The organism is Spirillospora sp. NPDC047279, from assembly GCF_040643285.1.
Lineage (GTDB): Bacteria > Actinomycetota > Actinomycetes > Streptosporangiales > Streptosporangiaceae > Spirillospora.
In genome coordinates this window covers 1-114,681 of record NZ_JBEYUA010000011.1, presented here as the reverse complement: position 1 = coordinate 114,681, position 114,681 = coordinate 1, and the positions used below count along the sequence as shown (strand labels likewise).

Annotated in this window: 100 protein-coding genes, 4 tRNA genes, 1 pseudogene and 2 riboswitches; of the genes and pseudogenes, 53 read left to right on the top strand and 52 right to left on the bottom strand. The window is 72.2% G+C overall.

The features are described 5' to 3' along the window. Positions 1-12 precede the first annotated feature (12 nt). Entirely contained in the window at positions 13-201 is a 189-nt protein-coding gene (locus ABZ810_RS27605) for a hypothetical protein (RefSeq protein ID WP_358408073.1), read from the top strand. A gap of 28 nt (positions 202-229) precedes the next feature. Here ABZ810_RS27605 and ABZ810_RS27600 read toward each other — a convergent pair whose 3' ends face one another. Continuing rightward, positions 230-850: a TetR/AcrR family transcriptional regulator gene (locus ABZ810_RS27600; protein WP_358408071.1), complete on the bottom strand. Its 621-nt coding sequence runs from the start codon at positions 848-850 to the stop codon at positions 230-232. 97 nt (positions 851-947) lie between these two features. Between ABZ810_RS27600 and ABZ810_RS27595 the strand changes: the two genes are divergently transcribed. From ABZ810_RS27595 to ABZ810_RS27580, 4 genes are all read left to right on the top strand, one after another. Next, positions 948-2,381, top strand: a complete 1,434-nt coding sequence (locus ABZ810_RS27595; RefSeq protein WP_358408068.1) for a DHA2 family efflux MFS transporter permease subunit — start codon at positions 948-950, stop codon at positions 2,379-2,381. Positions 2,382-2,407: 26 nt separating this feature from the next. After that, positions 2,408-3,190, top strand: coding sequence for an SDR family oxidoreductase (locus ABZ810_RS27590; RefSeq protein ID WP_358408066.1), 783 nt, complete (start codon positions 2,408-2,410; stop codon positions 3,188-3,190). 76 nt (positions 3,191-3,266) lie between these two features. After that, positions 3,267-3,833 carry a TIGR03086 family metal-binding protein gene (locus ABZ810_RS27585; protein ID WP_358408063.1) on the top strand — a complete coding sequence of 189 codons (567 nt, stop codon included), beginning with the start codon at positions 3,267-3,269 and terminating at the stop codon, positions 3,831-3,833. Further along, entirely contained in the window at positions 3,830-4,309 is a 480-nt protein-coding gene (locus ABZ810_RS27580) for a hypothetical protein (RefSeq protein WP_358408062.1), read from the top strand. The genes ABZ810_RS27585 and ABZ810_RS27580 overlap by 4 nt, the downstream gene beginning before the upstream one ends. Here ABZ810_RS27580 and ABZ810_RS27575 read toward each other — a convergent pair. Then, positions 4,293-5,084: a methyltransferase domain-containing protein gene (locus tag ABZ810_RS27575; protein ID WP_358408060.1), complete on the bottom strand. Its 792-nt coding sequence runs from the start codon at positions 5,082-5,084 to the stop codon at positions 4,293-4,295. The genes ABZ810_RS27580 and ABZ810_RS27575 overlap by 17 nt on opposite strands. Before the next feature lie 153 nt (positions 5,085-5,237). Here ABZ810_RS27575 and ABZ810_RS27570 point away from each other — a divergent pair, with 153 nt between their 5' ends. Further along, on the top strand, positions 5,238-6,158 hold the full coding sequence (locus ABZ810_RS27570) for a serine hydrolase (RefSeq protein WP_358408058.1): 921 nt from the start codon (positions 5,238-5,240) through the stop codon (positions 6,156-6,158). A gap of 138 nt (positions 6,159-6,296) precedes the next feature. Here ABZ810_RS27570 and ABZ810_RS27565 read toward each other — a convergent pair whose 3' ends face one another. The 4 genes from ABZ810_RS27565 to ABZ810_RS27550 form a co-directional block, all read right to left on the bottom strand. Beyond that, positions 6,297-6,620: a hypothetical protein gene (locus tag ABZ810_RS27565; protein WP_358408056.1), complete on the bottom strand. Its 324-nt coding sequence runs from the start codon at positions 6,618-6,620 to the stop codon at positions 6,297-6,299. A gap of 227 nt (positions 6,621-6,847) precedes the next feature. Next, on the bottom strand, positions 6,848-8,827 hold the full coding sequence (locus ABZ810_RS27560; protein WP_358408054.1) for an FtsX-like permease family protein: 1,980 nt from the start codon (positions 8,825-8,827) through the stop codon (positions 6,848-6,850). Continuing rightward, positions 8,827-9,510 carry an ABC transporter ATP-binding protein gene (locus ABZ810_RS27555; protein WP_358408052.1) on the bottom strand — a complete coding sequence of 228 codons (684 nt, stop codon included), beginning with the start codon at positions 9,508-9,510 and terminating at the stop codon, positions 8,827-8,829. Before ABZ810_RS27555 ends, ABZ810_RS27560 begins: the two co-directional genes overlap by 1 nt. Further along, a complete protein-coding gene (locus ABZ810_RS27550; RefSeq protein ID WP_358408050.1) occupies positions 9,507-9,752 on the bottom strand; it encodes a hypothetical protein in 246 nt (81 codons plus the stop codon). Before ABZ810_RS27550 ends, ABZ810_RS27555 begins: the two co-directional genes overlap by 4 nt. A 119-nt stretch (positions 9,753-9,871) precedes the next feature. Here ABZ810_RS27550 and ABZ810_RS27545 point away from each other — a divergent pair, with 119 nt between their 5' ends. The 4 genes from ABZ810_RS27545 to ABZ810_RS27530 all read left to right on the top strand — a co-directional run bounded on the left by ABZ810_RS27545 (position 9,872) and on the right by ABZ810_RS27530 (position 12,909). Beyond that, the gene (locus ABZ810_RS27545) at positions 9,872-11,086 is read left to right on the top strand and encodes a histidine kinase (RefSeq protein ID WP_358408047.1); all 1,215 of its coding nucleotides are present in this window, start codon (positions 9,872-9,874) and stop codon (positions 11,084-11,086) included. Next, positions 11,083-11,733, top strand: coding sequence for a response regulator transcription factor (locus ABZ810_RS27540; RefSeq protein WP_358408045.1), 651 nt, complete (start codon positions 11,083-11,085; stop codon positions 11,731-11,733). The genes ABZ810_RS27545 and ABZ810_RS27540 overlap by 4 nt, the downstream gene beginning before the upstream one ends. A 66-nt stretch (positions 11,734-11,799) precedes the next feature. Then, entirely contained in the window at positions 11,800-12,111 is a 312-nt protein-coding gene (locus tag ABZ810_RS27535) for a hypothetical protein (RefSeq protein WP_358408044.1), read from the top strand. A 111-nt stretch (positions 12,112-12,222) separates the two neighbouring features. Next, the gene (locus tag ABZ810_RS27530; protein ID WP_358408042.1) at positions 12,223-12,909 is read left to right on the top strand and encodes a DUF4328 domain-containing protein; all 687 of its coding nucleotides are present in this window, start codon (positions 12,223-12,225) and stop codon (positions 12,907-12,909) included. Between the two features lie 22 nt (positions 12,910-12,931). Here ABZ810_RS27530 and ABZ810_RS27525 read toward each other — a convergent pair whose 3' ends face one another. The 3 genes from ABZ810_RS27525 to ABZ810_RS27515 all read right to left on the bottom strand — a co-directional run bounded on the left by ABZ810_RS27525 (position 12,932) and on the right by ABZ810_RS27515 (position 17,170). Further along, complete coding sequence (locus ABZ810_RS27525; RefSeq protein ID WP_358408039.1) at positions 12,932-16,402, bottom strand: DNA polymerase III subunit alpha; 3,471 nt, start codon at positions 16,400-16,402, stop codon at positions 12,932-12,934. A 9-nt stretch (positions 16,403-16,411) separates the two neighbouring features. Beyond that, positions 16,412-16,687, bottom strand: coding sequence for a DUF6504 family protein (locus tag ABZ810_RS27520; RefSeq protein ID WP_358408037.1), 276 nt, complete (start codon positions 16,685-16,687; stop codon positions 16,412-16,414). 210 nt (positions 16,688-16,897) lie between these two features. After that, positions 16,898-17,170 carry a hypothetical protein gene (locus ABZ810_RS27515; protein ID WP_358408034.1) on the bottom strand — a complete coding sequence of 91 codons (273 nt, stop codon included), beginning with the start codon at positions 17,168-17,170 and terminating at the stop codon, positions 16,898-16,900. A gap of 337 nt (positions 17,171-17,507) precedes the next feature. Between ABZ810_RS27515 and ABZ810_RS27510 the strand changes: the two genes are divergently transcribed. The 3 genes from ABZ810_RS27510 to ABZ810_RS27500 all read left to right on the top strand — a co-directional run bounded on the left by ABZ810_RS27510 (position 17,508) and on the right by ABZ810_RS27500 (position 21,044). Next, positions 17,508-18,164: a TetR family transcriptional regulator gene (locus tag ABZ810_RS27510; RefSeq protein WP_358408033.1), complete on the top strand. Its 657-nt coding sequence runs from the start codon at positions 17,508-17,510 to the stop codon at positions 18,162-18,164. Between the two features lie 114 nt (positions 18,165-18,278). Continuing rightward, the gene (locus ABZ810_RS27505; protein ID WP_358408030.1) at positions 18,279-19,241 is read left to right on the top strand and encodes a quinone oxidoreductase; all 963 of its coding nucleotides are present in this window, start codon (positions 18,279-18,281) and stop codon (positions 19,239-19,241) included. A 66-nt stretch (positions 19,242-19,307) separates the two neighbouring features. Beyond that, a complete protein-coding gene (locus ABZ810_RS27500) occupies positions 19,308-21,044 on the top strand; it encodes a serine/threonine-protein kinase (protein ID WP_358408027.1) in 1,737 nt (578 codons plus the stop codon). Between the two features lie 3 nt (positions 21,045-21,047). Here ABZ810_RS27500 and ABZ810_RS27495 read toward each other — a convergent pair whose 3' ends face one another. After that, positions 21,048-22,028, bottom strand: coding sequence for an alpha/beta hydrolase (locus tag ABZ810_RS27495; protein ID WP_358408024.1), 981 nt, complete (start codon positions 22,026-22,028; stop codon positions 21,048-21,050). 82 nt (positions 22,029-22,110) lie between these two features. Here ABZ810_RS27495 and ABZ810_RS27490 point away from each other — a divergent pair, with 82 nt between their 5' ends. The 3 genes from ABZ810_RS27490 (at position 22,111) to ABZ810_RS27480 (ending at position 27,134) form a co-directional block, all read left to right on the top strand. Then, positions 22,111-23,796 (top strand): serine/threonine-protein kinase, encoded by a 1,686-nt coding sequence (locus tag ABZ810_RS27490; RefSeq protein ID WP_358408022.1) that lies wholly within the window; start codon positions 22,111-22,113, stop codon positions 23,794-23,796. 101 nt (positions 23,797-23,897) lie between these two features. Further along, positions 23,898-25,307 (top strand): amino acid permease, encoded by a 1,410-nt coding sequence (locus tag ABZ810_RS27485; RefSeq protein WP_358408021.1) that lies wholly within the window; start codon positions 23,898-23,900, stop codon positions 25,305-25,307. A gap of 42 nt (positions 25,308-25,349) precedes the next feature. Further along, a complete protein-coding gene (locus tag ABZ810_RS27480; protein WP_358408020.1) occupies positions 25,350-27,134 on the top strand; it encodes a serine/threonine-protein kinase in 1,785 nt (594 codons plus the stop codon). Position 27,135: 1 nt separating this feature from the next. Here the strand turns inward: ABZ810_RS27480 and cobN are convergent, their stop codons facing one another. Together cobN and ABZ810_RS27470 are read right to left on the bottom strand one after the other, a co-directional pair. Continuing rightward, positions 27,136-30,798 (bottom strand): cobaltochelatase subunit CobN, encoded by a 3,663-nt coding sequence (cobN, locus tag ABZ810_RS27475; protein ID WP_358408019.1) that lies wholly within the window; start codon positions 30,796-30,798, stop codon positions 27,136-27,138. A 61-nt stretch (positions 30,799-30,859) separates the two neighbouring features. Then, a riboswitch (cobalamin riboswitch) is annotated at positions 30,860-31,008 on the bottom strand. A gap of 69 nt (positions 31,009-31,077) precedes the next feature. Then, a complete protein-coding gene (locus ABZ810_RS27470) occupies positions 31,078-31,299 on the bottom strand; it encodes a hypothetical protein (protein WP_358408016.1) in 222 nt (73 codons plus the stop codon). Here ABZ810_RS27470 and ABZ810_RS27465 point away from each other — a divergent pair, their 5' ends adjacent. Both ABZ810_RS27465 and ABZ810_RS27460 read left to right on the top strand, forming a co-directional pair. Next, positions 31,300-31,569 carry a hypothetical protein gene (locus ABZ810_RS27465; protein ID WP_358408015.1) on the top strand — a complete coding sequence of 90 codons (270 nt, stop codon included), beginning with the start codon at positions 31,300-31,302 and terminating at the stop codon, positions 31,567-31,569. It abuts the gene before it with no gap. 209 nt (positions 31,570-31,778) lie between these two features. Next, the gene (locus tag ABZ810_RS27460) at positions 31,779-32,696 is read left to right on the top strand and encodes a MauE/DoxX family redox-associated membrane protein (RefSeq protein ID WP_358408013.1); all 918 of its coding nucleotides are present in this window, start codon (positions 31,779-31,781) and stop codon (positions 32,694-32,696) included. On the opposite strand, the gene ABZ810_RS27455 is transcribed toward ABZ810_RS27460, so the two are convergent. From ABZ810_RS27455 to ABZ810_RS27445, 3 genes are all read right to left on the bottom strand, one after another. After that, positions 32,632-33,159 (bottom strand): hypothetical protein, encoded by a 528-nt coding sequence (locus ABZ810_RS27455; RefSeq protein WP_358408010.1) that lies wholly within the window; start codon positions 33,157-33,159, stop codon positions 32,632-32,634. The two genes, ABZ810_RS27460 and ABZ810_RS27455, sit on opposite strands and share 65 nt — an antisense overlap. Positions 33,160-33,176: 17 nt before the next feature. Beyond that, on the bottom strand, positions 33,177-33,752 hold the full coding sequence (locus ABZ810_RS27450) for a hypothetical protein (RefSeq protein WP_358408008.1): 576 nt from the start codon (positions 33,750-33,752) through the stop codon (positions 33,177-33,179). 122 nt (positions 33,753-33,874) lie between these two features. Continuing rightward, positions 33,875-34,528, bottom strand: coding sequence for a LysE family translocator (locus ABZ810_RS27445; protein WP_358408007.1), 654 nt, complete (start codon positions 34,526-34,528; stop codon positions 33,875-33,877). An 85-nt stretch (positions 34,529-34,613) separates the two neighbouring features. Here ABZ810_RS27445 and ABZ810_RS27440 point away from each other — a divergent pair, with 85 nt between their 5' ends. Next, the gene (locus ABZ810_RS27440; protein ID WP_358408006.1) at positions 34,614-35,399 is read left to right on the top strand and encodes a hypothetical protein; all 786 of its coding nucleotides are present in this window, start codon (positions 34,614-34,616) and stop codon (positions 35,397-35,399) included. Positions 35,400-35,508: 109 nt separating this feature from the next. Here ABZ810_RS27440 and ABZ810_RS27435 read toward each other — a convergent pair whose 3' ends face one another. The 3 genes from ABZ810_RS27435 to ABZ810_RS27425 form a co-directional block, all read right to left on the bottom strand. Beyond that, positions 35,509-36,768 carry a hypothetical protein gene (locus ABZ810_RS27435; protein WP_358408005.1) on the bottom strand — a complete coding sequence of 420 codons (1,260 nt, stop codon included), beginning with the start codon at positions 36,766-36,768 and terminating at the stop codon, positions 35,509-35,511. Positions 36,769-36,934: 166 nt separating this feature from the next. Beyond that, a complete protein-coding gene (locus ABZ810_RS27430; RefSeq protein ID WP_358408003.1) occupies positions 36,935-38,392 on the bottom strand; it encodes an AMP-binding protein in 1,458 nt (485 codons plus the stop codon). A gap of 153 nt (positions 38,393-38,545) precedes the next feature. Beyond that, positions 38,546-39,196: a DUF1444 domain-containing protein gene (locus tag ABZ810_RS27425; protein WP_358408000.1), complete on the bottom strand. Its 651-nt coding sequence runs from the start codon at positions 39,194-39,196 to the stop codon at positions 38,546-38,548. Positions 39,197-39,373: 177 nt separating this feature from the next. Between ABZ810_RS27425 and ABZ810_RS27420 the strand changes: the two genes are divergently transcribed. From ABZ810_RS27420 to ABZ810_RS27405, 4 genes are read left to right on the top strand one after another with little or no spacing between them, the layout of a single operon-like run. Continuing rightward, a complete protein-coding gene (locus ABZ810_RS27420) occupies positions 39,374-40,021 on the top strand; it encodes an ABC transporter permease (protein WP_358408496.1) in 648 nt (215 codons plus the stop codon). Then, complete coding sequence (locus ABZ810_RS27415; protein WP_358407997.1) at positions 40,014-41,288, top strand: betaine/proline/choline family ABC transporter ATP-binding protein; 1,275 nt, start codon at positions 40,014-40,016, stop codon at positions 41,286-41,288. The genes ABZ810_RS27420 and ABZ810_RS27415 overlap by 8 nt, the downstream gene beginning before the upstream one ends. Further along, on the top strand, positions 41,285-42,112 hold the full coding sequence (locus tag ABZ810_RS27410; protein WP_358407994.1) for an ABC transporter permease: 828 nt from the start codon (positions 41,285-41,287) through the stop codon (positions 42,110-42,112). Before ABZ810_RS27415 ends, ABZ810_RS27410 begins: the two co-directional genes overlap by 4 nt. Then, on the top strand, positions 42,112-43,113 hold the full coding sequence (locus ABZ810_RS27405) for a glycine betaine ABC transporter substrate-binding protein (RefSeq protein ID WP_358407991.1): 1,002 nt from the start codon (positions 42,112-42,114) through the stop codon (positions 43,111-43,113). Before ABZ810_RS27410 ends, ABZ810_RS27405 begins: the two co-directional genes overlap by 1 nt. Positions 43,114-43,153: 40 nt before the next feature. Here ABZ810_RS27405 and ABZ810_RS27400 read toward each other — a convergent pair whose 3' ends face one another. The 6 genes from ABZ810_RS27400 to ABZ810_RS27375 all read right to left on the bottom strand — a co-directional run bounded on the left by ABZ810_RS27400 (position 43,154) and on the right by ABZ810_RS27375 (position 50,516). Next, positions 43,154-45,166: a hypothetical protein gene (locus ABZ810_RS27400; RefSeq protein WP_358407989.1), complete on the bottom strand. Its 2,013-nt coding sequence runs from the start codon at positions 45,164-45,166 to the stop codon at positions 43,154-43,156. Between the two features lie 53 nt (positions 45,167-45,219). Further along, entirely contained in the window at positions 45,220-46,746 is a 1,527-nt protein-coding gene (locus tag ABZ810_RS27395; protein ID WP_358407987.1) for a cobyric acid synthase, read from the bottom strand. Beyond that, positions 46,743-47,666, bottom strand: a complete 924-nt coding sequence (locus ABZ810_RS27390) for a cobalamin biosynthesis protein (RefSeq protein WP_358407985.1) — start codon at positions 47,664-47,666, stop codon at positions 46,743-46,745. Before ABZ810_RS27390 ends, ABZ810_RS27395 begins: the two co-directional genes overlap by 4 nt. A 64-nt stretch (positions 47,667-47,730) precedes the next feature. Continuing rightward, positions 47,731-48,522 carry an aminoglycoside phosphotransferase family protein gene (locus ABZ810_RS27385; RefSeq protein WP_358407982.1) on the bottom strand — a complete coding sequence of 264 codons (792 nt, stop codon included), beginning with the start codon at positions 48,520-48,522 and terminating at the stop codon, positions 47,731-47,733. Between the two features lie 22 nt (positions 48,523-48,544). Then, on the bottom strand, positions 48,545-48,685 hold the full coding sequence (locus ABZ810_RS27380; protein ID WP_358407979.1) for a hypothetical protein: 141 nt from the start codon (positions 48,683-48,685) through the stop codon (positions 48,545-48,547). After that, the gene (locus ABZ810_RS27375) at positions 48,669-50,516 is read right to left on the bottom strand and encodes a glycoside hydrolase family 15 protein (protein WP_358407976.1); all 1,848 of its coding nucleotides are present in this window, start codon (positions 50,514-50,516) and stop codon (positions 48,669-48,671) included. The genes ABZ810_RS27380 and ABZ810_RS27375 overlap by 17 nt, the downstream gene beginning before the upstream one ends. A gap of 141 nt (positions 50,517-50,657) precedes the next feature. Between ABZ810_RS27375 and ABZ810_RS27370 the strand changes: the two genes are divergently transcribed. The 4 genes from ABZ810_RS27370 (at position 50,658) to ABZ810_RS27355 (ending at position 55,821) form a co-directional block, all read left to right on the top strand. Next, positions 50,658-50,731: transfer RNA gene (locus tag ABZ810_RS27370), tRNA-Arg, on the top strand. A 223-nt stretch (positions 50,732-50,954) separates the two neighbouring features. Then, complete coding sequence (locus tag ABZ810_RS27365; protein WP_358407974.1) at positions 50,955-51,155, top strand: hypothetical protein; 201 nt, start codon at positions 50,955-50,957, stop codon at positions 51,153-51,155. Between the two features lie 186 nt (positions 51,156-51,341). After that, positions 51,342-52,766: an FKBP-type peptidyl-prolyl cis-trans isomerase gene (locus tag ABZ810_RS27360; protein ID WP_358407971.1), complete on the top strand. Its 1,425-nt coding sequence runs from the start codon at positions 51,342-51,344 to the stop codon at positions 52,764-52,766. A gap of 211 nt (positions 52,767-52,977) precedes the next feature. Further along, positions 52,978-55,821 (top strand): transglycosylase domain-containing protein, encoded by a 2,844-nt coding sequence (locus ABZ810_RS27355; RefSeq protein ID WP_358407969.1) that lies wholly within the window; start codon positions 52,978-52,980, stop codon positions 55,819-55,821. 104 nt (positions 55,822-55,925) lie between these two features. Here ABZ810_RS27355 and ABZ810_RS27350 read toward each other — a convergent pair whose 3' ends face one another. Further along, positions 55,926-56,309 (bottom strand): hypothetical protein, encoded by a 384-nt coding sequence (locus ABZ810_RS27350; RefSeq protein ID WP_358407967.1) that lies wholly within the window; start codon positions 56,307-56,309, stop codon positions 55,926-55,928. A 50-nt stretch (positions 56,310-56,359) separates the two neighbouring features. After that, positions 56,360-56,475: riboswitch (SAM riboswitch) on the top strand. Positions 56,476-56,520: 45 nt separating this feature from the next. On the opposite strand from ABZ810_RS27350, the gene ABZ810_RS27345 reads away from it, so the two are divergent. Both ABZ810_RS27345 and ABZ810_RS27340 read left to right on the top strand, forming a co-directional pair. Then, complete coding sequence (locus ABZ810_RS27345) at positions 56,521-57,912, top strand: aminotransferase class V-fold PLP-dependent enzyme (protein ID WP_358407964.1); 1,392 nt, start codon at positions 56,521-56,523, stop codon at positions 57,910-57,912. A gap of 191 nt (positions 57,913-58,103) precedes the next feature. Further along, positions 58,104-59,948: pseudogene (locus tag ABZ810_RS27340) on the top strand (SseB family protein); the annotation flags it as partial. Between the two features lie 225 nt (positions 59,949-60,173). Here the strand turns inward: ABZ810_RS27340 and ABZ810_RS27335 are convergent. Beyond that, complete coding sequence (locus tag ABZ810_RS27335; RefSeq protein WP_358408495.1) at positions 60,174-60,386, bottom strand: hypothetical protein; 213 nt, start codon at positions 60,384-60,386, stop codon at positions 60,174-60,176. 744 nt (positions 60,387-61,130) lie between these two features. Between ABZ810_RS27335 and ABZ810_RS27330 the strand changes: the two genes are divergently transcribed. From ABZ810_RS27330 to ABZ810_RS27320, 3 genes are all read left to right on the top strand, one after another. Then, positions 61,131-62,312: an SseB family protein gene (locus tag ABZ810_RS27330; RefSeq protein ID WP_358408492.1), complete on the top strand. Its 1,182-nt coding sequence runs from the start codon at positions 61,131-61,133 to the stop codon at positions 62,310-62,312. After that, entirely contained in the window at positions 62,309-62,677 is a 369-nt protein-coding gene (locus ABZ810_RS27325) for a hypothetical protein (protein ID WP_358407962.1), read from the top strand. Before ABZ810_RS27330 ends, ABZ810_RS27325 begins: the two co-directional genes overlap by 4 nt. Positions 62,678-62,801: 124 nt before the next feature. Continuing rightward, positions 62,802-63,809 carry a hypothetical protein gene (locus tag ABZ810_RS27320; RefSeq protein ID WP_358407959.1) on the top strand — a complete coding sequence of 336 codons (1,008 nt, stop codon included), beginning with the start codon at positions 62,802-62,804 and terminating at the stop codon, positions 63,807-63,809. 61 nt (positions 63,810-63,870) lie between these two features. On the opposite strand, the gene ABZ810_RS27315 is transcribed toward ABZ810_RS27320, so the two are convergent. Beyond that, positions 63,871-64,689: an RNA methyltransferase gene (locus ABZ810_RS27315; RefSeq protein WP_358407957.1), complete on the bottom strand. Its 819-nt coding sequence runs from the start codon at positions 64,687-64,689 to the stop codon at positions 63,871-63,873. A gap of 53 nt (positions 64,690-64,742) precedes the next feature. Continuing rightward, positions 64,743-65,780, bottom strand: a complete 1,038-nt coding sequence (locus ABZ810_RS27310) for an endonuclease/exonuclease/phosphatase family protein (protein ID WP_358407955.1) — start codon at positions 65,778-65,780, stop codon at positions 64,743-64,745. 256 nt (positions 65,781-66,036) lie between these two features. On the opposite strand from ABZ810_RS27310, the gene ABZ810_RS27305 reads away from it, so the two are divergent. From ABZ810_RS27305 to ABZ810_RS27295, 3 genes are all read left to right on the top strand, one after another. Further along, a complete protein-coding gene (locus tag ABZ810_RS27305) occupies positions 66,037-68,532 on the top strand; it encodes a substrate-binding domain-containing protein (RefSeq protein ID WP_358407953.1) in 2,496 nt (831 codons plus the stop codon). Positions 68,533-68,989: 457 nt separating this feature from the next. Continuing rightward, positions 68,990-70,489 (top strand): sigma-70 family RNA polymerase sigma factor, encoded by a 1,500-nt coding sequence (locus ABZ810_RS27300; protein ID WP_358407950.1) that lies wholly within the window; start codon positions 68,990-68,992, stop codon positions 70,487-70,489. 228 nt (positions 70,490-70,717) lie between these two features. Further along, positions 70,718-72,202: a sigma-70 family RNA polymerase sigma factor gene (locus tag ABZ810_RS27295; RefSeq protein WP_358407948.1), complete on the top strand. Its 1,485-nt coding sequence runs from the start codon at positions 70,718-70,720 to the stop codon at positions 72,200-72,202. Between the two features lie 60 nt (positions 72,203-72,262). Here the strand turns inward: ABZ810_RS27295 and ABZ810_RS27290 are convergent, their stop codons facing one another. Then, positions 72,263-73,348: a phosphotransferase family protein gene (locus ABZ810_RS27290; RefSeq protein WP_358407945.1), complete on the bottom strand. Its 1,086-nt coding sequence runs from the start codon at positions 73,346-73,348 to the stop codon at positions 72,263-72,265. 428 nt (positions 73,349-73,776) lie between these two features. Between ABZ810_RS27290 and ABZ810_RS27285 the strand changes: the two genes are divergently transcribed. Continuing rightward, the gene (locus tag ABZ810_RS27285) at positions 73,777-74,448 is read left to right on the top strand and encodes a hypothetical protein (RefSeq protein WP_358407942.1); all 672 of its coding nucleotides are present in this window, start codon (positions 73,777-73,779) and stop codon (positions 74,446-74,448) included. 18 nt (positions 74,449-74,466) lie between these two features. Here the strand turns inward: ABZ810_RS27285 and ABZ810_RS27280 are convergent, their stop codons facing one another. Further along, positions 74,467-75,999: a PLP-dependent aminotransferase family protein gene (locus ABZ810_RS27280; protein WP_358408489.1), complete on the bottom strand. Its 1,533-nt coding sequence runs from the start codon at positions 75,997-75,999 to the stop codon at positions 74,467-74,469. A gap of 118 nt (positions 76,000-76,117) precedes the next feature. On the opposite strand from ABZ810_RS27280, the gene ABZ810_RS27275 reads away from it, so the two are divergent. From ABZ810_RS27275 to ABZ810_RS27260, 4 genes are all read left to right on the top strand, one after another. After that, positions 76,118-76,783, top strand: coding sequence for a pyridoxamine 5'-phosphate oxidase family protein (locus ABZ810_RS27275; protein WP_358407940.1), 666 nt, complete (start codon positions 76,118-76,120; stop codon positions 76,781-76,783). Between the two features lie 351 nt (positions 76,784-77,134). Continuing rightward, complete coding sequence (gene orn, locus ABZ810_RS27270; protein ID WP_358408487.1) at positions 77,135-77,737, top strand: oligoribonuclease; 603 nt, start codon at positions 77,135-77,137, stop codon at positions 77,735-77,737. 75 nt (positions 77,738-77,812) lie between these two features. Continuing rightward, positions 77,813-77,888, top strand: a tRNA-His gene (locus ABZ810_RS27265). Positions 77,889-78,004: 116 nt separating this feature from the next. Beyond that, positions 78,005-78,751: a class I SAM-dependent methyltransferase gene (locus ABZ810_RS27260; protein ID WP_358407939.1), complete on the top strand. Its 747-nt coding sequence runs from the start codon at positions 78,005-78,007 to the stop codon at positions 78,749-78,751. 108 nt (positions 78,752-78,859) lie between these two features. Here the strand turns inward: ABZ810_RS27260 and ABZ810_RS27255 are convergent, their stop codons facing one another. Then, positions 78,860-79,435 carry a WHG domain-containing protein gene (locus tag ABZ810_RS27255; RefSeq protein WP_358407937.1) on the bottom strand — a complete coding sequence of 192 codons (576 nt, stop codon included), beginning with the start codon at positions 79,433-79,435 and terminating at the stop codon, positions 78,860-78,862. Positions 79,436-79,500: 65 nt separating this feature from the next. Between ABZ810_RS27255 and ABZ810_RS27250 the strand changes: the two genes are divergently transcribed. Both ABZ810_RS27250 and ABZ810_RS27245 read left to right on the top strand, forming a co-directional pair. Continuing rightward, positions 79,501-79,998: an FBP domain-containing protein gene (locus tag ABZ810_RS27250; RefSeq protein WP_358407934.1), complete on the top strand. Its 498-nt coding sequence runs from the start codon at positions 79,501-79,503 to the stop codon at positions 79,996-79,998. 246 nt (positions 79,999-80,244) lie between these two features. Continuing rightward, positions 80,245-80,823 carry a response regulator transcription factor gene (locus ABZ810_RS27245; protein ID WP_358407931.1) on the top strand — a complete coding sequence of 193 codons (579 nt, stop codon included), beginning with the start codon at positions 80,245-80,247 and terminating at the stop codon, positions 80,821-80,823. Between the two features lie 136 nt (positions 80,824-80,959). On the opposite strand, the gene ABZ810_RS27240 is transcribed toward ABZ810_RS27245, so the two are convergent. From ABZ810_RS27240 to ABZ810_RS27220, 5 genes are all read right to left on the bottom strand, one after another. Then, positions 80,960-81,763 (bottom strand): anti-sigma factor, encoded by an 804-nt coding sequence (locus ABZ810_RS27240; RefSeq protein WP_358407929.1) that lies wholly within the window; start codon positions 81,761-81,763, stop codon positions 80,960-80,962. 3 nt (positions 81,764-81,766) lie between these two features. Then, positions 81,767-82,339, bottom strand: a complete 573-nt coding sequence (locus tag ABZ810_RS27235; RefSeq protein WP_358407927.1) for a sigma-70 family RNA polymerase sigma factor — start codon at positions 82,337-82,339, stop codon at positions 81,767-81,769. A 67-nt stretch (positions 82,340-82,406) separates the two neighbouring features. Beyond that, a complete protein-coding gene (locus ABZ810_RS27230) occupies positions 82,407-84,317 on the bottom strand; it encodes a hypothetical protein (RefSeq protein ID WP_358407925.1) in 1,911 nt (636 codons plus the stop codon). After that, on the bottom strand, positions 84,314-85,621 hold the full coding sequence (locus tag ABZ810_RS27225; RefSeq protein ID WP_358407922.1) for a hypothetical protein: 1,308 nt from the start codon (positions 85,619-85,621) through the stop codon (positions 84,314-84,316). The genes ABZ810_RS27230 and ABZ810_RS27225 overlap by 4 nt, the downstream gene beginning before the upstream one ends. A 179-nt stretch (positions 85,622-85,800) precedes the next feature. Further along, positions 85,801-87,234: a DUF4331 domain-containing protein gene (locus tag ABZ810_RS27220; RefSeq protein ID WP_358407920.1), complete on the bottom strand. Its 1,434-nt coding sequence runs from the start codon at positions 87,232-87,234 to the stop codon at positions 85,801-85,803. A 353-nt stretch (positions 87,235-87,587) separates the two neighbouring features. On the opposite strand from ABZ810_RS27220, the gene ABZ810_RS27215 reads away from it, so the two are divergent. Continuing rightward, positions 87,588-87,660: transfer RNA gene (locus tag ABZ810_RS27215), tRNA-Lys, on the top strand. Here the strand turns inward: ABZ810_RS27215 and ABZ810_RS27210 are convergent. Then, positions 87,622-88,617 carry a LysR family transcriptional regulator gene (locus ABZ810_RS27210; RefSeq protein ID WP_358408484.1) on the bottom strand — a complete coding sequence of 332 codons (996 nt, stop codon included), beginning with the start codon at positions 88,615-88,617 and terminating at the stop codon, positions 87,622-87,624. The two genes, ABZ810_RS27215 and ABZ810_RS27210, sit on opposite strands and share 39 nt — an antisense overlap. 142 nt (positions 88,618-88,759) lie before the next feature. Here ABZ810_RS27210 and ABZ810_RS27205 point away from each other — a divergent pair, with 142 nt between their 5' ends. Together ABZ810_RS27205 and ABZ810_RS27200 are read left to right on the top strand one after the other, a co-directional pair. Continuing rightward, the gene (locus tag ABZ810_RS27205; protein ID WP_358407918.1) at positions 88,760-89,947 is read left to right on the top strand and encodes an MFS transporter; all 1,188 of its coding nucleotides are present in this window, start codon (positions 88,760-88,762) and stop codon (positions 89,945-89,947) included. Positions 89,948-90,091: 144 nt separating this feature from the next. Continuing rightward, positions 90,092-91,849: an MFS transporter gene (locus ABZ810_RS27200; protein WP_358407915.1), complete on the top strand. Its 1,758-nt coding sequence runs from the start codon at positions 90,092-90,094 to the stop codon at positions 91,847-91,849. 226 nt (positions 91,850-92,075) lie between these two features. On the opposite strand, the gene ABZ810_RS27195 is transcribed toward ABZ810_RS27200, so the two are convergent. The 3 genes from ABZ810_RS27195 to ABZ810_RS27185 form a co-directional block, all read right to left on the bottom strand. Beyond that, the gene (locus ABZ810_RS27195) at positions 92,076-92,678 is read right to left on the bottom strand and encodes a dihydrofolate reductase (RefSeq protein ID WP_358407914.1); all 603 of its coding nucleotides are present in this window, start codon (positions 92,676-92,678) and stop codon (positions 92,076-92,078) included. Positions 92,679-92,751: 73 nt separating this feature from the next. Then, entirely contained in the window at positions 92,752-93,162 is a 411-nt protein-coding gene (locus tag ABZ810_RS27190; RefSeq protein WP_358407911.1) for a DoxX family protein, read from the bottom strand. 42 nt (positions 93,163-93,204) lie between these two features. Beyond that, positions 93,205-93,705, bottom strand: coding sequence for a pyridoxamine 5'-phosphate oxidase family protein (locus ABZ810_RS27185; RefSeq protein WP_358407909.1), 501 nt, complete (start codon positions 93,703-93,705; stop codon positions 93,205-93,207). Between the two features lie 116 nt (positions 93,706-93,821). On the opposite strand from ABZ810_RS27185, the gene ABZ810_RS27180 reads away from it, so the two are divergent. Next, on the top strand, positions 93,822-96,485 hold the full coding sequence (locus ABZ810_RS27180; RefSeq protein WP_358407907.1) for a LuxR C-terminal-related transcriptional regulator: 2,664 nt from the start codon (positions 93,822-93,824) through the stop codon (positions 96,483-96,485). A gap of 106 nt (positions 96,486-96,591) precedes the next feature. Here the strand turns inward: ABZ810_RS27180 and ABZ810_RS27175 are convergent, their stop codons facing one another. Continuing rightward, complete coding sequence (locus ABZ810_RS27175) at positions 96,592-96,807, bottom strand: hypothetical protein (RefSeq protein ID WP_358407905.1); 216 nt, start codon at positions 96,805-96,807, stop codon at positions 96,592-96,594. Between the two features lie 302 nt (positions 96,808-97,109). Here ABZ810_RS27175 and ABZ810_RS27170 point away from each other — a divergent pair, with 302 nt between their 5' ends. After that, the gene (locus ABZ810_RS27170) at positions 97,110-98,924 is read left to right on the top strand and encodes a DUF6745 domain-containing protein (RefSeq protein ID WP_358407903.1); all 1,815 of its coding nucleotides are present in this window, start codon (positions 97,110-97,112) and stop codon (positions 98,922-98,924) included. An 11-nt stretch (positions 98,925-98,935) separates the two neighbouring features. Here ABZ810_RS27170 and ABZ810_RS27165 read toward each other — a convergent pair whose 3' ends face one another. Then, positions 98,936-100,066, bottom strand: a complete 1,131-nt coding sequence (locus ABZ810_RS27165) for a hypothetical protein (protein ID WP_358407900.1) — start codon at positions 100,064-100,066, stop codon at positions 98,936-98,938. Between the two features lie 183 nt (positions 100,067-100,249). On the opposite strand from ABZ810_RS27165, the gene ABZ810_RS27160 reads away from it, so the two are divergent. Beyond that, positions 100,250-101,575 (top strand): protein kinase, encoded by a 1,326-nt coding sequence (locus tag ABZ810_RS27160; RefSeq protein WP_358407898.1) that lies wholly within the window; start codon positions 100,250-100,252, stop codon positions 101,573-101,575. Positions 101,576-101,722: 147 nt separating this feature from the next. Here the strand turns inward: ABZ810_RS27160 and ABZ810_RS27155 are convergent, their stop codons facing one another. After that, entirely contained in the window at positions 101,723-102,325 is a 603-nt protein-coding gene (locus tag ABZ810_RS27155) for a GNAT family N-acetyltransferase (RefSeq protein ID WP_358407895.1), read from the bottom strand. A 99-nt stretch (positions 102,326-102,424) separates the two neighbouring features. Here ABZ810_RS27155 and ABZ810_RS27150 point away from each other — a divergent pair. From ABZ810_RS27150 to ABZ810_RS27140, 3 genes are all read left to right on the top strand, one after another. Beyond that, positions 102,425-102,497: transfer RNA gene (locus ABZ810_RS27150), tRNA-Lys, on the top strand. A gap of 437 nt (positions 102,498-102,934) precedes the next feature. Beyond that, complete coding sequence (locus ABZ810_RS27145; RefSeq protein ID WP_358407893.1) at positions 102,935-103,423, top strand: hypothetical protein; 489 nt, start codon at positions 102,935-102,937, stop codon at positions 103,421-103,423. Between the two features lie 289 nt (positions 103,424-103,712). Then, complete coding sequence (locus ABZ810_RS27140) at positions 103,713-104,876, top strand: IS110 family transposase (RefSeq protein WP_358407890.1); 1,164 nt, start codon at positions 103,713-103,715, stop codon at positions 104,874-104,876. A gap of 62 nt (positions 104,877-104,938) precedes the next feature. Here the strand turns inward: ABZ810_RS27140 and ABZ810_RS27135 are convergent, their stop codons facing one another. From ABZ810_RS27135 to ABZ810_RS27120, 4 genes are all read right to left on the bottom strand, one after another. Continuing rightward, complete coding sequence (locus ABZ810_RS27135; protein ID WP_358407888.1) at positions 104,939-105,523, bottom strand: helix-turn-helix domain-containing protein; 585 nt, start codon at positions 105,521-105,523, stop codon at positions 104,939-104,941. A gap of 208 nt (positions 105,524-105,731) precedes the next feature. After that, positions 105,732-106,232 (bottom strand): carboxymuconolactone decarboxylase family protein, encoded by a 501-nt coding sequence (locus tag ABZ810_RS27130; protein ID WP_358407886.1) that lies wholly within the window; start codon positions 106,230-106,232, stop codon positions 105,732-105,734. Between the two features lie 100 nt (positions 106,233-106,332). After that, positions 106,333-107,805, bottom strand: a complete 1,473-nt coding sequence (locus tag ABZ810_RS27125; protein ID WP_358407885.1) for an MFS transporter — start codon at positions 107,803-107,805, stop codon at positions 106,333-106,335. 10 nt (positions 107,806-107,815) lie between these two features. Further along, positions 107,816-108,961, bottom strand: coding sequence for a serine hydrolase domain-containing protein (locus ABZ810_RS27120; RefSeq protein ID WP_358407882.1), 1,146 nt, complete (start codon positions 108,959-108,961; stop codon positions 107,816-107,818). Between the two features lie 143 nt (positions 108,962-109,104). Here ABZ810_RS27120 and sigJ point away from each other — a divergent pair, with 143 nt between their 5' ends. Further along, positions 109,105-109,992, top strand: coding sequence for an RNA polymerase sigma factor SigJ (gene sigJ, locus ABZ810_RS27115; protein ID WP_358407881.1), 888 nt, complete (start codon positions 109,105-109,107; stop codon positions 109,990-109,992). Between the two features lie 349 nt (positions 109,993-110,341). Here sigJ and ABZ810_RS27110 read toward each other — a convergent pair whose 3' ends face one another. The 5 genes from ABZ810_RS27110 to ABZ810_RS27090 form a co-directional block, all read right to left on the bottom strand. Beyond that, entirely contained in the window at positions 110,342-110,638 is a 297-nt protein-coding gene (locus tag ABZ810_RS27110; RefSeq protein WP_358407880.1) for a hypothetical protein, read from the bottom strand. Further along, entirely contained in the window at positions 110,571-111,155 is a 585-nt protein-coding gene (locus ABZ810_RS27105; RefSeq protein WP_358407877.1) for a DUF3375 family protein, read from the bottom strand. The genes ABZ810_RS27110 and ABZ810_RS27105 overlap by 68 nt, the downstream gene beginning before the upstream one ends. Further along, a complete protein-coding gene (locus tag ABZ810_RS27100; RefSeq protein WP_358407874.1) occupies positions 111,152-111,472 on the bottom strand; it encodes a hypothetical protein in 321 nt (106 codons plus the stop codon). The genes ABZ810_RS27105 and ABZ810_RS27100 overlap by 4 nt, the downstream gene beginning before the upstream one ends. A 58-nt stretch (positions 111,473-111,530) precedes the next feature. After that, on the bottom strand, positions 111,531-111,749 hold the full coding sequence (locus ABZ810_RS27095) for a hypothetical protein (protein ID WP_358407873.1): 219 nt from the start codon (positions 111,747-111,749) through the stop codon (positions 111,531-111,533). A gap of 331 nt (positions 111,750-112,080) precedes the next feature. After that, positions 112,081-112,737: a hypothetical protein gene (locus ABZ810_RS27090; RefSeq protein WP_358407870.1), complete on the bottom strand. Its 657-nt coding sequence runs from the start codon at positions 112,735-112,737 to the stop codon at positions 112,081-112,083. A gap of 963 nt (positions 112,738-113,700) precedes the next feature. On the opposite strand from ABZ810_RS27090, the gene ABZ810_RS27085 reads away from it, so the two are divergent. Then, positions 113,701-114,291 carry a hypothetical protein gene (locus tag ABZ810_RS27085; RefSeq protein ID WP_358407868.1) on the top strand — a complete coding sequence of 197 codons (591 nt, stop codon included), beginning with the start codon at positions 113,701-113,703 and terminating at the stop codon, positions 114,289-114,291. Positions 114,292-114,681 lie beyond the last annotated feature (390 nt).

Below are 114,681 nucleotides of genomic sequence, written 5' to 3'. Positions count from 1 at the left end.
CACTCTTGTGGAGTGACCCGTGACGACGCCCCCGGCTCGGTGGTCGGCCGCGCCCTGCGCTGGCTGACCACGACGCCGGACCAGGACCACGACGACTGGCTGGACCCCGAGGACACCGACGACCCGGACTCGCCGGCCGCGTTGCGTTCCAGGATCAAGGCCCTGGAAGCCGAGCTCGCCGAGGTCCGCGAGGCGCCCTGACCCGCGCCCGCCCGCCGCTCCACGGCCCCTACTCCGCGCCGAACGCCTGGAGGAAGGTGTCGACGGCGGCGCGGGCCACGTCGTACAGCTCGTCCTCGGGGATGTCGCGCGTGCCGTACCGGCCGCGCCGGTCGAGCGAGCCGGTGAGCAGGCCGGAGAGGTGCTCGGCGGCCAGCAGCGGGTCGGTGGCGCGCAGGCGTCCGGCCAGCGCGAGCCGGGCGAGCCGGTCGGCCAGCGACTCCATGACGCGGTCGGCCACCCGGCCCTGGACGATGTCGAGCAGGTCGGGGAACTGGCCGACCTCAGCCGCGAGCATGCGCCGGAGCGCCCAGGACTTCGCGTCGCAGTAACAGCGGATCAGGTCGTACCCGACCTCTTCCAGGATCGTGCGCAGGTCTCCCGGGCCGGCCAGGCGCTCCACCGCGGCCATGTTGCGGGCCAGCGCGTCGGCGGCGACCGCCTCGAACGCCGCGCGCAGCAACGTCTCCTTGTCGCCGAAGTGGTTGTAGACGGTGGCCTTGGCGACGCCCGCCTCCGCCGCGATCACGTCCACCCCGGCCTGCGCGTACCCCTCGCGGGCGAAGACGGTGTACGCGGCGTCCAGGATCGCCGCCCGCTTGTCGATCCGCCCTCGCGCCGTGGTGCCCATGAGCCGCAGCTTACGGCCTCAACCACGTGATTGGACTCACTGGTTCAGTTTTCTGGGATGACTTGTTCAATACTTGTGAGTCTCTTACGTTGGACTCATGAGTCTAGTTTCGCGTGCCGACGCCCGGCTGCCACTCCTGATCGCCGTCGTCCTGATGGGCGGGATGATGGGCATCCTGGACGGCACGATGGTCGCCGTCGCGGTGGACACCCTCACGACCGAGCTCGGCAGTCCGCTGAGCACGATCGGCTGGGTCGCCACCGCCTACCTGCTGACACTGATCGTCACGATCCCGGTCACCGGCTGGGCGGTGGGCCGGTTCGGGGCCAGGCGGCCGTGGCTGCTCGGCCTGGTCCTCTTCCTGGCCGGCTCGCTGGCCTCCGGGCTCGCCTGGAACGCCGGCACCCTGATCACGTTCCGCGTGGTGCAGGGCCTGGGCGCCGGGATCCTCGACCCGCTCGTGCTCGTCCTGCTGGCCCGCGCCGCCGGGCCCTCCCAGGCGGGCCAGGTGATGGGCCTGATGACAGGCGTGCTGTCTCTCGGGCCGGTCCTGGGCCCCGTCATCGGCGGGGTCGTCCTGGACGGGCTCGGCTGGCGGTGGATGTTCCTGGTCAACCTGCCGATCGGCGTGCTCGCGCTGGCGCTGGCCGTCCGCGTGCTCCCCGACGACCGCCCGGTGACCGCGGACCGCACCCGGCTCGACGTCATCGGGCTCGCGTTGCTCGCCCCCGGTCTCGCGGCGCTCTGCCTGGCGTTGTCGCAGACCGCGGAGACCGCCCGGATCACCGCCTGGCAGGCACTGACCCCGCTGGCCGCCGGGCTCGTCCTGCCGGCGGTCTACGGGGCGCACGCGCTGCGGTCCCGCCGTTCCGCTCCCCCGCTGATCGACCTCAGGCTCTTCGCCGGACGCGGGTTCTCCGCGGGCGTCGCCGCCATGACGCTCACCGGCGTCGCGCTGTTCGCGACGCTCTTCGTCCTGCCGCTGTACTTCCAGCAGGTGCACGGCCGGAGCGCGCTCGCGGCCGGGCTCCTGGTCGCGCCGGCGGGCCTGGGCGCCGCCCTCGCCTCGCCGTTCGCGGGCCGCCACAGCGACCGGTTCGGCGGCCGGACCATGGTCCGTGCCGGGGCCCTCCTGTCGGGGCTCGGCATGCTCGCGCTCACCCGGCTCGGCACCGGCACGCCGCTGATCTGGGCGGCGGCCGCCGGGCTGGTGATCGGCCTCGGCCTCGGCTGCGTCGGGGCCCCGGCGATGGGGTCGCTCTACCGGACGCTGCCCGCCCGCCTCGTCCCCCAGGGCAGCTCGGTGCTCTACATGCTCAACCAGCTCGGCGCCTCGTTCGGGATCGCCGCCGTCGCCCTCGTCATGGAGACCGCCGGCGACCTGCTCGGCGGCTTCCACACGGTGGCCTACCTCGGCACCGCCGCGATCGCCCTGATGTTCCTGGCCGCCGGGTTCCTCCCCGGCCGCGCCGGCCCCGCCCCCGACGGCACCCCCTCCGACGCCCCGCTCCCCGAAGAGGCCACCACCTGACGGGAGCGCTCACTAGCGTGGGCCTGATGGGGAGATTCGAGGGACGCGTCGCGGTCGTGACCGGGGTGAGCCGGCGGGCGGGGATCGGGTTCGCGATCGCGCAGGAACTGCTCGCCGACGGCGCGCGGGTGCTCGTCCAGTCGTGGACGCCGCACGACGCCGAGATGGACTGGGGCGAGGACCCGGCCGGGATCGACGGGGTGATCGAGGCGCTCGGCGGGATCGGGCCGCGGCTGCGGCACGTGGCCGCCGACTTCTCCCGCCCGGAGGCGCCCGGCGAGGTGGTCGCCGCCGCGGTCGAGGCGTACGGCGCGGTGGACGTCCTGATCGCCAACCACGCGCGCAGCTCGCTTCAGGACCTCGCCTCGGTCACCGCCGAGGAGCTCGACCTGACCTGGGCCGTGAACGCCCGGGCGAGCGTCCTGCTCGCCCAGGCGTACGCGGCGGCGCACACCGGGCGGCCCGACGGCCGGATCGTCCTGTTCACGTCCGGCCAGCATCTGGCGCCGATGAGCCGGGAGCTGCCGTACGCGATCAGCAAGGGCGCGATCCACCAGATGACGCTCAGCCTCGCGGACGCCCTGGCCGACCGGGGCATCACGGTGAACGCGGTCAACCCCGGCCCGGTCGACACCGGCTGGGCCGACGAGGAGCTCACGGCGCGGGTCGGCCGGGCGCTGCCGCTCGGCCGCTGGGGCAGCCCGGAGGACGTGGCGCGGCTGGTGGGCTGGCTGGCCTCCGCGGAGAGCGGCTGGATCACCGGCCAGGTCATCAACTCCGAGGGCGGTTTCCGGAGATGGGTGATGTGAGCGATGAGTTCCGGCGGCCCGCCGGGTCTCCATTCGCGGAGGATCCTGGCAACACCGACCGAACGAGGAGCCGTCCATGAACCCGGACCTGGGGCCCGCGACCCGGTACGTCGCCGAGCTGATCGCCCGCGTGCACGATGACCGGCTCACCGGGCCGACGCCGTGTCCCGCGTACACGCTCGGCGATCTGCTCGATCACGTCAACGGCCTGTCGTACGCGTTCACCCTGGCCGCCGCCAAGTCCCCGGTGCCGGGCGGCTCGCAGGGCCCGTCCGGCGACGCGTCCCGGCTGCCGGACGGCTGGCGGGAGAGCATCCCCGAGCGCCTCGCCGGGCTGGCCGACGCGTGGCGCAAGGACGACGCGTGGGACGGCATGACCGAGGCGGGCGGCATCCAGCTGCCCGGCCAGGTCGCCGGCCTGGTCGCGCTGAACGAGGTCGTCGTGCACGGCTGGGACGTCGCGCGTTCCTCCGGGCAGCCCTACGAGCCGCCGGCCGAGGCGGTCGAGGCGTGCATCGGGTTCCTCGGCCGGTCGCCGGGCGAGGGCCCGTTCGGCACGCCCGTTCCCGTTCCGGACGACGCGCCGCCGCTCGACCGTCTCGTCGGCCTGGCCGGCCGGGATCCCGGCTGGCGCACACCTTGATCTACGAGTACGTGGGCCCCGCGGACGTGGCGGCCCGGACTGGGCCCGCCGGTCGCCGGATCGCCTCGCCCGGCGACTTCGCGGCATGGGCGGCGGAGTCGGACCTCTCCGAGCCGTTCACCTACGTCGTGGCGCTGGACGGCACCCTGCGGCTGGCGCCGCGGCGCAGCGAGCACGTCGCCTGCGCCGCGGGCGCCCCCGTGCTGGCCGCCGGCGAGATCACCTTCGCCGGCGGCGCGGTGACCGAGGTCAGCAACCAGTCGACCGGATACTGCCCCGACCTCACCTCCTGGCCGGACGTCGCGGCGGCCCTCGACCGGGCGGGCCTGGCCCGCCCCGGCGGGTTCACGTACCCGATCGTCTTCCGCCGCTGCCCGTCGTGCGGCGAGATCACCATCGTCAAGGACGGGCACTACGCCTGCCCGTTCTGCGACGCCGGGCTGCCGGCCGAGTGGAACGTCACGCGCGGCAGATGATCTCGCCGTGCGGGACGGCGAACCAGCCGTCGTCCGCGGCGGCCCACGCCTTCCACCCGGCGTACATCCGCTGAAGGTCCTCCCGGGTGGCGTGCCCGCCCGCGACCGCGTGGTCGGCGACCGCCGAGCCGAGCAGGCGCCCGCCCCACGACTCGCTCCACCACTCGCGCTCCTCCGGCGTGGAGTAGCACCAGACCGACGCGGACGCGGTGACGTCGGTGAAGCCCGCCTCCCGCGCCCACGACATCAGCCTGCGGCCCGCGTCGGGCTCGCCGCCGTTGCCCCGCGCGGTCTTGTAGTAGACCGGCATCCACTCGTCCATCCCGGGCGGGCTCGGATGCCAGACGAAGCCGCCGAAGTCGGCGTCGCGCGCCGCCACGACGCCGCCGGGCCGGCACACCCGCCGCATCTCGCGCAGCGCGCCCACCGGGTCGGCCACGTGCTGCAGCACCTGGTGCGCGTGGACGACGTCGAACGAGCCGTCGGCGAAGCTCAGCGCGTGCACGTCCTCCACGCCGAACGTCACGTTGCCCAGGCCGCGCCGGGCCGCCTCGGCGGCGGCCTGCTCCAGCACCTCGGCGGACGCGTCGACGGCCGTCACCCGGCCGACCCGCTCGGCCATGTCGGCGGTGATGGTGCCCGGCCCGCAGCCGATGTCCAGCACCGACGCCCCGTTCCGGAGGTGCTCGATCAGGTAGGCGGCCGAGTTGGCGACCGTGCGCCACGTGTGGGAGCTCAGCACCGTCTTGTGGAAGCCGTGCGTGTAGGCGGACATCGAAGACACCTCATTCCTCGTCGTGCCGATGTCCTGCCACTCTAGACATGCTTCTCATAGTTTGAGAACTGCATCTCATTATATGAGAAAGGAAACAGGACTCTCAGGTTGCCCTCAAGGCCCGTCCAGGTTGACCGATCACGCTCGGACGGCATGAGATTCCGGCATGCCGCCCTCCGTACCGGCGTCGCCGCCACGGCCGCCGCGGCCCTGGCGGTGGCCTTGACCGTGAACAACGGGCCCGACCCGGCCCCGATGGCCGCCGCCCCGCCCGCGCCCGTCGCCGCGACACCGCCCGCCACGCCCTCGCCGGCACCGTCGTCCGCGCCGGCCCTGTCCGCGCGGGAACGCTCGGCCCTGACCCGCGCGCTCACGAACTACCTGGACGACCGGGACGGCCGGTTGTCGGTGGCGATCAAGGACCTGGCCACCGGCGTCTCCTACTCCTACGCGAAGGGGGTCCGGACAGCGACGGCCAGCGTCGTGAAGGTCGACATCCTGGTGGCGCTGCTCCTCCAGGCCCAGCGCGACGACCGCGCGCTGACCGCGTCCGAACGTTCGCTGGCGGCCCGGATGATCCGGCAGAGCGACAACGCCGCCGCCACGGCCCTGTGGAACACGATCGGCGGCGGCCCCGCCCTGGACAGGGCCAACCGCAGGCTCGGCCTCAGGCAGACCACCGCCGGACCGGGCGCGGCCTGGGGCTCGACGACGACCGGCGCCGCCGACCAGGTCCGCCTCCTGACCGCGCTGACCTCGAAGAAGAGCCCGCTCACCGCCGCCCATCGCGCGTACGTGCTGCGCCTGATGGGAGGCGTCGTGGACGAGCAGGCCTGGGGCGTGAGCGCCGCGGCCGGCGACGGCGACACCGTCGCCCTCAAGAACGGCTGGCTGCCGCGCCGGGTCGACGGCGGCGCCTGGACGGTCACCAGCATGGGCCGGATCACCGGTGACGCGCACGACTACCTGATCGCCGTCGTCTCCGCCGGGCACCCGTCCCTCTCCGCCGGGGTGACGACGGTCGAGCACGCCGCCGCGCTCACCGCCAAGGCCGTGACCCGCGCCCTGGCCTGATCCGCACAGCCTGATCCGCACAGCCTGATCCGCACAGCCTGATCCGCACCGGTCTGATCACGGGGGATCAGGACCCGAAGACGGCACCGCCCCCGCCGGCAGGTGGTGCCGGCGGGGGCGGTGGACGGACGGATCGGGTCAGGCGGCCAGGCCCACGGGCTGAACGGCGGGCTGGGCCACCGGCTGTGCGACCGGCTGTGCGACCGGCTGTGCGACCGGCTGAACGACGGCCGCGGCGACCGGCTGGACGGCCGGCTGCAGGACCGGCTCGGCGACCGGCCGCGGACGGTGGACCGGCAGGGACTCGATGGTCGCCAGCGGGGGCGGCGACGGATGGACCTCGGCGTAGGTGTTGAGCGCGAGAGCAGACGGAGTGTGGGTCAGCCACGGCTCGATCACCGTCCGCTCAGCGGGACCGTCGAGCCTCGGGCGGGAAAGGTGAGGGAACGTCGTCTCGTTCACGGTGTCTGCCCCTTCCTGCTACGCCGGCGTCGCGCCGGTCGTGATACCCGGAGGTACGCATCGAACAAGCTCCCCGGTTCGATGTGTATTCCCCGGTGTCTCCCCTGTCACACGATCACGTTACGCCTGGCCTCTGACATTTTTCGAATGGGTTTTCGCGGATGGATCACGGTCCGTGATCGACTTTCGCTCGGCCCGGGGCACCGGCCGGTGCCCCGGCCAGGACGTCAGTCGGGACGCGGCGCCGGGTCGGCGGTGACCGAGCGGAGGAGCGGGCGGCTGAGGGCGCTCGCCCCGATGATCCCGGCGAACCCGAGGGTCGTGAACGCCAGCAGCGTCAGGGCGCCCGCGAAGCCGAAGCCCACCGCGAACGGGGACGCGAAGAACAACCCCGTCAGCAACGACCCGCCGCCCATGATCGCGAGCGGGATGAGGGTCTCCTGGCGCCGCGCCCGGTCGAGCACCTCCAGCGGGGTGCCCGCCAGCCGGAGCATCGCGTACGTCCGCCGCCGGTCGAGCACGGCGGAGGCGCCGGTGATGCCCGCGCTGGTGATGGCGATGAGGAACGACACGATGAGGACGGTCAGCGCGCCGGTGCGCAGGTCGGCCAGCAGGTAGAGCTCCGCGCCCGCGCCGGCGGGCGGGGCCGCGGTGGTGCCGGGCACCAGGTCGTGCAGGGCGGTGCGCGCCCGGTCGACCGCCGCCTCGCCGCCAGGGACGGTGATCGTCACGGTGGTGGACGTTCCGTCGAACGTGTCCTCGCCCACCCGCACCGTGGCGGGCGTGCCGTTCAGCCGCCGCCCGGCCTGTTCGGCCACCGCCGCAGCCCGCGTCTCGGGGACGACCAGCTCCATCCGGTCCCTGGCGTCGGCGCCGGGCATCGCGCCGGGGTTCATGAGGCAGAGGAATCCCGCGACGAAACCGGTGAGCGCCACCCCGGCGACCGTCCGCCAGGCGGCGCGCGGGTCGTCGATCAGGCGGCGGCCCGCCAGCATCCGGGCCGGGCCGCGGGCGGTGGCCGCCGTGACGCGCCCGATGATCGCGACCACCCACGGGCCGACCAGGTTGATGGACAGGAACGCCAGCGACAGCAGGATCACCAGGATGACGGCGCCGGTCCGGCCCATGGCGGTGAGGCCGCCGCCGGCCATCGCGAACGCGATGAGGATGGCGCCGAACACGACCAGCCGGATCGCCTTCATGCCCGGCGGGGTCTGCCTCTTGGCGACGCCGAGGGGGCTCACCACGACGCGGCGCAGGCCGACGACCGCGCTGACGCCGACGAGCAGCGGCACCGCGAGGAGCACCGCCCCCACCAGGGCGAACCCGGGCCACAGGTCGCCGGCGAACCACGTCCCGCCGCCGATGGTGATCCGCGTGAGCGCGGGGAGGGCGGCGGCGTACAGCAGGAGCCCCACGACGGCGCCCGCGGCGGCGGTCAGCACCGCCTCGGCCGCGGTGATCGCCACCACCTGCCCGGGCGTGGCCCCGACCAGGCGCAGCGCGGCGAGGCGCTGGTCCCGGCGGGCCACCGTCAGGCGGGCCGCGGCGCCGCCGAACACCAGCAGCGGAACGGCCATCAGCACCGAGGCGATGACGGCGAGCACCTGGTAGATCTGCGGGACCGTCGACACCGCGCCGGTGGCGTAGTGGTCGATCGGGGTGGGCGACGCGGCCGTCTCGGCGCCCCTGGCGTCGCCGCGCTCGCCCTTCATGACGGGGTCGGCGGCGGTGCGCCCGGCGACCGCGACCAGCTCTCCGGGGTGGACGAGGGCGTCGTCGCCGAGCACGCCGGCCGGCGGGCCGGCCGGGAACCGCCCGGCCAGCTGGTCGGCGGGCAGCCGCTTGATCAGGTCCGCGAGCGCGGGCGAGACCCAGAGCTCGCCGGGCCGGGGGAAGGCCTTCATTCCGGGCGGCACGGGTGCCCGGCCGCCACCGGTGGCGGCCAGGTCGACGATCGTGAGGGGCTCGCCCCGGACGTAGTCGGTGCTCAGCGCCTGGACGGCGGTCGCCGTACCGGCGGCGGTGGCGGGGTGCCGCCAGGCGTCGGCGTCGGCCCGCTGGGCGAAGGCGTGGTTGGCGGCCACCGCGAAGAGCAGGAGCCCGGTGGAGACCGCGACGGCGGCGAGGGTGAGCAGCGAGCCGAGCAGGCCCCGGCGGCCGCCGCCGCGCAGCAGCCGCCAGGAGAGGTCGAGGGCCGTCCGCATCACAGGGCCCCGCCGGCGGGGACGAGCAGCCGGCCGTCGCGGACCTCGACCGTGCGGTCGCACCAGCGCGCGACGTTCGGGTCGTGGGTGACGACGACCAGGGAGGCGTCGTTGTGCCGGGTGGCGTCCACCAGCAGCCGCATCGTCTCGTGGCCGGTGTTCTGGTCGAGGGAGCCGGTGGGCTCGTCGGCGAACACCACGGCGGGCCGGGTGACCAGGGCGCGGGCGATCGCGACGCGCTGGGCCTGGCCACCGGACAGCTCGCCCGGCCGCCGGCCCTCCATCCCGGCCAGCCCGAGCGGCCCGAACCAGCCGCGGGCCGCCCGTACGGCCTCGCCGCGCGCCACGCCGCCGAGCATGAGCGGCAGCGCCACGTTCTCGTCGGCGGGCAGTTCCGGCAGCAGCTGGCCGAACTGGAACACGAAGCCGAAGCGGGTGCGCCGCAGCTCGCTGCGACGGCGCTCGCCGAGCGCGTCGACGCGCTGCCCGAGCAGGCGCACCTCGCCCCCGTCCGGCTTCATGATCCCGGCCAGGCAGTGCAGCAGGGTGGACTTGCCGGAGCCGGACGGGCCCATGATCGCCACGGCCTCGGCGCGGGCGACCGCGAGGTCCACCCCCGCGAGGGCGACGGTCGGGCCGAACCTCTTGACCAGGCCGTGCCCGGACAGGACGATCTCGTTCACGCGGCGGCCTTCCGGTGGTCGGAGGACGTACGGAGCTGGAGGACGTCGGCGCCGGACCCCCCGGATCCGTCTGAGCCGTCTGAGCCGTCTGAGCCGCTGGGCGGCCCGTCGGGGCCTCGTGGCTCCTTCCGCTCCCGCAGGGACTCGCCGACCTCCTTGACCGGCATGATCAGGCCCGCGTAGACCACGAAGACGGCGAAGAGGACGGCGACCGGCACGTAGATCAGGTACATGGCGTTCATGTCTCCAGCGTCCGCGCCCGGACCGGCCGGCCACATCGGACGGACGGCTCGTGCTGACACGCCGGGATCGGCCGAATGGTCGATACGAGGGTCACGCCGGAGTCGTAGCCTGCGTATCCATGAGTGACACGGGGGAACGGCTCGACCGCATCACGTCGCTGGGCGGCTGCCTGGTGCGCGGGACGGCGGGGGCGTTCGCGGGCCTCTACCTGCTGCTGTGCCTGGTCACCGTGGCCGGTGGCACCGCCGGCGGCAGGAGCCACCTGCCGTTCTTCCTCACGATGATCTTCGCGGCCGGGGTCTGCGCGTGGGCGGCGCTGACGACCAGGCGGTTCGTGGTCTGGGCCCTGATCGCCACGGGCCTGTCCCTGGCCCTCACGGTCTACGCGGCGCTGGTCCGGCCGCCCATCGGCAACCCGAGCATGCTGCTGGAGCTGTCCGGGCTGCTCGTGGTGGTCACCCGGGTGATCTGGCAGCTGCCCAGGGAACGCCTGGTGCCGATGACCGTGCTGGTCGGCGGCGCGATCGTGATCATCCCGTTCCGCGGTTCGGCGATCAGCCTGCTGCTCTTCTCCGCGCCGCTCGCCGTCCTCGTCGCGATCGCGATCGGCGCCGGCCTGTGGTTGCGGGCGATCGACGCGCGCCGGGCCCGGGCGCTGACGGCGGCCCGCCGGGACGAACGCCTCGAGCTGGCCCGTGACCTGCACGACTTCGTCGCCCACCACATCACGGGGATCGTGGTCCAGGCGCAGGCCGCCCGGTTCACCGCGGGCTCGGCGGCGCCGCGGAGCCCCGAGCAGCTCGACGCGATGTTCGCGGGCATCGAGAAGGCGGGCACCGAGGCGCTGACCTCGATGCGCCGGATGGTCGGGCTGCTGCGCGAGGCGCAGGACAACCGCGACGCCGGCGCCGCCGGTTCCGCGACCCGGCCGGTCGGCGATCTGGCCCGGGTGGAGGAGCTGGTCGCCGGGTTCGGCTCCCCGCCCGCGTCCCTCGACATCGCCGGCGACCTCGGCGAGCTGCCGCCCGAGGTGGCGACGTCGGTGCACCGGATCGTCCAGGAGGCGCTGACCAACGCGCGCAAGCACGCCGCGGACGCGACCGCCGTCCGGGTCCGGGTCGGCCGGACGGCCGAGGGCGTGGAGGTGACCGTGCGCGACGACGGGCAGGGACGCGGGCGGCGGCTGCCGTCCGGCGCGTTCGGCCTGGTCGGGCTGGGCGAGCGGGTCGAGGCGCTGGGCGGGCGCATCCACGCCGGTCCCCGCCCCGAGGGGGGATGGGAGGTCGTGGCGGTCCTCCCCGGTGGCCGATCCCTGCCACAATCGGGACCGTGACCATCCGTGTACTGATCGCCGACGACCAGGAGATGGTCCGGACCGGATTCCGGATGATCGTCGACTCGCAACCCGACATGGAGGTGGTCGGCGAGGCCGCCGACGGCGCCGAGGCGGTCGCGCTGGCCCGGCGCCTGCGTCCCGACGTCTGCCTGTTCGACATCCGGATGCCCAAGATGGACGGCCTGGAGGCGACCCGGCTGCTGGCCGGGCCGGACGTGGCCGAGCCGCTGCGGGTGGTCATCGTCACCACGTTCGACATGGACGAGTACGTCTACGGGGCGCTGCGCGGCGGGGCGGCGGGCTTCCTGCTCAAGGACGGCGGCCCGGCCCTGCTGGTCGAGGCGGTGCGCGCGGCGGCCAACGGGGAGGCGCTGGTGTCCCCCTCGGTCACCGTCCGCCTGCTGGAGCACCTCGCCAGGCCCGTGGCGGCGCCCGCTCCCCCGCCCGGCGAGCCGCTCACCGAACGCGAGCTCGACGTCGTCCGCCTCGTCGCGCGCGGCCGGACGAACGAGGAGATCGCCGGTGAGCTCTTCGTGTCGCTCTCCACGGTCAAGACGCACCTGGGCAGCGTTCATCGCAAGCTCGGCACCCGCAACCGCGTGGAGGTCGCCGCCTGGGCCTGGGAATCGGGCCTTGGCCGCTGACCTCCGCCGGCCCGGCCGGGCGGGAGGTCCGGCACGCTGAACGGGATCCCGACCACCGTGCTCGCGGTGTGGATCGCCGCGGCCGCCGGCTGGGGCGTGATCGCCGGCGGGCTGCGGCGCGGGCTGTCCGGCCACCCGCGCCGCATCGCCCTGGTCGCCCACGGCCTGACCCCGGCGGGGCTGGTGCTGGTGCCGTCGATGCTGGGGTTCGGCCACCTGTACGCGTCGATCGGGGCCGCCGCCGAATGGTGGGCGCTGGCGGCGGTGACCGGGTTCCGTCCCGAACGCCTCGTGGTGTCGGGCGGCCCGCGCAGGCTGGCCGCCTGGTCGGTGCTCGCCGCCGCGATCGCGCTGGTCACGGCCCGGTTCGTGCTGTGATCCCCAGGTCCGACGATCACCACCGGCCGGGTCCGCGGTTGGGCAACCGAAGGTAAAGCCACGTAGCATCCGAGGCAACGGAGCGCAAAGTCGTCTCGGAGGTACGGGCAAATGCCGTGTGCGTTGTGCGGCGACATCATCCCCACCGAGGTCGCACGCTGCCCGGCGTGCGGTGCCTGGGCGCGGCGGCGCGACTTCCGCGCGGTCGGCATCGCGGTCTTCATGCTGCTCGGCTTCAACGCGTTCATCGCGCTCGGCTCCGGCATCAGCCTGCTGCGGCTGATCGATCCCCTGCGCAACGCCACCCACGACGACTACGACGCGGCGGCCACCGGTGCGGCCATCACCCCGTACGCCGACGTCTTCCTCGTCTGCGGGATCATGGCCGTGATCACCGGGCTGCTCTATCTCGGCTGGTTGTGGCGGGCCTACCGGCAGTCCGCCGGGCCGCACCGGCACCACCGCGCCTGGGTGATCTTCGGCTGGGTGCTGCCGGTGGTCAACCTGTGGATGCCGCCGCGGATGGTCTACGACATCTGGGTCAGCAGCGGCCGTTACCGCACGGCCGAACGCCATGCCGTCGGCCTGGTGGTCGGCGGCTGGTGGGTCAGCGTCCTGCTCGGCGTCGGCCTGGCCAAGATGTTCGCGGCCAGCAGCGTCACCACGCTCGCCGACGCCCGCTTCTCGGTGCATCTGGGCGTCGCGGCGGCGGCCTTCCAGGCCCTGGCCGCCGCCCTCTGCATGGTGAACGTGTTCCAGATCACCCGGCTCCAGGTGCGCTCCCCCGTCCTCCTCTAGCTCTGGCCGGAGACGATCCGCGCTAACCGGACGAGCCGCCGCTGGCGTGCCACAGACGGCCGGGCGGACGTTTGACGGCGCCGCCCGCGTGGCCCATGGGAAGGCCGAGCGCGGCTTGCCCCTTGGGAGGGCGGCTGGGCGGGGGCTGTGGGATGGCATAGGGGGACATGGCGAAGCCGTTGGCGTAGACGATCCGGCTCGCGGCGCGCGGGCCCGCGGCGGTGCCGTCCGCCGCGGCCATCAGCCGCCGGACGGCGGGCGTCCCGCCCCGCCGCCACTCCTCGTACAGGCTCACCAGGTCCCAGCAGGCGGTGGCGTTGAGACTGACCGCGCGCAGCCCGGGCCGCCGCACCCGGCCGCGGATCACCAGCAGCCACGAGCCGAAGACGGTCGCCGCGCACCGGTCCTGCACCGACTCGAAGAACGTCGCGTCCACCGGCCCGGTCGCGTCGTCCACGGTGGCGAAGATCACGCGCTGTCCGGACCTGACCGCCGGGGTCTGCGTGGCGACCTTGACCCCCGCGACGAGGACCTCGCTCCCCGCCTCCCGTTCCGGCAGGTCACGGGCCCGGACGACGCCGAGCGCCGCCAGCAGGTCGTCGTAGAAGCTCAGCACGTGCCGGCTGACGTCCATGCCGAGGATCTCCAGCTCCGCCTCGACCACCTCGGCCGGCGTCATCGCGGGCAGCTCGCCCGGCGGGATCTCCTCGACGAACTCGTCCTCGCCCAGCGGCAGCTGGCCGTCGATCAGGCCCCGGGTGTCCGGGGTCGCCCGGTCGAGCGCGCCGACCCGGCAGAGCAGGTCGCGGCGGGAGACCCCGGGCCCGTGCAGCGCGTCGAACGCGCCGGCCATGACCAGCCGTTCGGCGATCGGGCGCGAGACCCCGGCCCGCCGCCAGAAGTCGCGCAACGAGGAGTACGGGCGGCCCGCCCGCTCGCCGACGACACGTTCGACCTCGGCCTCGCTGATGCCGCGCACCTCGTTCAGCGCCACCCTGATCCCGAACCCGCCGCCGTCCGGAGAAGGCCGGGAAGGCGCCTCCGGGGGCGGGGCGGCGGCGGTGGAGCCGCCCGCGGAGACGGGCTCGACATGCCAGCCCGCGGCCGAACGGTTGACGTCCAGCGGCAGGATCGGCACGCCGAAGTGGCGGGCGTCGTCGAGGATCGCCCGCTTGGGGTACATGCCGGGGTCGTGGGTCAGCACCCCCGCGTAGAACGCCGCGGTGTGGTGCCGCTTCAGCCACGCCGACTGGTAGGTGGGCAGCGCGAACGACGCCGCGTGCGCCTTGCAGAACCCGAACGCGCCGAACGCCGTCAGCATGCGCCACACCCGCTCGACCGTGGGCTCGTCGTGGCCCCGGCGCAGCGCCCGCTCCCGGAACCAGGCCGCGACCCGTTCCTGCCCCGCCTCGGTGGCCAGGCTGCGCCGCGCCGCCTCGGCGGCCGAGAGCCCGCAGCCGGTCATGACGTCGAGCACGCGCAGCACCTGCTCGTGGAAGACCACCACGCCGAGGCTCTCCTGGAGCACCGGGACCAGGTCGGGGTGCGGGTAGTCCGGCCGCCGCAGGCCGTGCCGGCTCTCCAGGAACGGGGTGACCATGTCGGCGTTCACCGGCCCCGGCCGGAACAGCGAGATGTCGATCACCAGGTCGGCCAGGGTGCGCGGTTGCAGCTTGCCGACGAGCTCGCGCTGGCCGGGCGACTCGATCTGGAAGCAGCCGAGCGTCCTGGACGTGCGGATCAGCTCGTAGGTGGGCCCGTCGTCCGGCGGCACCGCCTCCAGGTCGATGTGCTCGCCGGTCACCCGGGCGACCTCGGCCACCGTGTGCGCCATCGCCGACTGCATGCGGACGCCGATGACGTCGAGCTTGAGCAGCCCCATCGCCTCGACGTCCTCCTTGTCGAACTGGCTCATCGGGAACCCGAGCCGGCTCTGCTCGACCGCGGTGCGGTCGCGGAGCGTGGCGTTGGACAGCAGGACGCCGCACGGGTGCATCGCGATGTGCCGGGGCAGGCCGTCCAGGCGCTCGGCGATCCGGAAGATCACGTCGAGCTGTCCCTGCCCGAGGTTGCTCTGCCGCAGCTCGGGCAGGTCGCGCAGGGCGGCCCGGATCTGGCCGGCGCGGATCTGCGGGAACGCCTTGGCGATCGTGTCGATCTCGTGCGGCGGCAGGCCGACCGCGTTGCCGACGTCGCGGATGGCGCTGCGGGCCCGGTAGGTCTCCATCATCGACACGCAGGCCACGCTGTCGTCGCCGAAGTGGGCGAAGAGCGCCCGGTAGGCCTCCAGCCGCCGCGCCGACTCCACGTCCAGGTCGATGTCGGGCAACCCCGGGCGGCTGTCGGCCAGGAACCGCTCCATCACCAGGTCGTGCCGCATCGGGTCGAGGTCACCGATGCCGATCAGGTAGTTGACCAGGCTGCCCGCGCCCGAGCCGCGGATGGCGCAGCGGATGCCGCGGGACCGGATCAGCGCGGCGGCGTCGGCCACCGTCAGGAAGTAGGCGGCGAGCCCCTTGCGCCGGATGATCCCGAGCTCGTGCGCCAGCCGCCCGGCGGCCTCGTCCGACCGGCCGAGGCCGCGCCGCGCCAGGCCCTCGTCGCACCGCGCGGTCAGCCGGGCGAACGGGTCGCCCGCGACGTCGGGCAGATGGGCGCGGTCCATGCCGAGATCGCGGTCGGGGTCGAGCACGCACCGTTCGGCCAGCAGCCGGGTGTCGGCCAGCAGCCGCGCGGCCTCCTCCTCCCCCGCCGCGCCGGGGCCGCAGCTCAGCTCCGCGACCCGCCGCATCTCCTCCGCCGACTTCAGGTAGGCGTGGCCGGTGTGGTCGTCGAGGTGGCGCCGGTGCAGCGGGACGAGCCGCCGCGTGACGTCCAGCACCTGCGCGACCGGATGGTCGGCGGGCTCCAGGTAGCGCACCGCGTTGCCCAGCACGGCGGGCACTCCGGACGAGCGGGCCAGCGCCAGCATCCGCGCGGCGCGGTGGCCGTCGCCGGCGGCGTGGTGGTTGACGATCTCGATCACCGCCTCGGCGGTCTCCCGCCAGGCCGCCAGCCGCCGCGCGGCCAGGTCGGGGCGGCGCTCGGCGATCGCCCGGCCCACGTCCGAGTGCGGGCCGAGCAGGACGACCAGTCCCTCCGCGTGCGCGCCGACCATCTCCCGGGTGACCGCCGGCGCGCCGCGCTCCCCGCCGTGGGCGGCGGTGACCAGGCGGCAGAGGGAACGCCAGCCGGTGGCGCCGGCGGCCAGGACCACGACGCGTTCCCGGCCGTCCCCACCCCCCGGATCCATGGTGAGGTCGGCGCCGAGCACGGGACGGATCCCCGCGGCGCGGCAGGCGCGCACGTGCCTGACCGCCCCGTACAGGCCGTCGCGGTCGGTCAGCGCGAGGATCTCCATGCCCAGCCCGGCCGCCCGCTCGGCCAGCGCCGCCGGCGCGGCGACGCCGTGGCGCGGCGAGTAGGCGGAGGCGACATGCAGGTGCACGGTCACCTGGGCACCTCAGTCCCACACCCGGGAGAGCATCCAGGTGTCGGTGGCGGCGTCGCGGCGCAGTTCGTACACCCCGATCTCGTCGTCCGGCGAGGCCTCGACCCGCCAGAACTCACGTTCGCCCGTCACCTCCGCGTCGGGCTGCTGCTCCCGCCACCAGTCACGGGTGGTGACCCAGTGCTCCAGTACTCTCCGAACGGTGTAGACCCGTTCCCTCCAGACGAACCTGACCGGACGTCCATCGGTCACCCAGACGTCCACGGGGTCCCCGAACACGCGAGTCATCTGCCTCCCCCCGCCCTAGATCCTGTGATCGCCGCACGGGGGAAGACATGCAGCCGTTCGAACATACGTTCGTCAGGGAGTCTAGGGAAACGGGCCCGCGGGAGGCAAGGCGGGGGTGACCGGAGGCCGTCCGGAAGGGCGATTACCGGCGCGTCGCGGGACGTTTCCGAGCGGCGCGCGTTGTCCCAGGTGAAGGAGATGCCCGAGGGGTCAGGCGAGCAGGCGGGCGAGCTGGTCGGCGACCCTGGACACGTCGCCCACGCCGGAGATGCCGCCGCCCGTCCAGAGGTACGACCAGCCCTCCATGGACGGGGTCGCGACGACCATCACCTGCATCCGGCTCCGCGGGTTGGCGACGCCCAGGACCGACTCCTCGGGGCCCGCCAGCCGCCACCGGAGACCGCGCGACTCGACCTCGTACGCGAGTGCGGCGAGATGGTGCCGCCGCACCTCGGCGATTTCGTGCGCACCGACAACAGACACCGCGATCAGCCGCCTCGTCAGGGGTGGGGAAGCATCGGCCGCTCGATCACCTCTGGTGACCGCCATGGGACGATCCGTGACCGGCACCCAGCATGACCCGAAGAAATGATCACTGCAAGGGATCCAGGAGAGTCGAGCAACCTAAATCCTTCCCCTGAGCGTCACCAGGTCTACGTAACGTAGGGGAACTACATACTTACGTACCGCTTCCAAAGGTGGCACCCGGCGGTCGCGGGTGGCCCCGAGCGGTCTCCGGCCCGCTCCTGCGGAAGGGCCCGGCGTGATAAACCCCGTATACCGATTCCGCCAGTCCGGGGGCACGACGAAGGAGACCACGATGACCGCTACCCCCGCGGACGACGGCCGCGCGCTCTCGGGGACGCTGGCAGGCCTCCGCGAACGCAAGAAGCAGCGGACCCGGCTGGCGCTCGTCGACGCCGCGCTCGACCTGTTCCTCGCCCAGGGATACGAGGCGACGACGATCGACGAGATCGTGGCGGCGGTGGAGGTCTCCCAGCGCACGTTCTTCCGCTACTTCGCCACCAAGGAGGACGTCGTGATGGACACCCTCGTCCAGTACGACCAGCTCATGAAGGACGCGCTGGCGGCCAGGCCGCCCGCCGAGAAGCCGTTCGCCGCGCTGTTCGGCTGCCTGTCCGTCGTCCTGGAGACGATCTCCGAGAGCGGCCAGGAGGAGAGCGAGCGGTTCCGCAAGCTCCACCAGCTCGTGGAGACGACCCCGGCGCTGGTCCACGCGCACATGGCCCGGTACGCCGAGATCGAGAAGCTGCTCGCCGCCCTGATCGCGCAGCGCCTCGGCGTGGACCCCGAGACCGACCTGCGGCCGCAGCTGATCGTGGCGTTCCATTCGGGCGCGACCCGCGTCGCCTTCGAGGACTGCGCCCGGCACGGGATCTGGGACGCCCCGACCGTCGCGGCCCGCGTCAAGGGGACCGTCGTCCTGGCGCACGAGACCCTGCGCGACCTCGTCTGAGCCCCGCCGGGCGTCCGGGCGCGCACGGCCCGGAATAGGATCCGGGACGGCCGGGTTGGCGGCTGTCAGGAGCGGCGGGCCGTCCACGGCACCCCGGCACGGAGGAGTTGCATCATGCGCGCGATCGTCGTCGAGAGTCCGGGCGGCCCCGAGGTGCTCGTCCCCGCCGAGCGCGAGGACCCCGTGCCCGGTCCGGGCGAGGTGCTCATCGACATCGCGGCGGCCGGCGTCAACTTCATCGACATCTACTTCCGCACCGGCGCCTACCCGCAGCCGACCCCGTACGTGCCGGGCGTCGAGGGCGCGGGCACGGTGGCCGCGGTCGGCGAGGGCGTGACCGGGTTCGCGGCCGGCGACCGGGTGGCCTGGTCGAACGCGCCGGGCGCCTACGCCGAGCGGGCCGCCGTACCGGCCGGCAAGGTCGTGCCGGTGCCGGACGGGGTGAGCCTGGAGAACGCGGCGGCCGCCCTGCTGCAGGGCATGACGGCGCACTACCTCACCCGTTCCACCTACGAGGTCAAGGCGGGCGACACGATCCTCGTGCACGCCGCGGCGGGCGGCATGGGGCTGCTGCTCACCCAGCTCGGCAAGCACCTGGGCGCCAGGGTCATCGGCACCGTCTCGACGCCCGAGAAGGAGAAGCTCGCCCGCGACGCCGGCGCCGACGAGGTGATCGGCTACGACGGGTTCGCCGCCGAGGTGCGGCGGCTCACCGGCGGCACGGGCGTGGACGTGGTGTACGACGGCGTCGGCGCCCCCACGTTCGACGGGAGCCTGGAGAGCGTGCGGTCGCGCGGGCTGCTGGCGTTGTACGGCGCGGCGGGCGGCAAGGTCGAGCCGTTCGACCCGCAGCGGCTCAACACCGCGGGCGGCGCCTACCTCACCCGGCCGTCGCTGGCGCACTACACCGCGACCCGCGAGGAGCTGCTCGGCCGGGCCGCCGAGGTCTACGGCTGGGTGGCGGCGGGCGACCTCCGGCTGCACGTCGGGCGGCGCTACGACCTGGCCGACGCGCGGACCGCGCACGAGGATCTGGCCGGTCGCCGGACGACCGGGAAGCTGATCCTCACCCCCTGAGGGCCGCGCTAGGGTGTGCTTTCGATACAAAGCCCCCCACTGATGCCCCCGACCTCCAGGACCATCATGACCACGCACGCAGGAGAGAACTTCGACTCCCTCCAGCCGGACGACCCGCGGGAGCTCGGGCCGTACCGGCTGATCGCCCGGCTCGGCCGGGGCGGCATGGGCACCGTGTTCCTGGGCGAGGACCCGAACGGGCGGCGCGTCGCGGTCAAGGTGATCAACCGTGAGCTGGCGGGCGAGGCGTCGTTCCGCGACAGGTTCACGCGCGAGGTGACGGCGGCGCGGCAGGTCCGGCGGTTCTGCACCGCACCGGTGATCGGCGCCGAGCTGGACCGCGACCCGCTGTACGTGGTCACCGAGTTCATCGAGGGGCCGAGCCTGGACCAGGCGGTGGCCGCCCGCGGCGCGCTGCCCGGCTCCGACCTGGAGGGGCTCGCCGTCGGCGTCGCCACCGCGCTGGCCGCCATCCACGGCGCCGGGATCGTGCACCGCGACCTCAAGCCCGCCAACGTGCTGCTGTCGTCCACCGGCCCGCGCGTGATCGACTTCGGCATCGCGCGGGCGCTGGACGCCGCCGAGGGCCCGACCCGCACCGGCCAGCTCGTCGGCACGCCCAACTACCTGCCGCCCGAGCTGCTGCGCGGCGAGCCGATCACGCCCGCCTCGGACGTCTTCTCCTGGGGCTGCGTGGTCGCGTTCGCGGGCACCGGCAAGGCCCCGTTCGCCGGCACCACGGTCCCGGAGATCTTCTACCGGGTGGCGCACGAACCCCCGAACCTCGGCGACCTCGACCCGAGCCTGCGCGAGCTGGTCGCCGCCGCGCTCGACAAGGACCCGCGCAACCGGCCCAGCGTGCAGGAGCTGCTCGCCCGGCTCGTCGGGCACTCCGACGTCAACCCGGCCAGGATCGCCGAGACCGTGCAGGCGAGCTGGCACGGCCCGCAGCCCACGGCCGTCGCGCCGCCGCCCGCGCAGGCGACGGCGCACCCGGGCGCCGAGACGACCCGCCGCGACGGCCTCTTCCCTCCCGGCGGCCCCGGCGGCTACCCGCCGCCGCAGCCCACCCATGTCAGGCCCTCCGGCGGCGGCGTGGGCGTGCCCCGCAAGGTGCTGCTCATCGGCGCGGCGGCGGTCGTGGGCGTCCTGGTCGTGGCCGGTGCCGCCTGGGCCCTGACGCGGCCGGACGGCCCGCCGGAGAACGTCTCCTCCGCGTTCAGCGACACGTTCGCCGACACCGGCTCGGGCTGGGGCGGCGGCTCGTTCACCAGCCAGTACGGCTACAAGGACGGCAAGTACCGGGTGGAGACCGACTCCACCAACGCGGCCCGCGGCAGGCCGTCGCCCAAGAAGCCCGGGGAACTGCCGAAGAACATCCTCGTCACGGCGACGGTGACCATGCCCGAAGGGCAGGACGACGCGATGGCCGGGCTGCTGTGCCGGAACGACGACAAGGGCCGCCAGTACGTCTTCAAGGTGCGCAAGGACGGCAAGGGCGCGCTGCTCGTCAAGGGCGCGGGCGACCTGGGCACCAAGAACCTCGCCGAGCCCGACTCGGTCCCCGGGTACGAGGGCAAGGGGGCCGCCAACAAGATCCAGATCGCCTGCGAGGACGCGGACGGCGGCAAGGCGGCGCGCCTGCGGCTCTGGGTGAACGGCGACCAGGTCATCGACGAGACCGACGCCGACCAGCCGCTGCCGCCCGGCAACGTCGGGCTGGACGTCTCCTCCGGCGGCAACACCGCGGTCAAGGCCGTCGCCGACTTCGACGACTTCGACGCCTCCAAGATCAACGGCTGAGCGTCAGGGCGCGGGCACGCCGCCGGGCAGGTAGCCGGTCATCCAGCGGGAGAGCTCGGCGAACACCTGGTCGCGGGCGGGCTTGGCCGACAACACCAGGTCGTGCAGGCCGCCGTCGATCCGGACGAGCGTCACGTGCCGCCCGAGCCGCGGCGCCCAGCGCGCCATGTGCGCCACGTCCAGCACCGCGTCGGCGCTGGACAGATCGACGACCGCCAGTTTCGCCGACGGCCGGACGCTGCGCTCCGACGACATGACCAGCACCGGGACGTCGATGTCGAGCCCGGCGTGCAGGCGCAGCTGGCCCCGGCGCACGGCCGCCAGCCACGCCGCTCGCACCGGGAAGCCCAGCAGCGGCTTCCAGGCCAGGTCGAAGTCCCATTCGCCGTCGTGCTCGCGGTGCAGGCTGCGCGCGTACCGGTCCGACACCGAGGCGGGCAGCTTGGCCTGCGGGAACCGCCGCCCCAGCGCCCGGGCCAGGCCGGCGCCCAGCTTGCGCGTGACCAGCGGCTCGGCGATGTCGAGGAACGGGCTGTTGAGGAAGACGCCGTCGACGAGCCCCTGGCCCTTCACCCGGTCCGCCCAGAGCGCCGCGACCAGGCCGCCGGTGGAGTGCCCGTTCAGCAGGAGCACGTCGTGGCCGTCCTCCTCGCGGACGATCCGCACCGCCTCGTCGATCTCCGGGAAGTACTCCGACAGGCTCCGCACGAAGTTGGGCGTCTGGTGCGGCCGCAACGAACGGCCGTACTTGCGCAGGTCCAGGGCGTAGAAGTCGAAGCCGCGGTCGACGTAGAAGTCCGCCAGATGGGTCTGGAAGAAGTAGTCGATGAACCCGTGCACGTACAGCACGGCGCGGCGGGACGGCTCGGGGCCGGAGCCGCGCCGCCGGACGAGCGTCGCCACGACCTCGCCTTCGGCGTCGCTGCCGAGAGGGAGCTCGATGGCCTCGTAGTCCGGCCCGAGGACGTCCGCCGTGGCTTCCATGGCGATCAGCGTACGGCCTGCCCGGAACGTCCAGGAACGCCGTAGCGTCCTAGGGATACGCCTATCTCCCCGGGAGCGCCGAATGACCGAGCCCCTGCGCGCGGCCGACCCCCAGCGGCTTGGCCCGTACCGGTTCGTCGGACGGCTGGGCCGCGGCGGCATGGGCACGGTCTACCTGGCCGAGGACGGGGCCGGCGGCCAGGTCGCGGTCAAGGTCATCAACGCCGAGCTGGCCGACGACCCCGCGTTCCACGAACGGTTCCGGCGCGAGGTGACCGCGGCGCGGCAGGTGCGGCGGTTCTCCACCGCGGCCGTGCTGGACGCGCAGCTCGACGGCGAGCCGCTGTACGTGGTGACCGAGTACGTGGAGGGGCCGTCGCTGGAGCAGGCCGTCGACGAGGGCGGGCCGATGCGCGGCGGCGCGCTGGAGGGCCTCGCGGTCGGCATCGCCACCGCGCTCGGCGCCGTCCACGGGGCCGGGATCGTGCACCGCGACCTCAAGCCGTCCAACGTGCTGCTGTCGTCCACCGGGCCGCGCGTGATCGACTTCGGCATCGCCCGTGCCCTGGACTCCGCGGACGGCCCCACGCGGACGGGGCAGTTCATCGGGACGCCTGCCTACATCGCGCCCGAGCTGATGCGCGGCGAGGAGGTCACCCCGGCCGCCGACGTCTTCGCGTGGGGCTGCGTCGTCGCGTACGCCGGGACGGGCCGCGCGCCGTTCGCCGGGGCGAACGTCCCGGAGGTCCTCTACCACGTGGCGCACGACCCGCCCGTCCTCGACGGCCTCGACCCCGACCTGCACGGCGTGGTCGCCGCCGCGCTCGACAAGGACCCGCGCAACCGGCCGACCACGCGGGAGATCCTGGCCCGCCTCGTCGGCCAGGCCGATCCCAGCCCCGAGCGGCTCGCCGAGACCGTCGAGGCCGCATGGCCCGAACCCGGCTCCACCACACGCCCTCCCCCGACGCGGCCCGGCCCGGCCACGCGCCCGGGAGCAAGGGTGCCGCCCACGCAGGCGGCGCATCCCGCGCGCCGCAGGCGTCCGAAGAGGCACCTGAGCTACTTCGTGCCGGGCGGCCTCGTCCCGCTGGCGATCTTCGGCCTGGTGTGGGCGGTGGGCGACCGGGGCGACGGCGGCGGCGGTAGGAGCGGGAGCGGCGTTCCCGCCGCGGCGTCGGCGATCGTCGGGAAGGAGACCTTCGACAAGGCCGGTACGGGCTGGCCCGCCTCCTGCGGCTCGTACGAGAACGGCGCGTACGCGATCGAGGTCAGGGCGGGCGAGGACGACAGGCGCTGCGCGATCCCGCGCCAGCGGGCCGCCATGAGCCGGCGCTACCTGTACGACGTCCGGATCGAGCTGAGATCCGGGCCGGACAACAACAGGTGGGACGCCGGGCTCGCCCTCGCCGGCGACCCCCAGGGGCTGGACCACTACCAGGTCGTGATCCGCCCGAACGGCCGGATCTCCCTGCGCGAGAAGGTCGGCGGCCGGCTCCACGACCTGGAGTCCCGCGTCATCGACGACCACGAGGCGGGGTCCGCCAACCGGCTCCAGGTCCTGCTCGACCAGAGCGGGGACGAGACGGAGATCACCGCCTGGGTGAACGGGAAGAAGGAGCTCGACCACTCCGACGACGAGCGTCCCCTCGCGGCGGGCACGGCGTCCCTGCTGGTCAACCGGCCGGCGAGCACCGCCGGAGCGATGCCCGCGCTGGCCCGTTTCGACGACTTCTCGCTCTCCGAGCCCGACCCGGACGAGTGGTAGGGCCGGGGATCTGACACACCGGTCGCCGATCCGGCGATGCGGCGTGCTCACCTACAGTTAGGCGAGCCCGCATAACGGATGAGCGACTGGAAAGTTAGGGAATGTCCGAAACTCGCCCCGCACCCACCGGACTCCGGACCGGGCTGCGGCGCCGCCACATGACCATGCTCGCGATCGGGGGCGCGGTCGGTGCCGGCCTCTTCGTCGGCAGCGGCGCGGTGATCAAGACCGCCGGTCCCGCCGCGATCATCTCGTACGCGGTCGCGGGGCTCCTGGTCCTGTGCGTGCTGCGGGCGCTCGGCGAGATGGTGGTGGCGCGGCCGGTCGCCGGCTCGCTGGCGGAGTACGCGCGGATGGCGCTCGGACCGTTCGCGGGCTTCACGATCGGCTGGCTCTACTGGTACCTCTACGTGATCCTGGTCGGCGCCGAGGCCGTCGCGGGCGCCGCCATCCTCGCCACGTGGATCGACCTGCCGCAGTGGGTGCTGGCCGCCGCGCTCCTGGTCGTCATGACGGCGGTCAACCTGGTGTCGGTGCGCTCGTTCGGCGAGTTCGAGTTCTGGTTCGCCTCGATCAAGGTCGCCGCGATCCTGGTGTTCATCGTGCTCGGCGTGTCGTACGTCCTCGGCCTCTGGCCGGACGCGCCAGGCGGTCTCGGCACCGTCACCGGCCACGGCGGCTTTCTCCCGAACGGGCTGGCCTCGGTCTTCTCGGCGATCGTCATCGTGATGTTCGCGTTCGGCGGCACCGAGATCGTCACCATCGCCGCCGCCGAGAGCGAGGAGCCCGGCCGGGCCGTCGCGAAGGCGACCAGCAACGTGCTCTGGCGGGTGGGCCTCTTCTACGTCGGCTCGATCCTCCTCGTCGTGGCGATCCTGCCGTGGGACGACGCCAAGGTCCTGACCAGCCCGTTCGTCAGCGTCCTCGACACGATCGGTGTCCCGGCGGCGGGCACGATCATGCAGGCCGTCATCCTCACCGCCGTGTTGTCGGTCCTCAACTCGGCGATCTACGTCTCGTCGCGCATGATGTACGTGCTGACCCGCGACGGCGACGCCCCGGCGGGCCTGGTGAGGCTCAACCGGCGCGGCGTCCCGGTGCGCGCCGTCCTGCTCGGCACGGTCGCCGCCTGGGGCGCGGTCGTGGCCTCGTACATCTCGCCCGACGCGGTCTTCAAGTTCCTCATGAACTCCATCGGCGTCATCCTGGCGTTCGTCTACCTGGCCATCCTGGTCTCGCAGCTCCGCCTGCGCGCCCGCCTCCAGCGCGAGGACCCGGCGAGCCTCACCTACCGGATGTGGGCCCACCCGTACCTGACCCTGCTGGTCATCGCCGCGCTGCTGGCCGTCGTCGTCTCGATGGCGTTCATGGCCGGCCAGCGGTCCCAGCTGGTCGCCTCGGTGGTCAGCCTGCTGATCGTCGCCGCCCTCTACCCCGTCCGCAGGCGCTTCGGCGCCCGCCCGCCGGTCACCGGAGAACAAGAACTCGCCGCCGCCTCCCCGCGAACCTGAACGTGGATCACCTCATCCGCATCTCATGATGTGGGAGGGGAGATGCCAACGACTCCGGTCCGGCCGAACGATCCAGAACGGCTCGGGCGCTATCAGGTCATCGGCCGGCTCGGGCGCGGCGGGATGGGCACGGTCTATCTCGGCACGGACGAGACGGGCCGCCGGGTCGCCATCAAGGTGATCAACCTGGAGCTGTCCGACGACGCCGCGTTCAACGAGCGGTTCCGCCGCGAGGTGACCGCCGCGCGGCAGGTGCGGCGGTTCTGCACGGCGGCGGTGCTCGACGCGCGGCTCGAGGGCGAGCCGCTGTACGTGGTGACCGAGTACGTGGACGGGCCGACGCTGGAGCAGGCCGTCCGCGCCGAGGGGCCCATGAGCGAGGGGGCGCTGGAGGGGCTCGCGGTCAACATCGCCACGGCGCTCGGCGCCATCCACGGGGCGGGGATCGTGCACCGCGACCTCAAGCCGTCCAACGTGCTGCTGTCGTCCACCGGCCCGCGCGTCATCGACTTCGGCATCGCGCGGGCGATGGACGCGCTCGGCGGCGGGCTGACCCGCACCGGGCAGTTCGTGGGCACGCCGTCCTACATCGCGCCCGAGCTGATGCGCGGCGGGCCGCTGACCCCGGCCGCCGACGTGTTCTCGTGGGGCTGCGTCGTCACGTACGCGGGCACCGGGCACGCGCCGTTCAGCGGCGGCACCATCCACGAGATCATCCACCGCGTCATCAACGAACCGCCGTCGATCGACGCCCTCGAACCCGACCTGCGGGTCCTCGTCGCCCGCGCGCTCGACAAGGACCCGGCGCGGCGTCCCGGCGCCGCCGAGCTGGTCCGCGCGTTGTCGGGGCTGGACGAGACCACGCCCGCGATCGTCCCGCCGGCGCCCACGCAGCGTCCGGAGGCGGACCCGGCGCCGCCCACACAGCCGTTCTCACCACCACCCGCCGCACAGCCACAAGCTGTACAACCACCCGCCGCACAGCCACACGCCGCACCACCGCACACCACACCACCGCCCGCCGCTCCGACGTCCGCCGCTCAAACGCATGCCGCGCAGCGGCGCGCAGGCCCGGCGGCCAGGCACGCGCCCACCGAACCGCGGGGCACGCGGCGCCCGCGCGGCCGGGTCGTCGGGATCGCGGCGCTGGCCGTGGCGGCGGTCACGGCCGCCGCGGCGCTGGCGTTCGTCCAGCCGTGGAAGCCGGACGGCGGGAAGCCCGGCGGGCCGGGGGGCGGGCCGCCCGAGGCGGGGACGGCGGTCGTCCGCGACGACTTCGCCGACGCCTCGACGGGATGGCCCAACGCCTCCGGGGACTGTGCCGGATACCGCGACTCCATGTTCCTCCTCGACATCCTGGCGCAGGCGGGCAACGCCGAGACGTGCACGGCCGCCACGCGGGCCACGGTCCCGGGCCACGCGCTCGTGGACGTCCAGGTCCGGCTCAACCCCGCCACGACGTCGGCCAACTGGGCGGCCGGCGTGCAGCTCGCCGCCACCGGCGACGACCGGTACGACGTCGTGCTGCGCCCCGACGGCACGGCGCGGCTGGAGAAGCTCGTCGGCGGCAAGGGCACCGAGCTCGCCACGGTCAAGGTCGCCGGCTACCAGGCGGGCGACTTCAACCGGCTGACGACCGAGCTCGACACGCGCGGCGCCGGGACCCGCATCGCCGTCTGGGTGAACGAGCGCAAGGTGTTCGAGCGCACCGACACCGCGCAGCCGCTGCGCCAGGGCTCGACCGGGATGGTGCTCTACGACGCCGGGGCCGCCGAGCGCGTCGCCGCGACGTTCGACGACTTCACGCTCAGCGCGGTCCGGGAGTGACTCACTCGCCTCCTTCCAGGTCCCCTTCCAGCTGGAGGTAGGTCTCGCGGAGGCGGTCGAGGACGTCCGGGTCGGGCTCGGCCCAGAGCTCGCGGTCGGCCGCCTCCAGGAGCCGTTCGGTGATGCCGCGGAGCGCCCACGGGTTGGACTGCTCCATGAACGCCCGCGTCTCCTCGTCGAAGACGTACTCCTTGGCGAGCGACTCGTACATCCAGTCGTCCACCACCCCGGCGGTCGCGTCGTACCCGAACAGGTAGTCGACGGTCGCGGCGAGCTCGAACGCGCCCTTGTAGCCGTGCCGCCGCATCGCCGCGATCCAGCGCGGGTTGACCACCCGGGCCCGGAAGACCCGGTGCGTCTCCTCGGCGAGCGTGCGCGTCCTGACCTGCTCGGGGATCGCCGAGTCGCCCACGTACGCGGCCGGGTCGCGGCCGGTCAGCGCGCGCACCATCGCGACCATGCCGCCGTGGTACTGGAAGTAGTCGTCGGAGTCGACGATGTCGTGCTCGCGGGTGTCCTGGTTCTTGGCGGCGACCGAGATGCGGCGGAACGAGGCCTCCATGTCGGTGCGCGCCTCGCGCCCGTCCAGGCCGCGCCCGTACGCGTAACCGCCCCACACCGCGTACACCTCGGCGAGGTCGCGGTCGTCGCGCCAGTTGCGCGCGTCGATCAGCGGCAGCAGGCCCGCGCCGTACGCTCCCGGCTTCGAGCCGAAGATCCGCGTCGTCGCCCGCCGCCAGTCGCCGTGCCCGGCGCGGTCCTCCAGCGCGTGCCGCCGCAGGAAGTTGCGGTCGCCCGGCTCGTCCAGCTCGGCGACCGCCCGGATCGCGTCGTCGATGAGCGCGATGACGTGCGGGAACGCGTCGCGGAAGAACCCGGAGATGCGCAGCGTGACGTCGATGCGCGGCCGCCCCAGCTCGTCCGGCGGGACGATCTCGAACCCGGTCACCCGGCGCGACGCGTCGTCCCAGACCGGGCGGCAGCCGATGAGGGCGAGGACCTCGGCGATGTCGTCGCCCTGCGTGCGCATCGCGGACGTGCCCCACACCGTCAGGCCGACGCTGGACGGGTACTCGCCGGTGTCGTCCAGGTGCCGCCGGACGAGCGTGTCGGCCAGCGCGACGCCGACGTCCCACGAGTTGCGGGACGGGATCGCCTTCGGGTCGACCGAGTAGAAGTTGCGGCCGGTCGGGAGCACGTTCACCAGCCCGCGCGTCGGCGAACCGGACGGCCCCGCGGGCACGTATCCGCCGTCGAGCGCGTGCAGGACGGCCTCGATCTCGCCGGTGGTCGCGTCCAGCCGCGGCACGACCTCGGCCGCGCCGAACTCCAGCAGGCGCACGATCCCCGGGGCCTCCCGGCCCAGCACGTCCCTCGTCACCGCCGCCGCTCGCGCGGCGTCCCAGCCGGTGCCCTCCATCCCCTCGACGAGCCGCCGCGCCACCGCCTCCAGCAGGTCGACCACGTCGGCCGCCGTACGCGAGGGGCCGTCGGCGAGCTCGGACAGGCCGCCGGTGCCGGGCACCCCGGCGCCGGGGTCGGCGAGCAGCGCCTTCTCGTCCAGCCCGTGCAGCTCGGCGAGCGCCGCGCGCAGGCCCGGCATGGCGCCCGCGACCCCGCCCCACACCTGGCTCGCGCGCAGGACCGCGAGCACGAGGTTGACCCGCGCCTCGTCCTGCGGCGCCTGTCCCAGGATGTGCAGGCCGTCGCGGATCTGCACGTCCTTGATCTCGCACAGGTAGCCGTCGATGTGCATGACGAAGTCGTCGAACTCGTCCTCGCCGGGCATCTCGTCCTGACGCAGGTCGTGATGCAGCTGCGCGGCCTGGATCAGCGTCCAGATCTGCGCCCGGACGGTCGGCAGCTTGGTGGGGTCGAGGTCGTTCACCGTCGCGTACTCGTCCAGCAGCTGCTCCAGCTTGGCCAGGTCGCCGTAGGTGTCGGCGCGCGCCATCGGCGGCACCAGGTGGTCCACCACGGTCGCGTGCCCGCGCCGCTTGGCCTGCGTGCCCTCGCCGGGGTCGTTCACGATGAACGGGTAGACCAGCGGCAGGTCGCCCAGCACGCCGTCCGGGGCGCACTCCCCCGACAAACCCAGGCCCTTGCCCGGCAGCCACTCCAGCGTGCCGTGCTTGCCCAGGTGGACGACCGCGTGCGCGCCGAACTCCTCGTCCAGCCAGCGGTAGGCGGCCAGGTAGTGGTGCGACGGCGGCAGATCCGGGTCGTGGTAGATCGCGATCGGGTTCTCGCCGAACCCGCGCGGCGGCTGGATCATCAGCACCACGTTGCCGAACCGCAACGACGCCAGCACGATCTCCTCGCCGTCCACGTACAGCTCGCCGGGCGGCTCGCCCCAGTGCCGCAGCACGCCGTCCCGGAACGGCTCGGGCAGCGCGCCCAGCCACTCCTTGTACGAGGCGAGCGGCACCCGCGCCGGCGCCTGCCGCAGCTGGTCCTCGGTGAGCCACTCCACGTCGTGCCCGCCGGCCGCGATCAGCGCGTGGATCAGCGCGTCGCCGGTGTCGGGGTCCTCCCAGAGGGTCCCGTCACCGCCCAGGTCGTACCCGGCCTCGGCCATCCTCCGGAGCGTCCGCACGGCCGACGTCGGCGTGTCGAGCCCGACCGCGTTGCCCACCCGGGAGTGCTTGGTGGGGTACGACGACAGGACCAGCGCGACCTTCTTCTCCGCGTTCGGCACGTGCCGCAGCCGCGCGTGCCGCACCGCGATGCCCGCGACCCGCGACGCCCGCTCGGGGTCGGCCACGTAGACCGGGATGCCGTCGCGGCCCTCCTCCTTGAACGAGAACGGCACCGAGATCAGCCGCCCGTCGAACTCGGGGATCGCCACCTGCATCGCCGCGTCCATCGGCGCCAGCGCCGCGTCCGACTCCTCCCAGGCCGCCCGCGACGACGTCAGGCACAACCCCTGGACGACCGGCACGTCCAGGGCGGCCAGCGCCCCCGCGTCCCAGGCGTCCTCGTCGCCGCCCGCGCTCGCCGCCGACGCCACCGCGCCGCCGGCCGCCAGCACCGTCGCCACCAGCGCGTCCGTGCCCTTCAGCAGCTCCATCAGCCCGGTGTCCGCGCCGCGCAGCGAGCCGCAGAAGACCGGCAGCGCGTTCGCCCCGTGCGCCTCGATCCGCTCGCACAGGGTGTCGACGAACGCCGTGTTGCCCGACAGCTGGTGCGCCCGGTAGAAGACGACCCCGACGGTCGGGCGCCCGTCCACCCGCGCGTACGACCCGTGCACCCCGTACGAGGGCATCGCGACCGGCGGCGCGAACCCCTCGCCCGTCAGGAGGACCGTGTCCGACAGGAACCGGGCCAGCTCGCGCAGGTTGGCGACGCCGCCCTCACGCAGGTAGTCCAGCGCCTCCGCGGCCACCCCGGCCGGAACGGTCGACAGCGCCATCAGCTCGGCGTCCGGGTCGGCCTCGCCGCCCAGGAACACCACCGGCAGGCCGCTCGCGCGCAGCCGGTCGACACCGTCCGGCCAGGTCTTGCGGCCGCCCAGCAACCTCACGACGACGAGGTCGGCGCCCTCGGCCAGCCGGTCGAGCCCGGCGGGCTCGACCCGGACGGGATTCGCGGTCGCATAACCGGCGTCGGCCGCCTTCGCGGCGAGGAGTTCGGTGTCGGCGGTGGACAGCAGCAGGGCACGCATCGGCAGACCTCCTCCGGGGTCTCCGCGCCCCGGCTAGGGGAAGAGGCAAGCGCCGGCCGGAAGTCTCCTGGCTCCCGGATCACCGCGGGCCCCCTGCCTTCCAGCCTCTCGGCCGTGGCATCGCGTGGAGGTCCGCTCCCCGGTCACAGTTGCGGGACAGCCCCGGACTTGACCCGAGCCGGACGGCCGGCTCGGACGCACCGGGTTCCTCCCTCGCCGTCGCGCGCCCAGTCTACGGCCGCTCGCCCCAGGGGCCCGGGGCCGCCCGTCCCGCGGGCTTCACCCCTCGGCCGGGGTGCGGGCGAGGGTGCCGGAGATGAGGGTGGCCATGGTGCGTTCGAGCTCGGTGGTGAAGTCGACGCGCATGACGGCCAGCGCCGGATCGGCCTCGTAGGCGGCGAGCACGCTGGGCGAAGGGCGGGCGTGGGCCCACAGGCCGCCGATGCAGGCGATGCCCATCGCGACCAGCCGCCAGGAGGCCTCTTCGTCCAGCTCCGGCACGTGCCGGCGGAACAGGGCGGCACCATCGCCGTCGCGGCCCACCCGGGCGGCTCCGACACCGAGCTCATGCGCAACTCGCCCACCCCCGTACGCCAGGTGTTCAACCTCTTCGCCGCGCGCTTCGGCCAGAGCGCGGCGCCTGACGGGTTCCGCGAGGTCAGGGGCCACCCGAAGCTCGTCGCGTCCAGCCGCCGGTCGCACGACGCCGCCCTCCAGCGCCGCCTGTGGGCCCTCTCCGAGGAGCTGACCGGCATCACGTTCCCCGTCTGACCGGCGCGGCCCGGTACGCCTGACCGGCGCGGGCCCGGTGTGTCCGACCGGCCTGGGCCCGGCGCCCCGCGGCACGCGGCACGCGGCACGCGGCACGCGGCACGCGGCACGCGGCACGCGGCACGCGGCACGCGGGTTGAGCTGGCGCGCTCCGGCGCGGCGCGGGCGGGCGTCTACGATCGCCAGACGTTCGCATACCGGGAGGGCCTGTGACGGCGGTGATGGCCGGCGTGTACCCCGCGCTGATCGTCGTACTGGTGGTGGCCGCCGTGGCCAAGGCGCGCGACGTCCGGGCGTTCGCCGCGATCGTGGACGGCTACCGGATCCTGCCGGGCCGCACGACCCTGGCGGCGGCGGTGACGATCGCCGCGGCGGAGGCGGCCGCCGCCCTCCTGCTGGCCTTTCCCGCCGTGCGCCTGTGGGGCGCGATGGCGGCGGCCCTGCTCTTCGCGGTGTTCCTGGCGGCGATGGCGTCGGTGCTGCGACGAGGCCTGCGGGTGGTGTGCGGCTGTTTCATGTCGGGCCGGCTGGTCGGGCGCCGGACGATGGCGCGCACGGGTCTGCTGCTGGTGTTCGCCGTCATGACGGCCGCCGCGCCGGCCGCCGCGTTCTCCGCCTGGCACCTGGTGACGTCGGCCTGCTGCGTCGGCCTGGTCGCCGCTGCGTCGTACGTCCGCCGGCCGGTGCACGCGGGCGAGGCCGAACGGCCACCCGGGCTGAAGCCGGGTGACCGTTTCCGCCTGGCGGCCGGGCCGCGGTACGGCACCGACCCGACCCTGTACGCGCTGGTCTCGGCGAACTGCGGCACCTGCACCGGCATGTTGCCGGCGTTCAGGGACGCCGCCTCGAAGATCGGCGTGGTCCTGGTGAGCGCCGCCGGGGAGGAGGCGATGCGCGCGCACCTGGCCGCGCACGGCGCCGCCGACCTGCCGCTGGTGATCGATCCGGACGTCTACGCCGCCAACGACATCGCGTGGCCGCCGTTCACCGTCATCACCGGCGAGGACGGCACCGTGCTCGCCGCGGGCGGCACCGACACCCCGCAGCGGCTCGGCACCCTGCTCACTTCTTGTACGGGACCAGCTTCTCGCGCAGCTCGCGCGCCGTCCCGAGCAGGAGCCCCTTGAGCAGCTCGCGGCTCTCGGGGGTCGCGCCGATGTGCTTGTCGATGTCGATGATCTGCTTCTTGGTCGCGGTCACCGAGTTGAGCTGGTGATTGAGCTTGATGTCGCCCAGCCACGGGTTGCGGAAGATGTTGGCCGCGTCCGTCTTGAACATCTGGACCAGGTCGTCGGGGTCGGCGACGTAGTTCTTGACCTCGGCGACGAAGGTCAGCGTGGCCTTGCTGCCGACGACCGCCTGCTGGAGCGCGGTGTCGCCGGTCTTGCGGTCGAGGACGACGGTCAGGCTGTGCATGAGCGGGTCCTGGACGGGCTTGAACCTGACGTACTGGAGGTCGGTCCCGGCGGAGAGGCCGATGGTCGGGCAGCCCTGGTAGGCCATGATGTAGACCATCTCGCCGATCAGGACCTCGTCCTTGCTCTCCCTGGCCTCGGCCTTGTTCGCGAACTTCGAGATCAGTTGCAGCATCGTGTCGGCTCCCGGGCTCAGGCGGTGGCGGCGGTGGCGGAGAGACGTCCGCGCAGGTACTTGGCCAGCGCCTGGCGGACGGCCGCGAGGTGCTGCTGGAGCACGGGGTACTTCACCGTGTACTGGTCGGCGAAGTAGGGCGCCAGGTCCAGGAGGAGCTCGACCTGGACGTAGACGTAGCTGGTGGACAGGTCGGCGTCCACGGTCATCACGCCGGGCTCGCCGACGTCCAGGAACGCGCTCTTGACCTCCGACTTGAGCGCCTGCCAGACCGTCCGCGTGTTCTCGACGGGCTCGCCGTAGGCCATCTGCACGGACGCGTGGTGCCCGAGGGCCTTGGCCTCCATGACGTCCCCGGTCCGGTGCGTCAGCCGGAACATCACCCGCTGCCGGGTCGGCGGGTGCTCGAACCGGAGATGGTGGTGGTTGCCGTCGGAGTTGAGGTCGATGAGCGTGTTGCCCTCGGCCACCATCGCCGTCACCACGGCGCCGACGAGCAGGTCGTCGACCTCCCGCGCGAACCGCTGCTCGTCGAACCGCTGCCAGCTGCGTTTCACCAGTTGCCCGTAGACCTGGTCGAGCTCTTCGCTCACCCTTCGCCCCTTGTGGTCGGGTTTCGTTGGATTCTGCACCCTAGCGGCGCGTGATCTTCAGAAGGCGCCTTTCCGGCCATCCGGAAACGCGGGCGGCCGGTGGTGGCCAGGAGGGAACCGGATCAGTCCTTGCGCCCGGTGGTGGCGACGGTGACGCCGAGGCCGATCATCATGAGGCCGCCCGTGCCGCCGATCGCGGCCAGCCGCCGGGGCGACCGTGCGAACCAGGCGCGCGCGAAGCCCGCGGCCACGCCCCAGACGCTGTCGCACAGCAGCGCGATCAGGCAGAACGTGAGGCCGAACACCACCATCTGCAGCGGGACGTGGCCCAGGCCCCGGTCCACGAACTGCGGCAGGACGGCCGCGAAGAACACGATGGTCTTGGGGTTGGTCAGCCCGACCACGAACCCCTGCGCCAGCGCGCGCCTCCGGGTGGCGCCGCCGTCCGGCGCCTCCGCCTCCAGCCCGGTCAGGGCCTCCTTGAGGGAGCCGCGTTCCCTGATCGCCTGGACCCCGAGGTAGACGATGTACGCCGCCCCGGCGAGCTTCAGCGCGGTGAAGACGACCACGGACCGCTCGACGATCGAGCCGACGCCGAGCGCCACCGCCACGGTGAGCACGACGAAGCCCAGCTCGTTGCCGACGACGCTGGCCAGCGCCGCGCGGCGGCCGTACGCCAGGGCCCGGCCGACCACGAAGAGCACCGAGGGCCCGGGGATGAGGATGATGACCGTCGCCATGGCGGCGAAGCCGGTCAGCTGTTCGAGGGACACCATGGGGGGAGCCTACAAACCACGAAGTACCAGCTCATAGTGGTTTTCTGGCGGGTCCATTGCCCGGCCGCGGGTACCTCCTCAGATCATGGAGAGCTGGTTCGCGCACGACATCGTCGACGCCGGGCGGCTGAGGCTGTTCACGTTCTTCGTCTGCATGATCGCCTCGTTCGCGTTCATCCGGTTCAGCGTGCGGATGATCCGGGCGGAGGTGAAGTGGTGGCCGGGCAACGTCACGCCCGGCGGGCTGCACATCCACCACGTCGTCTTCGGGCTGGTCCTCATGTGCGTCGGCGGCATCGGCGGGCTGGCGGTCGAGGACGGCCGCTCGGGCTGGGCGGCGCTGGCGGCGGGGGTGTTCGGGGTCGGCACCGGGCTGGTGCTGGACGAGTTCGCCCTGGTGCTCCGGCTGGACGACGTCTACTGGAGCGAGCAGGGCCGGCTGTCGGTGGACGCGATCTTCGTGGCCGTCGCCGTCACGGGGCTGGCGCTGCTCGGCTTCGGGCCGCTCGACATCGGCGCGATGTTGACGCCCGATCCCGACGACGGCTACCGGACGCCGCTCTGGGGCGTCGTCCTCACCGCCGCGATCAACCTGGCGCTGGCCGTGATCACGCTGCTCAAGGGCAAGACCTGGACCGGGCTCATCGGGCTGTTCGTGACCATCCTGGTGATCTTCGGCGCGCTCCGGCTGGCGCGGCCCGGCTCGCCCTGGGCCAGGTGGCGCTACAAGGAGGGCTCCCGCAAGATGGCCCGCGCGGTCAAGCGCGAGCGGCGGTGGCGGCAGCCGCTGAACCGCGCACTGGTGGGCTTCCAGAACGCCGTCGCGGGCCGCCCCGACCCGCCGCAGGTGAAGGGCCCGGACGGCCCCTGACCGAAGGCCCGGCCCGCGCACGCTATCGGGGCATCATCGACCGCCACTCGCGTTTCGACGGTCCGGCGCCGTGAGGGCCGCGCCGTGCAGGACCTCGGCCGCGACGCGGTTACCGCGACAGGCGCGCCGGTGACTCGGCCCAGCCGCCGGCCGGTGCCCGGCCGACGGGCAGCCCGCGGAAGGCCTCCAGCACGCGCGGGTCCTGCGCGTCCAGCCAGTCGACCAGCTGCCGGAACGAGACGCACCGCGCCTCCGTCCGCGTGCAGACCGCCCGCATGACGTCCTCGACGGCGTTCATGTAGATGCCGCCGTTCCAGTCCTCGAAGTGGTTACCGATGATCATCGGGGCGCGGTTGCCGTGGTAGGCCCGCTCGAAGCCGCGCATCAGCCCGGCACGCATCTGGTGCTCCCAGCGCGACCGCAGCGCCGGGGCGCCGCGCTGCCGCTTCGACTGGTTGACCAGGAAGTTGTAGTCCATCGACAGGACCTCGAAGCGCTTGCCCGGCATCGGGACCTGCTGGAGCGGCAGATCCCAGAGCCCGAACCGTTTGCGCGGCCAGACCTGCGCGCCGTTGCCGCTGGAGTCGTACCGGAACCCCATCGACCGGCCCGCCTTGAGCACGTTGACCCGGCCCTCCAGGCAGGGCGTGCGGCCGCCGATCAGCTCCTTGTCGTAGTCGAACGGCAGCGGCATGACGGTCGTCCAGCCGGTGGTGGTGCGCCAGTTCTTGACGAACCACTTGGCCTGCGTGATCTCCGAACGCCACTGGGCGGGCGACCAGGAGCCGACGCCCGTGGGCCCGCAGAAATGGCCGTTGAAGTGGGTGCCGATCTCGTTGCCCTCCACCCAGGCCTGCCGGATCTGGGTGAGCGTGCGGCGGATGCTGTCGGCGCCGAGGTAGCCGATGTCGGACGAGCCGCGCGGCCTGCCGGGCGGCCGGTACCGGTGCCGTTCCGACTGAGGCAGCAGGTAGATGCCGCTGAGGAAGAACGTCTGGCTGGCGCCGAGCTCCTGGCCGAGCCGCCGGAACCGCGAGAACAGCCGGTTGTCGTCCTCGCCGGCGCCGTCCCAGGAGAACACGACGAACTGCGGCGGCCGTTCGCCGGGCGCGAGCCGCCGCGGCTTCGGCCGGCCCGGCTGGGCGCCGGTGTCGGCCGTCGAGCCGTCCCCGATCGGCCTGCTCGTGCGCGGCGCGCCCACGACCGGCGGCCTGGCCACCGTCACGTCGCCCGCGTCGCCCGCCGCGCCGCGTTCCGCCCTGGCGTCGGCCTCCCCGGGGCCGGCCGGCGACGCCGCCCGCGCGGTGTCGCCGCCGCTCTCGTCGTGGACCATCCACGCCGCGCCCCAGGCCAGGACCGCAGCCCCCACGGCCAAGCCGATCGTCGTCCTCGCCACACCCGCCACGCCCCCACGTTCACCGCTCCATGGGGCCGGATATGGGAGGCATGCGGGAGCGACGGCGAATCATGAGAGTGACGTTGCCGGGATTTGCCGCGCGCGTGCGGGCCCGCCCACCGGCCTGCGCCGGCCCGGCCTAGCGGAGGGTGGTCCGCTGGACCTTGCCCATCGGCGTCCGCGGCAGCTCCGACATGAACGTCACCGAGCGCGGCACCTTGTGCTCGGGGAGCCGGTCCCGCACCCGGGCCAGCAGGTCGGCCTCCAGGCCGGGCGTCGGCATCGTCCCGGCTGCGAGGACCACGAACGCGCGCAGCCGGCTCGTGTCGTCCGCGGCGGCCACGACCACGACCTCCACGACCCCCGGATGCTGGCCGAGCACCCGCTCGACCTCCAGCGGCGACACCCGCTCCCCCGACACCGTCAGCTGGTCGCGGACCCGGCCGTGGTGGTGCACGAAGCCGTCCTCGTCCATGTGGACCAGGTCCCCCGTCCGCAACCAGCCGCCCGCGTCCAGGACCTCGGCGGTCTGCGCGGGCCGCCCCAGGTATTCGGCCATGACCGAAGGCCCCCGGACGTACAGCACCCCGGGCTCGCCGTTCACACGTCCCGGCTCGGGCCGCACCTCGATCTCGTACGGGTCCAGCACCACGCCCAGCGCGCCCCTGCGGCGCCGGGTGACGGTGTTGGAGATGAACGTGTGACCGACCTCCGTGCTGCCCAGCCCGTCCAGGACCGGGCAGCCGAGGACGTCCTCGATCCGGTCCGCCAGCGACGGCAGCAGCGGCTCCCCCGCCGACGCCACCGCCCGCAGCGACCCGAAGGCGTCCCGCTCCTCCGGGCACGCGCCGACCAGGCGCGCGTACCAGGTGGGCACGGTGAGGAGCAGGGTCGGGCGATGCTCGCGGAGCTGCTTCAGGACCCCCTCCACGGTCGGCCTCTCCGGCCACAGGACGGCCGACCCCCCGCAGAACATCGGGAAGAACACCGTCGCGCCGAGCCCGTACGGATAGCACGCCTTGGACAGCGAGAACGTCACGTCGGCGGGCGTGACACCGAGGGCGCCGATGGCCATCGCCTGGACGTAGGCCTCCGGATCGGTATGCCGGTGCACCGCGCCCTTGGGCGGCCCGGTGGTGCCGGAGGTGTACTGGACGTAGGCGGGGGCGCCGGGCGCCATCGGCACCGGGTCGGGGACGACGGCCGGCTCGTCGGTCAGGTCCTCGGCGGTCAGGACGTGCACGGAGGGGAAACGGGCGGCGAGTTCGGGCGCGCACACGGCGGCCTGCGGGGCCGAGTCGGCGAGCACGTGCGCGTGCCCGGCCGCGGACTGCTCCGGTCCGGTGAGCACGGCCACCGCGCCGAGCCGGAACGTTCCGAGCAGGGCCGCGACGAAACCCACCGAATCGGGCAGCGCGATGAGCACCCGGTGGCCCGGCCGGACCCCGGCGGCGTGCAGGACCGCCGCGGCGCGGACGGCCGCGTCGTGGACCTCGCCGTGACTGTAAGTCGCAGGACCGGAATAGAAGAGGGGGCGGTCCCGCCACCCGTAGGTATCCGCGCGTCGGGCCAGCACGGCCGCGAGATTGCCTTCCATAGCGGAGCTCCTCTGCCTGGGATGACAAAGCGGAGGCTACGCCGGGTAGGCATACCGACACGGTGAGTTCGCGCTATTTCGGTCTCAGTAGGACCGCAATTAGGTCATACATACGTACGAGGCCCGTGCGAGATCAGGGGACGGGCGACCGGGTCAGGCGGGCAGGGTCTCCCAGGCGCCGCCGCGCCGTACGAGCAGGTCACGCGCCAGCAGGGCACCCGCGGGCACGTCCCAGGCGGGATCGGCGGCCTCACCCTCCGACCACACCTGGTCGACCGCCCAGCGCAGCTTGTCGACGCCGTCGGGATGCCCGGTGCCGGTCGCGACGAACACGTCCCGGCCGGGCACCGCCACGACCAGGTCGCCCTCGACGTCCTGGGCGAGCTTCTCCAGGAAGCCATCGTCCAGCAGCAGCCCGGACTCCAGGCCGCCCTCGCCGAGCGACACGGTCACCGCGCGCACGTCCGGGTACCAGTTGAGGGCCAGGTCGGGCCGCCGGTTGCGCAGGTTGGCGACGGCCTGGCGGCGCAGCCCCTCGGGCGCGACCTGGAGCTCGGCGCAGTGGCGCCGGGCGATGTGCTCGAAGCGGCGGGCGGCTCCCAGGCCGCCCAGCCCGCTCAGGGCGCCGGCGCCGCCCGGCCGCGGCGCGGCGGACGTGGCGGGCATCAGCGCGCCCACCGGCTCGTCGACCAGCTCGAGCGCGTAGGTGACGTAAAGGTCGCCCGCGAACGGGTCGCGGATCGGCTCCTCGTCAGGCGGCAGCGGGAATTCCAGCTGCACCTCGGCGGGCACCCGGGCCTTCATCAACGGGACGATGAGACTGGCACGCGGCTCCGCGGACACGGCACGTTCCTCCTGATGCTCCTGAGGTCCGGAGTGGATCACTTTATCGGGGACGGGGCCCCGACCGGCCCGTTCCCCGCCCATCGTCATGTGTAATCACACGAATACTTTGGGTAGGTGATCTCCCGGGGGAAGATCGTGAACTTCTGGGAGTACCTGAGCAGCCGGCGTGAACTGCTGGCGTTCGAGACCTGGCAACACGCCAGCATGGTCTTCCAGTGCGTCCTGGCCGCACTGGTGATCGGCCTGGCCATCGGCCTGGCGACCTATCGTCGTCCGGCCGTCGCGTCGTTCGCGACCAGCACCGCGGGGGTGCTCTTCACGATCCCGTCGCTGGCGCTGCTGGGCCTGCTGATCACGCCGCTCGGGCTGGGCGTGGCGCCCAGTGTGGTGGCGCTCACCCTTTACTCTCTGCTGCCCATCGTCCGCAACACGATCGTCGGCCTGTCCGGCGTGGACCGCACGCTGGTGGACGCGGCGCGCGGCATCGGCATGAACCGCCGCAGGATCCTGATGCGGGTGGAGCTGCCGCTGGCCTGGCCCGTCATCCTCACCGGCGTCCGGGTGGCCACCCAGCTGGCCATGGGCATCGGCGCCATCGCGGCGTACGTCTCGGGCCCGGGCCTGGGCGAGCAGATCTTCTCCGGCCTGGCCCGGCTGGGCGGCGCCAACTCCATCAACATGACGCTCGCCGGAACGCTCGGCGTGGTCGTCCTTGCCCTGCTCTTCGACGGCTGCTTCATCCTGATCGGCCGCCTGACCACCTCGCGGGGGATCCGTGCCTGACACAGCCCGGCCCGAGGCCGAAGCCACCGGCGACGACCACGCCGCCGACACCACAGAGGCCGCCGACTCCGCGGCGGGGCGTTCGATCGAGCTGATCGGCGTCACCAAGCGGTTTCCGGGGCAGGAGACGCCCGCCGTCGACAACGTCAGCCTGACCATCCCCGGCGGCGAGATCGTCGTGCTGCTCGGCCCGTCCGGCAGCGGCAAGACGACCACCATGCGGCTCATCAACCGGCTCATCGAGCCCACCTCGGGCAAGATCATCGTGGCCGGGCAGGACGCGATGAGCCTGGACCCCAACGACCTGCGCCGCCACATCGGCTACGTCATCCAGAACGCCGGGCTGTTCCCGCACATGACCGTCGGCACCAACGTCGGCCTCGTCCCGCAGATGCTCGGCTGGGACAAGAGCCGCATCGCCGAGCGCGTCGACGAGCTGCTCGAGCTGGTCGACCTGGAGCCGGCCGCCTACCGCGACCGCTACCCGCGCGAGCTGTCCGGCGGCCAGCAGCAGCGGGTCGGCGTGGCCCGCGCGCTCGCCGCCGACCCGCCCGCGATGTTGATGGACGAGCCGTTCGGCGCGCTCGACCCGATCACCCGCGAGCACCTCCAGGACTCGCTGCTCCAGCTCCAGGAGGAGCTCGGCAAGACCATCGTCTTCGTCACCCACGACATCGACGAGGCCCTCAAGCTCGGCGACCGCATCGCGATCCTCGACAAGGGCTCGCGCATCGCGCAGTTCGCGACGCCGCAGGAGATCCTGCTCGACCCGGCCGACGACTACGTCGAGCAGTTCCTCGGCGGCGGGCAGGCGATGAAGCTCCTCAAGTTCAGCCGGGTCGCGGACGTGCCGCTGGTGCACGTCCCCGAGGCGCGTGCCGAGGACGACGCGGACGCCGTGCGGCGGCGCATCGAGGACGCCGACACCACGTTCGCCATCGTGCTCGACCGGCGGCGACGCCCGGTCCGCTGGATCACGCTGGACGACCTCGACGGGATGACCGGCACGATCGGCGAGCGCGGCACGGTCATGGCCGACCCGATCCGGGCCAGGTCCAACCTCCAGCAGGCCCTGGAGGCGCTGATCCAGACCGACCACGAGTCGGTGCCGGTCGTCGGGCCGCGCGGCGTCTACAAGGGCTCGGTCAGCCTCGCCACGCTGCAGAACGCGATCAAGGAGATGAAGGACCGCGCCCGCGAACGGTCACGCGACCGTGACCGGCGCCGCGCGGACGAGCCGGCGTCGGCGGAAGAGCCGGTGTCGTGAGCGCGCCGGCCGCTCCGCCGGAGGAGAGGGAAGAGGGCGGGGGCCCGGCGCTCGCCGAGGCCGAGGCGACGGCGACGACGCGCGCCTCGCTCCAGGCGCCCGCCGCGCACTCCTGGCGGGCGCTGCTCGAACCGGTGCTGATCCTGGCGCTCGGCGGCCTGTGGCTGCTGTACGTGGAGAACAGCGACCTCGACAGCATCTCGCGCCGCTCGCTGGCGCTCCCCTACGTCATGCAGAAGACCTGGGAGCACGTCCAGCTGACCGTCGTGTCCACGCTGATCGTGCTGCTGATCGCGATCCCGCTGGGCGTGCTGCTCAGCCGCCGGTGGGCGCGCCCGGCGACGCCGGTGGTGCTGGCGATCGCCAACATCGGGCAGTCGGCGCCCGCGATCGGCGTCGTGGTGCTGCTCGCGGTCATCTTCGGCATCGGCTACTGGACCGCGATCGTCGCGCTGGTCGCGTACGGCGTGCTGCCCGCGCTCCGCAACACCATGGTCGGCCTGCAACAGGTCGACCCGACCCTGATCGACGCGGGCCGCGGCATCGGCATGTCGGGCACCAAGGTGCTCTGGCGGGTCGAGCTCCCGCTGGCCGTCCCGGTCATCCTGGCCGGGACCCGCACCACCCTGGTCCTGATGGTCGGCACGGCGAGCATCGCCTCGTTCATCAGCGGCGGCGGGCTCGGCGACCTGGTCACCACCGGCGTGAGCACGCAGCGCACGCCGGTGCTACTCACCGGGTGCATCCTCATCGCCCTGCTGGCGCTGCTCGTCGACTGGGTGGGCGCGATGGTCACCCGCTACCTGGCACCGAAGGGGCTCTGATGGCTCGGAGGGGGCGTCCGCACGTTCGTCCGCTGCTGGCGGGCCTGCTGCTCGCGGCGCTGGGCGCGCTCGCCGCCGGCTGCGGGCTGAAGCCCGCGTCGGCGTTCGTGCCGGCCATCGAACCCGGCAGCATCAAGCCCGTCGAGGGCCTGAAGGACGCCACGATCAGGGTGACCTCCAAGGAGTTCACCGAGCAGCTCATCCTCGGCAAGATCGCGGTCCTGGCGCTGACGGCGGCGGGCGCGAACGCCGAGGACCACACCAACGTGCAGGGCAGCGTGACCGCACGCCAGTCGCTGACCAGCGGCGAGAACGACCTCCAGTGGGAGTACACCGGGACCGGCTGGATCACCTACCTCGGCCAGGACGACCCGATCGCCGACCCGCTCGAGCAGTGGGAGGCGGTGCGCGACCTGGACCTCAAGAAGAACGGCGTCGTGTGGTTGTGGCCGTACGCGCCGCTCAACAACACCTACGCGATGGCGGTCACGGCGGCGACGCAGCGGAAGTACGGGCTCACGAACCTGTCCGACATGGCGAAGGTGCCGGTGCGGCAGCGCACGTTCTGCGTCGAGCCGGAGTTCTTCTCCCGCAACGACGGCCTGCGCGGCATGCTGGAGACGTACGGCGTCCCGTACGGGTCGTCCTCCGGGGTGCCCGCGGGCAACATCCGGCAGATGTCGTCGGGCGTCGTCTACAGCGCGACCGCTCAGGGCCAGTGCACGTTCGGCGAGGTCTTCACCACCGACGGCCGCATCCCGGCGCTCGACCTGAAGGTGCTCGCCGACGACAAGAAGTTCTTCCCCAACTACAACGCCGCCGTGACCGTGCGCCAAGACGTCCTGAAGGCCCATCCGGAGCTGACCCAGGTGTTCGCCCAGATCAGCCCCAAGCTCACCACCGCGGTCATGCAGGACCTCAACAGCCAGGTCGACGTCGACGGCAACGACCCGGTCTACGTCGCCCGCGACTGGATGCGCGAAGAGGGCTTCATCAAGTAGCCCGGTCCGGGCGAGGCGCACGGGGCCCGGGCCCCGCGGGTCACCCGTTCGGGATCACGCAGGGGGCGCCGGCGCAGACGTCGACGACCTGGCCGCCGGACTTGAGGAAGTGCGCCGCCTGGGCCCGGGCCTGCTCGCTGCGGACCGTGCTGTCGTGCGGGCTGTTCGCGGGCGCCGGCGCGGTGTTGCCGGGCGGCGGAGCGTCCGTGCCGCTGTCCCACATCACCAGCGCCGACCCGTTGTAGGGGAACCCGGACACCGCCGGGACTCCCCACATCGGCAGCACGTCGCCGCTGCGGCCGGGCCGTAGCGCGGGCTGCCTGACCGGGATGCCGAGCGTGCGCGCCATCACCTCGGTCGTCACGTTCGACACCGAGTCGTCGCCGAACGCCTCGTGCAGCAGCACCCGGTGCGCCGGGGTGCCGGGCAGCGGGTCGCGCACGAGGTGAGCGGTGTAGCCGTTGGCCTCGCCCCGGTCCCAGAGCATCTGCATCAGGCCGAACCCGAGCTGCTGGTCGGCCTTGTCCGGGTACGGGATGTCGATGACCTGCTGCACGCTCTTGAACGAGGAGCTGCGGTTGAGGAGCGTCGAGAAGTTCTGGCCGGGGACGCTGAGCACGGAGGTCGTGAAGTCCTGCGCGAGCGCGGTCAGCGCGGCGCCCTGGATGCCGCCGTGGCTGGCGCCCGCGTAGGTCAGCCTCGCCGCCGGGTCGACGGCTCCGCCGAACGCGGCGGACGCGGCGGCGCCCTTCGGGTGGATCATCCAGCGGCCGAGGAACAGCGTGTTCAGGTACGACTGCTGCATGCGGTCGGGGACGAGCCGGAAGTTGGACAGGTCGGCCAGCAGCGCCAGGTAGGGGCGGTCGGGCCCGGAGATGCCCATCCAGTCGGTCGCGCACAACATCAGGCCGTGGTCGTTGGAGAACGCCTTGACGGCCGCCGCGTCGATGACTGTGTGGTCGCCGAACAGCCCGTGCCCGTACAGCACCGGGCGCGCCTTCCGCTGGAGCGCGCCGCGCGGGACGTTGCACTGGAACGGCGCGTGGTACGTCCGCCACGTCGGCGCGACCGGCTCGTCGTACGGGCCGGGGGCCGCCTTGTCGTAGGTCAGCCGGGTCCCGGTCGGGTCGAGGAAGCTCGGCACCTCGATGAGGCCGGTGACGCGCCGCGCGATCTGCGGGTCCTCGGTCTCGGTGAGGTTCTTGACGGAGGTGAGGCGCACGGTGGGCGCCTTGGTCCCGAGCCGGGCGAACGAGGTGTCGCGCATCGCCAGGGCCCGGCCGGTGAGGCTGCGCGTGGACGACGTGGTGAAGTCCCAGGCGAGGTTGAGGCCGCGCGCGGTGACGCCGTGTCGCCTGAGGTCCTTCAGGGTGGCCTGGAGGGCGGTCCACCTCGGCTTGAGGCGCGCGTCCCCGGGCGCGGTCGCCTTGCTGAGGGCGGTGAACGCGACGCTCGCGGCCACCGGCTTCCCGCCCGCGTCGCGGACGTCGCGCAGGGCGACCAGGTAGCGGGTCCCCTCGTTCAGCCGCGTGGCGGGCCGGATGATGAGCGTGCGCCGCCGCGGGTCCTGCTGGTCGAGCTCGGTCCAGTAGGGCGCGCGCTTCCCTGTCCTCGCGTCGAGGAGCACGACCGGCGCGTCCGCGCGCAGCGACCGCCCGATGTCGGTGCTGGGTGCCAGGCCCGTCCTGACCGGGTCGAGGCCGGGCACCTGGACGAGGATCGGCGAGCCGGGCGAGAAGCCGTCGTTGCGGTTGAACTCGGCGGTGTCGATGCCCTTGCCGAAGATGTTGCGCGGCATCGCGGCGGCCTTGAAGGCGACGCGGCGGCCGGTGTCGGTCGTCGTGTCGCGGACCGTGTGGACGTCGTTGGGGAACGGCACCAGGCAGCCCGAGCCCGCCGCGGAGATCGGGTCACAACCCTGGGCCGCCCGCTCGGCCGCCACCGCGAGCGGATCGGGCGTCGCCCGCGCCGGGGCCGCGGCCTGCGCGGGGACGGACGTGCCGCCGAGGGCCAGACCGGTGAGGGCCACGAGCACACCGAACGACCGTTTCACCGGCGTCACCCCGCGTTTCGAACATGAGCCATATTCAGAAGAGCAGAGTGATCTTAGCCACGGTTCACCTCCTTGTCAGCAGGCACTTTCGGTGGCCCGCCGGGAGCGACGACCGGCAGGCCGGCGGGCGCGCCGTGCTCGATGAGGCGCCACACCGCGTCGGTGTCGAGGTGCTCCTCGACCAGGTCGCCGAGCGCGTCCAGGGTCGCCTCGCGGATCGCCCCGAACGAGACGTCCGGCGCGGGCGTGAAGTCGCGTCCCGCCACGGCCGCGACGTCGCGCAGGAAGGCCCGGCGGAAACCGTCGTTCTCCATCGCGCCGTGCCAGGTCGTGCCCCAGACCGCGCCGGACCGGCAGCCGTCCAGGAACGGCTCGCCGCCCAGCACGGTCGTGATCCCGTGGTGGATCTCGTACGCGGTCACCGGCTCGCCGTAGGCCGTGCCGCTCGGGCGGGCCAGGGTCTTGTCGCGTTCGAAGGTCACCCGGGCCGGGAGCAGGCCGAGGCCCGCGACCGTCCCGGCGCCCGACTCCACCTCGTCCACGATCTCGCCGGCGAGCATCTGGAAACCGCCGCAGACGCCGAGCACCGGCCGGCCCTCGCGCGCCCGCCGCTCGATCTCCTCCGCCATGCCGCGTTCGCGCAGCCAGGCCAGGTCGTTCACGGTGGCCCGCGTCCCGGGCAGCACCACCAGGTCGGCGTCCGCCAGGTCGCCGGGGCTGGCCGCGTACCGCACCACCACGCCCGGCTCGCAGCCGAGCGCGTCCAGGTCGGTGAAGTTGGAGATGCGCGGGAAACGGATCACCGCGATCCGCAACGTCCGGCGCCCGTACGCGGCCCGCGCGTCGGGGCGCGGCGCGTCCAGCGCGAGGGTGTCCTCGGAGTCGAGGTAGAGGCCCAGCTTCCAGGGCAGGACGCCGAACGTCGGCCGGCCCGTGAGCGCCGCCAGCTGGTCCAGCCCTGGGGCCAGCAGCTCACTCGCGCCACGGAACTTGTTGATCACGAATCCGGCGACCAGCGCCTGGTCGGCGGGCTCCAGCAGCGCCACCGTCCCGAACAGCGAGGCGAACACGCCGCCCCGGTCGATGTCGCCGACCACGATCACCGGCAGGTCCGCGGCCCGCGCGAGCCCCATGTTGGTGATGTCGCCGGCCCGCAGGTTGATCTCCGCCGGGCTGCCCGCGCCCTCGCAGATCACCACGTCGTGCTCGCGCCGCAACTCCGCGAGGCTCTCCCCCACGACGGCGCGCAGCCGTTCCTTGTGCGCCCCGTACTGCATCGCGTCGACCTCGGCCACCGGGCGCCCGAGCACCACCACCTGGCTGCGCCGGTCGCTGCCCGGCTTGAGCAGCACCGGATTCATGATCGCCGCCGGCTCGACCCGGGCGGCCTGCGCCTGCATGTACTGCGCCCGCCCGATCTCGGCCCCGTCCGCGGTGACCATCGAGTTGAGCGACATGTTCTGGGCCTTGAACGGCGCGACCTTCACGCCGCGGCGCGCCAGCCAGCGGCACAACCCGGCCGTGACCACGCTCTTGCCCGCGTCCGAGGTGGTCCCCGCGACCAGCAGCGCTCCGCTCATCGTGTCCTCCGCGTTCGCCCGGCCACCGCGGCCACTCCCGCCGCCACTCCCACGGCCGTTCCCGCCGCCAGCGCCCCGGCCGCCACCGTCACCGCCGCCGACAACCGCACCGCGCGCCGGATGTCGGCGACCTCCGGCTCGCGCCCGTCGCCCATCTCCGGCCTGGCCTCCACCCGGCCGCCGTACACGTTCGTCCCGCCCAGCCGTACGTCCAGGGCGCCGGCGAACGCGGCCTCGCACCGTCCCGCGTTGGGACTCGGATGCCTGCCGCCGTCCCGCCGCAGCACCCGCCACGCCCCGGCCCCGCCGCCGCAGGCGACCGTGAGGATCCCCGTCACCCGCGCGGGCACCCAGTTGGCGAGATCGTCCAGCCTCGCCGAGGCCCATCCGAACCGCTCGTACCGGTCGCTCCGGTATCCCACCATCGCGTCCAGCGTGTTGATCGCCCGGTAGGCGGCGAGCCCCGGGACCCCGGCCACCGCGCCCCACAACAGCGGCGCGATCGCGGCGTCGGAGGTGTTCTCGGCGATCGACTCGACGGTCGCCCGCGCCAGGCCCTTGGCGTCCATCCCGGAGGGGTCCCGCGCGCACAGATGCGACAGCCGGGCCCGCGCCCCCTCCAGATCACCGGCCTCCAGCAGCCCCGCCATCCGCCGCCCCTCACGCCCGAGCGACGTCCCGCCGAGCACCGCCCAGGTCACCAGCGCCGTCGCGACCACGCCGCCGCGCCGCTCCAGGACCCGGCCCGCCGCGCCCGCGCCGCCGACCAGCACCGCCGTGAAGACGACCCCGCGCACCCGCGAGTCCGCGTGGATCGTCCGCTCCAGCGCGCCCGCCGTACGGCCGAACCCCGCCACCGGGTGCCAGCGCCGCGGATCTCCGAGCAGCGCGTCGAGCGCCACCCCCGCCAGCAGGCCCACCGCGCGGCCGGTTCCCCCCGAGAGGGGACGACCCCCCGCACCCTGCGACGCGGCTGCGCCGCCTTCAGGTGAGACGTGCATCGAGGTCGTCCCAGTTGCGCTCCAGCCAGTCCTGCGCTCGCCGGATGCGCGGCCCCGCGCCCCCCTGCCAGAGGCGCGCCCAGCCGCCGCCCACGTTCTCCGCCCGGAGCCGCATCGCCTCGTACGACCGCTCGAACCTGACCCGGGCCGCCACCAGCAGCCGGCGGCGGTCGTCACCGGCCAGCCCGTAGGCGTCGCAGAAGACCCGCAGCCTGCGGCCCACGTCCGCGCCGTACAGGCGCCCGTCCCGGTCGCACGGATCGGCGATCGGCCCCCAGTGCCGGAGCGCCGTCACCACGTCGTACAGCCGCGTCGTCGGCCGCGCCAGATCGAAGTCGATCAGCGCCACCGGTGCGCCCGCCCGGAACACCACGTTCTCCGGCGTCACGTCGCAGTGCCCGATGATCTCCGGTGCGCCGTCCAGGGCGGACGCCACCGTGTCCCAGGGCGCGTCGGCCGGCGGCTCGTAGGCGCGCACCGCCTCGTGGTAGCCGCGCAGCAGGCCGGCCACCCCGGCCAGCGCCTCCTCGGTCACCGCGTACGCGGGCAGCGGCCGCGCCGGGGTCTCGCCCCGCACCCAGCTGAGGACCTCACGCCCGTGCTCGTCGGTCCCCAGCAGCCGGGGCGCACCGTCGAAACCGGCCGCCTCCAGATGCCGGAGAAGCCCGTGCACGGCGGGACTGTGCGGGCCGAGCGGCCTCCGCACCGTGTCCCCCACCCGCACCACGCCCTCCGTCACGACGTCCCCGCCGGAGAGCGGCACCTCCACAGTCACAATCCCCAACGATAAGGGCACGTCAGCCGCGCGACGTCCGTTTCAGCTCGCGAACGATCTCCGCCCACGCCTGCTCGTCGACGATGACGCCGGCGTCGTGCGCGCCGCCGTCCGGCCTCTCCTCCGCCCAGGGCCGTTCCAGCCTCCTATGCCAGAGGTACACCCCCACCAGGATCGCCACTCCGATGACGGCGACGAGGAATGTCACCCTCACCCCTCCCTCCATCGAGCCGCCGGTCGAGGTTCACCGCCGCGGTGATCAGGGCGAGATGGCTGAACGCCTGCGGGAAGTTGCCCAGCTGCTCCCCGGTCGGCCCGATCTCCTCGGAGTAGAGCCCCAGGTGGTTGGCGTAGGTCAGCATCTTCTCGAACGTGAGCCGCGCGTCGTCGAGGCGGCCGGACCGCGCCAGCGCCTCCACGTACCAGAACGTGCACATCGAGAACGTGCCCTCCGAGCCCCGCAGCCCGTCCGGCGAGGCGCCCGGGTCGTACCGGTACACCAGGCTGTCGGACACCAGCTCCCGGTCCATCGCCCGCAGCGTGGACAACCAGCGGGGGTCGTTCGGCGCCACGAACCCGACCAGCGGCATGTACAGCAACGACGCGTCCAGCACCTCGCCGCCGTAGTGCTGCACGAACGCGCCCCGCTTCTCGCTCCACCCGCGTTCCATCACCTGCTGGTAGATCGCGTCGCGTTCCCTCGTCCACGTCGCCAGGTCGCCGGGAAGCCCGCGCCGCCGGGCGATCCGGACCGCCCGGTCCAGCGCCACCCACGACATGAGCCGCCCGTAGACGAAGTCCTGCGGCCCGCCCCGCGTCTCCCACAACCCCGCGTCGCGACGGTCCCAGTGACCGCACAGCCAGTCGACGAGGCTCCGGACGCTCGCCCACCCCTCGTACCCCAGGCGCAGCCCGCGCTCGTCGGCCAGGCAGATCGAGTCCAGCGCCTCCCCGTAGATGTCCAGCTGCGACTGCCCCGCGGCGCCGTTCCCCACCCGCACGGGCGCCGACCCGCGGTACCCCTCCAGATGCCCGAGCGTCTCCTCCTCCAGATCGCTCGACCCGTCGATCCGGTACATGATCCGCAGCGGCCCCTCGTGCACCCGGTCGCCGAGCCACCGCAGGAAGGCCTCCGCCTCCTCCTCGAACCCCAGCCCCAGCAGGGCGTGCACCGAGAACGACGCGTCCCGGATCCAGGTGAACCGGTAGTCCCAGTTGCGCTCACCGCCGACCTGCTCGGGCAGCCCGGCCGTCGGCGCCGCCACCAGCGCCCCCGTCGGCGCGTACGTCATGAGCTTCAAGGTCATCGCCGCGCGCTCGACCATCTCCCGCCACCGGCCCCGGTAGCTCGACCGCCCGATCCACCCGCGCCAGAAGTCGCGGGTCTCGTCGAACAGGCGCATCACCGCGTCCAGCGACCACGGGTCCGACGACCCCGTCTGCAGGACGACCCCGCCGGACTGCCCCGCCGACGCCTCCACGACGGCCCGCACGCCGCCCTTCCCGTCGGCCACGACGTCGGCGTGCCCCGGCTCCCGCCGCACCACCGACAGGAAGGTGCCGCCGAACCCGACCCCGTTCTCGGTGATCTCGACCTTGTGCTCCTCGCGCCCGTAGTCGAACGCGGGCCTGCACTCCACCACGAACCGCATGCGGCCCCGGACCACCCGCACCAGGCGCACCAGCAGATGCCGGTCCGACGGCCGCCCGCCCCGCACCGGCATGAAGTCGATCACCTCGCCGACGCCCTCCCCGGTCATGAACCGGGTGATCAGGATGGCCGTCCCCGGCAGGTACAGCTGCCGGGTGGTACTGCCCTCCACCGTGATCCGGAAGAACCCGCCCCGCTCCCGGTCGAGCAGCGACGCGAACATGCTCGGCGAGTCGAACCTCGGGCTGCAGTACCAGTCGATCGTCCCGTCGTCGGCGACGAGCGCGGCCGTCTGCAGATCCCCGATGATCCCGTGCCGCTCGATTGCCGGATATACGTCCATGACTCACGAGCCTCGCCCGCCGGCCCGCCGTCCTCCTCACCCGTTCCGGATGAGCCCCCTTCACCAGGCGTAACGACGCCGCCACGCGGAATACGACAGTGCGAAGACCATCGGCCGCGCTCTACACTCAGGGCTCAACAGGCGCCGGTAGCTCAGCTGGACAGAGCATCGGACTTCTAATCCGACGGTCGCGGGTTCGAATCCTGCCCGGCGCGCCCTTTTGCAGAGGCTCCGGACCACCCGGAGCCTCTCCGCGCGCAGCGTCCCCAAGGGTCAGCCGAGGGGACGCGTCCAGGGAGTCCTCGACCAGTGCGCGGGCAGCTCGTCCCCCACGGCCGAGACCATCTCAGTATGCGCGCCGCTTCTCCGGCCGGGCCACCTCCAGGGAACGTAGGCGGCATACGGCCTCCGTCGGGCCTTGATGGGGGTGGGGACGGTGTGAGACTCGAGATCGGCGCGTTGATCGAGATCCTTTATCAGGTGGGATTCCTCACCGCGCGACCGCCGGGCGACACCGACCGGCCGGGCGACGACGGGTTCCTGGGCGTCCACCAGGTCCAGCAGCTCAACCTGGACGCCGTGCGGCAATTCCAGGTGCACCCGATGTTCCGCAATTACCTGGGCACCCAGCCGGTCTGACGTCCGTTCCCAGAGACAGGGGTGACAGGCGGGTCTCGCTCCACCACACTGACTTGTCGAAATCGGCCGGAGGGCCGGTAGATTGCAGCCGGTTGTCTTTGCCCTGACTTCACAGCCGCCTTAGGCGAGGGCTGGCAGGGTGGACCTTTCGTGTGGTGTCGTCGAACCCGGAGCGAGTGAGGAAACATGGCCGAGGACGAGAAGCCCAAGGATGAGCCGACGGGCAAGGCCGACTCGGCGGCGGATGAGGCGGAGCTGACGGACGAGGCCACCGAGCCCAAGGACGAGACCGCCGGAGCCGGGGACGAGGCCGCGACCAAGGACGAGGTCGAGACCGCCGACGAGGACGAGGACGGCGAGCCTGAGGGCGAGGGCGACGAGCCCGAGGCCACGGACGAGTCCACGGACAAGGACGAGAAGGTCTCGGACGACGACTCCGACGCTGACGCGGATGACGAGGACGCGGACGCGGACGAGAAGCCGGCGAAGCCTTCGATCAAGATCAAGGCTCCGGCCAAGCCGAAGGCCTCGCTGCCCCAGGCCAAGAACATCCGCAGCCCGGAGTTCACCCCGCACGGGATCAGCGCGGGCCGCGGGAGCGGGCCGCGTCCTTCGGCGTTGACGGCGGCGCAGGCCAAGAAGCGGCGGCGGGCCACCACCGCGGCGGTGGTCGTCGGGCTGCTCGCCATCGCGGGCGCGACCGCGTTCTACGTGACGCGGCCGGGGCCGACGATCGAGGTGACCGGGGCGCTGGGCAAGGCGCCGACCGTGAAGATCCCCAAGGACCTGGTGCCGGACAACGAGTTCAAGGTCACCGAGGCGATCACCGGGAGCGGGCCCAAGCTCGCCAAGGGCGACACCGCCTACGTGAAGTTCGCGTTCTACCAGTGGGCCAAGGGCACCGGCGAGAAGGCCGAGAGCGTCAACAAGAAGCTGAACTCGTCCTGGGAGCAGCAGGGCGGCGGGCAGGTCATGCCGATGACCGTCGGCAGCACGCAGGTCAAGGGCCTCGACAAGGGCCTGGTCGGGCACCCGGCGGGCAGCCGGCTCGTGCTGCAGCTGCCGCCGGCCGACGGGTTCGGCGAGCAGGGCTCCCAGATGGGCCTGACCAACAAGGACTCCGTGGTCTTCGTGGTGGACATCATGACGGTGATCCCCAAGAACGCCGAGGCCAAGGGCACCGAGAAGAAGCTCGACGACAAGAAGCTGCCCAAGGTCGAGGCCGGTGAGCCGGGCAAGGGCCCGAAGATCACCATCCCGAAGGAAGACGCTCCGAAGAAGCTCCAGGTCAAGACGCTGATCGAGGGCACGGGCCCGGCGCTCGCCAAGAACGACCAGGCGCTCGTCCAGTACGTCGGCAAGCTCTGGCGCGACGGCAAGACGTTCGACGAGAGCTGGAGCAAGGGCCAGCCCGCCGCGTTCCCGATCGGGACGGGCGGCACGGTCCCGGGCTTCGACAAGGGCCTGACCGGCGTCAAGGTCGGCAGCCGCGTGCTCCTCGTCCTGCCGCCCGAGGAGGGCTACGGAAAGCAGGGGAACGCGCAGGCCGGAATCAAGGGAACGGACACGCTGGTGTTCGTGGTGGACATTCTCGGCACTCTTCCGAAGTAACGCGGGCCTCAGGTCTCACGGCGGGACACCCGGCTGGGTGTCCCGCCGTTGTTCGTAAAGAGAGTTCCCGTTCCAGCGGAGAGATCAGCCACGACAACCGTACGGCGGCTCTGATCGTCCTCTAATGGGAAGTCCTGGGAGAGTGCAGTGATCGGCCGAAACCACGAATCCCCTCGGGTATCGTCGGTAACGAAAGAATCACGGGGGGCTAGTGAGCAGTAAGGGAAAGAGCCCGGAGGGCGGCAAGCCCACCGGGCCCGACGACGTGAATCCCGACAAGGACGCCGAACCGTCGGCGACCGTGGCCGTGTCCGAGAGCGAATCCGCGTCGGCGTCCACGCCCGCGACCAACGGCGAGAGCAACGGCAGGAGCGACGCGTCCGCGGACGAGGTCGCCGGGACCGCCGCCGCGACCGGAGCCACCGACGAGGCCCGGTCCACGGACGACGCCACGGACGACGCCACGGACGTGGCCGCGAACGAGCCCGACGCCGACGGCGGCGCCGAGGTTCCGGCCAAGGCCGAGGCCAACGGCGACACCGACACGGCCGACGCCGCGAGCAAGGCCGAGCCTGCCGCGCCCGCCGCCAAGGCCGAGGCTCCCGGCAAGGCCGAGGCACCCGGCAAGGCTGAGGCAGCCGGTGAGGCAGGGCCGCCGGACAAGGCCGAGCCCGCGAGCCAGGCCGAGACTCCCGGCGAGACTGAGACTCCCGGCACAGCTGAGGCCGCCGGTGAGGCCGAGGCCCCGAGCAAGACCGAGACCGCCGGTGAGGCCGGGGCTCTGGGCATGGCCGCCGCGGCCACGACTCCGGTCGGCGGTACCGGCAAGGCCGAGGTCGCGAGCAAGGCCGAGCCAGCCGCCAAGGCGGGCGGCGCGGGCAAGGACGGCGGCGCGGAAGGCGCGGGCGGCGCGGGCAAGGGCGGCGGCTCGGGGAAGAAGCAGCGCAGCCGGCCCGCCCGGTACGCGCGGCGGGCCGCGTTCACGGTGCTCGGGCTGATCGGCTTCGGCATCGCCGCGTTCGCGATCGCCTACCTGTTCACGCCGGTCCCGTCGCCGCAGGAGTCCGCGGTGGCGCAGGGGCCGAGCTTCTACTACGCCGACGGCAAGAGCCTGATCGCCAAGACCGGCACCAACCGGGACGCCGTCGAGCTCGGCAAGGTGCCCGAGAACGTGCGGGCCGCGGTGATCGCGGCCGAGAACCGCAGCTTCTACGAGGACCCCGGCGTCTCGGTGAAGGGCACGGTGCGGGCGTTCTGGTCCACGGTGAGCGGCGAGCAGCTCCAGGGCGGCTCCACCATCACCCAGCAGATGGTCCGCAACTACTACGGCGGGATCGGCACCGAACGCTCCGTCTTCCGCAAGCTCAAGGAGATCATGGTCTCCCTGAAGGTCGGGCGGGAGAAGGACAAGGACTGGATCCTCGAGCAGTACCTCAACACGATCTACTTCGGCCGTGACGCGTACGGCATCCAGGCCGCGGCCAAGGCCTACTACGGCAAGGACGTCAGCAAGCTGAACGCGGCGGAGGGCGCCTACCTCGCCGCGGCGATCCAGCAGCCGACGCCGTTCGGCAACCCGACGTCGACGCGCCGCCCGGCCGCCGAGGCGCGCTGGCAGGCCGTGCTCGGCAACATGGTCCGCGACAACGCGATCACGTCCGCCGAGGCGGCGCAGATGACGTTCCCCGTCCCGGACAAGCAGAAGATCACCGACGTCCTCAAGGGCCAGAACGGCTACATGGTCAACGTGGCCAAGAAGGAGCTCCTGGAGCGCCGCGGCTACACCGAGGACGAGATCAACCGCGGTGGGCTGAAGGTCGTCACCACGTTCGACAAGAACCTGATGAACGCCGCCAAGGAGGCGGTGAAGTCCAACGCCCCCAGCGGCATGAGCAAGAAGATCCGCACCGGGCTGGTGTCGGTCGACCCGAAGACCGGCCAGGTGGTGGCGTTCTACGGCGGCCGTGACTACCTCGACGAGGCGGGCAGCAGCGCGTTCTGGGACCTGGCGCAGGCCGGGTCGGGCTTCAAGCCGATCGCGCTGGCCGCCGCCCTCGACAACGGCAAGTCGTTGTCGGACTCCTACGACGGCAGCTCGCCGCAGTACTTCAGCGGTCACCCCGTACGGAACGACAGCAACAGCCAGTTCGGCACCATCAACCTGGTGACGATGACGCAGAACTCGGTCAACACCGCGTACGTCAACCTCGGCCGCGACATCGGCAACGACAAGATCGCCGAGATGGCGGAGAAGATGGGCATCCCGGCGTCCCAGATGACGTCGGCGCAACGTTCGGCCGCCACGTTCCCGCTGGGCGTCATCTCGGTGCACCCGGTGCAGCAGGCCGGGGTCTACTCCACGTTCGCGTCCGAGGGCGTCTACCGCGCGCCCTACACGGTCAAGTCGGTCAGTGACGTCAAGGGCGACGAGAAGGACTTCACCGAGAAGGGCAAGCGCGCGTTCACCCCTCAGGTCGCGCGGGACGCCACGTACGCGATGAGCAAGGTCGTCCAGAACGGCACGGGCACGGGCGCGCAGCTGTCCGACGGCCGCGACGTGGCGGGCAAGACCGGCACGACCGACGAGGGCCGGGCGATCTGGTTCAACGGCTTCATCCCGCAGATGGCGACGTCGGTGGCGATGTTCCGCAGCGACGGCAAGCCGCTGTCGATCCCGGGGTACGGGGTGTACGGCGGCCAGCTGCCGGCGCAGATCTGGAACTCGTACATGTCCGACGCCGTCAACATCAAGAACTTCGACATCAAGGAGTTCGGCAAGCCGTCGGAGTTCACCGGCGGCTACGACGGCACGCCCGGCAACCGTTCGTCGGACATCCCGTCGGCCCCGCCGTCCAACAACACCCCGACGCGGCCGACGCAGCCGACGGACCCGGGCACGCAGGACCCGGATCCGCCGACGGGAGGTCCCGGCGACCCGCCCACCGAGCCGACGGAGCCGGGCGACCCCGACGACCCCGGCGACCCGGACGATCCGGGCGGCGGAGGCGGCGGTGGCGGAGGCGGGAATCTGCTGCGGCCCAACGCCGACGGATAGCCGTTCCGCCGGACGCCGGAAACGCTGATCGCGACGAGAAAGGGAGCTCGGCCCACCGGCCGGGCTCCCTTTTCGTACGGGTCGTCAATAACGCCGCGGGAGTTTCAGGAACAGGCCTTGCCGATCCGGTCCGGCGTGCCGGACATGGCGGAGTTGAGTTGTGCGGCGTCGCCCGTTCCGACACTGGCCGCGGCCGTGCGCAAGCGCTTCACCTCGTCGTCGAGCGCCTGCTTGAGTTCTTTCTTCTCGGCCTTCTTGGCGAGCGCGTCGATTCGCCCGGCGAGTTGTTCGGTGGCCTGTTTCCATTGCGCCGAATCGTCCGCCGACGCCACTCTCACCTGGGCGATGTACTGCTGGTAGGCCTGCTTGGTGTCGCCGCAGATCTGGCCGGTGTTGCCGTTCCCGCCCAGCAGCCCGCACGCGCCCAGGCCGAGGAGCAGCGCCCCGCTCCCGGCGGCGGCCCGCGCCGCCCGTGCCCCGTTTCGCATCGCACCCTCCCGCTTGATCCCCGCAAGTATCCGCATATACTTCCGCACTAGGTCATGAGTGCCAGCGTCAAGCCCCGGCTTGCTGGCCGGCAACCCTTCGTCCGCGATGGGGTGCCCCGGGTGAAGACCGGGCCGTGCGCGACACCGCGTGCGGCAAGCGCGGGCCCCGGCCGATGCCTTGAGGGTCCATGGATCCCGAAAGGTCTTCCGCATGCACGCCGCCACGCTCGTCCCCTCCACCTCCACCTCCACCTCTGACTCCGGCTCCGCCGCGCCCGTTCCGTCCAGCCGTACGCGGCGCCCCGCCGCGGTGGCGGCGGCCCCCGCACGGCCGGCGCCGCTCAGCGTCGTCGGAGCGGACGCGCAGGTCCCGCTGAACGACGGCCGCAGCGTCGGCTACGCCAACCTCGACTACGCGGCGAGCGCGCCCTGTCTGGAGGCGGTGCAGGAGGCCATCACCCGCGCACTGCCGTACTACAGCAGCGTCCACCGCGGCGCCGGATACGCGTCCCAGGTGACCACCGAGGCGTACGAGAGGGCGCGCGAGACCGTGCGGTCGTTCCTGGGCGCCTGGTCGCGCGACGCGGTCGTCTTCACCCGCAACACCACCGACGCGATGAACCTCCTCGCCCACGCCGTCCCGGCGGGCACCACCGTCGTGGTCTTCGAGACCGAGCACCACGCCACCCTGCTCCCGTGGAAGCGCGCGGTGCGGCTGCCCGCGCCCGCGAGCCCGGCCGAGGCGGTCTCGGCCGCCGACCGGGCGCTCGCCGAGGCCCCTGGGGGCCCGCGGCTGCTGGTCGTGACGGCCGCCTCGAACGTGACCGGCGAGGTGTGGCCGATCGCCGACCTGGCGGACGTCGCGCACCGCCACGGCGCCCGCATCGCCGTCGACGCCGCACAGCTCGTCCCGCACCGGCCGATCGACATGACCGCGCTCGACCTGGACTACGTGGCCTTCTCCGGCCACAAGCTGTACGCGCCGTTCGGCGCCGGCGTGCTCGCCGGCCGCGCCGACTGGCTGCGCGCCGCCGGGCCGTACCTCAAGGGCGGCGGCGCCAGCGCCGCGGTGTCCGACCGCGGCGACACCGCGCGGTGGTCCGCGGACGCGGCGCAGCGCCACGAGGCCGGAACCCCCAACGTCCTCGGCGTGATCGCGCTCGCCGCCGCCTGCGAGGCCCTGGCGGGTGCCGGCTGGGAGAGCCTCGCCGCCCAGGAGGAACGGCTGCTGGCCCGGCTGCGGCGCGGGCTCGCCGCGATCCCCGGTGTGCGCGAACTCACTCTGTGGGAAGGCCCTAACCCCCGGGTCGGAATAGTGTCCTTCGTCGTGGACGGCTGGAACGCGCGCGATGTGGCGCTTACGCTGTCGGGTGACTACGGGATCGGCGTCCGGGACGGAAAATTCTGCGCTCATCCGTTCGTCCACCACCTGCTGGGCGCCCCGGCGACCGGCCAGGAGGACGAGGGTGCCAAGGGTGAGGGCGGGTGCGGGGGTGGACAGTCCTCGGCGGTGCGCGCGAGCTTCGGCGTCGGCACCACCGACGAGCACGTCGACCGGCTGCTGGAGGCCCTCGCACGCGTCGCGGGAGAGCCGCGCGGCTGACGCTCCGGCGTGTCCGCGCTGCCGTCCGGCCGGCCCTCGCAGAAGGATGGGCCGGTCGGCGCCGGGTCTCGTCCACAGACCGCCGATCGGGCGCTTTGGTCCTGTTCGCCCATGTAGCGTAGGCAGGTCCGTAAGTTGCCCGCCGGGGCCCGCGGGGCAGGTTCGCAGGTCGCGGGTACAGGGGCGGCGGGATGGGTAAGCGCAGCAAGACACAGGGGGTGGCAACCGTGGCCGACGCGTGGCGACCCACGTCGGATCTCGAGCGCCGGCTGCATGAGGCGGTGCGTACCGGGGACCAGGAGACGTACTTCCGGCTGCTCGCGGAGAGCGAGCTGGTGATCCCCGTACCACCGGACCTGATCGACGACGTTCTCGCCAACGAGGCCCAGCCGACGTGGCCGACCCAGGACGAGGACGGGCGCACCCACGTGCTCGTCTACACCTCGCCCGCGTCGATGCGCGTCTGCCTCGGACCGGCGTACCAGCACTTCCTGAAGCTCAAGTTCGCCGACCTGGCGGACGCCTGGCCCGACCCCCGCTGGTGGCTGGCCATCGACGCGCCCGCCCACGGCGCCGCCGGCCACGCCGCGCCGATCCCCATCGAGGGACGGCTGCCCGCGTGGTTCATCAAGCAGCTCGGCGAGGGCGACACCAAGCCCCCCATGGCCGGCCGCCCCGCCATGGGCGCCCCCGACCCGGCGTCCGCCAACTCGGCGGGCAACCCCGCCGCGGGCCCGGGCACGTCCCACGGCGACGCCCCCGCGCCACCCGGCGGCGGCGCGCACGCCGCTCCCCCCACCCCCGCCGAGGGCGCCCACGCCGCCCCCAGCGGACACGATCTTGGCGGCGGCCACGCCGCACCCGGCGAGCTCGCCGCTCCTGGCCAGCACGCCGCACCCGGCAGCGGACCCGCGTCTGGCGGCCACGCCGCGTCACAGGACCCCGGTGCACCCCAGCAGCCCGCCGCCGCTTCGGCAACGCCCCCGCCCCCGCCCCCGGACGCGACCCTGACCGACCTTCCGGCGGTCACCGACGCCGCCCTGGCGGGCACGCCCCCGACCGCGGGACCGCCGCAGCCCGCACCCCCGGACGCCCCCGGCGGCCCGGCGGATTCCCTGGTCGCCCCCACGAGCGGTGGCGAGCCCGCGACCAGCGGCCCGTCCCCCGACGAGACGCTGGTCGACACCCCGGCCGTGACGGACGACGTTCCCTGGGAGGAGCTCCAGGATCAGCACAAGGAGCTTCCGCGCCAGCAGCGCCGGCAGGACTTCCGTCCGGCGAACGACGTCGAGCGCGAGCTGCTCCGTGCCGCCGCGCAGAACGATCACGATCTCTTCCTGCAGACGCTGGCGGACGCCGAGGTGCTCCTGCCCATCCCAGAGGACATGGACTACAGCCTCCGTCCGGGGCGCCAGGGCTTCCCCTGGCAGACGGGCGAGGCCGACGGCGCCCCGTTCGTGCCGATGTTCACCTCTCCCGAGCGGCTCATCGAGGCCGCGGCGGCGGTGGGCACCGGCACCGACTCGATCTCGCTGCCGTTCACCGTGGCCATGCGCTACCTGGGGGATCCGCGCTGGGCGCTGGCGATCAACTCGGGTTCGCCCGCGGGCGGGACGATCCACGCTCAGCAACTGCCGGGCCTGGCCAAGTGGGCCGACGAACGCGCCGCCCGCCGCCTCGCCGAGCACTTCGAACCGCAGAACGACATCGAGCAGCGCTTGTTCGAGGCCGCCCGGCGCCGTGACACCGACGCGTTCTTCAAGATCCTGCTGGGCGCGCAGGTCCTGGTGCCCGCCGACGCCGACACCCCGTGGGGCATCCCGCCCGAGGACCAGGCCTTCCCCTGGCGCCCGGTCCTGGTCCACGGCCAGGCGTCGGTTCAGGTCTTCACGTCCCTCAAGTGGATGAACGAGGCGATCGGCTCGTCCCGGTTCGTGATGCCGAGCCTCCTGGAGATGGTGTCCGCCTGGCCGGACGTCGAGTGGACGCTGGTCATCAACCCCGGCACGCCCATCGACGCCACCATGCCGGGCGAGCAGGTCCGCGCCCTCAGCGGCCCGCCCCGCACCCCGGCCGAGGCGCCGACGCCGGTCGCCGACCTGGCGCAGGCCGCCGCGACACCACTCGCCAAGTCCCCGCCACCACCCGACTCGTCGCAACCGGGCGCGACCCTTCCGCCCGGCGCACAGCAAGACGGCGCACGGCAAGACGGCGCACACCCGGCCGCCCCCCAGCCGGGCGGCGGCCTGCCGGGCGCTCCCCTACCAGGCGCCGGTGAGCCGAGCATGCCCGCGGCAGGCACCGCGCAGGCAGGCAGCCCGCAGCCGGGTACGTCGCAGCCAGGATCTGCGCGACCGGATGGTGGACAGCCGGGCCTCCCCCAGCCAGAAGCCACTGAGCCGGGCCATGCGCGACCGGGCGCCGCGCAGCCAGGCGCATCGCAGCAAGGGTCCGCGCAACCGGGCAGCGGACAGCCGGGCCTTCCCCAGGCAGGCGGCGCCGAGACGGGCGCCGCGCAGCCGGGCGGTGGGCTGCCGGGGGCGTCCCCATCAGGAGCCGCTGAGCCGGGTCTGCCCCCGGCGGGCCCCGCGCAGGCAGGCGACCTGCAGCCGGGTGCGTCGGGGCCAGGAGCCGCGCAGCCCAACACCACGCAACCGGGCGGTGGGTTGCCGGGTGCTCCCCAGCCGGGAGCCGGTGAGCCGGGCGTTCATCAGCCGGACACGACGGCGGGGGGCTTCCCGCGGTCTGACGCGGCACAAGCGCTCTCGCCGCAGTCGGACATCGCTCCGCAACCAGGTGCGTCCCAGCCAGGCACGCCGCACACCGGCACCGCGCCCGCGCACCACGGCATCGCGCCTCCGGGCTCGCCACAACAGGACTCCACGCCTCCGGGCGCGTCCCAGCCGGGCGAGCCACATGCGGGTGCCGCGTCCGCGTACCAAGACGTCACGCTTCCAGGCGCTCCGCAGCAGGGCTCCGGGTCGCCGGGCGCGCCGCCGCCCGGACACCAGGACGTCACGCCTCCAGGTCCGCAACAGGGCTCCGGGCTGCCCGGCGCGCTTCAGCCGGGCTCTCCGCAAGCGGGCGCCGCGCCTGCGCCCCAGGACATCGCACCTCCTGGTGCTCACCAGCCGGGCGTCGTTCCGCCGGGCTCGCCACAGTCCGGCGCGTCCCAACCGGGCACGTTGCGGCCGGGTGAGTCGCAGCGGACTACGGATGTGCCGCTGCCGGGGGATCAGCCGGCTCGGCACGACGCCACCGCGGAGCCGCGCGGGCCCGGTGCCGAGGAGCCGGAGTTCGAGCCGGGCAACCGGATCGACCAGGAGCTCTACGAGGCGGCGCTGGCGGGTGACTCCGACGCGTTCCTGCGCGTTCTGCTGGCCGCCAACGTGCTCGTGCCGATCCCGCAGGACGCGCCGCTGGAGGTCACGCCGGTCCAGCGCGAGTTCCGCTGGGACGCGGCGCTGCGCGGCGACTCGGCCGTGCAGGTGTTCACGTCGCTCGTGCGGCTGCGTGAAGTGCTGCCGGAGTCGCGGTTCGTCTACGCCGACTTCCGCGAGCTCATCGGTTCCTGGCCGCACGAAGACTGGGCGATGCTGCTCAACCCCGGCACCCGGATCGGCGCGTCGCTGCGCGGCGACCAGGTGACGGCGCTGAGCGAGTGGGCGATCCGGGTCGGGCTCGTGCAGCCGCGCCCCGAGGTGCCGGTACCGCCCGCGTCGCGGCGCGAGCCGGACGCGCCCGCGCGTACCCCGGCGGCCGAGCCGCCGCCGTCGTTGCAGCAGCCTGAGCCCGAACCCCTCGAGGCCGTGGACGGGCCCGCGCAGCCCTACCGCACGCGCCCCCCGATGCCGACGCCCGAGGCGGACCTGGCGTCGCAGCCGACGGTGATGCAGAAGGTCGTCCCGCACGGCCACGTGGGCTGGTACCTGGAGCAGGGCTACGACCGTGTGGGCGGCTTCGTCTACCCGACCGCGGACGTGGCCGACCTTCAGACGCCGGTCCAGCTGTACGAGGCGCTCGGGCTCCTCTACGACGACTCCCCGTTCGCGATGGGCGACGAAGGCGTCTACGTGATCCGCTGGCCCGCGTACTGCGGCAGCCTCTACCGCATCCCGTTCGGCGGGCAGAGCGAGGAGGAGCTGGAGGCCTGGGGCGAGGCGGGCTGGGTGATCGAACGGCCGCCGTTCGGCGGTGGCGGTTTCGCGCCGGGCAGCGCGGGCTCCATCCGCGAGTACAAGATCGACAGCGTCCGGCTCCCGTACGGGGCGGAGATGTACTACCTGGGCCTGGACCGGTCCGAGCGGTTCGTGGCGATGTACGACCCGGACCGGCTCGCCTGGTTGCGCCCGCAGGAGGAGACGGCCGGCGGCCCGGACCGTTCGGAGGCCGCGCAGTGATCCGCGACGGCTATGTCGCCCGCTGGCTCGGCCGCGAGTTCGAGGCCGCGCCGGGCGCCGACGGCGACATCCGGCTGTACGCCGACCAGCCGACCGACGGGTTCGAGGAGATCCGGCCGGGCCGCTACCGCCGGATCGTGCCGGCGCACGAGGTCGAGGAGCTCCGCTACATCCGTACGACGTGCACGTGGCACGGCGAACGGTTCGTCATCGTCGGCGAGCACGAGGGCTGGCTGCGGGTCGAGTTCGCGGGCGGACGGGCTCCCGCGGCCGCCCGGCTCGGCCTGGACCGCGTCGACCACGGGGTTTGGCAGGCCTGGGCTCCGCGCACCGAGATCGAGGATCTGCGCGAGGAGTTCATCTGATCGAAATTACGCCGACATGGGGTTGATTGATCATTAGATCCATGTTCGCATGGCTTGGGTGGCGACCCCTGGGGTAGTGGGAGCCTCGAACTGTCAACGATGACGCGACGGAGGTGCGGGGGCTGTGCTCTCCCGATCGGCAGGGAAACCGATCCTCGTTGGGCTGAGCGCCGCGGCCCTGGTGGCCGCGGGTGGCGCGACCGCCTGGGCGGCCGACCCGACCACGTCACCCTCGCCTTCGGACTCCGCGACCCCCACGCCCACCCCCACCGAGCCCAAGGGCTCCCTGAAGGTGCTGGTCACCAGCAAGGCCGACGGCCCCAAGCCGGGGACGAAGGTCGAGCTCCTGACCACCATCACGGCGGTCGACGCCGACGTCGCCGACGTCAAGGTCACCGCCGCGAAGGTGAGCACCGCCAAGGCCACGCTGGGCGGTGCGTGCGTCGAGGCCCCCTTCGCCGGCGCCGCCTGCAACGTCGAGAAGCTCGCCAAGGGCGCCACTCACACGTTCACCTCGACCGTCACGCTGGACGACGGAGTGAAGGTGAACACCCCGGTCACCTTCACGATCACGGTCGACGGCGCCGAGCTGGACCCGATCAGCGACGCGCTCACGGTCACCTATGTCGTGCCGAAGGATCCTCCCAAGCCGACGCCGAAGCCGACGCCGTCTCTGACGCCGGGTGAGGGCGAGGGGCCGTCGGACGGCAAGAGCGGCAAGGACGACGACGGCTCCAGCAGCGGCGGGTCGGGCTCGGGGTCGGGTTCCAGCGGGTCGGGCAGCGGCTCGTCGGGCGGCACCTACGTTCCGCCGTCGCCCAACGGATCGTTCAACCCGAGCGCCCGCAGCCCACAGGTCGCGCTGCCGCCGATCGCGCAGCCGTCTCCGGCGGTCGCCGCGCCCCCGGCGCCGCCGACGCCCAACAGCCGGCTGCGCGGCAACGAGCGTCCGGTCGCGCAGGACCTCACGTTCGAGCGGATGGCGAGCACGCAGATCGCGTGGCTGGCGGCGCTGCTGGTCGTGATCAGCCTGCTGCTGACCCAGATCCGCCTGGGCCGCCGCGGGGTGGCCGTGCCCGTCCGCCCGCGCGGCACGCATCGCCGCCCGCGCCGCGGCGTCTTCGCCAAGTGAGCCCCGCCGGGTCCGCCCGGCAACGCCTCCGCCAGGATCACCGCCGCCGGCAGGGCCTCGGTCAGGAGCGCATCAGGCCGTGGCAGGCGATGGCGCCCGCCGCCACCACGTTGAGCGAGTCGACTCCGCCGGCCATGGCCTCGGGGCTCATCGGGATGCAGACGGCCTCGTCCGCCGCGTCCAGCCAGCGCGACGAGAGCCCGTCCCCCTCCGAGCCCAGCATGAGCGCCACCCGTTCGCCCATCGGCGCCTTGTCCAGGGGCACGGCCGCCTGGTCGGGCGTGAGCGCCAGCAGCCGGAACCCCGCCGAGCGCAGCGTGCCGAGCCCGTCGTGCCAGTTGCTCATGCGGGCGTACGGGATGGCGAACACCGCGCCCATCGAGACCTTGATCGAACGCCGGTAGAGCGGGTCGGCGCAGCGCGGCGACAACACCACCGCCCCGACCCCGAGCGCCGCCGCGCACCGGAACAACGCCCCGACGTTGCCGTGGTCGACGAGGTCTTCGAGGACGAGGACGCGGCGGGTGCGGGTGAGGACCTCGTCGACGGCGGGGAGCGGGAGGCGTTCGAGGGAGGCCAGGGCGCCGCGGTGCACCTGGAACCCGGCCACGCCCTCGACGGTGGCGTCGTCGGCCACGTAGACCGGGACGTCGGGGAGGGCGTCGAGCAGGTCGGCGAGCGGTTCGGCCCAGCGGTGCGCCATCAGGAACGCGCGGACGGGGAACCCGGTGCCGACCGCACGGCGGATCACCTTCTCGCCCTCCGCGATGAACAGCCCGTGCTCGGCCTCCAGGCTCTTGCGCAGGTTGACGTCGCGGAGCCGTACGAAGTCGGCGAGACGCGGGTCGGCGGGGTCGGTGACGTGGACGAGCTGGGCCATCCCCCAATTGTGCCGGGCCGGTCGGGCCCGGCGGTCAGGGCCGGCGGGGCCGGTCAGGGCAGGCGGAGCTGGGCGAAGACGGCGCGATGGTCGCTGCCGCGGATGTCGTGGACCTCGACCTTCTCCACAGCGCAGCGGCGGTCCGCCAGGATGTGGTCGATCGTGATGCGCGGCCGGGGTTCGCTGGTGCCCCAGGTCGGGGTGAGCCCTTCGCCGGCCCGGTCGGCGGCGTCGGCGTAGCCGCGGCCGAGGACGTCGCGCAGGCTGGCGTGGTCGAGCGTGGCGTTGAAGTCGCCCGCCAGGATGCGCACCGGCTGCGCGGCGGCGTCCGCGCCCGCGGCGCTGCTGGGCGGCCGGGCCGAGGGCAGGACGTCCAGGTCGCGTTTCCAGACGCGGTGGGCGGCGGACGAGATCGGCGGGACGGGGTGGACCGCGGTGACGCCGACGCGGCGACCGCCGGGGAGGGCGACCTCGGCCTGCGGCATGGCCATCTGGGTTTGGGGCAGTGGGGGCAGCTCACGCAATGGGTGACGCGAGTAAAGGCCAGATCCGGCCGCGCCCCAGCGGGCGTCGAGGACCTTGTGGGGCAGGAGCGCGCTCAGCCCGGCCTTCTCGTACACCTCGACGGCCTCGGGCGGGAGCTCCTGGAGGCTGAGGACGTCCGCCTGGGTGTCGCGGACCAGTTCGACCAGGTGGGCGGCGTCGGCCTGGCCGAAGAGCAGGTTGGCGGTCAGGACCCGGACGACGGGCCCGCGGGCGGACGGCTGGTCGCCGCCGAAGGCGCGCGGGAGCACCGCGACCAGCAGCACCGCGGCCACGGCGACGGCCCCGACGGCCGCCCACCGGCGGCGCAGGACCAGGGCGAGGACGATCGGGACGGGCGCCGCGGCGGCCACGTACGGGGTCAGGGCGAGCAGCGGCGCCGCGGGCACCTCGATCCCCGGTAGACGATCACCGCCGAGCAGCCTGACCAGGGCCCACAGTCCCCAGGCCGCCACACCGGTCCAGGCCAGGACCGTTCGCCATCGACCTTTTCTCGCGCCGTCGCGGGCCACCGTCCCCGCGGCCGGCTCAGTGGTCGTCTCCCCCACCGGCACAGCTCCCCTCGACCGGGCCGCGGTGGCCCATACCCCCTAGATCTACTGACGTTCGGGGCCCTCGCCGAGTTGCCGCGCCGTGTCATGAGGTCTCCGGCCAGGTGGCAGGGGGTGAGGTACAAAGCATGAGTTATCAAGACGTACGCTCATGACCTGCGCCATTATCAGATTTGAGTTCTTTGTAACCTCCGGGTCGTACTACTACAGTGCCGGGGAACATCGACGGGTTTCTGGTGAATCGAGGACAGCCGTGAGCGGACGTCATCGCAACGACTTCCCTGAGGGGACGCCGGGTGACGGTGGGTTCGACCCTTCCAGGCCGGTCTTCGGCCCTGCGAACGACGGGTCCTCCGACTGGTTCGCCGGCCGCGACGGCCGTCCCGGCACGCCCGGCGGTGGCAGCGGTCCGTACCCCCAGCCGGGTGGTGCGAGCGGACCGTACCCCCAGCAGGGCGGCGGCCTGAGCGGCCCGCATGCTCAGCAGGGCGGCGGTGTCAGCGGCCCGCACGCGCGCCCGGGCGGGACCGGCCGGCACCCTGCGATGCCCGGTGACACCGGAGCACAACGTCCGCCGAGCGCCTCCGGCAGTTCTGAGACCCCCGAGTGGTTCACGCCCCGGCAGTCGTCCGAGCACGGTGTCTACGGCGGCGGCACGGGCGCCGCAGGAGCCGTCGGCGGCGCGAGCGCCTCGGGCGGGTACGGCGGCGGCTCCGACACCGGCGGTTACGGCGTGGGACGTCCCCCGTCCGGCCCGCCGGGCCCCGGCGGCCCCGGCGGCCAGGGCCGTCCCGGCGGCGAGCGCGGCCCGGCCGCGGCGTCCGGCATGGGCGGCGCGAGCGGCTCGTACGGTGATTACGACTCGATCAGCAGGTCGGACGAACGTCCGACCGGATTCTTCGGCGGCCGCGCGGGCGGTTCCGGCGACTCGGGCGGCTACGGCGGTCCGGGCGGGCCCGGAGGCTCGGGCGGATCCGGCGGTTACGGCGGCGGCAGCGGCGAGTACGGGCGCCGCCGCAAGAAGCGCAGCGCGACCGCGCTGATCGGCCCGATGGCCGGTGCGGTCGGCCTCGCGCTGCTGCTCGGCGTCGGCGTCTACGCGTTCGCCGGGAGCGGCGGCAGCTGCGGTGAGGGCGACGACTCGCTCCGGCTGGACGTCGCGGCCGCCCCCGACGTCGCGCCCGCGGTCCTCAAGGCGGCCGAACGGTTCAACGGCGCCCGGCACAAGGTCGGCGGCAAGTGCGTCACCGCCAAGGTCGCCAAGACCGAGTCGGCCGCGGCGGCGACGCTGCTGTCCGGCCAGGGCGTGACGGGCGGCGGCAACCAGCGTCCCGACGTGTGGATCCCCGACTCGTCCCTGTGGACCTCGATCGTGCGCAGTTCGAGCAAGGGCAAGGAGACCATCACCCCGACCAAGACCTCGGTGGCCTCCAGCCCCCTGGTCGTCGGGCTCCCCCGCAGCCTCGCGCTCCAGCTCAAGCAGCAGGGCGTCACCGCGACCCCGTCCTGGGACAACCTGCTCAAGGCGGCCGGCGGCGTCCCCGGCGGCGCGGTCACCAAGAACCAGATGATCCCGGCGAACGCGATCAAGCTGCTCGTGCCCGACCCGTCGCGCAACTCGGCCGGGATGGCCGGGCTGATGGTCACCAGCATCCTGCTGACCAACGACCCGAACCAGAGCGAGATCTTCACCGGCATCGTCCGTACGGTCCGCGAGAGCACCGTGCCGACCGTGAACGCGCAGTACACGCAGTTCCGCAAGGGCCGGACGAGCAAGCAGCCGGTCGCGCTGTCGTCGGAGCAGGCGCTCTTCGCGTTCAACAAGCGCAACCCGGCCGAGCCCGCCCAGGCGCTCTACCCGGTCGAGGGCACGCTCTCGATGGACTACCCGTTCACCGTCACCAGCGGCGACGGCGACAAGCAGAAGGCCGCGCGGCTCCTCGAGCAGGCGATGAGCACCGAGAACACCCGCAACGACGTCCGCGCGCTGGGCTTCCGCACGCCGGACGGCAAGGCGCCGAGCGGGTTCACCGAGGCGATGGGCGTCAGCCCGGCGCGTCCGCGCCAGCTGCCGTCGCCCAGGGACGCCGACGTCCAGAAGGTCATGCAGTCGTGGTCCCGGCTGTCGCTGGGCCTGCGCATGCTGACCCTGATCGACGTCTCCGGCTCCATGGCGGAGATGGTCGGCCCCAACACCAACCGCCTCCAGGCGATCGCGCAGATCTCCCAGGGCGGGCTGAGCATGATGTCCGACGACACCGAGCTCGGCCAGTGGCTGTTCTCCACGCGCATGCGGGGCAAGCAGGCGTACCAGGAGTCGGTGTCGATCGGCCCGCTGGGCGAACGGGTCGGCTCGGGCACGCGGCGCGGCATGGTGCTCTCCACGCTCAGCCAGATGAAGCCCAAGCCGAACGGTGACACCGGGCTCTACCAGACGCTCATCGCCGCCTACCGGGAGATGAGCAAGACGTTCAAGCCGGAGTTCGGCAACTCGATCCTGCTGCTGACGGACGGCAAGAACGACGACGTGGACGGGCCGACGCTCGCGCAGACGCTCAAGACCCTCAGGGACATGAAGGATCCGAACAAGCCGATCCAGGTCAACATGATCGGTTTCGGCAAGGGCGTCGACCGCAACGAGCTGGATCAGATCGCCAAGGCCACCAACGGCAGCGTGCAGGTCGCGCAGACACCGCAGGAGATCTCCAAGATCTTCCTCCGCATGTTGTCGCGCCGGATCACGCAGTAGTCGAGATGAGCGGCGGGCCCCGGGACGACCTCGTGTCACCGGGGCCCGCTGCCGTTCGGGGGGCCGCCGCGTGGGGACGGGGCGGGAGCGCGCGGAGTGACGGCCGCGCACGCTTGGTGACGCGAGAGCGGCCCGGAGGAATTCGGGGATATTTGTTCGGAATCCGTGTCAACCGGGCGGCCGGGTCGCTCGTCAATCTAGGTGGAGGCCCGACGGGGAGCGGGGCCGTCGGGCCTCCGCATCACTTCTCCCTTGCTCCCATGGCGGGGGAAGATCAGCCCATCCGGAACGGCCCGCGGGGCGGTTCCGGCGGGACGGCCCGGTCGAGGGCGCGGTCCCGGGCGGGGGCGGCTCCCCCGGGAGCCGGAGAGCACGACCACTTCCTGAAACACGGCGCTCCTGAGGCACGGCTTCGTGGGCCGTGCCCGCCGACGTCTCAGCACGCGGGAGGACCCACGTGTCCGCATGGCCCACGCTCGACCGGCAGGACGACCAGCGCCTGGCCGAGTCCCTCGCCGACGGCGACTCCGACGCCCTGGCGCACATCGTCGACCGTTACTCGGCACGCCTGTACGACTACTGCCACGCGCTGCTGCGCGACCAGGAGTCGTCCGCCGGGGCGCTGAACGACGCGTTCCTCGCCGCGTACGCCCACATCGGGCGGCTGCGCGAGCCGGACCGTTTCCGGAGCTGGCTGTACGCCCTGATCCGGAACGAGTGCCTGCGGCGCCTGCGCGACCCCGAGCGGCCCACCGAGCGCGTGGAGGCCCCCGAGGTCGAGAACGTGTTCCTGGACGCCGGCGAACGCGCCATGCGCCTGGAGACGAGGCAGCTCGTACACAGCGCCTTGTCGGGGCTGCGCGGCCGCGAGCGCGAGGCCCTGGACCTGCTGATGCGGCACGGCCTGGACCCGGCGGAGATCGGCGGCGCGCTCGGCATGGGCGCGCAGGAGGCCACCGACCTGGTGGCCCAGGCGCGCCGGCACCTGGACGACGCGCTCGCCGCCGCGCTGATCGCCCGCGACGGCCGCGACGAGTGCCCGAGCGTGGCCGCCCTGGTGTACGACGGGCAGTGGCCGCTCACCCCGGCGGTGAGCCGCAAGCTGATCCGGCACATCGAGACCTGCCCGACCTGTACCAACCGGCGCGACCGCAACGTCTCCACCGGCCGCCTGCTCCAGGTGCTGCCCATCGCGCTGATGCCGCCGGACCTGCGCGGCCGCATCCTCCAGGGCGCCTTCGTGCCGGCGCTCGCGGACGACCTGGCGTTCATCGCCCAGCGCGCCGAGCCGTTCGACACCTGGGGCTGGCCGATCCCGCTCGAGCAGCCCCGCCAGCGCGACACCCGGCGCCGCGGCAAGCCGCCGGGCCTGCTCCCCGCCGTCGCCGCGGCCGCCGTGGTGATCCTCATCGTGGCGGGCGCGTTCATGTGGCTGCCCGGCGGCGGCAGCGACAAGGCGGGCGCGAAGGGAACGGCCCCCGCCACCTCCGCCCCCGACCCCTCCGAGGAGCCCACGACCGAGGAGCCCTCCGAGTCCCCCGAGCCGACGGAGTCCGAGGAGCCCACCGAGTCGCCGACCCCCACCCCTACGCCGACCCCCACGACGTCCTCCCCGAGGCCCAGCCCGACCCCGTCACGGACCCGCTCCCCCCGTCCGTCCTCCACGCCGACCAAGGCCGGGAGCCTCTCGGTGGGCGGCTGCTCCATCCCCGCGGGCGACACGTCGTGCAGCTTCAGCATCAGCGCCTCCGGCGGCCCCGTCATCTGGATCGCCGGCGGCAACGGCGTGAGCGTCTCCCCCGGCGCGGGGCGGCTCCCCAAGGGCGGCTCGGCGACCGTCACCGCGACCCGGCAGGGCGAGTGCACCGGTGAGGGCGGTTCGGGCAGCGTCACCTTCTCCCCCGGCGGCAAGAGCGCCGGCATCAGCTGGACCTGCCCCGCGGGAACGGGGAACTGACCCGCTCGTTCCGGAGCCCGTGGTGATCAGCGGGGGACGGTGGGTGATTCTCACCACAGTGGTCACTTACTGTTGATCAAGCAGTGGTGATTCCCTACGCTCCGTACCCCTTCCGACACACAGATCCCACAAGAAGCAGAAATCTCCTGAATTTGGTGGCAAGATCTGGCAACCAGAGTCCGCCGGCGATCGTCGGCGGATCCCGGGGGGCTCCCAGAACACCAACCCTTGGAGGACTCTGTGGCCGGCGGCTCCGGTCCCGGTCAGTTCGACGATCCACGGCTCGCGGGCGCTCTGCGCGCGGGCGACGTCATCGCGCTGACCGAGGTCTACGACACCTACGCGCCCTTCCTCTTCGACTACTGCCACGGCCTGCTGCGTGATCGGGTCGAGGCGGCCGGGGCGCTGCGCAACTGCCTGATCGCCGCTCGCGAGCACGTCGGGGGGTTGCAGGAGCCCGAGCGGCTCCGCGGCTGGCTGTACGCGATCGCGCGCAAGGAGAGCATGCGGCGGCGGGACGACCCGTCCCGCCACAGCGGCCAGGAGGCCCCAGAGGCCGAGGACGGCGATCTCAGCACCGAGCAGATGTCCCGGCGCACCGAACGCCGGGCGCTCGCCCACAGCGCCCTGGGGGCGCTCTCCGGCAGGCAGCGCGAGGCCATCGACCTGGCCGTCCGCCACGAGCTCGACGCGGTCGACCTGGCGGGCGTCTTCGGCGTCTCCACGGCCGAGATGGAGCACCTGCTCGGCGAGGCCGAGGCCGACCTCGACGCCTCGCTGCGGGCCGCGCTGATCGCCCAGAACCACTGGGAGGACTGCCCCAGCGTCTCGGCCCTGACCGAGTCGTGGCCGCTCTCGCCGCAGACCGCCAAGTCACTCGTCCGGCACGTGGACAGCTGCCCGACGTGCAGTTCGCGGGACACGCCGCGGCTGCCCGCCGACCGGCTGATGGCCGTCCTGCCGATCGCGGCGATCCCCGGCGACCTGAGGCTGGACGTGCTGACCGCGGCGACCAACGCCGAACGTGCCGGAGCGCGGCGCGCCGTCGCCGCCCTGGCGGAGCCGTTCGACGAGCGCGGCTGGCCGGTCCCGTACCGTCCGGGTCCGGTGCGGCGCGAGCGCGAGCCGTCCCGCAGGAACGTTCCGCTCATCGCCGCCGGCGCGGCCGTCGCCGTCATCGCGCTGATCGCGCTGTCGCTGACCGTCCTGACCGGCGGCGACTCGGGCGCCGACGCCGCCGGGTCGCCGTCGTCCACCGGCGCGAACGGGTCGCCGGACGGTTCGCCGTCGGGCGGGCTCGACGAGTCGCCGCTGCCGACGGAGTCCTCGCCCGGCGAGTCGCCGACGCCGACCACCTCGAGCCCGACGCCGAGCAGGTCGCCGTCCAAGTCGCCCTCGGCGACGCCGACGACCCGCTCGCCCTCACCGCCGCGCACGACGCCGCCCGCGCCCCGGCCGGGCACGCTCAGCGCCTCCGGGTGCGACATGAACCTGAACGAGTCGTGCACGGTCCGCATCACCGCCGTCGGCGGGGCGGTGACCTGGCGTGTCACCGGCACCACCAACGGGCTCAGCGCGAGCGGCTCCGGCCGCCTGAGCAAGGGCGAGTCGGTGGGCGTCACGGTGGCGCGCCCCGACGACCTGTGCTGGGGCGGCAAGACCGGAACGGTCTCCATCTCGCCGGGCGCCGGCGCGCAGGTCTCCTACTGCTGACCCGAAAGCCGGCAGGGGCGGGGGCGCCCACCAGGAGACCGCCCCCGCCCCTGCCGCCCGTCACCAGGCCGAGCGGGTGTCCAGGACGTGGTGGGCGCGGTTCACCAGGACGGGGACCGCGTCGCCGATCTTGTCGAAGCCCTCGCCCACGGTGGCGTTCTGCAGGAAGCGGGCGTGGATGCCCTCGAGGATGACGGCGAGCTTGAAGCAGGCGAACGCGACGTAGAAGTCGAGCTCGCCCAGGTCGAAGCCGGTCAGCGCGGCGTACCGCTCGGCGAACTCCTTGCGCGTGTGGAAGCCGGGCGCGGAGGTGATCGTGGCGCCGACCGGGAGCGCCTCGGGGTCGGCGGCCTCCGCCCAGTAGACGAGCGTCAGGCCCAGGTCGGACAGCGGATCGCCCAGCGTCGACATCTCCCAGTCGACCACCGCGGCGATCTCCGGGCGGGGCTCCAGCCGGGCGAGCGCGTTGTCCAGGCGGAAGTCGCCGTGCACCAGCCGCGGCGGCCCGTCGGCGGGGAGGCGCTCGGCCAGGCGCTCGGTGAGCCTGGCGTACTCCGGCACGTCGTGGGTCGCGCCGGCCGTGCGGATCGCCTCCTGCGAGGAGTCCCACTGCTTGCCCCAGCGCTTCAGCTGGCGCGCCATGTATCCGCTGGGCCGCCCGAAGTCGCCGAGCCCGACGGCCTCGACGTCCACCAGGTGGATCGCCGCGAGGGCCTCGGCCAGCCGGTCGCTCAGCCGGCCGGCCTGCTCGGGCGTGATCTCCGCGGCCTCCTCGCGGGTGCGCAGGACGCGTCCCTCGACGAAGTCCATGAGGTAGAAACGTGCGCCGATGACGTCCTCGTCGTCGCAGAACGCCAGCGTCGTCGGCACCGGTACGTCGCTGCCCGCCCCGAGCGCCGACAGGACCTTGAACTCGCGGCTCATGTCGTGCGCGGTCGGCAGGACGTGCCCGAGCGGCGGCCGCCGCAGCACGATCCGGCGGCCGTCCGACAGGGTGATGCCGTAGGTCAGGTTCGACCGTCCGCCGGCGATGAGGTCGATCGCGGCGATCCGTCCAAAACCGGGCAAAGTGCGCGCCAGCCAGTCCGCCAGGCGGGGGACATCGATGCCGGGGACCCCGGCCGGGAGTTCAGCGTCAACGGTCATGACGCCCTATTAGAACGTGACTCGGTCTCGGCTGTGAAGGCCACCCCCTGGTTGGGATCGCCCGGCACGGAATGTAACTCCCCGGCCACTTCCGGCCGACCTCGGGAAGTTCCCAACCCCCTCTTGATCACCCTCCCGACCTGGGCGGACACTCTCAGCCAGGGCGCACGCTCCCAGGTTGTTCCCAGGAAACCCCGGTCACGAGGTGGATTCGAGCAGCAGGAAGGGTACGCATCTGCATCGACACACGATCAGACCGGTATCTAGCGGACTGGGCGTGTGATCGCCGTCGAAACCAGCCCACGGCGGCAGGCTGGACTTCAGGGTTCCGCCGGGCTTAGAACATGAGGACTAGACCATTCGGGGCCCGACCGCCCGATTGGGGGGGACGCACCGTGGCAGACGCATGGCTGCCGGGAGCCGGACGCATGCCGGCAAAGCACGACGGTGGAGCGCTGAGGGGAGGTGCTCCCCGCGTCACCTGGTTCTGCAGCGAGTCCGACCCGCGCACGGTCTCGGCCCGCTCCGTGGCCGCCGACCTGCTCCGGGAAGGCCGCGCCGCGCATGTGGTGTGGAACCCGTGCTCCGGCGAGATCATCCAGTGCGTGCCCGCCACCCGCGCGGCCCCGCTGCTCGGCTCCGTGGGCCATGAGGGACGGGTGTGCATGCAGATCATGGTCGTCGGCCAGGCCCGCGACCCGTTCACCAACACCCTGCTCACCGGCCTCGACGCGATCATGCGCTGGCTCGACTCCTGGGGCGTCACCCGGCGCTGGCCCGCCGGCCCGCCGCTCCCCTCGCCGCAGTCGTACCACTCCAGCCGCGACCGCAGGGAATGGGCCCGCGGCGGCCACTTCGGCAGCTCGCAGGTCCCCGGCACCGGCCGCCCGGACCCCGGCGGCATCGACATCCGCCGCATCACCGGCCCGGACACCCCCGTCGCCGCCATCCCCAAGCCGCGCCGCGCCGCCGAGGAGCCCGCCCGGCCTCCCACCCGGCTCCACCGCCCCGCCGACCTGGTCCGCGCCGTGGCCGACCCGCCCACCGACACCGCCCGCCCCGCCGACTCCGTCCGCCCGGTCGAGCCCGCCCACCACTGACCCCGGCCACCCGCCGGGTCAGGGGGACGCCAGCGCTCGTACGAGGGTGCAGGCGGTCCTCAGCTCGGTGAGCCCGGCCGCGGACCCGTAACCGATCACCAGCCCGGACACCTCCGGCGTGCCCATGTAGTGGCGTCCGACGGTGTCCAGGAAGACACCCTCGGCCGCGGCCTCGCGGACGACCCGTTCGGTCTCGGTGGCCGGCAGCTCGACGACGAGGTGCAGCCCCGCCGTGTCACCGCGCAGGGTCAGCCCCTCCAGCGACTCCGCGACGACCGCCCGGCGGCGCGCGTACTCGGCCCGCATGCGGCGGACGTGACGTTCGAGGTCACCACGTTCGAGCAACAACCGCAGCGCCTCCTGCGGCACGACCGCCGTCCGGTCGTTGAACGCCGCCCGCCGCGCCGCGATCGCCTCGAGCAGATCGGGCCGGGCCACCAGCCATCCGACGCCCATGTCGGACGTGAGGGTCTTGGACGTGGTCCCGAGGTAGACCACCACGTCCGGGTCCAGCCCGTACAGCGCGGGCAACGGCGCGACGTCGTACCGGAACTCACCGTCATAGTCGTCCTCGGCGACCAACGCCCCGGTCCGGCGCGCCCAGGCCAGCAGGGCCTGCCTGCGCGGCACCGGCAGCACCCCGCCCAGCGGGTACTGGTGCGACGGCGTCGTGTAGACGAGCCGCAGATCGTCCGGGAGCCCCTCCACGATCAGCCCGTGCTCGTCCACCGGGCACGGCACGAGTTCGGCGCCCCGCGCCGTGAGCACCGACCGCGCCTTCTGGTACCCCGGATCCTCGACCCCGACCCGGTCGCCGGGCCGCAGCACGGTCGCCGCGAGCAGGTCCAGCCCGTTCGTCGACCCCCGCGTGACCAGCAGCCGTTCGGCCGAGCACACGACGCCACGGCTGCGCCGCACATTGTCGGCCAGCAGCGTCCGCAACCCCGGCAACCCACGCGGATCCGGCCGGGCGGCCGGCGCCACCGTGGCGGACAACCGCCAAGCCCGCCGCCACGCAGGCGTGTCCAGCCCCCCGACCCAAGCCACCCCCGGCCGCAGGTCACCCCCGCCGCTCCCCTGCCGCGCCCCCACTTCCCCTGCTCCCGGGCGAGGATCCGTCCCGTGGGCCCTTGGCCGCGAATCCGCGCCGCCTGCCTCTGGCCCGCTCACGTGCGCCTCCGCCCCGGCCGCAGGCGGACCTGGGCGGCGGGCCAGGGCTTCCGGCCTGGTCGCAGACACACCTGGACGACGGGCCGAGGGGCCCGGCTTGGTCGCCGCTATCTGCCGGGCCGGGGGCGGGGCCTCATCAGTCGTGGGGGCGGGGTCCGGGGACGTCGGCGGTGCGGGGGCGATGTCGGTGACGAACGTGCCCGATCCGTGCCTGCCCTCGATCCAGCCCTCCGCGTACAGCTGCTCGTACGCCTCGGTGACGACCGTCCGGCTGACGCCGAGGACGCCGGCGAGCGCCCGGCTGGACGGCAGGCGTTCGCCCGCCGCCAGGCGCCCCTCCCGCATGGCGGCGCGCAGCTGGCGGGTGAGCTGGACGTTCATCGGCTCGTCGGTGGAACGATCGACCGTGAGCGGCAGGTCGAGGGTCGGCAAGTGGTCTCCCGGTTTCTGCACCAAGTGGCCCTACTGGCCAGGCCACTCTCCTCCTAGCGTAGGCCCCATGAACGCGACACCCCTGTCCTCCACCGACCGCACCCGCCTCGGCCGCCTCAGCGAGCGCGGGCTGACCGACCGTTCCGGCCTGTACGAGGTGCTCGACGGCGGGCTGATCTGCCACCTCGGTGTCGTGGTGAACGGCACGCCGCGCGTGATCCCGACGGGGTACGGGCGGGACGGCGACACCCTCTACCTGCACGGGTCGACCGGCGCCCGCAGCCTCATCGAGGGCCGCGGCCAGGAGATCTGCGTCACCGTCACGCACGTGGACGGCCTCGTGCTGGCCCGTTCGCTCTTCCACCACTCGATCAACTACCGCAGCGCGATCATCTACGGAGCGCCCCGTGCCGTGACCGGGGACGACGAGAAGCTCGCCGGGCTCCGCGCCGTCAGCGAGCAGCTCGCCCCCGGGCAGTGGGACGTGGCCCGCCGGCCCACGCGCAAGGAGCTCGCCGGCACCGCCGTCCTCGCGCTCTCGCTCGAGGAGGCCTCCGTCAAGGTCCGCACCGGCCCGCCGTCCGACGACGAGGAGGACTACGCGCTGGACGTCTGGGCCGGCGTCGTGCCCGTCCGCCAGGTGTTCGAGGCCCCGATCGCCGACCCGCTGCTGCGCTCCGGCATCCCCGTCCCGGCCCACATCGCCGATCGGGGCGCCGCGACGGCCAGGTGAGGACGGCTCCGGGGAGTCCCGATCATCTGGGTGGACGCCCATACTCGGGTCATGAGCGGTCAGCCCCCTCCGGGCCGGTGCCGCGACCCGCGGCGGCGATCTCGCGCTCCTCGTCGATTCACTCAAACCCGATGACGACGGCCGCATCCATGTCATTTCATCGGCTTCCCGACATCGCCGCGGACCAAGGTCGAGAAGCACTGCCGACCGGCGTAGCCTGTCTTGGTGTCCACGTTGACCAGGGCTGTGGGCGTGCTGCGACCCATGCTGCACTCTCTGCTGCGCCCTCGTCGGCCACGTGGGCGATGCGCGGACCTCAACACGGAGTTTCCGCAGGTGAGAGGGCACGGAGTGAACGAGCGGCTGGTCTGGATCGACTGCGAGATGACGGGGCTCGATCTACACAGGGACGCACTGATCGAGATAGCCGCGCTGGTGACCGACAGTGAGCTCACGATCCTCGACGAGGGCGTCGACGTGGTGATCAAACCACCGGAGGAGTCCATCGCCCAGATGTCCAAGGTGGTCCGCGACATGCACACCACCTCGGGCCTGCTCGACGTCCTCCCCGGCGGCGTCACCCTGGCGGAGGCCGAGGACACCGTCCTCCAGTACGTCCGCAAGCACGTGAAGGACGCCAAGAAGGCCCCCCTGTGCGGCAACTCGATCGCCACCGACCGTTCGTTCCTCGCCCGCGACATGCCCGCGCTGGACGGACACCTGCACTACCGCATGGTCGACGTCTCCTCGATCAAGGAGCTGGCGCGCCGCTGGTACCCGCGGGTCTACTTCGCCAGCCCCGAGAAGAAGGGCGGCCACCGGGCGCTCGCCGACATCACCGAGAGCATCCAGGAGCTGCGCTACTACCGCGCCGCCGTCTTCGTCGACCAGCCGGGCCCCGACTCCGACACCGCCCGCAACCTCGCCGCCGAGATCGTGGCCTCGTCCGGCTGAACGCCCCTCGCGGGGTGGCCATGCACCCTTCCGGAGGCGCTACACTCTTTGAAGCCGGTCGTTGATCCGGCCTTGGTGGGTGTAGCTCAGCTGGCAGAGCACTTGGTTGTGGTCCAAGATGTCGGGGGTTCAAGTCCCCTCACTCACCCCAGGCGAGAAATCAAGAGAAGCCCTGGTCATCGCGAAGATGACCAGGGCTTCTCTGTTTCCCGCAGCGGGAGCGTTCCCGGACATTCATGACTTCTCTGGACCGAAGGACTCCCAGAAGTGGATCTTCCACGTAGTTTCACCATCCGCGAGAGCAGCCATCGCATCCACAACCCGCTGACCAGCGAGAAGCTGGCCACCCTGGGGCAGGCCCTGCACCTGCCGCCGGGCGCCTCCATGCTCGATCTCGCGTGCGGCACGGGCGAGATGTTGTGCACCTGGGCACGTGATCATCACGTGCACGGCACCGGGGTGGACATCAGCACCGTGTTCATCGACAGGGCCCGCGCACGTGCCGAAGAGCTGGACGTCGCCGACCGTGCCGGTTTCGTGCACGGTGACGCGTCGGGCCACGTCGCCGACCGGCCGGTCGACATCGCCGCGTGCGTCGGCGCCACCTGGATCGGCGGCGGCACGGCGGGCACGGTCGGGCTCCTGCGGCGCAGCCTCGCGCCCGGCGGGATCATGCTGATCGGCGAGGTGTACTGGCGCCGCGAGCCCCCGGACCAGACCACCGTCGACCACTGCCACGCCACCGGCAGGGACGACTTCCTTCCGCTGCCCGAGCTCATCGAGCAGTTCGGTGAGCTCGGCTGCGATGTGGTGGAAATGGTCCTCGCCGACCAGGACAGCTGGGACCGGTACGCCGCGGCCCAATGGCTCAACATCCGCCGCTGGCTGGACGCCAACCCGCACGACGAGCTGTACGGCCAGATGCGCGCGGAGCTCACCACCGAGCCCGCCCGCCACGTCAGGTACCAGCGTGAGTACCTCGGGTGGGGCGTGTTCGCGCTGATGGACCGCTAGCGCGTCGCTGCGTGGTGGTGGGCCCCGGCGCATGGCGCCGGAGCCCACGACCATGAAGATCGTTTGCCGGTCCTCCCTGGTCGCCCTTGAGGATGAGCAGGGCTTTCGTCACGGTGGGGGCCAGTTCTTGAGGAGGGTGTCGAGGGCTTCGAGGGTCCTCGACCAGGTGGCGTCCGCGTCCCGGGGCGGGGTGGTGTGGGCGAAGCCGCCCGCCCGCTCCAGGCTCACGAAGCCGTGGAACGTGCTGTGCAGGAGGCGGACGGCGTCGGTCTCGTCGGGCTCGGAGAGGTCGTAGCCGCGCAGGATGGCCCGGGTCATCTCCGAGTGGCGGGCGGCCGCGCTGCGGGCCAGGGTCTCGAGGTCGAGTTCCATCTGGGCGGCGGCGTACCGGCCCGGGTGCCGTTTGGCGTAGTCGCGGTAGGCGCCGGCGAAGGCGACCAGCGCGTCCCTGCCGGCGCGTCCGGCGAGGGCGGAGGCGGCGCGGTCGGCGAGCTCGGCCAGGGCCAGGACGGCCACCCGTGATCTCAGGTCGTGCGCGTTCCGGATGTGCGAGTACAGGCTCGCGTCCTTGACGCCGAACCTGCGCGCGAGCGCCGAGACGGTCACGTTCTCGAAGCCGACCTCGTCCGCGAGGTCCGCCGCCGCCACGGTCAGGCGTTCGGGGGTCAGCCCCGCACGTGCCATGCACCCGCCTCCCTAGGAGGGTTAATCGTTTGCCTAATGTTCCTAGGAAACCTAGCCTCTCATGTATGAGACCGCTGACCGAACGCGAAATCCGCGCGTCCTTCGTCAACTGCAGCAAGGGTGAGGCGAAGCGCCTGGCCGTACCGCGGGATCTGGACGGGCGGCCATGGGACGACCTGGACTTCCTCGGCTGGCGCGACCCCGGCGCGCCGGAACGGGCCTACCTGATCGCCGAGTCGGGCGAGGGGCTCACGGGCGTGGCGCTGCGCCGGGCCGCGCCGCACGCCGGGCACCTGCGGCGCAGCATGTGCTCGTTCTGCCTCACCGGCCACACCGGCGACGGCGTCTCGCTGATGACCGCGCGCCGGGCGGGACGGAACGGGCAGCAGGGCAACTCGGTCGGCGCCTACATGTGCGCCGACCTGGCCTGCTCGCTCTACCTGCGCGGCAAGAAGGACGTCGAGCCGGGCGGACGGCTGGAGGAGTCGCTGACGCTCGAGCAGAAGATCGACAGGACCGCCGCCAACCTGGCCGGCTTCCTGGGCAGGGTGACCGCCGCGTAGCGACGAGTTCGCGGCCTGGGCGTGGAGCACGACGAGCGCGGCGAGCGCGGCGAGCGCGGCGTCTTCCGCACCGCCTGTTCGAGAGAGCACTTAACGAAATGGCCTGGTTCCTCCCGAAACGCCAGGCCACATCCATCCCGCACGCCTCGTTCATCGACTAAGCTCGTTGGCTCCCGATGATCGGCCGGTTATGCTCCGACCTTATACATGGCAATGGCACCCCCTGGTCAAACCGCCGGAGGCGGGATGAGTGTCGACGAAACGGCCCCCCTGCGCGTGATGGTGGTGGACGGCAATCCGCACGCTCGCGCCGATGTCGTCTCACTTCTGTCCGACAGCGAAGAACTCGAAGTGATCGCCGAGGCCGGCGACGGTACCGACGCGGTCGGGCTGGCCGAACGGCTGAAGCCCGACATCGTCCTCCTCGACGCCGACGCCGCACGCACCGGCCACGCCACGCCCCTCAGCCGCAGCGCGCGCGTCTTCGTGCTCGCCCCGGCCGAGGACCGGGGCACGGTCGAGGTCGCCATCCGCGGCGGCGCGTGCGGTCACCTGGTCCCGGGCTCCTTCACGGTCCGCGACCTGATCCGCAGCGTCCGCGACGCAAGCCGCGTCAGTCTCGGCCTGTCCGCCCGCGAAGCCGAGGTCATGGACCTCATCGCCAGCGGCCGCTCCAATGGCGAGATCGCGCGCCAGCTCTTCCTCAGCGAAAAGACCGTCAAGAACCACGTCAACCGCATCTACGCCAAACTCGGCGTCAGCTCTCGCGCCACGGCGATCGCCCTTTGGCGCGGCATGATGAGCGTCCTCCCCGCCAAAGACTGACCCCCCGCTCCGCTCCCGAACACCACCCCGCATTCCCGCCACCCCGCCCCGCATTCTTTGGCTCCAGAGCCTCCCCTCCCCGCGTCCCGGCGCGCCCGCGCACTCGCCACAGTTCTGGATTATGCGCGCGCGGCGGTCAGGTTATGGGGAGGGCGAGGACCGGGGCGGTGGTCGGTCGCGGGGAACCCCCGGACGGTTCGACGGTGACGCCAACTCGGTCGGCGTCGTTCAGGTCACCGGCGACCAGCGGCGGGATGCGGCCTGCCGCGTCGGGGCGGACGAGCCCGGCGGGACGCGTCGAGGTCGGGCCGATGAGCCAGAGCGCGTACGCCTTGGACTCGGGCAGCCGCGGGAACCCGGCCGACGCGAACACGATCTGCCCGCGGGCGCGCGACACCACGACGGTCGCCGTTCCGCCGCCGGACGCGCTCGCGGTGACCGTACGGGCGTCGGGGGCGGAGATCACCGAGGTGAGGGCACGTTCCTGGGCGAGGGCGCGCGCGTACTGATCCTGCGACCGTTCGGCGGACACACCGGCGACGACCGACACCGCCACGCATGCCACGGCGCCTCCGGCGGTCAGGGCGGTGAGCACCCTCGGCGCGCGGAGGGCGATCGAGCGGGGCCGGTCGGACGTCAGGCCGGGGAGGCCGACCCTGCGCAGGCGGGTCCGCCGCCTGGACGGACGCGTGTGAACGGCCCGGCGCGGTGGGGGCACCTGGCGCACGCCGCCGATCTGGGCGAGCACGGTGACCCGCATGCGGGCGGGCGGAGCGGCGGCGGTGGCCGTGGCGAGACGGCTCGCCGTCTCCTGGAGCCCGGCCGTCTCGGCCGCGCAGGTCGAGCATCTGGCCAGGTGGCGGACGAAGGCCCGTTGCTCCGCGGCGGAGACCGCGCCCAGCACGTACGGGCCGGCGAACGCGTGCACGTCCTGATGCACGGCTCACACCGCCCGTACGCCGAGGCAGTCGCGCAGGCGGATGAGGCCGTCGCGCATCCGGGTCTTGACGGTGCCCAGCGGAATCTTGAGGAGCTCGGCGACCTCCCGGTAGGTGTGGCCGCCGTAGTAGGCCAGCGTGACCGACTCACGTTGCGGCGCGGTGAGCCGTTCGAGGCAACGGCGCACCCGCTCACGTTCGAGCCGGTCCACGACCTGTTCGGCGACCTCGTCGTGGGGGATCTCGGCCGCGTGCCTGGCCGCTCGTTCCTCCCGGTCCGTCGCGGCCTGCGCGGAGCGCACGCGGTCGACGGCGCGCCGGTGCGCCATCGTCGTGATCCAGGCCATCGCACCGCCCCGGGCGGGGTCGAACCTCGGAGCCGTGCGCCACACCTCTACGAGGACCTCCTGTGCCACCTCCTCCGACTGGGCGGGGTCGCGCAGAACCCGCCGGATCAACCCGTAGACGACCCCGGCCACCTCGTCGTACAGCTCCTCGAAGGCGGCGTCGTCGTCGCGCGCCACCCTCAGCAGCAGGACGTCGAGGTCGCCCAGCGGCCGTGGACTCGCCGGGAGCACCGCCGGTTGCCTACGTCCCCACATCGTTTCTCCCAGGTGTTCTCCGACGGCCCGTGGCCGGATCCGGTCAGCTGAAGGTCGTGGGCAGGCTGCGGAGAGCCAGCGCGATTCCGAGCAGGAGGACCGCCGCCGACGTCGCCATCGGCAGGACGCGGGCGCTCACCCGCCTGAGCGGGCGCGGACGTCGTTCGGGGTCGGCCAGCCGGACGGCCAGCGCGCGACCGGTCCCCATGACGAGGGCTCCGACGCCGATCAGCGTGAGCGCCAGCCCGACGCCGTACGCGATCACGAGCAGGACGCCGAACCAGGCCCTGCCGATCGCGGCCGCCCCCACGAGCACCAGGACGGCCGAGGGGCTCGGCACCATGCCGCCCGCGAATCCCATCAGGGCCGCTCCCCTGCCCCTGACCGACGGGCCGTGGGAGTGGCCCTTGCGCTCGTGGTGGGGCTTGGTCGGCGATTCTGGCTTCGTTTCCGGTGCTGGCTCGCGGGCCAGAACGGCCACCGACGCGGCCGAGCCCCGCGTGCGCGCCTCGGCCTGCTCGCCCGAAGCATGGTGTGCGGCCCCGTCCACCCTGCGCTTGCGCGCCGGGGCCTGCTCGGCTGAAACACGGTGCGCGGCGGCGTCCACCCTGCGCCGGCGACGCGATGCCCGTTCGGTGTGCGCGTGGTCGTGTCCGGCCGCGGCGACGAGAACGTCGTCCCGCTCGCTCTCTTCTTTCGGTTCGAGCTCGTCCGGACCGCCGTGGGCGTGCTCGTGGTCCTCGTCGTGGTGCTGACGGCCGTGGTCATCGTGCTCGTGATGGCCGTGGCCGTGGCCATGAGGGTGGCCATGACCGAAGTCGTGGTGGTGACCGTGACCGAAGCCGTGGGTGTGCGTGTGGGTGTGTCCGTGCTTGTACGCGTGGACGGCACGGCGGAGCATCAGGCCCCCGGCGAAGGCGACCAGGAGGCCGCTGGCCACACCCAGCCCGCCGAAGACCAGGCTTGGAGCGAGGACGGTGCCGGAGAGGACGATCACGCCGAGCGCCAGGACGCCCGCCGTGTGGGTGAGCGTGACGGTGACGCCGAGCGTGATGATGTCGCGGCGCGCCCGCCGGCCCTGGCTCACGGCGTACGCGGCCATGATCGTCTTGCCGTGGCCGGGGGCCACGGCGTGCATGGCGCCGAGGACGATCGCGATCAGGATCGCGGTCACGCCGAAGCCGAGCGTCAGGCGCCGGTCGGCGACCAGGTCGGCGAAGGCCTGAGCCGGTTTGTCGGCCCCGCGAGGCAGAATCTTCGTGACCGGGCTCTCGGCGGGGTCACTGAGAGCCGGGCCGCCGGTGCGGATGCGCAGGCCGGCGCTCCGCTGCGAGAGCGGGCTCGAGAGCAGGTCGGACGGATAGGACGTCAGGCGGCGGCTGCGGGACGTCGCGGGCACGTCGGCCGACGTGAGCGTCATGCGGTCACCGCGCGCCGTGATCTCGCGCCAGCCGACGGCATCGGCGTTGTCCTGCAACGTCAGCGGGCCGTTCGTGATCCGTGCGGTCAGCGCGCACTCGACGCGCGAGGTCGGCAGGCCCGCCTGCCCGGGCGTCAGCCGGGCACTGGACGAGCGCACGGTGAACGTGAGCGGCCGGCCCGACGAGGTGCCGGTGAGCGACCGCGCCGCCTCGGCGCAACGTTCGGCGGCCCACCCTCGCGGGTCGGACTTCAGCCGCGCTCCGGCCTGGGCCGTGGGTATCTCGGCCAGGTCCTGAACGTGGTCGACGCGGAGCTCGCCCGGGGCGACGACCAGCCCGTGATAGCGGTTGACCGAGAAGTTCCCGAACGGATGCCGAGGCACCCCCACCGCCCCCGAAACCGCGGCCGACGCCGGAGCATGGGTCGCGGCCGACGTCGAGGGCTGGGCGGCGGCTTGGGCGGGTGGGGTTTGGAGGAAGGTGAGGAGGGCCAGGAACGGGGTCATCGCGAGGGCGGCCCGGCGGCGGTTCATGACAGGTCCTTGAGGGCCTTGCGGGCGAGGGGGGCGTGCAGGTCGGAGAAGTGCGGGTTGAGGTCGAGCGCGGCCTTGAGGTCGCGGCGGGCGTCGGCGTCTCGGCCCAGCGACTTCTCGATGACGGCGAGGTGGTAGCGGAACATCGCGTTGCGGTAGCCGGTGGCGACGGCGCGGCGGGCGTAGGTGAGGGCTTCCTTGTCCTTGCCGTTGACGTGCAGCGCCCAGGCGAGGGCGTCCGCCACGTGGACGCTCTTGCGGCGGGCCCATTCGGTACGGGCGGCGCGCAGCGCCTCGGCGCGGTCGCCGTGGTCGGAGGCGATCTGGGTGCCTTCCAGGTCGGTGACGACGCCGTTCGCACGGGCGATGGCGGCCCAGGCGCCCGCCACGTCGAACTGCGCCTTCGCCTGCGCCCGCATGCCGTTCGCCTCGTACAGTTCGCCGAGCGCGACGACGTGGGAGGGCAGCGGGGCGCGGCCGACCAGCGCCTGGCGGTCGCGGAGTGCGGCGGCGACGTCGCCGCGGGCCGTGCTGACGCGGGCGCGGCCGTCGAGCGCCGGAAGGTGGTTCGGGTCGACGCGCAGGGCGAAGGCGTACTCGCGGTTCGCGGCGGCGACGTCGCCGTGGCTCCAGGCGAGGTCGCCCATCTGCGTGCGGACGTAGGCGATGTCGGCGGGATGGGTCGCCGAGCCCGCGGCCAGCTTGAGCACACGTTCGGCGTCACGGACGCGGCCCCGCAGTTCCATGACGTACGCGTACCGCGTGAAGATCGGGATGCCGGGCTTGGTGACGTCCGCGTGCTTGACGGCCTTCTCGGCCTCGGCGTACCGGCCGAGTTCGACCAGGGCGTCGACCCGCACCGCGTGGGCGCGCATCGCGTACCCGTTCACCTTCAGGGCCTGGTCGGCGAGGCGGAGCGCCGTCGGGAAGTCGTGCCGGGCGGCGGCCAGCGCCCCCTGGCCGGTGAGGGCGGGTTCGTTGCCGTCGGGCTGGACGCGCAGCGACCGGTCCAGCGCCGCGGTGGCCTTGGGGTAGAAGGACGAGTCGGCCGTGACCCGTGCCTGTTCGACGTACGCCAAGCCCAGCCCGGCCCAGCCGACCGCGTCCTTGGGCTGCTCGCGCAGGTGCTCCTGGAGGCGGGCGATGTCACGGCCGCCGACACGTTCGGCCTCGACCCCGGCGAGCGGAGTGGACCCGGCGCTCTGCTCGAACTGGCGGCCGAACCGGGCGGAGGCCACCAGGGTGATCCCGATCGCCAGGATCACGACCACCGCCCCCGCGGCGATTCTGCGAACGACAAGCATGGATGTCTCTCCGGTTGTCTCTGACGGACGAGGTCGTCGGCCACCCCTGCGGCCGTTCGAGCCGATCGAGCCGAGCCGCCGGTCCGGCCGGAACGCATCGCTGCGGTCCGGCCGGCCGGCGGCGGATCGGGTGCGCCGGCCCGGTAGGGGCTCCCGGACCCAGCGGGCCGGCGCACGTCTCAGAGGGCCCTCCTGCGCGCCCACATCAGGAATCCGCCGGTCAGGAAGGCGGCCCCGCCGGCCAGCGCGATGATCGGCAGAACGGGCGCCCCGCCGTCGTCATCGGTCGCCGACTGCGCGGAACGGTTGCCGAAGTTGACCGTCGACTTGCTGTTGCCGGTCGCGGCACCGCCGCGCTTGCCGTTCGTGGAGCCGAAGTCGCCCCGGACGGCCGACCCGGACGTCGGCAGTGCGACGTACGGGAAGTTCGGCTCGAACTTCTGGTCGTTGGCGTCGACCGCGTCACCGAGGTCGTTCTTGGTGCCCAGAAGCTCGCCCTCGACCACCTGCAGCGAGATGTCGAGGGTGTCGTCGGTGAGACGGCGCCCGTTCGGGTATCCCGCGTTGTCACCGTCCAGCACGCCGAGCCGCTTGGGAGCGGCCGACGGCGGGATGGAGGTGTTGAGGCGCATCAGCTCGGCCGGCCGCACGTTCGGCGGCTGGTTGAGCTTGGGCACGCCGGTCAGGAAGACCGAGACGAGGTCGTTGCGCGGCGTGGGCGGCGCGGGCAGGTTGTAGATCTGCTGGAGCCTGCGCGGCACCTCGGGGTTGGTCACGTTGGGCAGGAACTGGGCGTCGTTCCAGGGCACGGACGCGTTGTACTTGTCCTTGTCCTTGATCGGGTTGACGACCTCGTTCACGAGCGGGTTGCCCAGGCGCGAGACCTGGCTGAAGCCGCCCGCGGCGTTCCGCCGCTGGACCGCCGAGTACACGCCGATGATCGGCTGACCGGTCTTGATCAGGGCCGCGGTCGGCACCTGAACGGCCACGGTCTGGACGTTGTAGCCCTTGAGGGTGTCGTTGCCGACCTCCTTGAGGTTGCCTCCGTAGAAGAGGTTGAAGATCCGCAGGTCCAGGAAGAACGGGTCGTCCGCCTGCCCCGCGAACGCCTTCGTTCCGCTCGGCAGGTCCTTGACGGCCTGCTGCCGGAGCGACCGGTAGTCGGGCATCGAGGCGTCCCCGACGCGCGAGGGCGCCACCGGAACGTCGCTGGCCAGGCTCCGCGTACCGACGACCACGCCCCCGCGGCGTTGGATGAGTGTGAGGTCGTAGGTCTGGCGGAAGTTGAGCGTCGCGTCGTTGAAGTTGCGGACCGGCCCGGTGTTGTACAGGAACGTGTTCTGGTCCTGGTAGCTGTCCTTGAACGTGAAGCGGTACGTCCAGTCCGGCAGCGAGTCGCCGTCGTTGTCGACGTTGATCTCGTACCGGCCGTCCTTGTTGAACTTGTAGAAGTTCGGCCCGCCCGCGGGCTCCTCGAACGGCCAGAAGTTCGCCACCAGGGTGGTGGTGTCCGGCTTGTCGGGGCTCACGAACGCGTACACGTCGGTGTTGTCGTACTCCGGCAGCGCCTGGATGATCGGCGCCTCGCGGTGACTCGAAGCCGTCGCCTGCATCGGCGCCAGGCTGGTTGACCCTCCGGCTATCAGTGCTGCCCCCGTGGCGAGCACCGCGACGGTCCGTGACCGTCTGGAGAGACGTCTAGGCATGGTGTGTCCCTTCTTGCCTGCGCGTGTCGCGCAGGCTCCCGTCGCACCTGCCTCCTATTCGCCGCTCCTTCGACCCCGGATTGCCCCAATTTCTGACGCACGGACCGCAGGCCGCCCCGCCGGGCCGCCCGGCGCCCGAAAAGAGCAGGTCACCAGGCACTTACCGGACGCCGGAATCGATTCGCGCAGCATCCTCACCGCCTGCTACTGTTCTTTCTGTCGCAAGGAGCACCGGGTACGCCCAGCGCTCACGTCGACACGCGCCGTTAGCTCAATTGGCAGAGCAGCGGACTCTTAATCCGCGGGTTCGGGGTTCAAGTCCCTGACGGCGCACCCCGCCCGATCAGCACGTTCTCCCGGCATCCGAGAGGGCTGGTTGGCGAGCTCGGTCGCCACTTCGATCAATGCCGTGATGGCGTTACTCACGCGCCCTGCCGGCCATATCGGTCCAAGGCGCAACGTCGGTTCCTCGTCCATCTGCACGAAGGCGAGGTCGCCGCGGTGAGCGTGTGCTCGTGCGACCGAACCGGAGGTGGGCTTGGCCGCGTCGGACCTGGCCAGCGAGTCGACGATCTCGCTCATCGACCGGCATGGTGGTCCGACCCGCGGAATCGGCCGACCCCCAGGAGTCTCCGACGGCCACAGAGCGTGCTCGACCGAACTCGGCCCCTCGACATCGGCCATGGCCGGGATCCCGTAGTTCGCGAGTTCCTCGACGCTCACGGTTTCGCGACCCGCGAGCGGGTGTCCTTTGCGCATGGCCAGCACCATCGGTTGCTCTTCGATCACCGGGCCCAGCGCGAACTCGGCGGTCTCGTCCGGGAGCCAGAGGACGAGGACGTCGATCGTGCCGGTGCGCAGCGCCTGGTAGGGGTGGTTCAACGGGACCTCGTGCAACCGGACTCGATACTGGGGCCGACTGGTCTCGAAGTCACGGACGAGCGACGTCAGCGCCGGACCGGCGCTCGTCGTCGTGCAGCCGACCACGAGCGTCTCGCGAAGCTCTGCCGCGGAGTTCCGGGCCCTCTCCATGGTCCGTACCAGCTCATCGTAGGCCTTGGCCAGCTCGACATGGAACGAGTTGCCGAGCGGAGTCAGCGTCACGCGGCGGCTTGTGCGATCGAGAAGACGGCCACCGATCCTGCGCTCGAGGGAGGCGAGCGTGCGGCTCACGTAGGGTTGGGTGAGCATGAGACGATCGGCCGCGCGGCCGAAATGGAGTTCTTGGCCGAGGACGAGGAAGACACGCAACTGCTGCAGGTTGAGGTCTGCCGGAGTGCGCTTGGCCATGAGCGTGCCTCCACCTGACTCGTCGCTCCCATGATGGTCGGCCCCGGAAAAGGCGGCAAGCCCTCGGTCTATGTCTCTCAGGCATCGGCCTATGCGCGACCGTGTATTGCCGGCGGCGCCCGTTGCTCCTGAAACTTCGGCCATGGCTGTTGAATCCCACGTCGCTAAAGCGACGAGCCCCGACCCTGCCACGAGAACTCCGAAACGGTTGGCGACTCTCGTGCTCGCGGTCGGCGCCTGCGTGATCGGCATCTCCGAATTGGCCGCGATCGGCGTCCTGGGTCTGGTCAGTGATGATCTTGGTGCGAGTGTCGGAGCGGCCGGCTCCATCGTCACGGCGTACGCCCTCGGCGTCTGCCTGGGCGGACCGCTACTCGCCGTCGTGACGACCAGGCGGGACCGGCGCTCGACACTGGTGCTGGCACTGGCGCTGTTCGCCGCCTGCAACGGCATGATCGCCATAGCGCCGACACTCGCCACCATCATGGTGGTGCGTCTGGTGGCCGGCTCGGTGCACGGGCTGTTCATCGGCCTGGCGACCTCACACGCGGCCGACATGGCGGGGGAGCGTCGGGGCAGCGCGATCGCGCTGGTCTTCGGCGGCATCGCAGTCGCGACCGTGCTTGGCGCACCGGTGGGTCGGGTGCTCGGTGAGGCGTTCGGGTGGAGGACCACCTTCTGGGTGGTGGCCGCGACCGCGTCAGCGGCATTGCTCGCGACGTTGCGCTGGGTTCCGACCATCGATTCTGAGGCGGGTCCAGCGGGCAGTTTGCTGCGACGTGCGTTGAGGTTCTCGGTGTTGGCCTTCCTCACTTTGATCGTTCTCGTGATGGGCGGGGTGTTCACCATGTACACCTACGTCACGACGCTCCTGGAGGACCGCACGGGCGTCACAGGTCCGGCGGTCAGCGGCATCCTGCTGGCGTTCGGCACGGCCTGCGCCGTGGGGACGTTCGTCGGAGGCCGGCTGGCCGACCGTTCGGCTGCCTTCACGATGGTGGCGGCCAGCGCGGTCGTGACTCTGGCGCTCGGCAGCCTGGCCCTGTCCGGTTCGGCCCCTGTGAGTACCACTGTCTCGCTGGTGGTCTGTGGGTTGGCCGCATTCGTGTTCGTTCCGGCTTTTCAGCTCCGCCTGATGAGCCTGGCCGGGCCGGCGACCGACCTCGCGGCAACGCTCGGCGCCTCCGCCGCCAACGCCGGGATCGCGATCGGCGCCGCCGTCGGCGCCGCCGCGATGACCCGCGGCATCGACGCACTGCTCGTCGTTGCCTGCTGCCTCTCCGCAGCAGGCTTCGCCGGCACCTTCGCAGGCAATCGAACCCCGTCATGAGCGTGCTGAGCGTCACCGCGGAGTACCTGTGACCACGCATCGCCAACACGCGCCGATGCTTCGGCTCGGGACGCTCGCCTGCCTGTGGGGCGGTTCCTCCACATTGATCAAGCTGCGTCATCCAGGCCTTGAAGGTGGTGAACCGTGACGGCGGTGAGAACGTCGGCGGAGCCGAGGAGGCGACCCGAGCGGCTGGTGATGGTGGGCTGCATCCTGGCGTCCTCGACGGTCGGCTTGGACGGGATCATGACCACGATCGCACTGCCGACGATCACCTCGGATCTCGATGCGGGCCTGTCGACGCAGCAGTGGATCGTTGCGGCGTTCCTGCTCTCTCTCGGGGGCCTGTTGCTGGCCGGCGGCTCGCTCGGCGACATCTATGGCCCGTCCCGGATCCTCGTGCTGGGGGTCACCGGGTTCCTGGCCGCCACGCTCGTGGTCGCGCTCGCCCCGACACCGGGAGTCCTGGTTGCGGGCCGGCTGATGCAAGGAGTGGCGGTCGCGCTGATCCTGCCCACCATGATGGCCGTCCTCACCACCACCTACTCCGGAGAACGTAAGACCTGGGCGATCTCGTTGTGGGCGGCTTGGAGCGGGGTGCCGGTCTTCGCCGGTCCGCCGGTCGGCGGCATCCTCGTCGACGCCGTCGGATGGCGGGCGCTCTACCTGGCCGAACTCCCGCTGATCGCGTTGACGCTGCTACTTCTCCTACGGGTGCTCAACCTGTCGACCGATCGAGGTCGTGGCGGCACGGTCGACGTGGCCGGAGCGGCGTTGTCCGTTCTGACGATCGGATCTTCGGCGTTCGTGCTGATCCAAGGACCGCAACTCGGGTGGTCACACCCGGCCGTGATGGCCGCGACCACGGTCGGGTGCCTTACCGCCGCCGCCCTGGTCGGCTGGGAGCGACGGGCCACCAACCCGCTCTTGCCTCTCGGGCTGTTGCGTAATCGCAGATTCGCCGTGCTCAACGTCGTGACGTTCCTGCTCTATGGCGGGCTGATCGCGAGCGGCACCTACACCGTGATCTTTCTCCAGAATGCGCTCGGTCTGCACCCGGCGGTGGCCGGCGTGATCGGTGCGGTTCCGGTCATGGTGCTGTCCCTGCTCTCGGGGAGGCTCTCCGTGTATGCCGATCGCTGGGGTGGTGATCTCTTCGTGGCGGCGGGCTCAACGCTGGCCGGGATCGGGATCCTGCTTCTGCTGGGCATCGGCCTTGACCCCGATGCCGCCGTCACCTTGGTGCTGATCTCGGTCCTCATCCATGGCCTTGGATTGGCCATGCTGGTCGCTCCGCTCACATCGGGGGTCATGTCGGCCGTCCCGGACGGCCGGGCCGGAGTCGCCTCCGCCCTGAACAACGCGGTTGCCCGTATCGGATCCATGGTCGCGATCGCGGTGGCCGGCGTCGTGATGACCATCCAGTTCTCCGTCACGCTCGACTCGGGGCTCGCACGCCGGCCCATGGGTCCTGGATCTCACGCCGCGATCGCCGAGGCCGCCACTCGTCCCCTCTCCACGGAGCGCACCGCCGGGCTGGCCGACGAGGAGGCGGCGAGGCTCGATCAGGCACGCGCGAAGGCATCGGTCGCCGCCTTTCAAGCCGGAATGGCCCTGTCCGGAGGACTGACGGTCGCAGCCGGAATCCTCGCGCTCATCGGAACACGACGACGACCAGGGACCCCCCGGTATCGCTCCGCGGACACGGTGGGCTGCCCGATCACCGGGATGCGCTCCCATCCCGACGCACCGGCGACCGGCGGCACCCCACCTGGCGCCTGGCATATGACGATGAGGTCCCGCAGTTTGCGCGACGGCCCAGCTCACCACGCGCGGTCGGCGTGGTCGCCTCAGCCGGGTCGGTCGCCGATTCGCATGACAATGCGATGGCCGAGGCGCTGAAGGGCACACAACGAGATCTTGAAGGCGGCGTCGGCTCGGCTCGATCCAGCGGCGAACCGTCCTGGCCGGGTCGCTCAACGAGTACCACCGGGCTGCCTGAGTTCCCACGAGAGCCCAGCTCAGCGCCTACGTGCGCAATATTGGCACCGGACACCGAATCGACCCTCGCGAGCGGGCGATGGCTGCCCGCAAGGGTCGGTTCCGGCCGTGCCGCGGAACGGACTGTTCAACTCTTCGCGACGTCGTAGACGAGGTGCGTCACGCGGTCCCCGCGTATGACCTGCGACGGGTTGTCGAGCGTGATCGGGTCGGTGATCGAGCCTGTGGCGAAGAACGGGCGGCCCGAGCCCAACACCACGGGCACGACATTGACGACGATCTGGTCGATGAGGCCGAGCCGCAGCGCTTGGCCGCCGATCTGGCCGGCGGCCACGTCGACGATCCGATCGCCGGCATAGTCCAGAGCCGCACTGATGGCCGCCTCGACACCGTCGACGAACGTGAACGGCGCCGTGTCGGCATGCTCCCAGTTCTTCGGCGGTTCGTGGGTGACCACGAAGACGTGCTCTCCCGCCGCGGGCTTGCCGTTCCAACCGTTCGTGAGGTCGAACAGCCGCCGGCCCATGACCACACATGCGACGTCCCGGTAGTGGGCGCGCAAGAAGTCGGCGGTCGCCTGCGTGGTCTGGAACTCGTCGTCGGTGCCGGGGAAGGACCAGGTGACATCTCCGTTGCCGTAAGCGTCGAAGAGTGGTCCGATCGCGTCATGATCGTCGGCGATGAAGCCGTCCAGCGAGACCGCCGCACAACCCATGATCGTCTTGCCCATCTCGGTCTCCTTTGCCTTGCTCATCTCAGGGGTGCCCGATGGTTCGAGCTCGTGCCGGATCTGGACCGCCTGGTCACAGGAGAGATTTGAGCTGGGAACGGCGCGCCCAGGCGATCAGCCCGCTCACGATCAGCAAGCCGATGGGCAGCCAGGGCGGGGCGGCGAGAAGGACGATGCTGGTGATGGTCGCGCCGGCCATCAGGGCTGCCACGCCAAGTGCGGCGGCCCCGCACAACCTGGGAACCAGGAGGCCGAGTGCCGCGGCGATCTCCAGCACGCCTACGGCGTATCGGAGCCACTGTCCGGCCCCGATCGTGGCGAACATCTCCACCATCGCCGGATCACCCGTGACCTTGAGAAGGCCGGCCGGGGCGAACTGGATGGCCAGAACGGCCTGCCCGACCCACAGGGCTACCGTTTGCGCGTGCTTGCGGGTGGTGGTGCGGGCAGGCGAGCCGGCGTTTGCGGACTGTGTGTGGCTCATGGATTTCTCCTATCAGGGGGTTTGTTCCGATGGACTGGCGTGTCAGGCCGGGTGCCGCCAGGGCAGCACGGGCGCGCGATGGTCGGTGGCGAGTCCGTGCAGGGGGCAGGGCTGACGCGGCTCGCGGGGACACAGCACGAACGCCTCGGTGATCGCCGCCCGATACAGGCGCCACGCCGCCGGTGCGGTGACGCCCTCGATCGACAGGACGGCCCCACCCCGGCCGGGGTCTCCGGGGTAGATCTCGATACCGCGGTCCAGGTCGCGGCCGGTCAGCTCGGCGGCGGTGCCCGACAGGTACACCGCCCGGCCGTGGTAGGTCGGCACCGTCGAGTCGAAGATCACCATGCTGAGCTGGGGACGCGCGGCGAGGTTGCGGGAGTGCCGCGTGTCGGGGCTGGACACCCAGAAGATCTCGGCGTAGTCGGCGGTCGCGAAGTAGACGGGCGACGTCCACGGGATGCCGTCGGCGTCGGCGGTGCCGAGGATCACGTACAGGTTGGCGTCCATCAGGCCACGGGCGTGGGCGTCCAGATCGATCATCGTGACCTCCTTGTTCGACGGCGTGCGGCCAGCCTGCCGGGCGGCGCGCGGCTGGACATCCGTGCTGAGCACTGAGCCGCTACCGAACGGTCACCGACGTGCGCCATCCTGTGGGCGTGAACTCGACGAAGATCTCGACACGGGAGGCGGAGGTGCTCGCCGCCGTGGGCGGGCACCTGTCGAACGCGCAGATCGCCAGCCGGCTGCGCATCTCGGTCCGGACGGTCGAGAGCCACGTCGCGGCGCTGCTGCGCAAGCTCAATGCCGCTGACCGGCACGCCTTGGCCGCGTTGGCCGAGCAGGCCCGTACCGGGCCATTCGTCGGCCTGCCGGCCAGCCGGACGACGTTCGTCGGGCGAGCGGCGGACATCGCGGCGGTCGAGGCGGCGCTGGACACGCGGCTGGTGACCGTGGTCGGTCCGGGCGGGGTGGGCAAGACCCGGCTGGCGGCCGCCGTCGCCGAGCGGGCGGCGTCCCGGTTCCCCGCCGGCGGCGCGTTCGTCGACCTCGTGCCGGTCCGGACCGCGGCCGTGGCCGGCGCGGTCGGGCAAGCCGTCGCCGACGCGTTGGACGTGACCGTGGGCCCGACGCAGTCCGTCGAGCGGGCAGTGTTCGACCGGCTGCGCCTGGGCCGGCCACTGCTGGTGCTGGACAACTGCGAGCACGTGATCGACGAGGTCAGCGCGCTGACCGAACAGGTGTTGGCCGCGTGCCCGCAGGCCACAGTGCTGGCCACCAGCCGGCAGCGACTCGGCGTCACCGGCGAGCGGCTCGTGCACTTGCGCCCACTCGGTGGCACCGAGCTCGAGCAGCTGTTCCGGGAGCGAGCCGGCGCCGCGGATCCCGGGTTCGCCGCGTCGCCGACAGTCGTGGCGGACGTCTGCGCCCGGCTGGATGGTCTGCCGCTCGCGGTCGAGCTGGCCGCTGCCCGGGTGGCCGCGCTCGGCGCCGACGGGCTGCTGACCGGCCTCGACGATCAGCTGCGGCTGCTGGCCGGCGGCCGGGGCGTCCACGCCCGCCATCACTCGCTACGCAAGCTGATCGGGTGGAGCTACGACCTGCTCGACGACGACGAGCGCATCGCGTTCCGCCGGCTGTCGGCGTTCGTCGGGGTGTTCGACCTGGACGCCGCGGCGGCGCTGAGTCCGGGGCTGGCCCGGGCCGAGGTGGCCGATCTGCTGGGTCGGCTGGTCGACCAGAACCTGGTCGTGCGCGTCGGTCCCGGATGGCGGCTGCTCGACACGATCCGCGCGTTCGGCCTCTCGCAGGCGAGCGCCGTGGGAGAGCAGGACGCGATTGGCGAGCGGTATCTGCGCTGGGCGTTCGCGACCGCCGCCGACCTGGAGACCCGGCTCGACGCCGATTGGCGATCGGCGTTCGACGGTGTCGCCGACGACCTACGGGCGGCCGCCATCGCAGTCGGCTCGGACCCCGCGGCGCACGCCTTCGTGCGCACGCTGGCCCACCTGGCCTTCGCCGCGGGTCGGTTCGTCGAAGCGCGAACGCTCTACCAAGCCGCGGCCCGGTGCGCTACCGGCATCGAGCGGGGCCAGGACCTGCGGGCCGCCGCCTACGCCGCGCTGACCGTCTCCGACGACCGAACCGCCACCGAGCTCATGCGGCAGGCCATCGAAGCCGCGGACACCGCCGAGCTGCGTGCCGAGGCCGTGGTGATCGGCGTGCGCTACAACTTCGGGCCCATCGAGTCGCCGACCGACGACCAGGCGCGCTGGCTGGCCGAGGCGAGGAAGGCGGCCGACGCGAATCCGAGCGATCAGCGACTGACCGCGTTGGTCGCCACGGCCACGGCCTGGCACGAGGGTCACGGCTGGATGCCCGGCCTGGCCCCTGCCCGCGAGGCCGTGGAACTCGCCCGGGTGGCCGGCGATCCGCTGGTACTACTCGCCGCGATGGACGCCCTGAGCAATGCGCTCGACCGAGCGGGGGCCAACCGCGAAGTCCACCGGCTGGCCGGCGAAAGACTACGGATCGCGACCACCCTGCCGCGCCACGACCCAGCCGCGGCCGCCGAGATCGTCGACGCGTTCCACGTTGCGCCGAGAGCCGCGCTGGGCGCAGGCGACCTACCGGCCGCGCTGGCGCTGGCCCGGCAGGCCCACGCCGACGACGCGATCGGCGGGCATCCGTACCTGCAGGCTCCACGACTCGTGCGCGCGCTAGCCCTCACCGGCGACTTCGATGAGGCGCTCAGCCGAGCCGAGACGCTGTGGGCGGCGTGGCGGCGCGACGGCGATCCGTCGATGCCCTGGATGAACTCGGCGCTCGCCCTCGCCGGAATGATCCAGGGCCTGCGCGGCGACTCGACGGGCCGGCAGCGATGGCGCGAACGGACGCTGACGGTCGCGGCCGGCTCCCCCGTCGTGGCGGCCTGCCTAGCGTTCGCCGACATCCGGGTCACTCTCCACTGTGGCCGGTATGACGACGCGGCCGACCAGGTCGAACGGGTCTTTACGCCGTTCTCTGATCAACGCTGGGTCGGCTACGCGCGCGTGGTCGGGGCCGAGCTCGCCGTCATGGCCGGCCTTCCCGACGCCGGCGACCGGATCATCGCCGCCGAACCGTACGCGGCCGAGAACGACTGGGCGGCCGCATGCCTGACCCGGGTGCGCGGTCGGCTCGGCGACCACGCCGCCTTGGCGAATGCCGTGGAGCAGTGGGACCGGCTGGGTGCACGCTTCGAGCGGGCGGCCACGCTGGCGCTGCTGCCCGACCGAGCCGGCGAAGGGCGCGCCGAGCTGGCCTCGCTCGGCTGCCGCTAGGATCGCCGGGTAGCTTCGCTGGTCTCGCGGGACGGCACCAAGCACGCGTCGCGTCGGTGCGGGGAATGGGCCCTCGTTCAACCGGGGGCGAGAACAACGAGAATCGTCAGGCGGCCCGGGCCTCCACCACTGACACGACCGTGCCCGTCGGGGTGATGCCGGTCAGTCGCAGACCGGCCGCCGCGAAGAGGCGTTCGAACTCGTCCCGCGTACGTTCCCTGCCCGGGAAGGCCGCCATCAGCAGCAGGTCGAGATTATTGGCCTGGTGGGGATCATTGCCGTGCGGGACCGGGAGCGGCCCGTCCGCCAGCCGATCGGCCACCCGAGCTCGGCCGCCGCCCGCAGCGCGGCGGCGAACGTGAACCCCAGCGCCTGGTCGACGAGGAACGCGGACGCCCCCCTCGCGCCGATACCGTCGGCGAGCGGATCGTGGCGGTGCGGGAGGGGGCCACCCGCTCACCGGACGGACCGTGCTGGACCTCACCTTCGAGTCCGGCGTCGTCCGCTGCGAGAGCCGGGCCGGCGAGCTCCACCTGCCGCCCCCAAAAGTGGATCATCTGGAACCCGGGCGGCGTGCTCGAACTCTGAGGAGAGTCCGTTCACCATGAAGGCGGAGACGCATCGATGACATCCGAGGAATCCGGCGGCGCGCGCCGTCTCGACGAGTTGTGCCATGAGTGGAGGGCACGGGCGGCGGATCCGCCCCGCGGCGAGGCCGAGCGGGCGCTCGCCGAGCTGTACGAGCTGCGGGGCTGGGGACGGCCCAAGGCCGTCATCTGGCTGGAGTCGCCGCTGGCGGGCGCCATCGCGGCGCGGACCCTGCTGTACGGCCACGAGCACCTCGACCGGGCGCGGCATCCGGAGGCGCACGAACGCTGGGTCGACGCCACCAAGGCGCGGCTCGAAGGAACGTACGGGACCTTCGACCGTCATGAGCCCAACGAGTGGGAGGAGGACCAGGACCTCGCCCCGCGGTGGCGGGTGCCGGACGTGCACTCGCTCTACAAACGTTCGTACGACATGACCGACCCGAACGTGCAGGCCGTCCTGCGGCAGGTCGGTGAGCCCGGCTGGGCGATCAACACCGGGGTGAGCGCCCGGTTCCAGCAGGAGGCGCTGGGTCCGTCCGATCCCGCGTTCTTCGCCGAGGTCGGCGCGCAGGCCCACGAACGGCTGGCGGAGGGGCTGCGGCCGGTGTTCCCCGCCGAGCAGCAGGAGGCGGTGCTCGCGGCGGTGCGCTCCTGCGGCGACGCGCCGCGGCCCGATCACTGGAAGCAGTGGCGGGACGTGTGGGCGGCCGTGCGCGCTCCGGAGAACCAGGCGGCGTTGCTGCTGGCGGCGTCGCAGAACGGCGATTCCCCACAACTCGGCGCCCTCCTGCGCGCGGCCCCGGCCGTCGGCTGGTGGTGGGCGCTCAACGACATCGTGCTGGCGACCCCTCCCCCGGCCGAGGTGCACACCGACTCCTGGGGCCGCCTGCACCGGGAGGACGGTCCGGCGGTGGTGTACGCGGACGGCTTCGCACAACATTGCTGGCGGGGCCACCTCGTGCCGGCCGACCTGATCACCCCCGGGTGGAGCGCCGCCGACATCGTCCACGCGTCCGACGAGGAACTGCGGGAACGCGCGGTACTGCAGCTCGGCCCCTCCTCGTACGCGGCCGCCCTCAAAGCCGAGCACGTCGTTCCGGACCTGCGCCGCTGCGCGCTGGAACGCCTGGGCTGGCCGCGCCTCGCCGCCGAGGCGCCGCTGGCGCGGGTCGCCGGACCGGTGGCCGATCCCGGCGATCCAGGGTGCGAGCTGACGCTCCACGACGTCCCGCCGGTGGTGTTCGGCCGGGCGGCCCGCGTGGCGGTGCGCTCCGGCGGAGCCCGCGACGGGTCCGTGGTGTTGGTGCCGACCGACGCGACCGACCCGGTGACGGCCGCGGCCTGGTTGGGCGACGGCGCGAGCGAACCACCGCCGGCGCCCGAGCTGCTCACGCGCATCCAGGAGAGCGAGGAGTTGCAGGACGTGCTGGCCGGGCTCGACTGGGAGATGTCTCACGTCTCGCATTTCGAGCACGTCGAGGAGGTCCATCTCCGCTCCGGCGCCCAGCTGTACTCGCTGGGCGGGCACGGCACCGGCGGCACCTACTTCCTGTGCGGTGACGGCCCCTCGCGCCCGCTGGTGTACGCCGGTTCCGAGGGCTCGTACCAGGTGCTGGGCCGCGACCTCACCGAAGGCCTGCGGTTCATGATCAGTGCCGATCCGGACGGCGGCGACCCCGAAGAGGAGGCCGCCGAAGCCGCGGAGGCGCTGGGCCTGCGACCCCTGACGCCCGAGGAGTACCGGTCGTCGCGGCGCCGGTGCGAGACCCTGGCGGCCGCCCTCACCCTGGTGCAGACCGACGAGGGCAACGCCTACACCTACGACCCCTCGTCCTGGTTCCGCTGCTGACCGGCGGGACGTCAGCCGGTGCGCCTGCCGCCGCTGACGTCGACGTCCACGCCCGCCTCGGTGAAGGCGCGGCGGATCGTCTCGGTCGTCTCCGCGTCCATGCAGTGGCGGCGAAGCACCAGCCGGGTGAGGTCGCGGAAGCCCTCGGCGTTGATCAGCGCCTGCGCTCCCTTGCCGGTGAGGAGGCTGTGCGACAGGTCGAGCGAGTCCAGCCGGGGCAGCAGCGGCGAGGTGGCCAGCTGCTCGACCAGGTCGTCGACGAACGTGAACTCGCGCAGGCCGAGATGGCGCAGGCGCGGCATCGTCCCGCTCCAGAAGAGCTCGCCGAACGCCTCCCGCTCGCCCGGGTCCTGCGCGTCGCCGAAGTCCTCGGTCGACCAGAGCTCCAGGTGCTCCAGTGCGGGCAGCCGGCAGGCGGCGACGTTCGCGATCTCGTCCGTCACCATGACGCCGTGGAGGGCCAGGCGGCGCAGCTCGGTGTGGCCGGACGCCCGGAACCGCATCGCGAACTGGGCGCACACGGTGAGCTCCACGAGCCCCGGAAAGGCGTCCAGCAGGGCCGCCACGCCGACCTCCGCCCCGCAGAAGATCTGGTCGTCGTCGATCTCCCCGATGAACAGCGCGCGCAGATTCGGAAGATCATCGGCCCGCCGCGCCAGCGCCTCGACCGCGTGGGACAGCACGACGTCGTCGTCGTCCACGTACGGGTCGCCTCCGGGCGGCGTGAGGATGATCCGGGGGCGCGGCGCGTTGATCGGCTTTCCGGCGTCGTCCTCGACACGGCCGTGGTCGAAGGTCCCGCCGATCACCAGCGTGCTGAAGGCCTCGCCGCCCACCTGCTCGACGAGCCCCTCCAGATAGTCGTCGGCGTAGCGGAAGGCCCCGTCCTCCCAGGCCACCAGCGGCAACCACCAGGCCACCGACCCCGGATCTCCGAGCGCCGCCGCCAGCCGCGCCGCGTCGTCGTCCTCGCCGGGCGCCAGGTGGGGCGGGACCGGCGCGCCCAGGCGTTCCAGTTCGGCCGCGGCGCTTTCGCGCAGCTCCCAGCTGACCCGTGACGGCACCGCGTCCAGCACCGGCAGGCCACCGAACTCGATGATCTGGTCACGGGGGAACAGGCTGAGGACGATCTCGGGCGTCACTCCAGGTCCGCCAGAAAGGCGGCGACGCACGCGTCCCCGCACCGGCCGGCCAGGTCGAAGCTCATGCCCAGCGATCGTAGAGCGGGCCGCCGGCACGGGCGCGAGGACCGCGGCGACATGGCGAGAATCAGCCGGATTGTTCGATAAGCTCCGCGCACTGCGATCGTCTGGTTACGGAGGCGGATGCCGGTGAAGCCCCTGCGGCCGAGTGATCCGACCCAGGTCGGCAAGTATCGCCTCTCGGGCAGGCTCGGCGCGGGCGGCATGGGCGAGGTGTTCCTGGGCCTGACCCCCGGCGGACGTCCCGTCGCGGTCAAGCTCGTCCATCAGGTGCACGCCGAGAATCCCGACTTCCGGCGCCGCTTCCAGCAGGAGATCGAGGCCGCCCGCAGGGTGAACGGCCTGCACACCGCCGGGGTGGTCGACGCCGACCCCGCGGCCGATCCGCCCTGGATGGTCACGGCGTACGTCGCGGGCCCCTCCCTCGACCGCGCCCTCGCCGAGCACGGCCCGTTCCCCGGCGACACCCTGCGGGTGCTGGGCGCCGGGATCGCCGAGGCGCTCGAGGCCATCCACGAGACCGGCCTCATCCACCGCGACCTCAAGCCGTCCAACATCCTGCTCTCCGCCGACGGCCCGCGCGTGATCGACTTCGGCATCGCCCGCGCCGCGGACGCCTCGCAGACGACGGCGATGGTCGGGACGCCCGGCTTCATGTCCCCCGAGATGCTCACCGGCGAAACGCTGAGCCCGGCGTCCGACGTCTTCGCGTTCGGCCTGGTCCTGGCCCATGCGGCGGGCGTGCGCCCGTTCGGCGAAGGCCCCGCGCCGGCCCTGAGCCACCGCATCGTCCACCAGCGGGCGGACCTCACCGGCCTGGACGACGACCTCGCCGGGCTCATCTCCCGATGCCTGGCCAAGGACCCCGACCAGCGCCCGGCCCCTGCGCGCATCCTCGAAGCGCTCGCTCCCCCGCACCTGGGCACCGCCTGGCTCCCGGCCCCCGTCCAGACCATGATCGACCGGCAACCGCGTCCCCACGCGCCCCAACCCCCGACCACGCCCCAGCAGCCTCCGCCCCGCACCACGCCTCAAGCCGCCCGCCCCCAGGCCACCGCCCCGCCCCAGGCCTCCCGCTCCCAGAACGTGCGGCACCAGGCCGTCCGGCCCCAGAACGCGCGGCCCGGGACGACGCCGCCGCGATCGGCCGGGCCCTCCAGGCGCCAGTCCCTGATCGAAGTCGCGATCCTCGCCCCGAGCGTGCTCTTCTTCTCTTTCGGACTGGCCCCGGACGGCATCGCCCCTTGCAGGCCCTTCGGCTCCGCGCCTGGCCACTCCGAGCCCCTGGCCATGTCCGCGTCCGTGGCCGCGCCCAAGACCACGCCTGCCGCCGCCGAAGCCGAGTGCGACCGGACCCTGCAGACGGCGGGACTGCTCCTGGGCACCGTCGGCCTGGTCGTCGGCGGTACCAGGGTCGCCCAGATCATCCGCCGCCGCGACGAGGGATGAGCGACCGGAACGGGTATGACACCCCCCAGCATCTCCCGTTCCGGCCGCTCTTTCTCCCACCCCGAACGGCCTGCGGAGGAGTGGCCGTCGCGGTGATCGCTACCCGCCCCAGGAGCCTCAAACATCCATCGCGGAATTCCTTGGCGCTCAAGCCGGTCGGCGCCACATCAGCCAGACCGGCGGGCAGCCTCCCGGCGGCTCGAACCGTTCGGTCACCCTGAACCCGAACCGTTCATAGAACGGAACGTTGCTCTCCTTGGTCGACTCCAGATACGCGGGCATCCCCTCACACCGGCTCAACCCGGACTCCAGGAGAGCACCGCCCAATCCGTTCCCCTGCGCACCCGGATCGGTCCCCAGAACGGCCAGATACCAATGGGGCTCCGAGGGATGGCGCCTCTCGACCGCGTGCAGCGCCCGCAGCGACGTCGGCATCCGCAGCCCGAACGCTCGCACCAGCGGCACGACCTGCCTCAGCTGAACGCTCAGCGGCACCGTCCACTCCCCCGGCGGATCCCAGAGCGCCGCGGCCTCGATCTCCCCGCCCCGTCCAGCCACCTCACACCCGCCCCGGGGCCGGTGCACCTTGTCCGTCAGCAGCTCGAAAACCGCCGCCAGCCGAGCCACCCGCCCCTCCGGCCGCGGAATGATCCACTGCCAGACCGGATCATCGTCGAACGCCCGCCCCAGCACCCCCGCGACCGCCTCGGCGTCCCCCGCCGAGATCCCCCGGACCTGTGCCGCCACCATGAGAGCCCCTCCTCACCCGGGACGCCCCCGCATCGTCTCACCGATGGCCGATCCACCCCCACCCGCCTGGTAACCTTTCGAAGGTCGCCAACGCGACACGCGCCGTTAGCTCAATTGGCAGAGCAGCGGACTCTTAATCCGCGGGTTCGGGGTTCAAGTCCCTGACGGCGCACCGCACCCCACCTGGGCATACGCAAAAATGTCGCGTATGCCCACCACCGTCTTTACCCCCCTTTTCCCCCACGCCTGCTCCTTGCCTGCTCGCGGGCGCGGACCGGGCACATCCACCCCCTCCCAAGCCCCGTGAGGCACCCGAAGCAGGGCTGATGCAGTCGGAAGTGATCACCGGTCCGCCCCGATGCACAACGCATGCCAAGCGACGATCTGCAGGCTGCGCCTTCCCACGACGCATCGCAGTGACAGCCCCTGCCCTGCCCCCTCACCCACCACCCACAAGCGATCTTCACTCCCACAGGGAAGCATGACCGCCGCCCCCGATCACGGGGTCAGGTAGCGCAGTCGGCGGCAGAAGCGGACGTCCCTCACCATCTGGAGTCTTCAGGACGCCCCGAACCACTACTCGACGTCCGAGGCATGGGACGCTAAGACGTGCTCATTGTGCGTGCCACCAGGAAGCTCCTCAACCGAACCGGCCCTCCCGATCTCGGCGCTGACGAGCAATCCGATACCCGGCTCGGGCAGTGGTACGCAACCGCCCTATTCTGGCGGCCCCAGGTAGCCCTATTCGTCAACGAGGAGACGCTCCTGCCGATCCTCCTGCCGCTGGCGCCGGCCGCGACCCTCTTGAACAGAGTCCCCGACCACATCGCCTCAGCCCTCGCCGAGTACGGCGCATCACAGGCACTCATCGATGACGAGACCCAGCGCATGCGCGAGTCCCGACTGGCCAAGACAGCCAACCGCAGCGTCACCGGCACCCTCACCGACTTTGCCCGACTCGCCGAGCACTACCGCGACGGCGACCCCGACCTGTCCGCCCTCGCCACGCGGCTCGCCCACGTCCCCTGCGGCCCCCTCTACAAGAGCCACACCTTCCCCGACCGGGAGTTCACCGCACTCATCGAGTCGCTCGGTTGAACCTCGCCCGGCGCTGCCCCGAGCAAGAACCTGATCGGGTTCATCGGTGCGCGGTCGGCGGCTACTTGTTTCATTGCCTCAGGACCGGTGCCCGGCCAGGCTCGGTCCAGGCGCCCGGGCCGTCGCTCTCTTTGCGGCTGCCCACGCTGGTCGTGCGGCTCTCTCATGGCCTGCGCGGTCCGGGCGTCGCCCCCAGAGCAGGAGGCTCAAGAGGGGTTTGCTCCGCTCGAAGTAGCGGTGCCCTCCCGGCTCGACAACCAGACGATCGATCGAGCATCGGAGGATCGGCATGGACCCAGTGGTCATTGGCATAGACCCGCACAAACGCTCCGCCACGATCGAGGCGATGGCCGCCGACGAGACCATCCTGGGCCGCGGACGCTATGGCACCGACCACGACGGCTACGGAGCGATGCTTCGTTACGCCCGGCAGTGGCCGAACCGGTTGTGGGCCGTCGAAGGCTGCAACGGCATCGGCCGGCACATCTCCAACCGGCTCCTGGCCGATGATGAACAGGTCGTCGACGTCCCACCCAAACTGTCAGCACGGGCGCGGGTATTCGCCACCGGGCAAGGCCGCAAAACCGACACCACCGACGCACACTCGGTCGCCCTGGCCGGCACCCGCATGGCGGGCCTTCGGCCCGTGGTCAACGACGAGCAGCTCGCACTGCTGCGGATCCTGATCGACCGCCGCCGCTCCCTCGGCGAAGACCACACCCGGATGATCGCCCAGCTGCACCAGCTGCTGCTGGAGCTCATCCCCGGCGGCGCCAAGAAGAACCTGTCCGCCGCGCAGGCCAAGGTTCTGCTCGCCAAGGTCCGACCTCGCGACGCCGCCGGCAAGGCACGACGTCGGGTCGCCGCGGAACTGATCAGCGACCTCGAACGCATCTACCGGCGCTCCAAGAACGCCGACAAAGAGCTCAAGGAACTGGTCGCCGCCACCGGCACCACCCTGACGGACCTGCACGGCATCGGTTCCTCCGGCGCCGCACGCCTGCTGGTCGAGGTCGGCGACATCACCCGGTTCCCAGGCCGAGCGCACTTCGCCTCCTGGAACGGCACCGCGCCCATCGACGCCTCCTCCGGCGACCAGATCCGGCACCGGCTATCGCGAGCAGGCAACCGGCAGATCAACCGGGTGCTGCACATCATGGCCACCGTCCAGCTCCGCAACCCCACCGAGGGCCGGGCCTACCTCGACCGGAAGAAAGCCTCGGGCAAGACCTCGATGGAAGCGATGCGGGCCCTCAAACGCCGCCTCTCCGACATCGTCTACCGGCGCATGCTCGACGACACCCTCACGCACACGACGGGCCCGGGAGGACACCGGGGAGCGGCTCCTGACTCCAGCGCGGCCGACTCACATCCCCATATCGGCACTTCGGACAAGTCACTTCCCGGACCCGCCACCACCCAGCCTACGACCGCCCTGAGTACGGCGTCTTGACACAGAGGGGAGCCTATTTCTGCGTCCGACTCCTCACAGATGGTTTCCGGGGGCGGCGGTCCTCAGCGAGTGGAGGGCGACCCATCAGCATGGCCAACTAGGACGACGAGCAGCGCCGCGCGCGAGAACAGCAGGCCGTCTACAAACGGCTCATTGTGGATCCTCCCGGACCGGGGTACTCGGGACTGTTCTCGATGCCGCTCGCGATCATCGCGCTGGTCGCCGGCCTGGTGGGCGTCGGACTGATCTCGGGCGTCCTGTCGATGGAGATGGTGGAGCACGCCTTGGTCGAGGCCGAGCGACGCGTCCAGGAGTGGAGCGGCCGGTGATGCGTTCACCTCGGGTTGCGCTATTGGGTGCTGAAGAGGGCGACGAGGGTGTGGACGGGCTGGCCGGCTTCGGTGGGGGGCGGACGGGCGGGTGAGGTCGAGCTGGTAGGTGTTGCGGCGGCCGACCCGGGTGCGGGTGAGGTAGCCGGCCTCCTCCAGGTCGTCGAGGATGATCTGGGTGGCGCGTTGGGTGACGCCGACGCGGTCGGCGATGTCACGCACCCGGACGCCGGGATTGTCGGCGACGCAGATCAGCACGCGCGCGTGGTTGGTCAAAAACTCCCACCGCCGGTCCGGCGACGGCTCGGCGGTCTGCATGCGATCACCTTCCCGCTCGTTGCTGCCCAGCGACCCATGGGTGAGCGGCTTTATTGTCGGTTCCGTAGACCTCTGCACAGATTCCTGAAGTCGTGTGCACACAGATTGAAGGGGCTGGCCTTGCGAGGCCAGCCCCTTCTTCGGTCTTCCTTGCTGCACTTGTCGTGTGGTCCTGGGGTGAGGCGTCCTCACTGCGGGACGACTGGGGTTATTGCCTCCACTGCTGGGTGGGTGATACGCCGGGGAGGGGCTTGCCGATGAGGGCGAGGGGGATGAAGAAGCCGACCTGGCCGATCGCCAGGGTGAGCGTGGCGAGGGCCTTGTCGTCGTAGTGGGCGGACGCCTGCGTGTACAGGTCGTCGGGGACGCGTTCGCCGTGCGGGTTGGGGGTGAGGACGGCCTCCACCAGCGCCAGCGCGGCCCGCTCGGCGTCGGTGAAATAGGGCGCGTCTCGCCAGGACGCCACGCTGGTGATGCGTTCCTCGGACTCCCCGGCCTTGCGGAGGTTGCCGGTGTGCAGGACGGTCAGATAGGTGTTGGCGACGATCTGGCCGGCGCGCAGCTGCACCAGGCTGATGGTGGCCTGCGGGATCGAGCCGTTCCCGGTGGCCTTGAACAGGGCCTTGCCGATCTCGCCCAGTTCGGGGACGAGCGCGGCGGGGTTGGGCAGCCGTGACTGGGAGGTTTCCTGGCCGATGGTGGCGGTCATGATGGAGGTTTCCTTTCGATCTTCAGTGGTGTGTCGCTTGTCTGACGGATGGTGGGCTGCGGATGTGACCGGCAGTCGGGGGCCGACTGTGTGGGTCAGGTCACACGGGAGAGCTGTGCGCCTTTTCGGGTGTGGTCGATGGCGCGCTGCGGTGGCCGGGGCGTGGCCGCATGAGGAGAACGGTGACCAGGATGGCGGTCAGGTAGAAGACGCCTGCGCCGAGCAGGCCGGCGGTGTAGCCGTGGGTGAGCGCGTCGGGCGGCGGTGTCGCGGCGGGCTGGTTCTGGGTGGCGTTGACGGCGACGCTGGCCAGGATCGCCAAGCCCAGGGCGCCGCCGATCTGCTGGCTGGTGTTGATGAGCCCGGAGGCGATGCCCGAGTCCTTGGGGGCGACGTCCTGGACGCCGCCGATGGTGGCGGCGACGAAGCCGATGCCCAGCCCGATGCCTCCGATCAGCTGGGCCGGCAGCAGGACGGCCAGGGCGTTCTGGTCCGGGGTGAGCAGGCTGAACCAGACCATGGCGGCGGCGGCCACCGCCATGCCGATGGCCAGAACGGTGCGCGGGGTGCTGCGTGCCTGCAGTTGGGGGCCGGCGACGCCGGAGCCGAGGCCGATGCCGATCGCGAACGGCAGGTAGGCCAGTCCGGTGACCATGGGCGAATAGTGTTTGATCGACTGCATGTAGAGGGTGAGGAAGTAGAAGGTGGCGAGCATGCCCGCGCCCATCAGCAGCATGACCAGGTTGGCGCCGAACCTGCCGCGGTCGGCCAGTACCCCGGCCGGGAGCATGGGGGCGTGGGCGCGGCGCTGGATGGCGGTGAACGCGACGGCCAGCACCAGTGCGATCGCGCTGAAGGCCAGGGTCTGCTCGTCGGTCGGGCCGTCGGATCCGGCCCGGTTGATGGCATACACCAGGGAGCCCAGGGCGAAGGTCACGGTGATCGCGCCGGGCAGGTCGATGCCGCCGCGTTCACGGGTGCCGGGGACCAGGGCGAGCGTGCCGGCGAGCACCACCAGGGCGATGGGGATGTTGATGAACATGATCCATCGCCAGCCCAGGTACTCGGTCAGCGCGCCGCCCAGCAGCAGGCCGACGACCGAGCCCAGGCCGCCCATCGCCCCGTACACCCCCAGCGCCTTGTTGCGCTGCGGCCCGGCCGGGAAGGTGTCGGCCAGCAGCGACAGCGCGGCCGGAGCGATGATCGCGCCGCCCATGCCCTGCAGCACGCGCGCGGCGATCAGCGTGGCACCGTTCTGGGCCACGCCGCCAAGCAGAGAGGCCAGCAGGAACACCACCAGCCCGGCTTGGAACAGGCGACGGCGGCCGAACACATCACCGGCGCGGCCGCCGGCCAGCAGCATCCCGCCGAACGCCAGCGCGTAGGCCGTCAGGACCCAGTCCAGATCGGCGGCCGCGATGCCCAGGCCGGAGCCGATCACCGGCAGGCCCACGGTCACAATGGTGCCGTCCATCACGATCAGCAACTGGGCGGCGGCGATCACCAGCAGGGCCAGGCCACCGCGCGGGGAACGGGACCGGGCGGGTGATGACTTTCGAGTCTGCGAAGACATTGCAGCGTCCTTAGGAGGCGGTGGCCGCGGAGTGGACCGCGACGGCCAGCCGGTCGTGTTCGGGGTAGGACCAGTTGAAGGAGAACCGGCGGCGGGTGTAGCCGAACGCGATGCCGCTACGGGGGTCGGCGAAGGCCTCCGAGCCCGCCGATCCGCCGTGGCCGAACGCCCGCGCGCTCAGGAACGGGTAGCGCAGCCCCTTGGCCTGGAACCCCAGCGCGTACTGGCCCTGGGGGCCGACGACCAGATCACCGCCGGTTGAGTGAAGCATGGTGAACTCGGCGAGGGTGTCGGGCTTGAGCAGCGGGGCGTGGCCGTCCAGCCCGCAGACCGCCGCCGCGTACATGGCGGCCAGCCCCCGCGCGTTGCCCACCCCTCCGGCCGAGGCCTGGCCGAGTGCTCGCACCCGCCGGGTGTTGATGAAGGCGACCTGGTCCAGCGGCGGGGTGGAGTTGAGGCCGTACCCGATCCCGGTGATGCTGTGCGGGCCGGGGACGCTCGCCCAGAACGCGGCCAGTTCCTCCGGGCTCGCCAGGCTCGGCAGCACTTCCCGGTACCTGTCCTCCAGCGTCTCCGGCAGCCCGAGGTGGACGTCCAGCCCGTGGGGTGCGCGGACCCGCTCCTCGAAGATCTCCTGCAGAGAGCGGCCGGTGACCCGTCGGATCACCTCGGCCACGATCGCGAACGACACGAACCCGCCGTAGCCGCAGGCCGTGCCCGGCCGCCAGTACGGACGCTGGCCGGCCAGCCGCTGCGCGATCATCCGGTCGTCGGCGAGCTCGGCCGCCGTTAGCCCACCGTCGACGCCGATCACTCCGGACCGGTGCGACAGCACGTCCCGCAGGGTGATCGAGCCCTTGCCGGCGGCGCCGAACCGCGGCCAGTGGCGGGAGACCGGCTCGTCCAGGTCCAGGACGCCGCCCTGCACCAGCAGCGCCACCACCAGGGTGGCCGCGCCCTTGGTCGAGGAGTACACGCCGGTCACAGTGTCGCCGGTGACGTCACCGGCCCACAGGTCGACCACCTTCCGGCCACCCGCGTACGCCGCCAGCTGCGCCCCGGACTCGCTGTCCTCGGCGGCGACCGCGGCGGCGAACTCCTCGCGCACCGCGTCGAAACCGTCGGCCACCGTCCCGTGGATCTCGAACTTGCTCATCGTTGTCCGCTCCGTTCGTCGTTGATCGCAGGCATGACGAACGGGCTTGGGCAAGTGTGACCGGATGCGTGCGTCACATCGTCGGCGTGCGGTTCGTCAGTGTTGCGGGCACCCGCGCCGGCAGCCGACGATGAGAGGCGATCATGAACGAGAACGACTTCCTGGCCGAACGGTTCGAAGAGCACCGCACGCATCTCAAGGCGGTGGCCTACCGGATGCTCGGCTCCCTGGCCGAGGCCGACGACGCCGTCCAGGAGGCATGGCTGCGGCTCGCCCGCTCCGAGGCCGGCCAGATCGGCAACCTCGGCGGCTGGCTGACCACCGTCGTCGGCCGGGTCTGCCTGGACATGCTGCGCTCACGCACGCAACGGGGTGAAACCTCACTGCACGCCCGCCTGCCAGATCCGATCGTGAGCGAACCGGCCACCAACCCCGAGCACCAGGCGCTGATCGCCGACTCGGTCGGGCTGGCCCTGCTGGTGGTGCTGGAATCGCTGACCCCGCCCGAACGGCTGGCCTTCGTCCTGCACGACATGTTCGGCATGCCGTTCGAGGAGATCGGCCCCATCATCGACCGCACCCCGGTCGCGGCCCGCAAACTCGCCAGCCGCGCCCGCCGACGCGTCCAGGGCGGCGCACCCGAACCCGATCCCGACCCGGTCGCCCAGCGCCGCGTCGTCGACGCCTTCCTCACCGCCGCGCGCGGCGGCGACTTCGACGCTCTGGTGGCCGTCCTCGACCCCGATGTCGTGCTGCGCGCCGACGGCGGCAAGGCCCTGCCCGGCGGCATGAAAACCCTGCGCGGCCGCGGGGCGGTGGCGGGCCAGGCCGCCACTTTCCACCGCATGGCCACCGCCTCGACCAGCCGTCCCGCACTGGTGAACGGGGCGGCCGGTCTGGTCAACACCGTCGGCGGCGAACTTTTCTCGGTCATGAGCTTCACCGTCGCCGACGAGAAGATCACCGCGATCGACATCCTGTCCGACCCCGAACGACTGGCCGCCCTCGACCTCACCGGCCTGTCGAACTGATCTCTCCCGCACACCGCCGGCGTCGGCTCGTGGTGGAGATCGCCCGGGAGAAGTGCGACCTCACCGCCCGGCGCCTGGCCGCGGCCTTCACCGCACACGGCTACACCTGGACGGCCAGCGACCCCTAGGAGAACGAGTTCCGGATCTGGGCCCCCAAGACCCCGGAACTGCCCGAACTGGCCAACGCGCTGCTCGCCGCCCGCGCCGAGGCCATGAAATCCCGCGGCGCTCCGCCGACTTCACGCCCTGACCGTTGCGGCGGGGCCGACAAGCTCGGGTTCGAACCGGTCACGCATAAAGAAATGTGAACCCGCCCGGCACCCGCCGCCCAACATCGCTCGGCTCAGTCTCAGGCGTTGGTGAGGGCTGTGCGGCAGTAGTCCAGGCTTCTGGTGATCTTGTTGATCAGGCAGGCGGTCACCAGCACCGACTGCCCCTCCGGGAAGTCGACGGCCGTGGATTCGGTGCAGGTGCCGTTCTCCTCGCCGTAGTCGCGGATCGTGAGGCTCTGGCCTCCCCAGCTGAAGTTGGCGTAGGCCCAGTGGCCGTCGGCGTCGAGGTCGCAGGCGTAGAAGTACTCACCTGTCGCGTGGTCGGCGTCGAAGATGGCAGCGCCGCCGGTCGGCGCGGAGTCGCTGGTCAGCACCCACGCGTCCGTCCCGGCGGACGCGTTCGAGGCCGGGAGGCCGACCGCCGCTGCGGCCAGGACGATGATGGACAGGATCCGGTGATGTCGCTTCATTAGCAACTCCTAGGTCGGAGACCGCCTCAGTGTCACCTCCTCGCACGAAACCCGTATTGAACAAACGCGCAGTGGCGGCGGCGTCCCAAAGGTCGACCGCTCGCAGGGTGCCGCTGACACTGGTGCGGGCGAGTTCTTCGCGCTGCACGGCGGTCATATGCTCGCGCGCGAAGTCCTGCGCGAGAATCTGGTCGATGTCGGCGCGGATCTGTTCGTGCTGTCTGGACGACAGCAGTTGTGAGAACCCGAGATAGGCGGCACCCTGGCTCGTCCTCGAAAGCAGGTCGTTCTCGCGCAGGTACTCCTCGACGAGCTCCGCCTTGGGCGGTCCGTCGGCCATGGCCCGCCGCGCGACTTCCTGGTGACGATCCTCCACCATGGTGCGCAACTGACGGAAATCGGCCGGCAGCGTCCGCGTCATGCCAGGAGCTCACCCTTGCTCGGAGTAGTCTCATCGTTGGTCAGTTTGATCAGGTAGGGCAGGGCCAGAGCCATTGCCGGGTTGAGGTGGAAGATGTCGTCAGTCAGCACGTTGCCGAGGACGCGCAGGGCCTCCTCATAGGACGTCTCGTCGAGCAGTCCGCGGATGAGGGCAGGGATGGCGCCCGGGCAGCCGGGCATTGTCGACCACGGAACCGCGTCGATGCCCTGAAGCAGGTCATTGGCCAGGCTCGGGACGTGCGGGTACTCGTTGAGAAATACCTCGATCTGGACTCTCTTACCTGCCAGATCATGCACACACATACTTCCCGTTCCTGTCATTGCTGGGAGGAGGGCCGTCGCGGACGGCGGTCTGTCAGGAGTTCGTCGGTGGTTCAGGGAGGAGGCCTTCGTTGACCCGATCTGCCAAGTAGATCATGACGCCTTCGGGGTTCATTCCGAAGGCTGCGGCGACGAGGAGACCATCGCCGAGGGAGTTGAACAGGCCCACAGCTTCCCGGACGTATCCCCAGACGTCGTGCTCATCCTCATCACCGGTGAGGAGGTATTGAGCCTCGTTCGTCTCACTGCTCATGACACGTCCCCGCTCAAAGGACACCGATCCTACGGTGCAGGCGAGGCTCACCACCTCAGCCGGGGCCAGTTCAAACCGTCCGACTCATCGCAAAGGATCTAGCACTGGGCCCAGTTCAAGCCGCCCTGCTGGGGCCGGGGCAAACCGTCAGAGCCACTCTGACAGGACGACACGATCTGGCAGTGTCAAACACGGCCTGGCGCGCAGGGTCGCGACTCTTAATCCGCGGGTTCGGGGTTCAAGTCCCTGACGGCACACCCCTTCTGACCTGGGCGTTCACAAGATCTTTGTGAACGCCCAGGTGTCGTTTGGGCCGGGTTTGTGACAGCCGTTAGCTCCTCGTCAGCTCGGCTGTCGCGACTGCGTCCAGATCCCTCCCGGCAGAAGCCCTCCCCTGGTCGACGACCTCAAGGAGATGCCGCCCAAGTTGCTCTGCCTCGTCGAGGTTCAGGTCGATTTCCGTGAAGTTGTCAGGGCCGCTGAGGACGACGATGGGCGCCGGGTCATCGAAGTCCTGGCGAAGCCCCACCGTGACAGGGCTTGCGCAGCATTCGCCGTTCGCCCAGTACGGATACCGACTGAGCAGGACAGCGAGGCCATCGGCCACATGCAGAGTGTCTTGAGGCGCCCTGTGATCCTCGACGCACCAAGGCGGGCACGGCGTGCTGAGGCATTTCCTGATCTTGTTTGCGACGTGTCGGAGGGCGATGGGGAACCTGTGCACCCAGCCGGCGTCCTCTTTGCTGAGTTGCAGGTCCCCCAAGCCAGCCCCTCTCAGCAACGCTGAGATGTCGCTAAAGGCACGAGACCTTGGCGTGTCGTCGGCGACGTGCGAGAGCAGGTAGGCACTCTCAAGGGTGAGCCGAACGATCCTCATCTCGCCGGTCGAGTGGACCCCCAGATAGACGGAGGGATCGCTGAAGTGGCCCGCTGCATCTTCGTGCTGGACCACTGAGATCTCGATGGAATGGCACGCGAGCACGTTCACGTGGAATGACTCGATGAAGTGGCAGTGCGTAACGTGAACCTCCGAAACTTCGGCATGGCTCGAGCACCACGGGGGGCAGGACGAGCCTTTCCCAGGCTGGACCTCTGCTCGCTGGCTACCGCACCACGGATCGTCTGCGTGATGTCGGTGGCGTGTTCGGTGACCGCGATCGTCATCTCGTACCACATCCTTGAGATACGTTGCGTTGTCGTCCCCACACTCTTCGTACGGATCCGGGCGCCGCAGCGGTTCGACACTTTAAGCGCGCTGTCCGCAGACTCTTAGCGGTTCTTAACGCCAGCGCCGCCTGAATGCCAGCGATCCAACCCCGCACGCTCAAGCCTCTGATCACGATCCCCGCCCGCAAGCACTGCCCATACCTGCGGCCCGATCAGCGCCACCGCGCCGGCCACCATTGCCGCTTAACTCCCTGCCTCGCCATGCCATCGCATCCTGCCCACAACCACCCCACCACAGACAGCCAACGCCCAACCCGGCCCACCCCACTACCGCCGAGCGCTCCATTGGAGATCGGACAGTACGCATGCACCGTCGGGCCTCGTGCTCCGCCGCCGGAGGTTAGTTAGGTCGGCCAGGGCCACCACCCCGCCTTAGCCCTGTCCGCGGGCTCATCGCGGCGAGCCCCGGCCGACCTAACTCACCTAACTTCCGCAGGCCACCACCGTCACAGCGGCGAGCACCCGAGTTAGAAAATTAACCCGCCCACCCCGACCCAATCGCCCCTGCCGGACCGTACGAGGGGGGCCGGGGGGCGCACAGGAATGAGGTTTCCCAGAACCCGATCAGGACGCCGGCGGACAGCATTACAGCTCTGCACGGAAACGATATTCGTTGGGCATTCCTTCGAAAGACTTTCTCCCGGACCGGCCGCAGGATTACGGAAGGGCGGGGCGCCAGGAGCGCTGGCGGCCGTGCTTCATTCCAACTTCAGGGGAGACGACGATGAAGGTTCTCACCACCGCGGTGATCGGTTCATCTCTGGCGGCGCTGCTGAGCGGTGTCATGGCCATGCCGTCCAGTGCCTCGGCACCGGCGGCCAAGAGTCACTGCGTCACCAACGTCGCAGCCGGGCAGACGCACTGCTACGACACCTTCCCGCAGGCGCTCTCCGCCGCCACGGGCGGCCAGATCACCGACGCGCCGCAGAGCCCGGCGGCGGCCGCCGCCAGCCGGTCGTTCGAACAACAGATCAACGCCATCGGCAGGCAGGCCGCGTCCAGCGACGCGCCGCTGGCGCTGGTCACACTCTCCATCGAGTACGACTGGAACTACTACCAAACCACCGAGGGCAGCATCACGTACGTGGGCCCCTCCGGCTGCGACAGCGACGGCTCGGTGGAATGGCAGAGGAGCAACCTCGGTGACGCCTGGAACGACCGGATCTCATCGTTCAGGGGCTACAACGGCTGCCAGGTCAATCACTTCCAGCACGCGAACTTCGAGGGAGCTCGTACCGGACCCCTCGGATCGAGCTTCGCGATGTCCGAGATCGGCGGCGTGAACAACCAGGCGTCCTCGATCCGCTGGGTCTGAGCGCCGCGACCGGGCCGGCGCATGTGAAGCATCTGACGATGCGACGGTGGTCCCCGGGCAGCGCGCGGAGGCCGTCTTCGATCCCCCAGCGGGATCGAAGACGGCCTCTTAAGGCGACGAGTGATGATGACGTCGACGAGCGGACCCAGGCTTGCGTGCTTACGACGCGGCGATGCCAGCACTGTCGGAGACATCCGCTGAAAGACAAGGTCGATCATCTGCGGATTGAGCGGCGCGGAGGCTGAGGGGTCGTCGCTTGGTCTTGCCTGCGTTGAGGATGATGGCGGCGGCGTCTCGGTAGGTGTCAAGTCAAACGAGACAGGGGCCAGTGATCGTTAGGCGGCTCGTTCCTCCTGGTCAGGGCCGGTCTGCTCGATGGCGTCCTCGTCG

Bases quoted from the DNA above. Each gene is read 5' to 3' on its own strand.
- ABZ810_RS27600 (WP_358408071.1), bottom strand. From the start codon at position 850: ATGGGCACCACGGCGCGAGGGCGGATCGACAAGCGGGCGGCGATCCTG.
- ABZ810_RS27595 (WP_358408068.1), top strand. From the start codon at position 948: ATGAGTCTAGTTTCGCGTGCCGACGCCCGGCTGCCACTCCTGATCGCC.
- ABZ810_RS27590 (WP_358408066.1), top strand. From the start codon at position 2,408: ATGGGGAGATTCGAGGGACGCGTCGCGGTCGTGACCGGGGTGAGCCGG.
- ABZ810_RS27585 (WP_358408063.1), top strand. From the start codon at position 3,267: ATGAACCCGGACCTGGGGCCCGCGACCCGGTACGTCGCCGAGCTGATC.
- ABZ810_RS27575 (WP_358408060.1), bottom strand. From the start codon at position 5,084: ATGTCCGCCTACACGCACGGCTTCCACAAGACGGTGCTGAGCTCCCAC.
- ABZ810_RS27570 (WP_358408058.1), top strand. From the start codon at position 5,238: ATGAGATTCCGGCATGCCGCCCTCCGTACCGGCGTCGCCGCCACGGCC.
- ABZ810_RS27560 (WP_358408054.1), bottom strand. From the start codon at position 8,827: ATGCGGACGGCCCTCGACCTCTCCTGGCGGCTGCTGCGCGGCGGCGGC.
- ABZ810_RS27550 (WP_358408050.1), bottom strand. From the start codon at position 9,752: ATGAACGCCATGTACCTGATCTACGTGCCGGTCGCCGTCCTCTTCGCC.
- ABZ810_RS27545 (WP_358408047.1), top strand. From the start codon at position 9,872: ATGAGTGACACGGGGGAACGGCTCGACCGCATCACGTCGCTGGGCGGC.
- ABZ810_RS27530 (WP_358408042.1), top strand. From the start codon at position 12,223: ATGCCGTGTGCGTTGTGCGGCGACATCATCCCCACCGAGGTCGCACGC.
- ABZ810_RS27520 (WP_358408037.1), bottom strand. From the start codon at position 16,687: ATGACTCGCGTGTTCGGGGACCCCGTGGACGTCTGGGTGACCGATGGA.
- ABZ810_RS27510 (WP_358408033.1), top strand. From the start codon at position 17,508: ATGACCGCTACCCCCGCGGACGACGGCCGCGCGCTCTCGGGGACGCTG.
- ABZ810_RS27505 (WP_358408030.1), top strand. From the start codon at position 18,279: ATGCGCGCGATCGTCGTCGAGAGTCCGGGCGGCCCCGAGGTGCTCGTC.
- ABZ810_RS27500 (WP_358408027.1), top strand. From the start codon at position 19,308: ATGACCACGCACGCAGGAGAGAACTTCGACTCCCTCCAGCCGGACGAC.
- ABZ810_RS27495 (WP_358408024.1), bottom strand. From the start codon at position 22,028: ATGGAAGCCACGGCGGACGTCCTCGGGCCGGACTACGAGGCCATCGAG.
- ABZ810_RS27490 (WP_358408022.1), top strand. From the start codon at position 22,111: ATGACCGAGCCCCTGCGCGCGGCCGACCCCCAGCGGCTTGGCCCGTAC.
- ABZ810_RS27485 (WP_358408021.1), top strand. From the start codon at position 23,898: ATGTCCGAAACTCGCCCCGCACCCACCGGACTCCGGACCGGGCTGCGG.
- ABZ810_RS27480 (WP_358408020.1), top strand. From the start codon at position 25,350: ATGCCAACGACTCCGGTCCGGCCGAACGATCCAGAACGGCTCGGGCGC.
- cobN (WP_358408019.1), bottom strand. From the start codon at position 30,798: ATGCGTGCCCTGCTGCTGTCCACCGCCGACACCGAACTCCTCGCCGCG.
- ABZ810_RS27455 (WP_358408010.1), bottom strand. From the start codon at position 33,159: ATGCTGCAACTGATCTCGAAGTTCGCGAACAAGGCCGAGGCCAGGGAG.
- ABZ810_RS27445 (WP_358408007.1), bottom strand. From the start codon at position 34,528: ATGGTGTCCCTCGAACAGCTGACCGGCTTCGCCGCCATGGCGACGGTC.
- ABZ810_RS27440 (WP_358408006.1), top strand. From the start codon at position 34,614: ATGGAGAGCTGGTTCGCGCACGACATCGTCGACGCCGGGCGGCTGAGG.
- ABZ810_RS27430 (WP_358408003.1), bottom strand. From the start codon at position 38,392: ATGGAAGGCAATCTCGCGGCCGTGCTGGCCCGACGCGCGGATACCTAC.
- ABZ810_RS27425 (WP_358408000.1), bottom strand. From the start codon at position 39,196: ATGAAGGCCCGGGTGCCCGCCGAGGTGCAGCTGGAATTCCCGCTGCCG.
- ABZ810_RS27405 (WP_358407991.1), top strand. From the start codon at position 42,112: ATGGCTCGGAGGGGGCGTCCGCACGTTCGTCCGCTGCTGGCGGGCCTG.
- ABZ810_RS27395 (WP_358407987.1), bottom strand. From the start codon at position 46,746: ATGAGCGGAGCGCTGCTGGTCGCGGGGACCACCTCGGACGCGGGCAAG.
- ABZ810_RS27375 (WP_358407976.1), bottom strand. From the start codon at position 50,516: ATGGACGTATATCCGGCAATCGAGCGGCACGGGATCATCGGGGATCTG.
- ABZ810_RS27360 (WP_358407971.1), top strand. From the start codon at position 51,342: ATGGCCGAGGACGAGAAGCCCAAGGATGAGCCGACGGGCAAGGCCGAC.
- ABZ810_RS27350 (WP_358407967.1), bottom strand. From the start codon at position 56,309: ATGCGAAACGGGGCACGGGCGGCGCGGGCCGCCGCCGGGAGCGGGGCG.
- ABZ810_RS27345 (WP_358407964.1), top strand. From the start codon at position 56,521: ATGCACGCCGCCACGCTCGTCCCCTCCACCTCCACCTCCACCTCTGAC.
- ABZ810_RS27315 (WP_358407957.1), bottom strand. From the start codon at position 64,689: ATGGCCCAGCTCGTCCACGTCACCGACCCCGCCGACCCGCGTCTCGCC.
- ABZ810_RS27290 (WP_358407945.1), bottom strand. From the start codon at position 73,348: ATGACCGTTGACGCTGAACTCCCGGCCGGGGTCCCCGGCATCGATGTC.
- ABZ810_RS27285 (WP_358407942.1), top strand. From the start codon at position 73,777: ATGCCGGCAAAGCACGACGGTGGAGCGCTGAGGGGAGGTGCTCCCCGC.
- ABZ810_RS27280 (WP_358408489.1), bottom strand. From the start codon at position 75,999: ATGAACGTCCAGCTCACCCGCCAGCTGCGCGCCGCCATGCGGGAGGGG.
- ABZ810_RS27275 (WP_358407940.1), top strand. From the start codon at position 76,118: ATGAACGCGACACCCCTGTCCTCCACCGACCGCACCCGCCTCGGCCGC.
- ABZ810_RS27255 (WP_358407937.1), bottom strand. From the start codon at position 79,435: ATGGCACGTGCGGGGCTGACCCCCGAACGCCTGACCGTGGCGGCGGCG.
- ABZ810_RS27250 (WP_358407934.1), top strand. From the start codon at position 79,501: ATGAGACCGCTGACCGAACGCGAAATCCGCGCGTCCTTCGTCAACTGC.
- ABZ810_RS27245 (WP_358407931.1), top strand. From the start codon at position 80,245: ATGAGTGTCGACGAAACGGCCCCCCTGCGCGTGATGGTGGTGGACGGC.
- ABZ810_RS27230 (WP_358407925.1), bottom strand. From the start codon at position 84,317: ATGAACCGCCGCCGGGCCGCCCTCGCGATGACCCCGTTCCTGGCCCTC.
- ABZ810_RS27225 (WP_358407922.1), bottom strand. From the start codon at position 85,621: ATGCTTGTCGTTCGCAGAATCGCCGCGGGGGCGGTGGTCGTGATCCTG.
- ABZ810_RS27220 (WP_358407920.1), bottom strand. From the start codon at position 87,234: ATGCAGGCGACGGCTTCGAGTCACCGCGAGGCGCCGATCATCCAGGCG.
- ABZ810_RS27210 (WP_358408484.1), bottom strand. From the start codon at position 88,617: ATGGCCAAGCGCACTCCGGCAGACCTCAACCTGCAGCAGTTGCGTGTC.
- ABZ810_RS27205 (WP_358407918.1), top strand. From the start codon at position 88,760: ATGGCTGTTGAATCCCACGTCGCTAAAGCGACGAGCCCCGACCCTGCC.
- ABZ810_RS27195 (WP_358407914.1), bottom strand. From the start codon at position 92,678: ATGGGCAAGACGATCATGGGTTGTGCGGCGGTCTCGCTGGACGGCTTC.
- ABZ810_RS27190 (WP_358407911.1), bottom strand. From the start codon at position 93,162: ATGAGCCACACACAGTCCGCAAACGCCGGCTCGCCTGCCCGCACCACC.
- ABZ810_RS27185 (WP_358407909.1), bottom strand. From the start codon at position 93,705: ATGATCGATCTGGACGCCCACGCCCGTGGCCTGATGGACGCCAACCTG.
- ABZ810_RS27170 (WP_358407903.1), top strand. From the start codon at position 97,110: ATGACATCCGAGGAATCCGGCGGCGCGCGCCGTCTCGACGAGTTGTGC.
- ABZ810_RS27160 (WP_358407898.1), top strand. From the start codon at position 100,250: ATGCCGGTGAAGCCCCTGCGGCCGAGTGATCCGACCCAGGTCGGCAAG.
- ABZ810_RS27155 (WP_358407895.1), bottom strand. From the start codon at position 102,325: ATGGTGGCGGCACAGGTCCGGGGGATCTCGGCGGGGGACGCCGAGGCG.
- ABZ810_RS27140 (WP_358407890.1), top strand. From the start codon at position 103,713: ATGGACCCAGTGGTCATTGGCATAGACCCGCACAAACGCTCCGCCACG.
- ABZ810_RS27135 (WP_358407888.1), bottom strand. From the start codon at position 105,523: ATGCAGACCGCCGAGCCGTCGCCGGACCGGCGGTGGGAGTTTTTGACC.
- ABZ810_RS27130 (WP_358407886.1), bottom strand. From the start codon at position 106,232: ATGACCGCCACCATCGGCCAGGAAACCTCCCAGTCACGGCTGCCCAAC.
- ABZ810_RS27125 (WP_358407885.1), bottom strand. From the start codon at position 107,805: ATGTCTTCGCAGACTCGAAAGTCATCACCCGCCCGGTCCCGTTCCCCG.
- ABZ810_RS27120 (WP_358407882.1), bottom strand. From the start codon at position 108,961: ATGAGCAAGTTCGAGATCCACGGGACGGTGGCCGACGGTTTCGACGCG.
- sigJ (WP_358407881.1), top strand. From the start codon at position 109,105: ATGAACGAGAACGACTTCCTGGCCGAACGGTTCGAAGAGCACCGCACG.
- ABZ810_RS27105 (WP_358407877.1), bottom strand. From the start codon at position 111,155: ATGACGCGGACGCTGCCGGCCGATTTCCGTCAGTTGCGCACCATGGTG.
- ABZ810_RS27095 (WP_358407873.1), bottom strand. From the start codon at position 111,749: ATGAGCAGTGAGACGAACGAGGCTCAATACCTCCTCACCGGTGATGAG.
- ABZ810_RS27085 (WP_358407868.1), top strand. From the start codon at position 113,701: ATGAAGGTTCTCACCACCGCGGTGATCGGTTCATCTCTGGCGGCGCTG.